Source organism: Marinomonas transparens (genome assembly GCF_016463975.1).
Classification (GTDB): Bacteria; Pseudomonadota; Gammaproteobacteria; order Pseudomonadales; family Marinomonadaceae; genus Marinomonas; species Marinomonas transparens.
Genome location: NZ_JAEMNX010000002.1, coordinates 1 through 115343, shown reverse-complemented (window position 1 = coordinate 115343; position 115343 = coordinate 1). Strand labels below are relative to the sequence as shown.

General features: G+C 44.0%; 99 protein-coding genes, 1 tRNA gene and 2 pseudogenes (1 of these 102 running past the window's edge). 54 read left to right on the top strand and 48 right to left on the bottom strand.

Features of this window, described 5'->3' with window-relative positions:
* The 5 genes from recB to I8J31_RS02860 form a co-directional block, all read left to right on the top strand.
* Positions 1-2878, top strand: the 3' portion of a protein-coding gene (recB, locus tag I8J31_RS02880; RefSeq protein WP_199466800.1) for an exodeoxyribonuclease V subunit beta. The gene continues 773 nt to the left of window position 1, outside the view; only the last 2878 of its 3651 coding nucleotides appear in the window; the start codon falls outside the window, past its left edge; it ends in the stop codon at positions 2876-2878.
* Positions 2865-4781 carry an exodeoxyribonuclease V subunit alpha gene (gene recD / locus I8J31_RS02875; protein WP_199466799.1) on the top strand — a complete coding sequence of 639 codons (1917 nt, stop codon included), beginning with the start codon at positions 2865-2867 and terminating at the stop codon, positions 4779-4781. Before recB ends, recD begins: the two co-directional genes overlap by 14 nt.
* Positions 4782-4998: 217 nt before the next feature.
* Positions 4999-6006, top strand: coding sequence for a tryptophan--tRNA ligase (locus I8J31_RS02870; RefSeq protein ID WP_199466798.1), 1008 nt, complete (start codon positions 4999-5001; stop codon positions 6004-6006).
* Positions 6007-6018: 12 nt separating this feature from the next.
* Complete coding sequence (locus tag I8J31_RS02865) at positions 6019-6876, top strand: Tim44 domain-containing protein (RefSeq protein ID WP_199466797.1); 858 nt, start codon at positions 6019-6021, stop codon at positions 6874-6876.
* Positions 6877-6983: 107 nt separating this feature from the next.
* Positions 6984-7499, top strand: a complete 516-nt coding sequence (locus I8J31_RS02860) for a chemotaxis protein CheW (protein WP_233402558.1) — start codon at positions 6984-6986, stop codon at positions 7497-7499.
* A gap of 70 nt (positions 7500-7569) precedes the next feature.
* Here the strand turns inward: I8J31_RS02860 and I8J31_RS02855 are convergent, their stop codons facing one another.
* Positions 7570-8865, bottom strand: coding sequence for an inosine/guanosine kinase (locus tag I8J31_RS02855; RefSeq protein WP_199466796.1), 1296 nt, complete (start codon positions 8863-8865; stop codon positions 7570-7572).
* 96 nt (positions 8866-8961) lie between these two features.
* Between I8J31_RS02855 and I8J31_RS02850 the strand changes: the two genes are divergently transcribed.
* Positions 8962-9705, top strand: a complete 744-nt coding sequence (locus I8J31_RS02850) for a HesA/MoeB/ThiF family protein (RefSeq protein WP_199466795.1) — start codon at positions 8962-8964, stop codon at positions 9703-9705.
* A 136-nt stretch (positions 9706-9841) separates the two neighbouring features.
* Positions 9842-10795, top strand: a complete 954-nt coding sequence (gene trxB, locus I8J31_RS02845; RefSeq protein ID WP_199466794.1) for a thioredoxin-disulfide reductase — start codon at positions 9842-9844, stop codon at positions 10793-10795.
* Positions 10796-10905: 110 nt separating this feature from the next.
* On the opposite strand, the gene ppa is transcribed toward trxB, so the two are convergent.
* Positions 10906-11436 carry an inorganic diphosphatase gene (ppa, locus tag I8J31_RS02840; protein ID WP_199466793.1) on the bottom strand — a complete coding sequence of 177 codons (531 nt, stop codon included), beginning with the start codon at positions 11434-11436 and terminating at the stop codon, positions 10906-10908.
* A gap of 189 nt (positions 11437-11625) precedes the next feature.
* Here ppa and ihfB point away from each other — a divergent pair, with 189 nt between their 5' ends.
* From ihfB to I8J31_RS02815, 5 genes are all read left to right on the top strand, one after another.
* A complete protein-coding gene (ihfB, locus tag I8J31_RS02835; protein WP_325101171.1) occupies positions 11626-11949 on the top strand; it encodes an integration host factor subunit beta in 324 nt (107 codons plus the stop codon).
* Between the two features lie 73 nt (positions 11950-12022).
* A complete protein-coding gene (locus I8J31_RS02830; RefSeq protein WP_199466791.1) occupies positions 12023-12346 on the top strand; it encodes a lipopolysaccharide assembly protein LapA domain-containing protein in 324 nt (107 codons plus the stop codon).
* 5 nt (positions 12347-12351) lie between these two features.
* Complete coding sequence (lapB, locus tag I8J31_RS02825; RefSeq protein ID WP_199466790.1) at positions 12352-13530, top strand: lipopolysaccharide assembly protein LapB; 1179 nt, start codon at positions 12352-12354, stop codon at positions 13528-13530.
* 94 nt (positions 13531-13624) lie between these two features.
* Positions 13625-14326 carry an orotidine-5'-phosphate decarboxylase gene (gene pyrF / locus I8J31_RS02820; protein ID WP_199466789.1) on the top strand — a complete coding sequence of 234 codons (702 nt, stop codon included), beginning with the start codon at positions 13625-13627 and terminating at the stop codon, positions 14324-14326.
* Positions 14327-14474: 148 nt separating this feature from the next.
* Positions 14475-14786 (top strand): ComEA family DNA-binding protein, encoded by a 312-nt coding sequence (locus tag I8J31_RS02815; protein WP_199466788.1) that lies wholly within the window; start codon positions 14475-14477, stop codon positions 14784-14786.
* 24 nt (positions 14787-14810) lie between these two features.
* Here the strand turns inward: I8J31_RS02815 and I8J31_RS02810 are convergent, their stop codons facing one another.
* Positions 14811-16544: a SulP family inorganic anion transporter gene (locus I8J31_RS02810; RefSeq protein WP_199466787.1), complete on the bottom strand. Its 1734-nt coding sequence runs from the start codon at positions 16542-16544 to the stop codon at positions 14811-14813.
* A complete protein-coding gene (locus I8J31_RS02805) occupies positions 16544-17443 on the bottom strand; it encodes an MBL fold metallo-hydrolase (RefSeq protein WP_199466786.1) in 900 nt (299 codons plus the stop codon). Before I8J31_RS02805 ends, I8J31_RS02810 begins: the two co-directional genes overlap by 1 nt.
* A gap of 193 nt (positions 17444-17636) precedes the next feature.
* Between I8J31_RS02805 and uvrB the strand changes: the two genes are divergently transcribed.
* The 3 genes from uvrB (at position 17637) to I8J31_RS02790 (ending at position 20070) form a co-directional block, all read left to right on the top strand.
* Positions 17637-19664 (top strand): excinuclease ABC subunit UvrB, encoded by a 2028-nt coding sequence (uvrB, locus tag I8J31_RS02800; protein WP_199466785.1) that lies wholly within the window; start codon positions 17637-17639, stop codon positions 19662-19664.
* Complete coding sequence (locus I8J31_RS02795) at positions 19654-19911, top strand: hypothetical protein (RefSeq protein ID WP_233402557.1); 258 nt, start codon at positions 19654-19656, stop codon at positions 19909-19911. Before uvrB ends, I8J31_RS02795 begins: the two co-directional genes overlap by 11 nt.
* Before the next feature lie 82 nt (positions 19912-19993).
* Positions 19994-20070 (top strand) — tRNA-Val (locus tag I8J31_RS02790).
* 424 nt (positions 20071-20494) lie between these two features.
* On the opposite strand, the gene I8J31_RS02785 is transcribed toward I8J31_RS02790, so the two are convergent.
* On the bottom strand, positions 20495-21388 hold the full coding sequence (locus tag I8J31_RS02785) for a LysR family transcriptional regulator (RefSeq protein WP_199466784.1): 894 nt from the start codon (positions 21386-21388) through the stop codon (positions 20495-20497).
* A 125-nt stretch (positions 21389-21513) separates the two neighbouring features.
* Here I8J31_RS02785 and atzF point away from each other — a divergent pair, with 125 nt between their 5' ends.
* The 6 genes from atzF to I8J31_RS02755 all read left to right on the top strand — a co-directional run bounded on the left by atzF (position 21514) and on the right by I8J31_RS02755 (position 29260).
* The gene (gene atzF / locus I8J31_RS02780) at positions 21514-23301 is read left to right on the top strand and encodes an allophanate hydrolase (protein WP_199466783.1); all 1788 of its coding nucleotides are present in this window, start codon (positions 21514-21516) and stop codon (positions 23299-23301) included.
* 31 nt (positions 23302-23332) lie between these two features.
* Entirely contained in the window at positions 23333-24967 is a 1635-nt protein-coding gene (locus I8J31_RS02775; RefSeq protein WP_199466782.1) for an ABC transporter substrate-binding protein, read from the top strand.
* Between the two features lie 5 nt (positions 24968-24972).
* Positions 24973-25998, top strand: coding sequence for an ABC transporter permease (locus I8J31_RS02770; RefSeq protein ID WP_199466781.1), 1026 nt, complete (start codon positions 24973-24975; stop codon positions 25996-25998).
* Positions 25991-26857, top strand: a complete 867-nt coding sequence (locus tag I8J31_RS02765; protein ID WP_199466780.1) for an ABC transporter permease — start codon at positions 25991-25993, stop codon at positions 26855-26857. Before I8J31_RS02770 ends, I8J31_RS02765 begins: the two co-directional genes overlap by 8 nt.
* 2 nt (positions 26858-26859) lie before the next feature.
* A complete protein-coding gene (locus I8J31_RS02760; RefSeq protein ID WP_199466779.1) occupies positions 26860-28572 on the top strand; it encodes a dipeptide ABC transporter ATP-binding protein in 1713 nt (570 codons plus the stop codon).
* Between the two features lie 466 nt (positions 28573-29038).
* On the top strand, positions 29039-29260 hold the full coding sequence (locus I8J31_RS02755; protein WP_199466778.1) for a hypothetical protein: 222 nt from the start codon (positions 29039-29041) through the stop codon (positions 29258-29260).
* Between the two features lie 320 nt (positions 29261-29580).
* Here I8J31_RS02755 and I8J31_RS02750 read toward each other — a convergent pair whose 3' ends face one another.
* The 11 genes from I8J31_RS02750 to I8J31_RS02700 all read right to left on the bottom strand — a co-directional run bounded on the left by I8J31_RS02750 (position 29581) and on the right by I8J31_RS02700 (position 48243).
* Complete coding sequence (locus tag I8J31_RS02750; protein WP_199466777.1) at positions 29581-30780, bottom strand: MFS transporter; 1200 nt, start codon at positions 30778-30780, stop codon at positions 29581-29583.
* Between the two features lie 38 nt (positions 30781-30818).
* Entirely contained in the window at positions 30819-31289 is a 471-nt protein-coding gene (locus I8J31_RS02745) for a hypothetical protein (protein ID WP_199466776.1), read from the bottom strand.
* Between the two features lie 92 nt (positions 31290-31381).
* Complete coding sequence (locus tag I8J31_RS02740) at positions 31382-32215, bottom strand: class I SAM-dependent methyltransferase (RefSeq protein WP_199466775.1); 834 nt, start codon at positions 32213-32215, stop codon at positions 31382-31384.
* 14 nt (positions 32216-32229) lie between these two features.
* Positions 32230-33897, bottom strand: a complete 1668-nt coding sequence (locus I8J31_RS02735) for a (2,3-dihydroxybenzoyl)adenylate synthase (protein WP_199466774.1) — start codon at positions 33895-33897, stop codon at positions 32230-32232.
* Positions 33894-35903: a condensation domain-containing protein gene (locus I8J31_RS02730; RefSeq protein ID WP_199466773.1), complete on the bottom strand. Its 2010-nt coding sequence runs from the start codon at positions 35901-35903 to the stop codon at positions 33894-33896. Before I8J31_RS02730 ends, I8J31_RS02735 begins: the two co-directional genes overlap by 4 nt.
* Complete coding sequence (locus tag I8J31_RS02725) at positions 35903-37627, bottom strand: amino acid adenylation domain-containing protein (RefSeq protein ID WP_199466772.1); 1725 nt, start codon at positions 37625-37627, stop codon at positions 35903-35905. Before I8J31_RS02725 ends, I8J31_RS02730 begins: the two co-directional genes overlap by 1 nt.
* Positions 37627-37839, bottom strand: a complete 213-nt coding sequence (locus I8J31_RS02720; RefSeq protein WP_199466771.1) for an MbtH family protein — start codon at positions 37837-37839, stop codon at positions 37627-37629. Before I8J31_RS02720 ends, I8J31_RS02725 begins: the two co-directional genes overlap by 1 nt.
* 16 nt (positions 37840-37855) lie before the next feature.
* Positions 37856-43225 (bottom strand): non-ribosomal peptide synthetase, encoded by a 5370-nt coding sequence (locus tag I8J31_RS02715; protein WP_199466770.1) that lies wholly within the window; start codon positions 43223-43225, stop codon positions 37856-37858.
* A gap of 142 nt (positions 43226-43367) precedes the next feature.
* The gene (locus I8J31_RS02710; protein ID WP_199466769.1) at positions 43368-44648 is read right to left on the bottom strand and encodes a SidA/IucD/PvdA family monooxygenase; all 1281 of its coding nucleotides are present in this window, start codon (positions 44646-44648) and stop codon (positions 43368-43370) included.
* 65 nt (positions 44649-44713) lie between these two features.
* The gene (locus I8J31_RS02705; RefSeq protein WP_325101162.1) at positions 44714-46048 is read right to left on the bottom strand and encodes a salicylate synthase; all 1335 of its coding nucleotides are present in this window, start codon (positions 46046-46048) and stop codon (positions 44714-44716) included.
* 140 nt (positions 46049-46188) lie between these two features.
* Positions 46189-48243 carry a TonB-dependent receptor gene (locus I8J31_RS02700; RefSeq protein ID WP_199466767.1) on the bottom strand — a complete coding sequence of 685 codons (2055 nt, stop codon included), beginning with the start codon at positions 48241-48243 and terminating at the stop codon, positions 46189-46191.
* A gap of 111 nt (positions 48244-48354) precedes the next feature.
* Between I8J31_RS02700 and I8J31_RS02695 the strand changes: the two genes are divergently transcribed.
* From I8J31_RS02695 to I8J31_RS02680, 5 genes and pseudogenes are all read left to right on the top strand, one after another.
* A complete protein-coding gene (locus I8J31_RS02695) occupies positions 48355-49272 on the top strand; it encodes a helix-turn-helix domain-containing protein (RefSeq protein ID WP_199466766.1) in 918 nt (305 codons plus the stop codon).
* Between the two features lie 131 nt (positions 49273-49403).
* Positions 49404-49550: pseudogene (locus tag I8J31_RS20820) on the top strand (IS5/IS1182 family transposase); the annotation flags it as partial.
* Positions 49551-49554: 4 nt separating this feature from the next.
* Positions 49555-49656: pseudogene (locus tag I8J31_RS02690) on the top strand (IS5/IS1182 family transposase); the annotation flags it as partial.
* 367 nt (positions 49657-50023) lie between these two features.
* On the top strand, positions 50024-52117 hold the full coding sequence (locus I8J31_RS02685) for a 3-hydroxyacyl-CoA dehydrogenase NAD-binding domain-containing protein (protein ID WP_199466765.1): 2094 nt from the start codon (positions 50024-50026) through the stop codon (positions 52115-52117).
* Positions 52117-53295 carry an acetyl-CoA C-acyltransferase gene (locus I8J31_RS02680; RefSeq protein WP_199466764.1) on the top strand — a complete coding sequence of 393 codons (1179 nt, stop codon included), beginning with the start codon at positions 52117-52119 and terminating at the stop codon, positions 53293-53295. Before I8J31_RS02685 ends, I8J31_RS02680 begins: the two co-directional genes overlap by 1 nt.
* Positions 53296-53401: 106 nt before the next feature.
* On the opposite strand, the gene I8J31_RS02675 is transcribed toward I8J31_RS02680, so the two are convergent.
* From I8J31_RS02675 to I8J31_RS02655, 5 genes are all read right to left on the bottom strand, one after another.
* Positions 53402-55072 carry an AMP-binding protein gene (locus I8J31_RS02675; protein WP_199466763.1) on the bottom strand — a complete coding sequence of 557 codons (1671 nt, stop codon included), beginning with the start codon at positions 55070-55072 and terminating at the stop codon, positions 53402-53404.
* A gap of 68 nt (positions 55073-55140) precedes the next feature.
* The gene (locus I8J31_RS02670) at positions 55141-56679 is read right to left on the bottom strand and encodes a DUF2306 domain-containing protein (RefSeq protein WP_199466762.1); all 1539 of its coding nucleotides are present in this window, start codon (positions 56677-56679) and stop codon (positions 55141-55143) included.
* A gap of 60 nt (positions 56680-56739) precedes the next feature.
* Entirely contained in the window at positions 56740-58158 is a 1419-nt protein-coding gene (locus I8J31_RS02665) for an aldehyde dehydrogenase family protein (protein ID WP_199466761.1), read from the bottom strand.
* A 104-nt stretch (positions 58159-58262) separates the two neighbouring features.
* On the bottom strand, positions 58263-59201 hold the full coding sequence (locus I8J31_RS02660; protein WP_199466760.1) for a SphA family protein: 939 nt from the start codon (positions 59199-59201) through the stop codon (positions 58263-58265).
* Positions 59202-59253: 52 nt separating this feature from the next.
* Complete coding sequence (locus I8J31_RS02655) at positions 59254-60660, bottom strand: aldehyde dehydrogenase family protein (protein WP_199466759.1); 1407 nt, start codon at positions 60658-60660, stop codon at positions 59254-59256.
* A 431-nt stretch (positions 60661-61091) separates the two neighbouring features.
* On the opposite strand from I8J31_RS02655, the gene I8J31_RS02650 reads away from it, so the two are divergent.
* A complete protein-coding gene (locus I8J31_RS02650; RefSeq protein WP_199466758.1) occupies positions 61092-61649 on the top strand; it encodes a MarR family winged helix-turn-helix transcriptional regulator in 558 nt (185 codons plus the stop codon).
* A 79-nt stretch (positions 61650-61728) separates the two neighbouring features.
* Here the strand turns inward: I8J31_RS02650 and I8J31_RS02645 are convergent, their stop codons facing one another.
* The 3 genes from I8J31_RS02645 to I8J31_RS02635 form a co-directional block, all read right to left on the bottom strand.
* Positions 61729-62010, bottom strand: coding sequence for a hypothetical protein (locus tag I8J31_RS02645; protein WP_199466757.1), 282 nt, complete (start codon positions 62008-62010; stop codon positions 61729-61731).
* 170 nt (positions 62011-62180) lie between these two features.
* On the bottom strand, positions 62181-63497 hold the full coding sequence (locus I8J31_RS02640; RefSeq protein ID WP_199466756.1) for a hypothetical protein: 1317 nt from the start codon (positions 63495-63497) through the stop codon (positions 62181-62183).
* Positions 63498-63507: 10 nt separating this feature from the next.
* Positions 63508-64743, bottom strand: a complete 1236-nt coding sequence (locus I8J31_RS02635) for an NAD(P)/FAD-dependent oxidoreductase (protein WP_199466755.1) — start codon at positions 64741-64743, stop codon at positions 63508-63510.
* 50 nt (positions 64744-64793) lie between these two features.
* Between I8J31_RS02635 and I8J31_RS02630 the strand changes: the two genes are divergently transcribed.
* Positions 64794-65489 carry an aspartate/glutamate racemase family protein gene (locus tag I8J31_RS02630; RefSeq protein WP_199466754.1) on the top strand — a complete coding sequence of 232 codons (696 nt, stop codon included), beginning with the start codon at positions 64794-64796 and terminating at the stop codon, positions 65487-65489.
* A 43-nt stretch (positions 65490-65532) separates the two neighbouring features.
* Here I8J31_RS02630 and I8J31_RS02625 read toward each other — a convergent pair whose 3' ends face one another.
* The 4 genes from I8J31_RS02625 to I8J31_RS02610 all read right to left on the bottom strand — a co-directional run bounded on the left by I8J31_RS02625 (position 65533) and on the right by I8J31_RS02610 (position 69320).
* Positions 65533-66828 (bottom strand): TRAP transporter large permease, encoded by a 1296-nt coding sequence (locus tag I8J31_RS02625; RefSeq protein WP_199466753.1) that lies wholly within the window; start codon positions 66826-66828, stop codon positions 65533-65535.
* Positions 66825-67352 (bottom strand): TRAP transporter small permease, encoded by a 528-nt coding sequence (locus I8J31_RS02620; RefSeq protein WP_199466752.1) that lies wholly within the window; start codon positions 67350-67352, stop codon positions 66825-66827. The genes I8J31_RS02625 and I8J31_RS02620 overlap by 4 nt, the downstream gene beginning before the upstream one ends.
* Before the next feature lie 241 nt (positions 67353-67593).
* The gene (locus I8J31_RS02615; RefSeq protein ID WP_199466750.1) at positions 67594-68580 is read right to left on the bottom strand and encodes a TRAP transporter substrate-binding protein; all 987 of its coding nucleotides are present in this window, start codon (positions 68578-68580) and stop codon (positions 67594-67596) included.
* A 242-nt stretch (positions 68581-68822) separates the two neighbouring features.
* On the bottom strand, positions 68823-69320 hold the full coding sequence (locus tag I8J31_RS02610; RefSeq protein WP_199466748.1) for an Lrp/AsnC family transcriptional regulator: 498 nt from the start codon (positions 69318-69320) through the stop codon (positions 68823-68825).
* A gap of 216 nt (positions 69321-69536) precedes the next feature.
* Here I8J31_RS02610 and I8J31_RS02605 point away from each other — a divergent pair, with 216 nt between their 5' ends.
* The gene (locus I8J31_RS02605; RefSeq protein ID WP_199466747.1) at positions 69537-71243 is read left to right on the top strand and encodes a thiamine pyrophosphate-binding protein; all 1707 of its coding nucleotides are present in this window, start codon (positions 69537-69539) and stop codon (positions 71241-71243) included.
* 96 nt (positions 71244-71339) lie between these two features.
* Positions 71340-72884 (top strand): L-piperidine-6-carboxylate dehydrogenase, encoded by a 1545-nt coding sequence (amaB, locus tag I8J31_RS02600; RefSeq protein ID WP_199466745.1) that lies wholly within the window; start codon positions 71340-71342, stop codon positions 72882-72884.
* A 78-nt stretch (positions 72885-72962) separates the two neighbouring features.
* Here the strand turns inward: amaB and I8J31_RS02595 are convergent, their stop codons facing one another.
* A complete protein-coding gene (locus I8J31_RS02595) occupies positions 72963-74276 on the bottom strand; it encodes an aminotransferase class I/II-fold pyridoxal phosphate-dependent enzyme (RefSeq protein ID WP_199466744.1) in 1314 nt (437 codons plus the stop codon).
* Between the two features lie 157 nt (positions 74277-74433).
* Positions 74434-75234 carry a DUF1338 domain-containing protein gene (locus I8J31_RS02590; RefSeq protein WP_199466743.1) on the bottom strand — a complete coding sequence of 267 codons (801 nt, stop codon included), beginning with the start codon at positions 75232-75234 and terminating at the stop codon, positions 74434-74436.
* A 165-nt stretch (positions 75235-75399) separates the two neighbouring features.
* Here I8J31_RS02590 and I8J31_RS20995 point away from each other — a divergent pair, with 165 nt between their 5' ends.
* Positions 75400-75522, top strand: a complete 123-nt coding sequence (locus I8J31_RS20995) for a hypothetical protein (protein ID WP_267905880.1) — start codon at positions 75400-75402, stop codon at positions 75520-75522.
* A gap of 79 nt (positions 75523-75601) precedes the next feature.
* Here the strand turns inward: I8J31_RS20995 and I8J31_RS02585 are convergent, their stop codons facing one another.
* The 4 genes from I8J31_RS02585 to I8J31_RS02570 all read right to left on the bottom strand — a co-directional run bounded on the left by I8J31_RS02585 (position 75602) and on the right by I8J31_RS02570 (position 80065).
* Positions 75602-76138 carry a TRAP transporter small permease gene (locus I8J31_RS02585; RefSeq protein ID WP_199466742.1) on the bottom strand — a complete coding sequence of 179 codons (537 nt, stop codon included), beginning with the start codon at positions 76136-76138 and terminating at the stop codon, positions 75602-75604.
* 97 nt (positions 76139-76235) lie between these two features.
* Entirely contained in the window at positions 76236-77222 is a 987-nt protein-coding gene (locus tag I8J31_RS02580) for a TRAP transporter substrate-binding protein (protein WP_199466740.1), read from the bottom strand.
* 16 nt (positions 77223-77238) lie between these two features.
* Positions 77239-78528 (bottom strand): TRAP transporter large permease, encoded by a 1290-nt coding sequence (locus I8J31_RS02575; protein ID WP_199466739.1) that lies wholly within the window; start codon positions 78526-78528, stop codon positions 77239-77241.
* Between the two features lie 13 nt (positions 78529-78541).
* The gene (locus I8J31_RS02570) at positions 78542-80065 is read right to left on the bottom strand and encodes an amidase (protein ID WP_325101161.1); all 1524 of its coding nucleotides are present in this window, start codon (positions 80063-80065) and stop codon (positions 78542-78544) included.
* Positions 80066-80672: 607 nt separating this feature from the next.
* Between I8J31_RS02570 and I8J31_RS02565 the strand changes: the two genes are divergently transcribed.
* Positions 80673-83075, top strand: a complete 2403-nt coding sequence (locus tag I8J31_RS02565; protein WP_199466738.1) for a phosphoketolase family protein — start codon at positions 80673-80675, stop codon at positions 83073-83075.
* A 124-nt stretch (positions 83076-83199) separates the two neighbouring features.
* Here I8J31_RS02565 and dld read toward each other — a convergent pair whose 3' ends face one another.
* Positions 83200-84900 (bottom strand): D-lactate dehydrogenase, encoded by a 1701-nt coding sequence (dld, locus tag I8J31_RS02560; RefSeq protein WP_199466737.1) that lies wholly within the window; start codon positions 84898-84900, stop codon positions 83200-83202.
* 219 nt (positions 84901-85119) lie between these two features.
* The gene (locus tag I8J31_RS02555) at positions 85120-86307 is read right to left on the bottom strand and encodes a fumarylacetoacetate hydrolase family protein (protein WP_199466735.1); all 1188 of its coding nucleotides are present in this window, start codon (positions 86305-86307) and stop codon (positions 85120-85122) included.
* Between the two features lie 1099 nt (positions 86308-87406).
* On the opposite strand from I8J31_RS02555, the gene I8J31_RS02550 reads away from it, so the two are divergent.
* The 3 genes from I8J31_RS02550 (at position 87407) to I8J31_RS02540 (ending at position 88761) form a co-directional block, all read left to right on the top strand.
* Positions 87407-87865: an Rv1443c family protein gene (locus I8J31_RS02550; RefSeq protein ID WP_199466734.1), complete on the top strand. Its 459-nt coding sequence runs from the start codon at positions 87407-87409 to the stop codon at positions 87863-87865.
* Between the two features lie 135 nt (positions 87866-88000).
* Positions 88001-88288 carry an ECs_2282 family putative zinc-binding protein gene (locus I8J31_RS02545; RefSeq protein WP_199466732.1) on the top strand — a complete coding sequence of 96 codons (288 nt, stop codon included), beginning with the start codon at positions 88001-88003 and terminating at the stop codon, positions 88286-88288.
* Positions 88288-88761 carry a hypothetical protein gene (locus I8J31_RS02540; RefSeq protein WP_199466730.1) on the top strand — a complete coding sequence of 158 codons (474 nt, stop codon included), beginning with the start codon at positions 88288-88290 and terminating at the stop codon, positions 88759-88761. The genes I8J31_RS02545 and I8J31_RS02540 overlap by 1 nt, the downstream gene beginning before the upstream one ends.
* A 57-nt stretch (positions 88762-88818) precedes the next feature.
* Here the strand turns inward: I8J31_RS02540 and I8J31_RS02535 are convergent, their stop codons facing one another.
* Complete coding sequence (locus tag I8J31_RS02535) at positions 88819-89106, bottom strand: winged helix-turn-helix transcriptional regulator (RefSeq protein ID WP_233402556.1); 288 nt, start codon at positions 89104-89106, stop codon at positions 88819-88821.
* A gap of 170 nt (positions 89107-89276) precedes the next feature.
* Between I8J31_RS02535 and I8J31_RS02530 the strand changes: the two genes are divergently transcribed.
* The 3 genes from I8J31_RS02530 to I8J31_RS02520 all read left to right on the top strand — a co-directional run bounded on the left by I8J31_RS02530 (position 89277) and on the right by I8J31_RS02520 (position 91004).
* Positions 89277-89711: an SRPBCC family protein gene (locus I8J31_RS02530; RefSeq protein WP_199466727.1), complete on the top strand. Its 435-nt coding sequence runs from the start codon at positions 89277-89279 to the stop codon at positions 89709-89711.
* Between the two features lie 166 nt (positions 89712-89877).
* The gene (locus tag I8J31_RS02525) at positions 89878-90546 is read left to right on the top strand and encodes a LysE family translocator (RefSeq protein WP_199466725.1); all 669 of its coding nucleotides are present in this window, start codon (positions 89878-89880) and stop codon (positions 90544-90546) included.
* Between the two features lie 182 nt (positions 90547-90728).
* A complete protein-coding gene (locus tag I8J31_RS02520; protein ID WP_199466724.1) occupies positions 90729-91004 on the top strand; it encodes a hypothetical protein in 276 nt (91 codons plus the stop codon).
* Between the two features lie 414 nt (positions 91005-91418).
* On the opposite strand, the gene I8J31_RS02515 is transcribed toward I8J31_RS02520, so the two are convergent.
* The gene (locus tag I8J31_RS02515) at positions 91419-92327 is read right to left on the bottom strand and encodes a HEPN domain-containing protein (protein WP_199466723.1); all 909 of its coding nucleotides are present in this window, start codon (positions 92325-92327) and stop codon (positions 91419-91421) included.
* A 385-nt stretch (positions 92328-92712) separates the two neighbouring features.
* Between I8J31_RS02515 and I8J31_RS02510 the strand changes: the two genes are divergently transcribed.
* The 3 genes from I8J31_RS02510 to I8J31_RS02500 all read left to right on the top strand — a co-directional run bounded on the left by I8J31_RS02510 (position 92713) and on the right by I8J31_RS02500 (position 95212).
* Entirely contained in the window at positions 92713-93570 is an 858-nt protein-coding gene (locus tag I8J31_RS02510; protein ID WP_199466722.1) for a helix-turn-helix domain-containing protein, read from the top strand.
* A 78-nt stretch (positions 93571-93648) separates the two neighbouring features.
* The gene (locus tag I8J31_RS02505) at positions 93649-94383 is read left to right on the top strand and encodes an SDR family oxidoreductase (protein WP_199466721.1); all 735 of its coding nucleotides are present in this window, start codon (positions 93649-93651) and stop codon (positions 94381-94383) included.
* 94 nt (positions 94384-94477) lie between these two features.
* Complete coding sequence (locus I8J31_RS02500; protein WP_199466720.1) at positions 94478-95212, top strand: CLCA_X family protein; 735 nt, start codon at positions 94478-94480, stop codon at positions 95210-95212.
* Here the strand turns inward: I8J31_RS02500 and I8J31_RS02495 are convergent.
* The gene (locus I8J31_RS02495) at positions 95209-96099 is read right to left on the bottom strand and encodes a helix-turn-helix domain-containing protein (protein WP_199466719.1); all 891 of its coding nucleotides are present in this window, start codon (positions 96097-96099) and stop codon (positions 95209-95211) included. The genes I8J31_RS02500 and I8J31_RS02495 overlap by 4 nt on opposite strands.
* A gap of 152 nt (positions 96100-96251) precedes the next feature.
* Between I8J31_RS02495 and I8J31_RS02490 the strand changes: the two genes are divergently transcribed.
* From I8J31_RS02490 to I8J31_RS02450, 9 genes are all read left to right on the top strand, one after another.
* On the top strand, positions 96252-97763 hold the full coding sequence (locus tag I8J31_RS02490) for an aldehyde dehydrogenase (RefSeq protein WP_199466718.1): 1512 nt from the start codon (positions 96252-96254) through the stop codon (positions 97761-97763).
* Positions 97764-97834: 71 nt separating this feature from the next.
* Positions 97835-99127, top strand: coding sequence for an ABC transporter substrate-binding protein (locus tag I8J31_RS02485; RefSeq protein WP_199466717.1), 1293 nt, complete (start codon positions 97835-97837; stop codon positions 99125-99127).
* Positions 99128-99137: 10 nt separating this feature from the next.
* Complete coding sequence (locus tag I8J31_RS02480) at positions 99138-99884, top strand: ABC transporter ATP-binding protein (protein ID WP_199466716.1); 747 nt, start codon at positions 99138-99140, stop codon at positions 99882-99884.
* Complete coding sequence (locus I8J31_RS02475; RefSeq protein ID WP_199466715.1) at positions 99871-100590, top strand: ABC transporter ATP-binding protein; 720 nt, start codon at positions 99871-99873, stop codon at positions 100588-100590. Before I8J31_RS02480 ends, I8J31_RS02475 begins: the two co-directional genes overlap by 14 nt.
* Positions 100587-101498, top strand: a complete 912-nt coding sequence (locus I8J31_RS02470) for a branched-chain amino acid ABC transporter permease (RefSeq protein ID WP_199466714.1) — start codon at positions 100587-100589, stop codon at positions 101496-101498. Before I8J31_RS02475 ends, I8J31_RS02470 begins: the two co-directional genes overlap by 4 nt.
* Complete coding sequence (locus tag I8J31_RS02465) at positions 101488-102486, top strand: branched-chain amino acid ABC transporter permease (protein WP_199466713.1); 999 nt, start codon at positions 101488-101490, stop codon at positions 102484-102486. The genes I8J31_RS02470 and I8J31_RS02465 overlap by 11 nt, the downstream gene beginning before the upstream one ends.
* A 29-nt stretch (positions 102487-102515) precedes the next feature.
* On the top strand, positions 102516-103304 hold the full coding sequence (locus I8J31_RS02460; protein WP_199466712.1) for a coniferyl-alcohol dehydrogenase: 789 nt from the start codon (positions 102516-102518) through the stop codon (positions 103302-103304).
* 28 nt (positions 103305-103332) lie between these two features.
* The gene (locus I8J31_RS02455) at positions 103333-104778 is read left to right on the top strand and encodes an aldehyde dehydrogenase (protein ID WP_199466711.1); all 1446 of its coding nucleotides are present in this window, start codon (positions 103333-103335) and stop codon (positions 104776-104778) included.
* A 371-nt stretch (positions 104779-105149) separates the two neighbouring features.
* The gene (locus I8J31_RS02450; RefSeq protein WP_199466709.1) at positions 105150-106379 is read left to right on the top strand and encodes an EAL and HDOD domain-containing protein; all 1230 of its coding nucleotides are present in this window, start codon (positions 105150-105152) and stop codon (positions 106377-106379) included.
* 101 nt (positions 106380-106480) lie between these two features.
* Here the strand turns inward: I8J31_RS02450 and I8J31_RS02445 are convergent, their stop codons facing one another.
* Positions 106481-106636, bottom strand: coding sequence for a hypothetical protein (locus tag I8J31_RS02445; RefSeq protein WP_199466707.1), 156 nt, complete (start codon positions 106634-106636; stop codon positions 106481-106483).
* 23 nt (positions 106637-106659) lie between these two features.
* Positions 106660-106953, bottom strand: coding sequence for a hypothetical protein (locus I8J31_RS02440; protein ID WP_199466705.1), 294 nt, complete (start codon positions 106951-106953; stop codon positions 106660-106662).
* Positions 106954-107442: 489 nt separating this feature from the next.
* Between I8J31_RS02440 and I8J31_RS02435 the strand changes: the two genes are divergently transcribed.
* On the top strand, positions 107443-108279 hold the full coding sequence (locus I8J31_RS02435) for an alpha/beta fold hydrolase (RefSeq protein WP_199466704.1): 837 nt from the start codon (positions 107443-107445) through the stop codon (positions 108277-108279).
* A gap of 28 nt (positions 108280-108307) precedes the next feature.
* Here I8J31_RS02435 and I8J31_RS02430 read toward each other — a convergent pair whose 3' ends face one another.
* From I8J31_RS02430 to I8J31_RS02400, 7 genes are all read right to left on the bottom strand, one after another.
* Positions 108308-109204, bottom strand: a complete 897-nt coding sequence (locus I8J31_RS02430) for a helix-turn-helix domain-containing protein (RefSeq protein WP_199466702.1) — start codon at positions 109202-109204, stop codon at positions 108308-108310.
* A gap of 134 nt (positions 109205-109338) precedes the next feature.
* Positions 109339-110505 carry a glutathionylspermidine synthase family protein gene (locus I8J31_RS02425; protein WP_199466700.1) on the bottom strand — a complete coding sequence of 389 codons (1167 nt, stop codon included), beginning with the start codon at positions 110503-110505 and terminating at the stop codon, positions 109339-109341.
* Positions 110506-111114, bottom strand: a complete 609-nt coding sequence (locus I8J31_RS02420) for a DUF1190 domain-containing protein (RefSeq protein ID WP_199466699.1) — start codon at positions 111112-111114, stop codon at positions 110506-110508. It abuts the gene before it with no gap.
* A 10-nt stretch (positions 111115-111124) separates the two neighbouring features.
* Complete coding sequence (locus I8J31_RS02415) at positions 111125-111544, bottom strand: DUF350 domain-containing protein (RefSeq protein WP_199466697.1); 420 nt, start codon at positions 111542-111544, stop codon at positions 111125-111127.
* Between the two features lie 26 nt (positions 111545-111570).
* Positions 111571-112218, bottom strand: coding sequence for a YjfK family protein (locus I8J31_RS02410; protein ID WP_199466695.1), 648 nt, complete (start codon positions 112216-112218; stop codon positions 111571-111573).
* Positions 112219-112386: 168 nt separating this feature from the next.
* The gene (locus I8J31_RS02405; protein ID WP_199466694.1) at positions 112387-113079 is read right to left on the bottom strand and encodes a PspA/IM30 family protein; all 693 of its coding nucleotides are present in this window, start codon (positions 113077-113079) and stop codon (positions 112387-112389) included.
* Complete coding sequence (locus I8J31_RS02400; RefSeq protein WP_199466692.1) at positions 113076-113480, bottom strand: DUF2170 family protein; 405 nt, start codon at positions 113478-113480, stop codon at positions 113076-113078. Before I8J31_RS02400 ends, I8J31_RS02405 begins: the two co-directional genes overlap by 4 nt.
* Positions 113481-113662: 182 nt before the next feature.
* Between I8J31_RS02400 and I8J31_RS02395 the strand changes: the two genes are divergently transcribed.
* The 3 genes from I8J31_RS02395 to I8J31_RS02385 all read left to right on the top strand — a co-directional run.
* Positions 113663-113941: a DUF6471 domain-containing protein gene (locus I8J31_RS02395; protein ID WP_199466690.1), complete on the top strand. Its 279-nt coding sequence runs from the start codon at positions 113663-113665 to the stop codon at positions 113939-113941.
* Positions 113934-114488, top strand: coding sequence for a rhomboid family intramembrane serine protease (locus I8J31_RS02390; protein ID WP_199466688.1), 555 nt, complete (start codon positions 113934-113936; stop codon positions 114486-114488). Before I8J31_RS02395 ends, I8J31_RS02390 begins: the two co-directional genes overlap by 8 nt.
* Before the next feature lie 328 nt (positions 114489-114816).
* Positions 114817-115343: two-partner secretion domain-containing protein (locus I8J31_RS02385; RefSeq protein WP_199466685.1), on the top strand; the 527-nt coding region annotated here is incomplete at its 3' end.

Genomic DNA, 115343 nt, shown 5'->3' with positions numbered 1-115343 from the left:
ACGCACATTCTGGCGTAAAGACCCATCAAAAGACATTCAAGCGATGACCCAATGGGCGAAGTCATCCCGCTTTGAATTGGATAAGAGTCTAGAAAAATTTGATGCCAATGAACACGTCAGCCGAATCAGCAAGGGGGGCGAGTTGCCTGCTCATGCTTTTTTCAGTGCGGTGCAAGGTTTACGCGAAAGCTTTCCCGATGCGGGTCGATTAAAAGCTGTGTTGTTGGTGCAGCTTTGGCAGCAAGTGCAAGAGCGCATGACGCGCTGGAAATCTAGCACTCAGTCGCTGACCTTTACCGACTTACTAACGTCTTTAGATGTGGCCTTGGCGCAAGACGAGGCAGGCAAATTGGCCGAGCGCATTCGCCATCTTTACCCGATTGCCTTGATTGATGAGTTCCAAGACACGGACGCGGTGCAATATCGTATTTTTTCAAATGTCTATGAGTCAGCAAAACCAGATCAAAACGCCTTGGGTCTGATCATGATTGGCGATCCGAAACAGGCGATTTATGCCTTCCGTGGCGCGGATATTTACACCTATTTATCGGCGAAGAAACAAGTGGACAGTGTGTACTCTTTGGCGACCAATTACCGTTCGTCTGCAGCCATGATTCAGTCGGTTAATGGGCTTTTTCTAACTCAGGACAAACCTTTTCGTGTGGAGGGGATTCCTTTTGTTGAAGTACAAGATCGCGGCATAGCTGGGGGCTTTTCTCGACAAGGGCAAGTTCAAGCCGCGTTGCAGTTTTTGTATCTGAAAAGCGATGAACCTGTTTCGGCCAAAGACTATCGTAACCAGATGGCAAAGTCCTGCGCCGCCCATTTGCATGAGTTGTTGTTAGAAGGTCAGCAAGGGCAAGCCTTGATTGGTGCTAATGGCGTACGGCCAAAAGACGTGGCTTTACTGGTTACCAATTTTAGCCAAGCTAATGCGTTAAAAGAGTCTTTAAGAAAACGTGGTATTGCCAGTGTCTATTTGAGCGACAAGGGGTCGGTGTTCGAAACGGTGGAAGCGAGAGAGTTACTTATCGTGCTGACCGCAATCTTGTCCAATGGTCAGGAAACCAAGCTGCGTTCGGCATTGGCTACCAGCTTGGTTGATTGGTCCCTTGAAGAACTAGACACCTTAAATCACGACGATGTGGTGTACGAAAAATGGGTGCAGGCGTTCCAAAACTACTTGATCATTTGGGATCAACAAGGCCTGTTGCCCATGCTGCGTGAATTTATGCAAAACGTGGATTTAGCGCCGAATATATTGCGTCATGTGGGTGGTGAGAGACGTTTAACCGACTTCCTGCATCTTACGGAAAAGCTACAACAAAAATCCTTAGAATTAGATTCCAAAGAAGGGGTATTACGTTATTTGCGTTTGTCGATCCAAGGCCCGAATGGCAACAGCGACGATCAAAAGATTCGTCTTGAAACGGATGCCGAATTGGTTCGTATTGTCACCATTCATAAGAGTAAAGGGCTGGAATATCCGATAGTCTATTTGCCGTTTGCCTTGACGCCATACCGAGACCAAGAGAAATCCGCCCTTTATCATGATGATCAACAGCAATTGTGGATCGCCATCGACCCAGATGAAATGCAAACAGAACAACATAAAGAAGAGTTGTATGCCGCCGAAATTCGTTTGGCCTATGTGGCACTAACTCGCTCTAAAGAGGCTTGCTTTATTGGCTGCATGGAAGTGGGCAAAAAAGCCAGTAAGGCCAAAGACGCTGTGCTAGATGTCCACCTTAGTGGCGTGGGGGCCTTGGTTAGTGAAGGAGACAGTTTGGACGCCGGTGCCTTGTATCCGAGCCTTACGCGACTATGTGATCGTTATCAGTCACATCAAATGGTTTTGTTCGATTTACCAGACGAAATGCCTGACTTACCACGCTTTCAAATGCTGCAAACAGAACGGGGCGAATTGACTGCCCGTGAATTCCTTGGGCGAGTAGAGCGAGATTGGTGGGTGGGCAGTTATTCGTCTTTAGTGGTGGAAGACAAAGAGCATCAAGACCAAAGTTTACCCGGCTTGGACGAAATGACACTGGTATCGGAGGATGCACAGGAGGAGCGTCTTCCCGAACAAGAAGTCGAGCCTCAGCAGAACCGCTTCACCTTCCCCAAAGGCGCAAAACCGGGCACCTTTTTACATGACACGTTGGAAGGGAAGGCGTTACATGCTGTGACGGCTAAGCCGACCTTTAAAGATTTACTGAAAACCAGTCATCATACATTGATGGCTGACTATTACGAGCGGCAGGGCTTTGCTGAATGGCAAGAGGTGCTGAGTGATTGGTTACCCGATATGGTGAACACCGAACTGCTTGATGGTATGAGTCTTGGGGCGCTGTCGGATTCGGCTTGTCGTAAAGAAATGGAGTTCTTTATTCCGGTAGACGGCATGAATGCGTTGCAGTTGGATCGTATCGCTCGCGAACACGATGACGTATCTCGCGTCGCACCTATGATTCAAGACCGACCACTGAAAGGTATGCTGAAAGGTTTTATTGATTTGCTGTTTGAATGGCAAGGTCGGTATTACGTACTGGATTATAAGTCGAATTATTTGGGGAATGAATTTGTAGACTACGAAGCCGATAAGCTAGTTCATGCCATCGCGGATCACAGATACGATTTGCAATATCAGTTGTATACCTTGGCATTGCATAGGTTACTCAAACAGCGCTTGTCAGATTACGATTATGAAAAGCATGTGGGGGGCGTGGTGTATTTGTTCTTACGGGGGATGAAGCCCGGACAAGCCACTGGCGTGTTTAATACTCGTTTGAGCCTGGCTCATGTGAAGGCTTTAGATGCGTTGTTCAGTGGTGAAGCACGAAAGGATGATGAGGCGGTGCAATATGGACTCTTCTAATCAGCTGGATTTGTTGGCAATGGTTCCAGCTCAGGATGCTGAGTTAGTGAACTTGTCCGTTTTACAGTCTAAAGGTGTATTACGAGCGATTGACCGTCAATGGGTCGAACAGCTTGCCGACCATGCTAAAGAAGACAATCCTGCTTTATTAATGGCGGGCGCTTTATGCAGTGCATATCTTGGCGCGGGGCACATTTGCATAGATCTGGCGGTGTTGTGGCAATCGCCCCCAGAAGGTATTGAGTTGGATGCATTGCGAGGTTACTTGACAGAATGTGGTGTGGGTAGCGTTCAAGACTGGTGTAAAACACTGAGTAAAAGCGCTTTGGTTACATCGACCAGCGCTCTGTCGGAACGTCCTTTGGTGTTATCTGGAACGCGTTTGTATTTGTACCGTTATTATCAATATGAACAACAAGTATTGCAGTATTTACAGGCCCAATTTAAAGCCGATCCCTTTGAGCCTGATGCTGGTCTCATTCGTCAACTTTTCCCCGCTAAAACGGATTCAGTCGATTGGCAAAAAGTCGCTGTGGCAAACGCCGCGAGCTTACCATTTTCTATTATTAGCGGTGGTCCGGGAACGGGAAAAACCACCACAGTCACTAAGTTATTGGCCTTGCTGGTGGCACAATCTTTTCCACAAGACCCTTCTTTTGCACGTAAACCCTTGCGTATTGAGTTGGCCGCGCCCACAGGCAAAGCCGCTGCTCGATTGACAGAATCCATTGCAAAGGCCAAGGGAAACTTGCCCTTGAGTGATGAGGTTAAACAGGCGATTCCTGAACAAGCCAGTACTTTACATCGATTGTTAGGCAGTGACTTTGGTCGTAGTCGTTTTAAGCACAACAAAGCCAATCCCTTGCATTTAGATGTTTTGCTGGTGGATGAAGTCTCCATGGTAGATTTACCCATGATGGCGAAGTTGATTGATGCCTTGCCGCCCCACGCACGTTTAATTTTATTGGGAGATAAAGATCAGCTGGCTTCGGTGGAAGCTGGCAGTGTGTTGGGGGATTTGTCGTACGGCATTGAAAACTCGTATTTTCAACCGGATTGGGCGGATCGGTTGTCACAGGTGACAGGAGACAATATCTCACAATTTGCTAACCCTTCTGCGCCATTGATTAGCCGAGCCTTAACCCTGTTGCGTACTAGTTATCGCTTTGATGAAAACAGTGGCATAGGGCATTTGGCGAAAGCCATGAATAAGGGCGATGCAAAAGCTGTTTTGACCTGTCTAAGATCAGGTTACGGTGATGTGCATTGGCAACAGCCAGATGGAAGTCAAGGCAAAGCGGACATTGCCACCTTGGCAAAAGGCTATGACGATTATTGGCAAGCAGTGCGTCAAAAAGTGGATATTAACGAGCTATATGCTGTGTTTTCTCGCTATCAAATTCTTACGGCGGTTCGTCAAGGGGAGTTTGGGGTCGAGCAGGTGAATGCACATCTTGAGCAGTATTTTTATCAGCGAGGCCAAGTGAAGGATCCACATGTTTGGTATTCGGGTAAAGCCGTGATGCTAACAAGAAACGACGCAAGCTTAGGTTTGTTTAATGGCGACATTGGTTTGTGTATGCCTGACGACACTCAGCGTCTTCGAGTTTGGTTCATGCAAGCAGATGGCAGTTTTATCGGACTATTACCCAGTCGTTTGAGCGAGTTTGAAGTGGTGTTTGCCATGACGGTACATAAATCCCAAGGTTCGGAATTTGAACGTGTGGCTTTGTTGTTGCCAATGACGCCATCGCCGGTATTAACCAGAGAGCTCATTTACACAGGTATTACCAGAGCGAGAAAAGACTTTACCTTATGGGGTTCTGAAAATTTGGTTAAAGCGGCGGCCCAAAGTCGTATTCAGCGATCTTCAGGGTTGGTTAGTGCGTTGTGGACTGATTGACGGAGGGTTTAAATGGTCTAAATGCTTGATATTGAGGTATTCGACTCCATTAACCAACAAGGTTTAAAAAAGCTTATAAAACATCAGCATAAATAAGAGCGTCAGACGATTCTTGCCATGGTTTATTTATGATAGGGTAAGGGCTTATTTTAGAGAGTTGAAAGAACGTAGAACATTAAAAGAATGACATTATACTGAGCAGGAAAGAGTAAAAGTAATGGCAAAACAAATCGTTTTAACCGGTGTTACCACCTCAGGCACGCCCCATTTAGGTAATTATGTTGGTGCTATTCGTCCTGCTATAGAAGCAAGCCGAGAAGACAACACAGACGCTTATTTCTTCCTTGCTGATTACCATGCCTTAATCAAATCCCAAGACGCGGAACGAATGAAGCAATCTCGGTTAGAAATTGCAGCCACATGGCTGGCGTGCGGTTTAGATACGGATAAAGCGACATTTTACCGTCAGTCTGATATTCCAGAAATTGCTGAGTTAAATTGGTTATTAACCTGCGTTACAGCAAAAGGTTTAATGAACCGTGCTCACGCTTACAAAGGCGCGGTGGATGAAAACCTAGCCAATGAACAAGACCCAGATTTTGGTATTACCATGGGGTTATTTTGCTACCCAGTTTTAATGGCGGCTGACATTCTGGCCTTTAATGCTCACAAGGTGCCTGTTGGTCGCGATCAAATTCAACATATAGAAATGGCCCGTGATATCGCTGGCCGTTTTAATCATTTATACGGCGAGCATTTTGTATTGCCAGAGGCTATTGTGGGCGAAGAAGGTTCCATACTCAAAGGTCTAGATGGCCGTAAAATGAGTAAGAGCTACAACAATACCATTCCTTTATTTGATACCGAGAAAAAGCTTCAAAAAGGCATTAATAAAATCAAAACCAACTTGTTGGAACCGGGTGAAGTGAAAGACCCTAATGATTCCAGCGTGTTTGATATTTATAAAGCTTTCGCCACGCCAGAGCAAACCGCTGAAATGCGCAATAAATTTGCACAAGGTATTGGGTGGGGCGATGCGAAGAAGGAACTTTTTGCTTTAGTTAACGGTCAACTAAGTGAATCTCGTGAAAAGTATCTGGAGTTAATGGCAAACCCTGCGCATGTAGAAGAAATATTGCAAGCGGGAGCTGAAAAAGCCAGAGCCCGTGCGCGAGGACTCATTGCAGACTTACGTAATGCTGTAGGCCTAGTGAATTTTAAATAACGGAGAAAACCTGTGAAAACAACTGTGTATGCTATGTTAATGGCGTTTGTATTAGCGATAGGCGCTGGTGGTTATAGCGCTAATGTTGAAGCAAAAAAATTTGGTGGCGGAAAAAGCTTCGGTAAAAGCTTTTCTTTTACTAAGCCTAAAAGTGCGACATCATCAACGACAAATAAAGCGACTAATTCGGCTGCAACTAGCTCGACGACTAAGAAAGGGGGTTTTCTAGGTGGTTTAGGTGGCGGTTTGCTGGGAGGGTTACTGGTTGGTGGTTTATTTGCCTCTTTGATGGGCAGCGGTGCTTTTAGCGGTATTTCTTTTGGCGATATTCTTTTATTCGCTTTGATTGGCTTCCTGATTTATAAGTTCTTTATTGCGCCGAGACGCCAAGCCGCACAAGCTCAAGCTGCAGGTGCTATGTATCGTGAAGCGCCAACGTCTTCAACGGATGGTTTTCAGTCTTTAGGCGGCGGTTTTGGTGGACAACCTGAGATTCAATTACCACCGGGTTTTAATGAACAAGCCTTTGTAGCGGAAGCTAAAAATCATTATATCGCTTTGCAAAAAGCATGGGACGACAATGATTTTGATTCCATTCTTGATTACGTAAGCCCTGAACTCTACAACTTGTTAATTGAAGAGCGTACTAAACAGGGTGAAAACAAACCTCGTACTGAAGTGATTTCTCTTATGGTTGAATTGGTTCGTGGTGAGATCATTGGCTCTACCGCTTCAATTTCTTTGCAGTTTTCTGGTTGGATCAAGGAAGGGGATCAAACCTCAGATACCAATGAAATTTGGCATTTGGAAAAAAATATGTCCGAGGCAAACAGTAACTGGACTATAGTTGGTATACAACAAGACAACTAATTGTTACTTAAGTTTGCTCGTAAACTCATCCCGATGTATCTAAGCTGGACATAATCGGTGATGAGCTTTACATTACCTAATTATTGAACCAAATATGGATGTGAGCCATGTCAGAATTAGCACCTATAAATGAAGCCGGAACAGGTACAGGCGTTGCTGAAGGCAAAAAAGGTGAATTGTTACAGTACCTTACGTTTAAACTGATTGACGAAACTTACGGCATTAACGTCATGCAGATTAAAGAAGTGCTGCGTTATAGCGAAATTGCGCCAGTACCCGGAGCACCTTCTTATGTGCTGGGGATAGTCAATCTTCGTGGTAATGTCGTGACAGTTGTCGATACACGAGTTCGTTTTAGCCTACCTGAATGTACGATTTCCGATGATACTCGCATCATTATTATTGAACATGATGGTGAGCAAATTGGTTTGTTAGTAGACGCTGTTAAAGAAGTTTTCTACCTATATCAAGGCGAAATCGAAAAGAGTCCGAGTGTTGGTAATGATGAAGCTTTGATGTTTATTCAAGGTGTCTATCAAAAAGAAGAAGAGTTGGTTATCTTGCTTGAATTGGATCGCATGTTTGAGCGTAATGAAGCGCTTGGCATAGAAGCAATGACCTAGGTTTTTATACGAAATCAAAAAAAACCATGCGCAGAAGCATGGTTTTTTTATGTCTAAAATAAGTGGCTGCTTACCTTTCCCAGTAGGACTCTTCTAAGCTGTCTTCTTTTTCTGGCAAGCCTCGGGATAGGCGCGAGGCATTTTGAGCAAGAATTTCGTAACTAACGCGGTTGGCATATTTACAGATTTGCGCAAAAGACGAATAGGCTAAGAAAGGGGCGTTATGTTTGCTGGAACTTGGAATCGCTTCCTTATGAAAATGGTTGGCTGAGATGTCGTGTAATAGGGCAGACAGTGCGCCATCGCCAGCGCCATTGGTATTACGTATTTTCTCAGGGCCACCCATATAAGGGTCAATATGAGAGAAGACTTTAATAGGGTTTTCACAGGCTTCACGCAACATGGGACGACTAAATTCCCAACGATTGAAGTCAGTAAGGCTGGCCGATTTAATGGTATTGGTTTCGCGCTTTACTGAGTCATCTGTATGTCCGCACAAGTATAAACCTTCAGGCCCAGCTGTGAGTAATACCACATCCACATGATCAAGAATGGCATTTGCAGCTTGCAGAGGGTCGGCAAGGCCAGTTAAGGCTTCTGCTTCCAATTCGTTCATGGCAAGTATGTTGACATGGGCTTTGATGATGCTGAGCAGCTCGTCGCGGTTTTCTTCAACGAGATGTTTAGTGCCTAAAGTGAGAACCGTTGGGACATGGTGGTTATGGGCATATTCTAAAGCCTTTAACATGGCTTGTTTAATGGGTTTACCTTGGTGGCGTAAGGGGTAAGCACAGGTGACTAAGGCCGCCGAAGCAGCGATGATGTTTTCGGGGATATGATCAACATCCAGTTCATCCATGTCCCCGGGTGCTATTGCAAAGGTCCGTTCGCCATCGGGAGTGATTAGGGTAATACCATGACCAATATCACCGGGCACAGCCTGTAAGTGATTCATATCGACTTTACTGCTGGTGTGGCAAATATAATGATAAGCTGGTGATCCTAAGGCGATATTGGCAGACATAATGCCCAATAGTACAGATTTGTCATCTGCTAATACGGAATAGTTATGAATGGTGTTGCCTATGGTGCCGCCAGCGAAATGAGCAGAAATACATTTCTGCTCGGCTAATTCTTCATAAATTGCCGAGGCGGTATTCGCATCGACAAGGTTTGATAGGCCTTTTTGAATATTGAACCGTTCTAACAGTTCGTCCGATACATTGGCAACCACATCAACAATGGTTTCATCCAATCCTACTATGTAGGTATCTTTATCTGGGCGAACTTCTGAAGAAGGTAAAACAGGCTTTGGTTGAGATACAGGGAAATAATGTTTAAGTTTGCGTCTGCCTGGGAATTTCATTGGGTTACTCGTTGATAAAGGGTGATTGGATTTTAGCAAATAATTGACCCGTCAGGCAGAATAGGGTCGAAATAAAGTAAGACATCAAGGTAACGAATGAACGAATCACAACTGGATAGATACAGCCGTCAGCTTCTGCTACCGAATTTTGATATTCAGGGGCAATTGAACCTATCTCAAGCGACTATTTTAATTATTGGTATGGGTGGCCTTGGTAATATCGCCGCGACTTATTTAGCGACGGCAGGAACTGGAAAATTGATTTTGGCCGATGGCGATCAATTGGAGAGCAGTAACTTACCACGACAAGTCTTGTATGACGAAAGCCATATAGGGCAAGGCAAAGTGGCAGCATCAATGGAACAGATTGTGCAGAAAAACGCCGCTGTCATCATCGAACCAATAGCACAGCGTCTTGCGGGAGACACCTTGTTGAAAGCGGTAGAAGGTGCTGATGTGATATTGGATTGCACAGATAATTTTTCTGCTCGACAGGGCATCAATCGTGCCTGCTATAAACTTAAAAAGCCTTTAGTGAGTGCAGCTGCAATTCGTTGGGAAGGGCAATTGGTGAGCTTTCTCTATGATCAAGTGTCTAGCCCTTGTTATGAATGTCTTTATCCTTCTCTATCAGACCGTCAGTTAAGTTGTAACGAAAGTGGCATCATTGGGCCAGTTGTCGGGAGTCTCGGTGTTTTGCAGGCATTAGAAGCGCTTAAAATCGCTAGTGGTTGTGGCAAGGTGCATCACGGTTTATTGAAATTGTTTGATGGTCTTGAAGGGCGCTGGCGAGAAATGGGTTTAACAAAAGATCCTGAATGCCAAGTTTGTAGTAATTGAAAGTCCATAGAATGTCCCTATTTTAGTTATTACTATTTTTAGCTAAAAATCTCATCAGATTTTCGTTAGAATCAGCGTCAATATTTTAGCCGGCATATTAAAGGTCAGGCGTACATTCATTTTTGGGAGCAACAACATGAGCGATGTAAAACACGCCAAACTAATGATTTTGGGGTCAGGCCCAGCAGGTTACACAGCCGCCGTATATGCAGCACGAGCTAACCTTAGCCCTGTAATGATTACCGGCATGCAAATGGGTGGTCAGCTCACCACAACAACCGATGTTGATAACTGGCCGGGCGACGACCAAGGCGTGCAAGGTCCAGAACTGATGGATCGTATGCGCAAACATGCTGAGCGTTTTGAAACAGAAATTATTTTTGATCATGTTAATAAAGTCGATTTAAAAAACCGTCCCTTCCGTTTGGAAGGCGATAGTGGCGTTTATACGTGCGATGCTTTGATTATTTCTACTGGTGCTAGTGCACAGTACCTAGGTTTAGAAAGCGAAACGAAATATATGGGTCAGGGGGTTTCCGCCTGTGCGACTTGTGATGGTTTCTTTTACCGTAATCAAGATGTTGCAGTCATTGGCGGTGGTAATACCGCGGTTGAAGAAGCATTGTATTTGTCTAACATTGCTAAAACTGTAACAGTCATTCACCGTCGTGATAAATTCCGCTCTGAAAAAATCCTAGCGGATAAACTGCTAGAAAAAGCGAAAAACGGCAACGTAAAAATCGAATGGTTTTCAGAACTAGACGAAGTACTAGGGGATGCCTCTGGTGTGAATGGTTTGCGTATTAAAAATAATGAAACAGGCGAAAAGAAAGACATCGCAGTGGCGGGTGTATTTGTGGCGATTGGACACAAACCCAATACCGACATCTTCCAAGGTCAGCTAGACATGAAAGATGGTTACCTAAAAGTACAAACGGGTTCTGAAGGCAATGCAACACAAACCAGTATTCCTGGTGTCTTTGCGGCTGGAGATGTGAGCGATCATATTTATCGTCAAGCTATTACTTCGGCTGGAACGGGTTGTATGGCTGCTCTTGATGCAGAGCGTTTCTTAGATTCTATGGAATAACATTTTCTGTAAAGTGAGAAGTGATCAGACATAAAAAAACCGATTCTAGGATCGGTTTTTTTATGTCTTTAATAAACGCAGATTAAATACTGCGTTGATCAAAAACTATTTTATTGCGCGTTGTAAGCTTCTACGCCTTCAACAAGGGCTTTTTTCGCTTCTGCAGCACTTGCCCAACCTTCAACTTTTACCCACTTACCTTTTTCAAGGGTTTTGTAGTTTTCGAAGAAGTGTTCGATTTGATCACGTAGTAGTTGTGGAATGTCGTTCACATCTTGAATATGACCGTATTCTTTGCTGAGTTTTTCGTGAGGTACGGCAACCAACTTTGCGTCTACACCGGCTTCATCAGACATGTTTAATACGCCAACTGGACGGCAGCGAATGACAGAACCTGGTACCACTGGGTAAGGTGTAATCACCAATACATCAACTGGGTCGCCATCATCAGCAAGCGTATTGTTTACATAACCGTAGTTAGCTGGGTAAAACATAGGTGCGGTCATGAAGCGATCCACAACGAGTGCGTCCATGTCTTTGTCCACTTCGTATTTAACTGGGTTTGCTTGAGCAGGAATTTCGATGATTACGTTGATATCGTTTGGGGTATCTTTGCCTGCTGGGATCTTGCTGTAGCTCATTATAGTTTCTTCCAATGTATTAAATATGGGGACATTATAAAAGCTAGTCATTGTCTATGCCAGTTATGTAGCACATGAGTTATCAATATTCGCTATTTCGACGTAAGAAAATGAGTAAATAACGACTTAAACTTCGTTAACTTATTGCTTTCTTTCCAGATTTAGCTAGTCTTACAGGGTGATCAATATATAGTCGCGAGGACAGAAATGACGAAATCTGAGCTGATAGAACTACTAATCGATCAGCAATCTCATTTGCCAGTGAAGGATGTTGAGCAATCAATCAAGGCTATGCTCGAGCATATGTCCGATTCTTTAGCAAATGGTGAGCGCATAGAGATAAGAGGGTTCGGTAGTTTTTCATTGCATTATCGTGCACCGAGAATTGGCCGCAACCCTAAAACGGGTGAGTCTGTAGAGTTAAGTGCAAAGTACGTTCCTCACTTTAAACCTGGTAAAGAATTACGCGAATTAGTGAACTTGCCAGCGGATGAGATAAACGAACTAAACTAATTGCGCCTTATGCCTCGAAATCTTTGAGCTATCACGGCATAATGTTGCCATTCTATTTTTGGTAGGTTTTCTCATGTTTAAGTGGTTGAAACGGGTCATTTATACAGTTCTAATTATCTTCTTCCTCGCTGTTGGTGTGTTTTTTGCGATCCGAAATCCGCAACTGATTAAACTTGATCTTGTTTTTTGGCAAGCCCCAGAATTAAGCGTCGCTCTTTACATCATACTTTCTTTTACTTTTGGCGCTGTTGTCGCCCTGTTAGTAAGTTCTGTCGCCTTTTTACGTGGCGAGCGCCAAGTTAGGGTGTTAACTCGAAGATACGAAAAAGCCAGTGATGAATTAGATGCTCTACGCAAAGCCTCGATTACCAAAGAGCTTTCTGTTGGTAAGGAGTAATTGAGTTGACCGAAGTTGGGTTATTTGTTGTTCTTTTTGTCGCGCTTTTTATTGGGTGGGCAATGGGACGTAAAAGCCCAGCCAAAAAGAGTAAGAAAGACAAAAATAGTGTTCCCACAGATTATTTTCGCGGCCTTAACCATCTTTTAAATGACCAGCATACTGAGGCAATTGATGCCTTTGTCGATTCTTTAGAAGTCAACTCTGACACCTTTGATATTCATTTAACGCTAGGCAATTTGTTTCGTAAAAAAGGTGAAATTCAAAAAGCCATTAATGTTCACCAAAATCTACTTGCTCGCCCTGAAATCTCACAACGAGAGATGCGCATGGTGCAATTGGAGTTAGCGAGTGATTTTATGTCCGCTGGCTTGTTAGATAGAGCAAGTCGATTATTGTTGAATATGGCATCTACCGCTCGTAAAAGTGAGTTTCAAGCCGAAATACTGACCTTACTGGTGGACTTGTATGAATTTGAACAAAGTTGGGACAAGGCCATACAAATCGGTTCTGAGTTGATAAAAGAAAGTCCCAGTAAAAAAGAAATCAAACGTTTGGCGCATTTCCATTGTGAAATGGCCAATGAAATGCAGAAAAAAGAACAGTGGAAACCAGCCGTTCAGCATTTTAAATCTGCGTTAGAAGTAGATCCTAGTTGTGTGCGTGCAAGTATTGGTGCGGCTGATGTATTGAACAGTCAGCGTCGTTATCGTGATGCGATTAAAGAATTGAAGCATGCCGCAGAACAAGACCCTGAGTTTATCTCTGTCATCATTCCCAAATTAAAAGATTCTTACCAAAGAGTATGGGGCAGTGGTGGCTATATTAAGTTTTTAGAAGAACAAAACCAGAAGAAGCCAACAACCGCTTTGATTATGGCGCTGGTACAGCATCATATGGAAGTTGATAAAGAATATGCGGAGATGTTCCTAGTAGAACAACTAAGAAAACATCCGACTATTAGGGGCTTCAAAGAGCTGATCAATTTGCAGCTAGGGGATTCTCAGGGTCATAACCAACAGCATCTCGCGGTATTGTATGAACTGATTGGTCAGCTGGTCGAAGCGAAGCACAAATTCCAATGTCGCCAATGTGGTTTTGCTGGTCATCAGCTTCATTGGCAGTGCCCGAGTTGTAAGAATTGGGGTACGGTGAAGCCGATTCACGGTTTGGAAGGCGAGTAGTGTAAAGCTTTTATATGATGCTCTTCTTGTTAAGACGTACAACCTAGCTATTTGTGAAAATTTATTATTAGAAATTGAAAAAAGAGGATACTGAATGAGCTGTCAATCCCCCATTGTGGTTGCCCTAGATTTTCCTACCATGGCGCAATCCATTGACATGGCGAAACGACTCGATCCTAGCCAGTGTCGAGTAAAAGTGGGTAAGGAATTATTTACGACAGCTGGCCCTGCCATTTTGGATGAATTACATGAACTTGGCTTTGAAATTTTTCTCGATCTTAAATTTCATGACATTCCAAATACTGTCGCTAAAGCGGTGAGTGTGGCGGCAAAATCCGGTGTTTGGATGGTCAATGTTCATGCCTCTGGTGGTCGTCGCATGATGGAAACTTCAGCAAATGCTCTGCAAGCTTTACCAGATCAAAATACCCTATTGATCGCGGTGACTGTGTTAACCAGTATGGATCAGTCGGACCTTATAGAAATCGGTATTGATTTAACGCCGGAGCAACAGGTAAGACGCCTTGCGACGTTAGCCAAATCTTCAGGCATGGATGGTGTAGTGTGCTCTGCACAAGAATCTTCGATGTTGTCATCAGAGTTGGGTAAAGACTTTGTACTTGTGACGCCGGGTATTCGTCCAGTGGGCTCAGATCAAGGTGACCAAAAACGCATTATGACCCCAGCTCAAGCCATGGCGGCAGGCAGCCATTATTTGGTCATGGGCCGTCCTATTACCCAAGCGACAGATCCTATTGGGGTATTGACTCAAGCGAATATAGACCTAGGAGTTTAGGTCTATATTCGCTTGAACTCTGTTTAAAGAAGTTTTAATCTGAAACCGCTGTTTGTTTTTTGAACATGTCCTGAGAAGGGATTGTTAATAAAGCAAACAGCGGTTTTTTTCGGCTGGATGCCATGACTAATTTTAAAAGGATGTATTTATGATAAATTTAGATCGTGTTTTTCGTGCTAATTTTTTTCGTTTCTTGCTTGTGTTTGCGTTAGCTTTGACGCCTTTTTCTGTTTTTTCAGCGACCCCTCTAGATATTAATTCCGCGACGGCAGAAGAGTTCTCCGCAGTAATGTCAGGTGTTGGGGCAAAAAAAGCGGAGGCCATTATGGCCTATCGTAACGAGCATGGGCCTTTTCAATCGGTAGACCAATTATCTAATGTAAAAGGTATAGGCGCTGCTCTGATTAACCGTAATCGGGACTTGATTCGAGTGGTAAACGAAGAAGAAATAATTAACTAAGTTTTTGTTTCAAAAACAAGTCGATTAACTCTTCTTTTGACCATCGGCTTGTTTTTCTTCTAACTCTTGAATAGCCTGATGTTGAGTTAGAAAAACCTTTCCGCTCAAATTCTTAATGAGATCCGAGTCTTTTAGTTTATCTATGACAGGGCCTTTCACTTCAGACAGGTGTAGCTTCACACCAGAATCCTCTAAACGGTCAGTAATCTTTTCCAAGCTCTGTAGTGCGCTGGCGTCTATCATATTTACCGCAGTACACATTAATACCAAATGCTTAATGTCTTTATTTTGAGAAACAAGATTTTGCAGTCTCTCTTCAAGGACGCGGGCATTGGCAAAAAATAAGTTTTCATCAATGCGCACAGTGAGAATGCTAGGGTGAGTCTCTACGGTGAAGCGTTGTACATTTCGAAAGTGCTCTGTTCCAGGTACACGTCCAACAATCGCGATATGTGGGTGACTGGTATGCCAGAGGAAAAATAATAGTGACAATATGACACCAACAATAAGCCCCGTTTGCATGCCTTCTATCATGACGACGGAAAAGGTAATCAGTAGCAGAATGGCTTCTTTTTTAGAGAAGCGCCATAGATGACGAAAGTCTTCTATATTGACCAGTTGCATCATAGAAATAGAAATAATAGCGGCCAAAATAGCGATGGGCAGATAGAAGAATAACGGTGTTAAAAACAGCAAGATCAACAGAATAAACAGGGCGGAAATAATACCTGTCATTGGGCTTTGTGCACCTGAATCTGTATTGAGTACGGTGCGTGAAAAGCCTCCTGTTACAGGAAAGGCACCAGATAGAGCAGATCCTATATTGGCGAGTCCGAGACCAACTAACTCTTGATTCGGATCTATGTCTTGTCGGCGTTTAGCCGCAAAGGATTGAGCGACGGAAACGGAACCGACAAAACCGACGATGCTTATTAAAAAGGCGCTTGGTAATAACTCTCTCAACATTGCCATGTTGACGCTTTCAAGCTTTAGGCTTGGAATTTCGCTAGGTATTGCTCCAATGATGTTGACGCCGAGCTGATCGAGAGAAAATCCGGCAACAGTAATGGTTGTGAGGACAAGTACAATAATAGGGCCTGATTTCCCAAATAATTGTGCACCTTTCTCGGAGCAGCCTATGAGCTTTAAAAAAGGTGAGAAATAGCGCCGCATCAATAGCAGGGAAGTGATGGCTGCTATGCTTAAGATCAGTGTTGGTAAATTTATCGCGTTTAAATGGGCATACAAACTGGTCACAATAGGAACGAAAGTATCACCAGTCGATTGAGTGCCTAATAAGTGCTTCAACTGACCAATGACAATAAGTAATGCTGAAGCGCTGATAAAACCTGAAATTACGGGGTGGCTAAGTAAGTTCGTTAAAAAGCCCAGTTGAAGCAAGCTTAACACCAGTAGAAACACCCCAGATAAGAAAGCCAACAAAATGGCGACAGTGGCATATTGCTCGGTTCCAGATACCGCAAAGGGCATTACTGCTGATGCTGTCATTACTGAGGTAAGGGCCACAGGGCCAACCGCCAGCGATCGGCTGGTACCAAATAACGAATACAAAATAGAGGGTAGGATACTTGCGTATAAGCCGGTGATCGCGGGTAAACCAGCTAACATGGCATAGGCTAGGCTCTGGGGTATTACCATAATGGTGAAGACGATGCTGGCAAGGGCATCGTTTTGTATATCAGTTCGGTTGTAGCTTTTTAACCATATAAGTGCAGGTAAGAACTTGTTTAATTTCATTACCCATTTGTCTCCAAATTAAGGGGCGTTTTGACGTAACACACTCCGTTTTCTTCCGCTGGCGGTAAATGCCCTGCGCGCATGTTAATTTGCACACTAGGCCAGATGAGGCGAGGCATTCCTAAGGTCGCATCCTTTTTATTGCGCATGACACAAAATTCCTCTTCTGAAATACCGGAACGAATGTGCTGATTGCTTGCCTTTTGCTCTGCCACAGTGGTTTCCCAAGCGTATGTCTCCCTGTTGGGGGCTTTATAGTCATGGCACATAAATAGACGCGTGTTGTCGTCAAGGGCGAATATTTTTTGAATAGAGTGATACAGCGTATTGGCATTTCCACCCGGAAAATCACAGCGAGCGGTGCCGTAATCAGGCATAAACAAGGTGTCGCCGACAAAGGCAGCATTATCGATTAAATAGGTTACGCAGGCTGGGGTATGTCCCGGAGTGTGAAGGATGCGAATCTCGCTTTCACCAAGAGGAAGTCGGTCGTTTTCGTTTACCAGTAGATCAAATTGAGAACCGTCCTGTGCGAAGCCAGGCTCTGCATTTAGAAGCTTCGAGAAGGTTGCTTGGACTTGAGTAATATGGTCGCCAATGACAATTTTTCCGCCTAGGTTGTTTTGCAAGTAAGGGGCAGCAGATAAGTGGTCGGCATGAACATGAGTTTCTAAAATCCAATCGAGTGTAAGCTGATTGTTTTTGATGAAACGAATCAGTTTATCAGCGGATTTTGTGTGGCTCTTTCCTGCGGCATGATCATAGTCTAAGACAGAATCTATAATGGCGCAGCGGCGACTGTTTGAGCCTTCTACAATGTAAGAAACGGTAAAAGTCGCTTCATCGAAAAATGCATGGACAGCGGCTTTTTTTGTTGGGTTTGGGGTAAATATATTCATCTCTTTAATTATGTTATAAGTTTATATCTTTATGTTATATCAGGTGTTCGAATGAGTAAAGGAAGGTACTTTTGCTTTATGTAAAAAAGTGTATTTTTGGGTTCAATTGAGGGAACCGATTTATGGAAATTTCGGACGAATCGAGCAAAGTTTGCTACCCTGTTAAATCGATTTTCAAGTCTAGGAAATAATTGTGTCCCAAGAGTTTCAGATCGTTTCATCGTATTCCCCAGCAGGGGATCAGCCCCAAGCCATAGAAAAGCTCGTACAAGGTGTGGAATCCGGTCTTGCCCATCAAACTTTATTAGGCGTAACAGGCTCAGGTAAAACCTATACGGTAGCGAATGTGATTTCACAGGTGAAACGCCCGACCATCATCATGGCCCATAACAAAACCTTGGCGGCGCAACTGTATGGTGAATTCAAAGAGTTCTTTCCTAATAATGCCGTCGAATACTTCGTTTCCTACTACGACTACTACCAACCGGAAGCCTATGTCGCCGCCTCCGACACCTTTATCGAAAAAGACGCCTCCGTCAACGAACACATAGAACAAATGCGCTTATCCGCCACCAAAGCCCTATTGGAACGGGAAGACGTCATCATAGTGGCCACCGTATCGGCCATCTACGGCTTGGGTGACCCACAATCCTACTTAAAAATGATGCTACACCTAGACCGAGGCGATCGTATCGACCAAAGAGACGTATTGCGCCGCCTTGCCGAACTGCAATACAGCCGCAACGATCTGGTACTAGAACGGGGCAACTTCCGCGTACGAGGCGATGTTATCGAAGTCTTCCCCGCCGATTCCGAAGACCTCGCCGTGCGCATAGAGCTGTTCGACGACGAAGTTGAAAACTTATCCATGATCGACCCCCTAACCAACAAAACGGTTCGCAAAGTACCACGGGTGACCATTTATCCGAAAACCCACTATGTGACGCCAAAAGAGACGGTTGTTGCTGCCATTGAGCGTATTAAAGTCGAGTTAGACCAGCGCCTAGAACAGCTTAAATCTATGAATAAGCTGGTCGAACTACAGCGTCTTGAGCAACGTACTCGCTACGATTTAGAAATGATGCAAGAACTCGGCTATTGCTCCGGCATCGAAAACTACTCCCGCTATCTATCAGGCCGAGAAGAAGGCTCACCGCCACCCACTTTATTCGACTACCTACCCGCAAACGCACTGCTGGTCATCGATGAATCCCACGTCACCGTGTCGCAAATAGGCGCCATGTACAAAGGGGACCGATCTCGCAAAGAAAACCTAGTGGAATACGGCTTTCGCCTACCCTCGGCCATGGACAACCGCCCCATGCGATTTGAAGAATGGGAGCAAATTAAACCGCAAACTATCTTCGTCTCCGCCACACCGGGCAAATACGAAGAAGAACACCAAGACTGGGTTGTCGAACAAATCGTCCGCCCAACCGGCCTAATCGACCCCATACTCGACGTCCGCCCCGTGGCCACACAAGTGGACGACCTACTGTCCGAAATTAACCTAAGAACACCGATTGGCGAACGGGTTTTGGTCACCACCTTAACCAAACGCATGGCCGAAGACCTCAGCGACTACCTAAACGAACACGGTGTTCGAGTGCGCTACCTACACTCAGACATAGACACAGTAGAACGGGTCGAAATTATCCGCGACCTTCGACTGGGCGAATTCGACGTACTGGTGGGTATCAACTTATTGCGAGAAGGTTTGGATATTCCAGAAGTCAGCCTAGTGGCGATTCTCGATGCCGATAAGGAAGGCTTCCTGCGTTCGGAAAAATCCCTCATACAAACCATAGGCCGTGCGGCGCGTAACGTAAAAGGCAAAGCCATCTTATACGCAGACCGCATTACCGGTTCCATGGAACGGGCCATAAACGAAACCGATCGAAGACGAGTCAAACAACAAGAACACAACGAAAAACACGGTATTACCCCAGTGGGCATTACCAAATCCGTTGAAGACATCATGGAAGGCGCATACAACCCCGGTGCCGGAAAACGTGGCAGCAAAGCCAAAAAAGTCGCTGAAACCGCCAAAGATTATCAAGTGGAAAGCATGGAAGACGTGGCCCAAGTACGTAAAGCCATGATACAACTGCAAAAAGAAATGATGCTAGCCTCTGAAGAACTGAAGTTTGAACTGGCGGCAGGCTATCGTGATCAAATTCGCCAGCTCCAGAAAAAGCTAAAAGACGTGGGTGAATCGTAAAGCGGCGAATCGTAAAAGGAAAAGAGACCACACAATAGGCATTGAAAAGGGCACAGACATGGCCATAACCCTGCGTAATTACAACATCGTTCGCGTCATAGACAACGGTGTGATCGTCAACTGCACCGTGATTGAAATGTGTTACGACTACGCCCTCGTCAAATTCAAAGACAAAAAATACAAAGTGCCCTACGGCTTAATAGACGAAGTAATAGGGCACGAACTTCTGATACCAGCAAACGAATAACCGACTGACAAACAAAGCCTTAAAAAGTCACATAGGGGACTTGTCAAACACAAACCCCTGCGTATAATAGCCAACACTTTTTAGGACTATAGCTCAGTTGGTTAGAGCGCTACCTTGACATGGTAGAGGTCGGCGATTCGAATTCGCCTAGTCCTACCACTCTTTTTTAGATGTATAAAAACTTGTTACTTTCATGAATTAGAAAGTGTAAGTTACGAAAGCCGAACCCAGTGTTCGGCTTTTTTGCATCTGAATGGAGCCCAAAAGGGTTAGGTTGATACCACTTTGATCCCATTTTATATTTTTTGCTTTTTTAGTGCTCTTTACCCTCTAAGCTACTCTGATTGTTTGTGTTCTTAATCTTGTAATATTTTTAATGTCTTGAATCGATTCGCAAGATTTCAATAAATCCATCTACGAATTGAACTCCCTAATTTCGTGCTACAAAGTAGCTTCGTTGTTGGGCCTTCTTTCGTTTACCTGATAACTGATCTAGCTGAGATTTAGTTAAGTAAAAGAGATGTATTCTATATTTTAGTCTTGTTAATAAACCTTATTATACTCCCCATCGCTAAAACTCATTTTATTCTGATAGAGCGTTAATTAACTGTTCTGAAAATAGTGCCGTTGCCACAGGTAGTATTCGGTCTTTCTTTTGAACCAAGTACATACATCCAACAGGAATGTCACTTTTTAATAAAGGGCGGGTTGTTAGGTTTAGTTGCTCTAAAATCTGTGGTATGCCAATTTCAATTTGGAAAGTAACACTGCCTTCATTCATCGCGTGATTACGTAAGAACTCAAAACTATCTGACTCGACACAGGGCTTAATATCAAGCCCACTTCGGCTTGCTTTAAAATCTATTAGCTCCCTTACACCTATACCCTTTCTCGGTAAGGCTAGAGGGTAATCAGAGCATTCACTTAGTTTTAATTCTGCTTTATCTGCTAAGGGGTGCTCTTTCTGCATAATGGCGTATAGCTGTTGCTCTTTTGACATGATCGTTTTCATTTCAGGCATATAGATAGGTTCGAAAATCATTGCAAGATCAACACTGTTATCGAGCAAAGCCGCCTCTGCTGATAATCTGTCTCTTTGAAAGACGCTAAAGGTGACAGCAGGGTATTTTTTCCGAAAAATCGCAATTTGTTGTGGAAAAAAAGAAGTTAATAAGGCTTGGCTACAGGCAATATTTACGTGACCACGCCTGATACCTTGCAAATTTGAAATATGACTCTTTACTCTTTCAAAATCCGCTAATTGCTTTTGAATATGGCTAAGAAAAAGCTCTCCAGCGGACGTCAATGTCACACCTGATGAATGGCGCTCGAATAGTTTTTCCCCTATTTCTTCCTCTAAAGAAATAATTCGTCTGTTTAAGGCTGTTGAAGTAATAGCTAACTTGTCTGCAGCTTTTCGTATGGAGCCAGTTTTAGCGATAGTTTGAAAATATCGAAAGTCAATAAGTTGTTTCATGTTGGTTTCCAGTATTAATTAGGTGTGCATATTTTGCATCACATACCTGCGATATTAGCACTATGCAGTTTCACTGTGTGTTGATTAACTAGATTTAATATTAAATTTTTGAGCGGGGTGTGCGTATGTTGAGTCATTTACTTTTTACGATAGATTCTATTCATGATGCTTATTCCGCAGGCGTCAGTGTGCATGACGTGATCAGAGAGTCTTTAAATAGAATAAAAAAAACAGGTGACGAAGGGATTTATCTTCATTTAGCAACTCAACAAAGATTAGATGATGCCATCGCTGAAGTTGGTGACCTTGACCTTAAAAGCAAGCCTCTATGGGGGATTCCTTTTGCGGTAAAAGACAACATAGATGTAGCAGGTATGCCAACAACAGCCGCTTGTCCAGATTATACCTATTACCCAAAGGAAGATGCGTTTGTCGTATCTTTACTAAAACAGGCTGGAGCGATTGTCGTTGGTAAAACGAACCTTGATCAGTTTGCTACTGGTTTAGTGGGGGTAAGAACTCCACACCCCATACCTAAAAATGCAGTTAATCCAAACTATGTGCCTGGTGGTTCAAGTTCGGGCTCGGCGGTTACTGTTTCTCATGGTCAGGTGGCATTTTCACTTGGTACCGACACGGCTGGTTCAGGTCGAGTCCCAGCAGCTTTAAACAATATTGTGGGCCTTAAGCCTTCTCTAGGGAGCTTGTCTAACCGAGGCGTTTTACCTGCTTGTCGAACATTAGATACGATTTCGATTTTTGCTCTGACAGTTGAAGATGCACAAACAGTGTTTGAGTCTTGTTCAGCTTATGACGATCAAGAAGCTTACTCGAAATACTTTGCATTCAAGCCGAGTCCAATTGACATCAAAAACATAGTAATGGGGGTTCCAAGTGTTGCAACGAGAAAATTAGACAACGAAATCCAAGAATTAGCTTATGAAAAAGCGCTCGACTTCTGGAGACAAGCTGGTGCTCAGGTTGTTGAAATTGACTTTGCTCCTTTTTACGACGTTGCAAAATTGCTTTATCAAGGCCCTTGGGTTGCAGAGCGTTATAGTGTATTAAGTCCATTTATTGATCAGCATCCAGACGCCCTTCACCCAGTAACTTATTCAATTGTTTCACAAGCAACTAAGTTTTCAGCTGCTGACTTATTTAATGCTCAGTACCGGCTAAAAGAGCTGAATTTACAAATAACAAAGTTATTAAAGAACGTCGACGTTATTTGTACTCCATCTATGCCTGGCTTTGTAACGCTTGAGCAGATAGAAAAAGAGCCAGTAGAAGCCAATAGCCGTTTGGGTGTGTATACAAATTTTGTCAACTTGCTTGATATGTGTGCGATTGCTGTGCCGGGATTGTGCCAAGACGATGGTGCGCCCTCCAGTATTACGTTAATTGCTAATAGTGGCAAAGATCTTGCTATTCATGAGTTAGCTAAAATATATCAGACAGAACAAGCCAATAGGCTAGGGGCTGTAAAACAGAAAATTAAGCCGTATCAATTGTCGCTTGATATTTCTGAGACTATCAATATAGCGGTTGTTGGCGCCCATATGAAGTCGCTTCCTCTTAATTATCAGCTTACAGATCGTGGTGCGAAGTTCCAGTTTAGCGCCAAAACCAAACCTAAATATCGTTTATTTCACTTGTCAGAGATGACCCCGGCACGACCAGGCATGGTGCAAAGTGAACAAGGCTACTCTATTGAATTGGAAGTATGGGCTTTGCCTAAACCCAAAGTGGGTGACTTCTTAAATGATGTAAAAGCTCCGCTATCAATTGGCACAATTGAGCTTGAAAGTGGTCAAGAAATTAAAGGTTTCTTATGTGAGTCCTATGCAATAGAAAACGCTCAAGACATTAGTCATTTTGGTGGCTGGCGTAACTTTTTCGTTAACAATCAATAACTGTATTTCATCTAAATAGGGGAACGTTGTAATGAAAAAAAAATGTAAAAGTAAAATAAATTTATTAAAAAAAGTAACAGGTCATGGCCTATTTACTATGTCTTTGCTGATATGCATTTCTACAAATGCGAATGCTAACAGCCGTGACGAAACCTTGGTGATTGTGTCTGGTACCAGTATTAACAGCCTAGATATTCATCGTGCTGGCACCAATCGTCCCAGTTATCAAGTTGCGATAAATATGTATGATCGGCTTGTCTCTTTTGGGATTAAAAGTGAAGGTGAAGGTAATTTAAAATCAGACTCGACACAAATTGTTCCAGAATTGGCTACCCATTGGGAAAGTGTCGATGGTGGAACTGCTTATATATTCCATCTTCGAGAAGATGCGACTTTCTGGGATGGCACTCCGGTTACCGCAGCCGATGTGAAGTGGTCATTCGATCGTGCTGTTAGCCTAGGTGGTTTTCCAACGGTACAAATGAAAGCAGGGGGGCTTTCCTCTCCAGAGCAGTTTGAAGTGATTGATGAACACACCTTTAAAGTCATCATAGGGGAAGCGAACAAGTTAACTCTGCCAGATTTAGCAGTACCTATTCCAATGGTGATCAACTCAAAATTAGCTCTACAGCATGTTACCAAAGATGATCCATGGGCAACTGAATATCTACACAAGACTCCTGCTGGTGGCGGTGCATATATGCTAGAGCGATGGGTGCCTGGTCAGCAACTAATTTATAAACGCTTTGATGGTTGGAAAAATGGCGACTTGCCCGCCATGAGTCGAGTCATTGTGCGTGATGTACCAAGCTCTTCAACAAGACGAGCATTAGTTGAGCGTGGGGATGCTGATGTAGCGTTAGACCTTCCATCTAAAGATGTGAAAGAGTTGATGTCTAACCCTAAACTTAAAGTTTCAAGTTCAACTATTGATAATACATTGCATGCCATTGGCTTGAATTTAAACTTTGACCCCTTCAGCAACCCTAAGGTTCGCCAAGCAATAGCTTATGCACTGCCTTACCAACAAATATTTGACGTAGCTGCTTATGGCTTAGGCAAACCTATGTGGGGGCGTGAAAGTAGTAAAGCTGAGTCTGCACTTTGGCCTCAGCCTTTTCCATATAAAACCAATATTGATAAAGCCAAAGCTTTGTTAACCGAAGCGGGTTATCAAAAAGGTTTTAGTGTGCCTTTATCGATGAACTTAGACTTTGCCCAATGGATGGAACCAACGGCTTTATTGATACAGGAAAGTCTTGGCAAAATTGGTATTGATGCACCAATTAACAAGATTCCTGGTGCTAGTTGGCGAACCAAAGCACTGGTCGAAAAAGGCCTTGAACTACACATGAAGAACTTTGGTGGTTGGTTGAATTACCCAGACTACTACTTCTTCTGGGCTTACCTAGATGGTCATTTGTTTAACTCTATGAATTTCAAGAGTGATGAAATGAAATCGCTGGTTGATGTAACCCTAAAAATGTCAGTAGATGCTCCTGAATACAGCACGAATGTGAAACGCATGATTGACATAGCGACTGATGAAGTCCCTATGATTCCATTATGGCAACCAACTTTAGATGTTGTAATGCAGAAAAATGTCTCAGGTTATGTGAACTGGTTTCACAGACAGCTTGATATTCGCTCGTTTTCTAAGGAGTAAGTAGTATGCTTTACGATAAAATCCAACTCATCATAAAGCGTTTGATGCTCGCTGTTCCTACTCTTTTTGGTGTGCTGGTTATATCGTTTTGCTTAACTCGAGCACTGCCGGGCGACCCGGCAGTTTACTTTGCTGGAGCAATGGCTGATGAAGCATCAATCCAACACGTTAGGGAAAAGCTTGGCTTAGACCGCTCATTGCCTTATCAATTTTTAGCTTATTGCAACAACTTACTAAATGGAGAGCTAGGCCAAAGTTTAACGACAGGCCAAAGCGTTACCTATGAAATTAAAGCACGTCTGCCTGCGTCTTTAGAGCTCACGTTGCTAGGCTTGTTCATGGGGTTATTAATTGCCATACCGTTAGGTATTCTAGCGGCTCTAAAACCCAATACTTGGATTGATCATTTGTGCCGAGTTTTAGTCACTGCTGGGGCGTCAACGCCTATTTTTTTCAGTGGCTTGTTCCTAATGTTTGTCTTTTATTACTTACTAGGCTGGTCTCCATCGCCGATTGGGCGCTTAGATTTCATCTATTTGGAACCACCCCATGTAACTGGCTTTTACACCATAGACGCCCTAATCATAGGGGACTATGAAGTCTTTAAAGCGGCTTTTGCTCAGCTATTATTACCAGCGTCTACATTGGCTTTGTGTGCATTGGCCCCAATAGCTCGAATGACCCGATCATCTATGATTACTGCTTTAGAAAGTGAATATGTTAAGGCTGCTAAAGCTAATGGTATCAGTACAAACATGCGAGTGTATGTATATGCCTTGCAGAATGCTTCCTTACCTCTTCTCACAGTAATTGGCTTAGTGTTTGGCTTTTTACTGGGAGGTAACGTGCTGGTTGAAAAAGTTTATTCTTGGCCGGGTATAGGGTCTTTTGCGATAGATGCGTTAGTGGCATCAGATTATGCTGCGATACAAGGTTTTGTACTCATTATGGCGGTGCTCTTCGTCACACTAAATTTAATTATCGATATTCTCTACACCTTATTTGATCCGAGGATGGGCCGCAATGAATAGTCAAACTATCAAACAGGACAATATCGCCCAACAACTGCGGTTCCTTGTTGGTCAAAACCTATTGTCTAGCATCTCGTTAATTTTATTTGGAGTCTATGTCTTTCTTGCTTTAGCTGGACCTTATTTGGTCCCTTATGACCCCTTAGAAAGTAACACCGCAATTGCATTGCAAGGCCCAAGCAGTCAGCATTTTTTTGGTACCGACCACCTAGGCCGTGATGTTTTTTCTCGTGTGATCGTGGCAACTCGTCTTGATCTGGGTATTGCCGTAGCCGCTGTTTCTATAAGCTTTTTTATTGGGACATTTCTAGGGGCATTGGCGGGATACTATGGTGGTTGGTATGAACGTTTAATTGGCCGCCTTGCTGATATTGTGTTGGCTTTCCCATTATTTGTATTGGCAATGGGGATCGTGGCAGTAATGGGTAACTCGCTCATTAATGTTATATATGCAACCGCTATCATTAATATCCCTTTTTATATTCGTATTGCCCGTGCTGAGGTAAGCCTTCAAAGGGACAGGCAATATGTTCAGGCGGCTTTATTGTCTGGTAATAGTCATTTTCGAACATTGTTCTTTCATATATTACCTAACTGCTTGCCCAACTTGATCGTACAGATCTCAATTAATATGGGGTGGGCAATTCTAAACGCAGCAGGCTTGTCTTTTATTGGTTTGGGAGTGCGCCCACCTGTTGCAGAGTGGGGGATACTCGTAGCAGAAGGGGCTGATTACATAATATCTGGCCAGTGGTGGTTAGTCTTATTCCCTGGTTTGGTTCTGATGCTAGCAGTATTTACCTTTAACCTTGTCGGTGACACTTTACGAGATCTAGCTGACCCTCAGAAAAGGAAGTGATTATGAGTATAAAAGCAAAGAAATTACTTTCTGTAAGTAAGCTAGCTATTGATTTTGAAACCAAAAAAGGCACTGTCAGAGCTGTGGAAAACGTTAGCTTTGATTTGCAAAAAGGAGAAGTTCTCGCTTTAGTAGGAGAGAGTGGCAGCGGAAAGTCCGTTACGGCATATAGCATTTTAAACTTACTAGATGCCAATGGTTCTATGCCACTAGGGGAAATTATCTATGATGGTATGCCCATTCATAAAGCCACTCCGGCTAAACTCAAAGAGATTCGTGGTCGTGAAATTTCAATGATTTTTCAAAACCCTATGTCTACACTAAATCCCATTCGAAAAGTCGGTCAACATTTACGAGACATGATTCGTAATCATGGTTATGCATCTTGGTCGAATATTGAAAAAGAAATCGATAAATTATTAAAGCAGGTGGAAATTCACGACTTAGATCGTGTGAAAAATGCCTATCCATTTGAATTAAGCGGCGGGATGTGTCAACGAGTAATGATCGCGTTAGCCTTAGCTTGTCGTTCACGATTACTTATTGCTGACGAACCTACTACTGGTCTAGATGTCACCACACAAAAATCTATTATGGATTTGATTAAGAACTTGGCAAAAGAAGAAGGGCTAGCTGTCATCCTGATTACCCATGACCTTGGTATAGCTTCGGAATATTGTGACAAGTTTGTCGTTATGGAAAAGGGTAAGGTGGTAGAAAGTAATAGTAGAGTAGACTTCTTTTCTAAGTCCAAACATCCTTATACTAAAAAATTATTATTGGCTACTCCATCTAAAGAAGGAAAAGTTGAAGATCTTACATTAGAAAAGCCAAGTTACTTAAATATTAGCGAGCCTGAAATTAGTGAAAAGCCTTTATTGGTAGTAGAAGGGTTAAGAAAAACCTTTATTAAAAAAACTGGAAGTTTTTTGTCCTTTGTTAAAGGCAAAGAAAAAAAGGAAGAGTTTGTAGCTGTAAAAGAGAGCTCTTTCTCTATTTATTCTGGTGAATGTGTGGGCTTAGTCGGCGGCTCAGGAAGTGGGAAGTCAACGACTTCTAGAATGTTGGCTAGACTAGATGACGCCTCTGCAGGAAAGATAATATTTGACGGTGTTGTAATTTCAGACATCTCAAGTAACGATTTTATTAAGCACCCTTATCGCAAAGATATACAAATGGTTTTTCAGGACCCAACTGGCAGCCTAAACCCTCGTCATACAGTATTTGATTTAATCGCAGAACCATTAAAGCGTTTAGGAGAGAGTTTTAATAAAAATTCTTTAGATCAAAAAGTAGAATCCTTGATGCTACAGGTTGGGCTACCGACTGAGTTCATGACTCGTTTACCTCATCAACTTAGTGGTGGGCAAAAGGCTAGAGTAGGAATAGCGAGAGCAATAGCGTTGAATCCAAAATTTTTGATCTTAGATGAACCCACTTCTGCTCTTGATGTATCTGTTCAGGCTACCGTCTTACAGCTATTGGAAAAATTAAGACGTGAATTGGGATTGAGTTATCTGTTTGTTAGTCATGATCTGCATGTGGTTAAAATGTTAAGTCAGCGTATATTGGTTATGAAGGAGGGGATAATTGTTGAGCAAGGTGAAACCTCAAAAGTTATGCATTCACCCGAACACAGTTATACCAAACAGCTAATGTCGTCTATACCTATAATAAAGGAAAAACTAGCTATAGAAGCAATCGCAGCTTTTTAGATCGCTCTTCTTCTAAAAGATTCGTAAGCGTCCGGTAATCACCACCTAGACAGGTTTGGTTTGTCATGGAAGCAAATCATCAAGACTGTCTGTCGCTTGTCGTTTCGGCAGTTCTTCGAACAGTTTAACGAGATAGTCCATTGGCTTTGGCCGTTTCTATGAGGCGCTAAAGGCTTATGAAAATGTTTTGTTGCTAAGTCTTTGGGTTCGGCTGCCACAGGTATTTCAGTTCGTGGAGGACGTCATTTACTTGAAGGGTCTAAAGTCACGAATATTAGAAAAATTGCAGATGGACGGGGAATTAGAGAGGTAGGTCGTTTAGTGGAACAATATGGGGGAAAGCGAAAAGCTGGTTGAAGCGTTCAGGCGATGCTGATGTTGTGACAACGTCTGGGAATGTCAGAAGAGCCGAGGTTCATTGGTATGAAGCACACGGCGTTGGAAGAGTTGAATTTAAGGTGAAAGCATGGCTGGATTAAAAGTACGCTGTATCTCTACAAAACCTTATTTGGATGAAGGGCAAAACGGCCAGTTAATGGAAGGTCAATTCGAAGGTGAGATGGTCAGTTTAACGATCAATGGGGTGTACGAGGTACTCGATGAAGACGATGAATATTATAGGATTATCGATAATACCGATGACGATTATTTGTACCCTAAAGTGATGTTTGAGACCGTTGCCCCTTAAACCTAGTATGTTCATATAAACGGTTAAGTTCGGAAAAGCTTGGGATCAGGAATAACAACATCCAGAACACACGACATGGCATGCTGTGCTTGGATAACGCATAACCAGCAGGGATAGATACCAGTAAGCATACCATCACCGTCAGTATCGCAATCAGAATGCTGGTTAATAGTGAGTGTGAGACATCTCCGCCGTTGTTAAATCGTTTTAGCCTGCGGCAGTCAAGAATATGATCCATTTTATTTTCTATTTATGCAGGTTTAATGATCGTTAGTGGCGGCAAGGCCGCCTTTAAGTACCTTGCGTCGTTTTTAAAGTGTCTATGTGGGTGCTGTGAGTCTGTGCGTTGTGCCGAGAAACCATACGCCAATAAACGCGACAACGCACATCGCAGAAGCCATCCAGATAACAGCAATATAGCCGAATGCGCCTGCTAATGCCGTGCTTGCGCCAGATGTGATGATACCAATCAACATGAGCGTACTGGCCTGAATGGTGAAATCCGTTGCTGGTGTCTTTGGGTCTGTTTGATCCATCATTAGGGTAAACAGCACGGCAGGTATCGGGGAGTGGACAATATAATAGGTGATAAGGCAGGCGTATACAGGGAGTGTCTCATTTACACCGTAAGCAGGAATGAGCAGCACCAACAAAAACAAGGCTTGCGCAGACATTAAGCCGAGCAGGGCGTTGCGTCTTCCAACGAGCTGAATGAGCTTTCCTGCAATTAATGCTGAGACGATACCGAATGGGGTTGCCACAAGGTATATGGCTGTTCCAATGCTACTTAAAGACCAGCCTAAATCGACAAGCATAGGGTTAATGATGGCGTACGCCATACCACCGCCTATGGGGTACAGAAACAAAAGCACCAGCCATGGTTTTGATACGTACCGCCAAAAACTCAATAAACGTTTATAGCCCATTATCGGTCGTACTTGTTCCGTCGCTTCTTTATACCAAAGCAGTTGAAACCAAGAGAAACTGGTCAGTCCTGCCATAAGCAACATACTGCCAAGCCAGCCAAGCGTTGGGTAAATCGACAACACTAAACCACTGCCAACCAAGCTCCCAAACATGGTGCCAGCTTGCTGTATGCCATTCCCCACTCCACGGCTGTCTACATCGAGAAGGCGGCAAGCTAAGCCGTCCACCGCCACATCTTGAGTCGCTGAGAAAAATGAGAAGGTAGCACAAAGTGACATGACTAATACAAAGTCGGTTGAGAGATCATAAAAGCCTAGAATAATTAAGTTGATCATCATGGCGGCCTGTAAAATCAGCAGCCAAGTTCGATAATGACCAAATCTGCGCAATGAAAAACGGTCAATCAAAGGCGCCCAAAGAAACTTAAATACCCAGAAAATACCTAGACTATACACAATACTTAGTTTCTCTAACGGCATTCCCTGACTGCGTAAAATGGCCACCAGTGCCACCAATAAAAAGCTAATCCCTACATATTGTGTTGCGTATAAGCTAAACAATAACGACCAAGTAGAGCGTTTATATGTTGTCATTTTTTACCTCTAAATTTAGGGGGTGGCATGGCTATTTTTTACTTTGGTTGTTCTTCTGCAAGGTGTGCTCTGATGGTCTCTTGTATGCCATTTCGCCAAGCATCATCATGGTCAAAAGCATCTGTGTCAGGTTGCTGAGCTAACCATTCGAACGCGTCATCGGTGGAAGGGAATATGCCACCAGGGATGCCAAACACTTTGGTGACGCTCATGTTTTTCATGCGTTCATATTGGTCTTCTGGCACAACAATCATCATGTGTTTTATAAAGGTGCGGAATTTATTGTTGGCGCCTTCACTCATCCATGTCTTGGTCACTTTGCCAGCACCTGAAGGCGGATGAAGGGAATCTGCATCATCAAAAAAACGTATTACATGAATGGGTTTTTCATCGGCAAACCAATTATCCCAATGGGTTAATGACTCCACATGTTGTTCCATCGTTGGCTTGCCTTTAGCGATAGCGAGCATTAGGGGCCAGTGTTTGGTTTCATGGGCTAATAAGCTCATAAGTATCTCCATAAGTTAACGTCAGCCAACTCCTTTTTAGTTGGCTGATAGGGCTGATATTTTTTAGACCGTTGCGGATTGCGATGGCATTTTTAGTCAGGTTTTCGAGCAATGATTTCTGTGTTTGAGATATGCAGCGCATTTCGTTCGTTTAATAAGTGCAAACTTTCATCGATCAGTTCATCTACATCGTCACCCAATACAACGGTTTGCGCGGCAAAGGCAGCGGAACGTAGTGAGCGTTTTAGGCCGGCAATATTTTCGCCGCCACTGATAAGGATATTTTCGCGGGTAGAAACGATTTCTAGCCCCATACTCTCAAGCAGGCTACTCATTTCTTCTATTGGGTGGTGATACATTGCCAGTGGTGCAGATTTTAATCGTTCGGCCCATTTTGGGCGGTCGAAAACTTCTTGCAGTGTGTCTCGTAACAGAAACCCTTCGGATCTAGGTTGTCCACAACTCCATTGCAGTACTAAGTTGCCAGATGGGATAAGTGCGTTGACCATTTGCTCCAATGTGTTGGTTGTGTTTTCAAGCCAATGCAGCATCCAGCAACTAGACACAAGCGCGTACTTATTTTTGTCCAATGATAGGTCTCTGGCGTCACACACACTGGCGGTAACGGGTAAACCTTCACAGCGTTTTATAACGGCGTCGATCATAGACTGGGACACATCTTTTGCATCTACTTTCCAGCCCCCATGACGAGCCAGTGCTTCCACTAGTCGGCCACTGCCACAACCAATATCGGCGGCATAGCCTTTGTCGCTGGTATTCCAAGCATCAATGGATTCCATGGCATTAAAAGCCGCTTGGAATTGCCCTTCATTTCCTTCTTCATATTCGCTGGCTGACCATTCTGGCTGAGCAACTTTAGAACCCTTAGTTTGGGAGAACGACCTGCTTAAAGTGTCATTTGTCATAATAGAAACATTCCTTAATGTGTGGTCTTAGGAGAAGGGTTAGAAAATGTTGAGATCAATTGTTGGTAGGCCACTTTGCCTACTGCAGTAAAAGGGAGTTCAGGCACATATTCGATTGAATCGGGCAGCATAAAATGCGCAACGCCTTCTTCAATTAAGAAATGGCGGACTTCATTTAGTGTCAGTGTTGGGCCTGTCTCTTTTTGGTTAACCAGTACGGCGCATACTTGTTGTCCTAAACGTTCACAAGGTAGTCCAATCACCGCGGCGGCTTTAATCTCTGAATGTAGGCTTAGGTGCGTTTCGAGAGATTCTGCTGGTATGGTCTCTGCGCCTCTGCGAATGACTTCTTTTATACGTCCCTCAACAATAAGGTGACCAGAACTTAAACGGCGGACGAGGTCGCCTGATTTGTAATAACCATCTGCCGAAAATGAAGAATCGTTTGCTTTTTGGTCCTTGTAATAACCTCTTAAGGTGTAAGGGCCTCTTGTCCACAGTTCGCCTCGTTGGCCACTTGGTACGTCTTGCCCTTGGTTATCTACTATTCGAATTTCATCCAGCTCAGATAAAGGTCGACCTTGTGTTTTTTGTACCAAAAGATCTGGGTCTTTACTGCGAGTGAAGTTTAATAGGCCTTCGGCCATGCCGAATACTTGCTGTAATTTGCAGCCTAATTCATTCGGAATGCGTTGGGCTAAATCTGCGTCTAGGCGTGATCCACCTACTTGCAGCAATCTCAATGTGCTTGGGGTTTCAAAGCCAAGCTCTGCATTTTGTAGCCATACTCGAACTAGGGGAGGGACGAGGGCGGTAACAGTGGCATTGGTATCTGTGATCCATTGGTAGGCAATGTCTGGGCTAGGAGAAGGACACATAACCACTCTCGCACCTTGTTCGAAGGCGCCTAAAATCCCCGGGCAAGCCAATGGGAAGTTGTGTCCTGCTGGTAATGCGACTAAATAGCCATCCTTTTCATCTAATTCACATACTTCAGCGCTGGCTTTTGCATTGAATAGATAATCACGATGCGTTCGGGGAATCAGTTTAGGTAATCCAGTTGTGCCACCTGAGCATAACAATACGGCTATTCCTGCTGGGTCAGCAGCATGACCGAGATTGGTGCTTTCAAGTATTTCGTTGTTTTCCAGTAAGGACCCTAATGAGTGAAACGGGCCGGTATCTTGTTTATCAAGAATGATATTTTGTAAGCTCGGAACCCCTTCTTTTAGCTTAACGGCCAAGTCTGGAATAGGAGAGTTTTCTTCATTGTCTCCTGCAATCCAGGTGCGAGCCTTGGTTAGGTTAAGGAAATGTTCTATTTCTCTATATCTATGACCAGGCAGTGCCATCACAGGAATGGCTCCCAGTTCAAACAGTGCAAACAAGGTAATAACAAAGCTATTGGTATTACCCATTTGTAATACCACTTTCTCACTGGGTTGAATGTTTAGTTTCGCCAAGCCTTGCGCAAGTGCCTGCACGCAAAGGTGTAGTTCCTTGCCTGTGAGGTCCTGAGGCTTACCATCTATTCCCAGTCCACTGAGTACAATGTTTTCTTTGTTGGAGACTTTCTCAGTAAACCAGCTGGCCAGGTTTTGCTTTTGCCAACAACCGCCTTTGCAATAGGTTTCTGCCAATTCTTCTGGCCACGGAGTAAGTCCATCTAATGCCGCATTCATAATAAAGTGCCTTCTAATTCTGCTTTGATACTTTCATCATCTAACTCAATGATTTCGCAATAGAACGTTGCGATTTCATTCACCATTTCATTGCCACATGTAGCAATGAGAGAGCTGACTACACCAGCAATGCTTGGGGCGTTAAACAGGGCTTTAAGGTCAATGGCGTCGACGCCAAAAACATCCCTTAGTTTTGCTACTAGCGTTGTGGCTAAAACGGAGTCACCACCAGAGGCAAACAAATTGAGGTTGATGTCATCTGTTTTAAAGCCAATGGTTTCTGACCATATTGAGGCAACCGCTTTTTCTGTTGTGGTGGTTGGTAAAACCGCTTCTTGTTTAGGTACTAGCATTTCGTTGCGGCTTGCTTCGGCTTGTACTCTCTCGCTCGGTAAATTATCGGATAGGCACTGAGACCAAGTGTCGGGTTTATTCGCAAGGGCAAGAACAGAGGTGTGGAAAAATTCAAACATGGCATCTAAGACACCATCAATAAACATGTCTTCTCGACAGTCCCAGTTGAGCAGTAAGCCACCATCCAGTTCGGTTATTTGGGTATCCAGTAATACTTGAGGGCCTTGAGAGATGATCCATATTGGGTCGCCAAAGACTTCTCGTACAACAGGTTCAAATAGTTCTCCAAGGTTTAAAGCACTGGTAAAGACAATGGGTGCGGTAACCTGATGGCCTTTTAAGCGGCCCATATCACGTAATACTTGAACGCCGTGATAGTCCGCATAGGAGGCGTCTTCATGCAGTTGTGACTGGATTGTTTTGGCACGATCAAGGAATGTTTCTACTTCGCTTAAATTCACTTCGAGCATGATTGAGCTACTGAAATCACCGACAACGCCTGATAGATCAGGTCCATCGATTGGGCGAAGGAATAAAGGCACATTAATAAGGAAGTGTGAGTTACTGCTCCAGCCGGCGAGTGTTTCTGCTAACACCGTTGCTAAGACAGTAGCCGGTGTAAGGCTGTGTTCACGACATACTTGATAAAGCTGATCACGCAGTTTGGCATCAAAATAAAAGTGACGTCTTGTGGTATGTGGCTGAGCATTCTTTGTTTCGAATAGGCTGGTTTTTAACGGAAGTTTTGGGCCTTCAGGCATTTGGTGAAGGCGATTATTCCACCATTTACCAGAGCGCTTTTTCACGTCTGAATAGCTCTGTTCTATATTGTGACGACAATCTCTGAAGCTCATAGGAAGTTCAGCAAGTTCGATTTCTAGGTTTTTATAGAGCATGGCCAGTTCACGTAGCAGTACTCGGTAACTCACGGCATCGGCGGCCACCATGTCCACATCTAGGTGCAATCGGCTGCCACCATTGGGTAATTGGCTCAAGGCAATGGCAAGCACTTCACCATTTTCAATATCGAGTATCTGTGATGAAAGCCGCTGGCGTGTATTTTCTAGTGTTTGCTCAATTGTGGCGGCGTCTTTTTCACGTAAGTCATTAATCGATAATGGAATAGGTGTGCTGTTTTTACTTAATTTGTGAATTTGTTGGCCATCTCGGGTCACCATTAATCTGAGAGAAGAATGGCGTTCAGCTAACTTATTTAAAGCCTTTTCAAGGTTTTCGGGGACTATTTGGTTGACGCTTTCAAACTCGGTATATAAATGCGCAGAGACGCCACCAAGAGGTTGTTCTGGGTTGCGACCTAACCAGTAGGCTTGTTGCATTGGGGCAAGTGAAAATGTTTTTTCGGTTGGTGTTGAAGCGATTTTTTGTGTGGCTTTAGGAGCAGAAGAGTGCTCAGGGTCTTTGGCGTTAGTTAGTATATTAACCCAGTCCTTCACACAGGGTTTGGATGACAACTCGGTGAAATTCAGGAGATAGCCTTGCGCACGCCAGTGAGCCACAATCCCCATTAGGGAGATGGAATCTAGACCTAATGCGTAAAGGTTGTCATTAGGGGAAATGCTGTCTGCTTTCACATTGATTTTTTGTGCTAAAAGCACCGTAATTTCATGTAATACTGTTTGGGAATCAGGCATTATTCTGTCTCCTTTTGGGCGTTGTTTTGTTGGAGTTTGGCTAACTTACTTTGAAGAAGCGCCATACGATTTTCATGAGCGGTTGGGGCGTTTGATTTTTGTTGCCAGACCTCTAATAAGGCGGCCTGATCAAGCTTGCCATTGACGGTAAGTGGGTAAGAGGAAAGAAAGACATATTCGGTCGGAATATAGTGCGCTGGCAGCAGGCTTATTGCATGATTTCTAAGTGCTGAGAGCGTGTCTTTTGAATTCATTTCAGTGTCAGGGGCTTTTGTGGCAATCAAAAATGCGATCAAGCTTTTTGGTGATGAGCCATCTTTTTCAGGCTTTGGTATAACAGCGCAATTTTGTACGGCAGGATGTGACTCCATAGCCGATTCAATTTCACCGGGTTCAATACGAAAACCTCGGATTTTTAATTGTCGATCTGCTCGTCCCTGATAAAAAAGCTGTCCATCCTGCCACATGGCCAGATCACCCGAGCGATACAAGCGTTGGCCCTTATGGAAAGGGCTAGCGACAAAGCGACTCGCAGATAATCCCGCTTGCTTCAAATAGCCGATCGCCAATTGCTTTCCACTGACAAATATTTCGCCCACTTCACCTTCGTTGACTCGCTCTAGCTTTTCATTGAGCAGGTGAACTTGCAGGCCTGTGAGTGCATGGCCAATAGGGCTTGAATCATTATTAGAGAGCGTTTTAGAAAGCTCTAACCAAGTGACATGTACAGTGGTTTCTGTAATGCCATACATGTTTATTAATCGTGGTGCGCCTTCAGGGTAATGTTTCCACCATGCATTCAGTTTGTTGAGATTGAGTGCTTCACCACCAAAGATCACACTGCGTAATGACAGTGTTTGTCTTGCCCCTGTTTTGGTATGTGCGTCATTGACCGCAGCCGTCAACGCGTAAAAAGCAGAAGGGGTTTGGTTTAGAATGGTGACTTGTTCTTGCTTTAATAAGGCTAAGAAAGCATCTGCTGACCATGTGGATTCCTGAGCAACAATGCATAGACGCGCCCCAGTAGTGAGTGCTCCCCATATTTCCCAGACTGAGAAATCAAAGGCAAAGGAGTGAAACAGTGTCCACACATCATTATGGTCGTTGGCTAACATGGGGGTGACTGCATCTAGCAAGCTAATGACCTGACTGTGACCAACCATGACGCCTTTGGGTTTCCCTGTGGAACCGGATGTGAAAATTACATAAGCCAGGTCAGAGTACGGGTTATTTTCTGTCTTTTGTTTGGAAGGTGTATCAGTAGATGCTTGGGGATTGTTTACATTGACTTGAGGAGCCGATTCAATGAAATAACAGCGTTCTTTTAGCTGAGAAGGACGTTGCTCAGGCCATACGTTCTGGCACAACTCACGGCGGCTAATGAAACAGACAGGGTTGCTGGTTTCTATAACCCATTCCACTCGATCTGCAGGGTAATTAGGGTCAATAGGGACATAGCAAGCGCCAGTCTTCAAGACAGCAATAATGTGCACAATAAGGTCGACGCTTCTTGAAAGCATGACGGCCACCATATCGCCCGGCTGAATGCCACGGCTGATAAGCTCTTCACTGTGTGCTTTTGCTAATACATCTAGCTGTTTATAGGTGAGTTGCTGGTCTTGGTAACTCACCGCTATTTTATCGGGCCTAATCTGTACTTGTTGTTCAAAACGGCCATGTAGTGTGTCCCCTGATTGGTTAGGGGAGGTGATTAATTGATCCATCAGACAGCTTTCTCTTCTTGAGATTGAATAGGGCGTAAATCAGTCCAATTGGCTTCGAGCCAGTCCATGCATTTTTTGCGAGACATCGGGCCGTTATCAGCCAACCAACCATCAGGAATTGGGAGAATGTTTGGCCAGATCGAATACTGTTTTTGATCATTTATTAGAATTAAAAATAAAATCGACTCATCGTCAAAAATACTGTCACTCATGTTAATTTCTCCGTGATCATGGTGTGGTTATTCGAGGTGTTGTGGACTCATCTTTTGATGTTGTCTCTGCGTTTATTTCCTGTGTTATGTCATCCAAATGTGTTTTAAAGCTGAGCAACACTTCTTGCGCAAATTGGTGGTTCAGCGCAATGGGGTCATAACACAGTCGAAGCGTTAGCTCCTTGCCAGGGTAGACAAACAATCCAAGACTTTGGGCAATCGAGTCACGCCAGCGTTGGTTGGTGATCTTGGCGACAGTGGTTGTTTGTTGTTTTGCATTTGGAGAGGCGCGCGTTATTTCTGCATCGCCTTCTAGTGCGTTTTCTATCACTAGCAAGGTATCAAAAAACTCACCGTGTTTTTCTGTTGCCGTAAGGTGGTCAAGATGAATCGGCACCAGTGATTGCCACTCAAATTTTTTCGTTTGTAGCTCTTTTAACTGTTCGCTTATCGGTGTTTTATCGGCTGTGTTAATCCGTATAGGAACAACTTGTACAAGCATGCCGACGAGTGATTCTATGCCCTCTAGGTTTAAGGCTCTGCCTGAGTCGAACAAGCCAAAGACAACGTCTTTTTGGGCTAAAGAGGTGGAGATAGTGCGAGCCCAAGCGAGTTGGAAAAGTGCCGCTTGAGGGGTGTTTATTTTATTGGCCGTTGCGATCAGTGAAGTATTTTTTGAGGAGCTTAATACTTCCGATATGTCTTGTGTTGGCGTACGGCTTTGGCGTTCTGGTGCAATGACAGACGGTGTTTTTATGCTGTCTAGTTCACGATTCCAGTACAACCAAGATTGGCTTTTATCTTGTTCTTGTAACCAGCTTAAATAATCCGCCCAAGCCAGTGTAGGTGCGACTTGTGCATCAATATCATCTGCATCATTGAGTAGCTCGTGTAACAGGCGTGGTGTTGACCAACCATCCAATAACAGGTGGTGGGAATTAATGAAGAGTAGCCATTCATTGCCTGTTAAAAGATCACCGTTTGTTAAACGAATGAGCATGAATCGAATGAGCGGTGGCTGGTGGAGTGTGAATCTGTAAGATTCCCACTCTTCTCTGAACGCATTGATTTTTTTGTTTTGATCCGCTTTTGTTAAGTGGCTCCAGTCTTCATACTGCCAATCAGGCTGTAAGTCTTCTGCTATAAAGGTTTTCTCGCCATTATTGAAATAACCAGAACGCAATACGTCATGTTTATTTAATAAATGACGGGTATTACGCTCTAGGGTGGTTTCAACATGCTTAGAGTCTAACGATGATGTGAGTGTTAGCTCTAATTGGATGGTCCAAGGGTCATTTTCATCATCGCAGTTTAGAACCATCTTTCGTTGTAAGGGGGTGGTGATTTTGGTGCTTGAATTTGCTGGTAATAAGTCTGTTAAAGAGGCTTCTTGATCCGCTGCTGTTGATAACAATTGGATGACTCTTTGGTACTCTGCAAGCAGCTTGTTAAGCGCTGAGTCGCTTATTTTAGAAGATTCTGTGAATGCCGCAAAATGCAATTTCTGTTCTGGATCTTCTTGCAGGTTGTAGGCAAAAATACTGACCATTGTGTTGTTGGTATCAGTGCTTACTTGCTGATGGCGTTGGTTGAGCTCTGTTTCTGCTTCATCGGCTGTGGCAAAGGGGTTGAGGAAACGAAACTCGAAATCATGCGTTTGCTCACGGTTTATTGTGTGAGTAGCCGCTTGATCTTCAAGGTTGATACCGAATTCTGAACGAGCAATTTGCCAGCACCAATCTCTAATTTTCGCACTAAGTTGTTTGCTGTGCGTAAACTCAGTCCCGAGCTTAGACAGCATAATCGATAGCGCTTGATCGTTTTGCGTAGAGAGGCACTTTGTTTGCTGGATTTTAAGGTTAACATTGCCTTGCTTATTGGTGGCAATAAGCCCTGTACTAACGCCTGCTGTGGCGAGAAGTACAGGCAGTAAGCTATGAAGTGGTAAGCCCATTTGCTTTGCTAACTGGTTGGCCTTATCGTTTTTGTTGTTTGAGGTCTGATTTGGGGTTTTAAGCTTGGTTGTATTGCTTTGTTCCAATTCAAGGGCAATTTTGGCCACGCTACGGGCGGTGAAAACTTGTCTTGCTGACAACAGCATGTTTTTCCGACGAGCCAAACTGACGAGTCGGATAACGGAAATACTGTCCCCGCCTAATTCGAAAAAGCTGTCATCAACACCTATTTTCTTAAGACCCAATACATCAGCGAAAAGAGCACACAAAGTATGTTCTAGTTCTGTGCTTGGCTCTCGTCCAATATGGCTATCTGATAAGGTGATATCGGGCAAAGAGCGACGGTCAATTTTGCCATTTGGCAAGCGTGGTAATTTCTCAATGCCCATGAAATGTTTAGGCATTAGGTGGTCTGGTAGGGAGCTAGCGCATTTGTTTTGCAGAGATTGGGAAATGTCTGCCTCATTAGTTTGATTGCTTAGCTCATAAAAGCACAGGAGTTGAACCTTGTTGTTGTGCTTTTTGACGACAATTGCACAAGGTAATTGAATAATCCTTTCGACAGAGGCTTCTACTTCTAACGGTTCTACACGGAAACCTCGAATCTTAATTTGCTCGTCAATACGTCCAATGTATTCCATCATGCCATCTTGTAACCAACGGACACGGTCACCAGTGCGATATAGTCTTGAGCCAGGCGCGCCATAAGGGTTTGCGACAAAATGGCTGGCGGTAAGGTCGCCACGACCAAGGTAACCTCTTGCTAAGCCTTCTCCTGAAATGGTCAACTCACCGGGAATACCAGGTGGTGCGAGTTGCATACTTTTGTCCAGAACATAAGCATGTGCACCCCATATTGGCATACCAATGCTTGGGGATTTGTTTGGCTCTGCACGGGCAATCATGGTGTCGACTGTGGTTTCAGTTGGCCCATACAGGTTGAAGCCAGTGGTCTGTTCTAGGTCGATCATTTTTTGCCAAAGTTGGGCTTTGACTGCTTCGCCACCAAAGCCAAGTAAGGCTGGGATATGGCCTGCTAGGTATTCGCCACTTGGTAAGGTAACCCCGGATTCTAACCAAGGCAGAACTTCGTCTAACATGCCCGGTGTTAGCTCGATAAAATCCAGTTTCCTTTGAATGATTTCTTGGGCCAGAGCAATAGGGTCCTGCATGACGTCGGTATCAAATAAGTGCAATTCATGGCCTTCAAACATCCATAAATTAGGCTGCCAAGAGGCATCGAAAGCCAATGACCATGCGTGGCCTACTCGTAGGGTGCTTCGACCTGTGCGCTTTATGGCGGCTTCATAAAGGTCTTGTTTATGACTGCTAAGTAAGTTGGCTAAGGCGGAATGAGGGATGACAACCCCTTTGGGTTGACCGCTGGAACCAGAAGTGAAGACCGTATACACAGGGTGTTCTGGTAACAGTTTTTCGAGACGCTCATTGTCCAATACGTTGGTGTTGGATAAGCCTTCTTCCATCGCGGCCGCTTCGGCAGTATGAAGGTCGACAAGTTTGCCACTTTGCTGTGTGATGGCGTCTGTCAAAGCGCTTTCTGTCGATGCTTGTTTATTAATAAATATGAAGGATGGTTCCGCAAGGCGAACCACTCTGTCTATGTAATCGCTTGGGTAATTTGGATCAATAGGGATAAAAGAGGCGCCTGCTTTTAAGATGGCTAGCATGGCAACAAACCAGTCTTTTTCACGAGGTAAGCAAATAGCGATTTGTTTTTCTGGCCCGATATTTTGCTTGATGAGCCAGCGAGCTAAAGCATTTGCTCGTGCATTTAAGGTTTCAAAATCCAATTTTTCTTCGGGTTTTGTGGCGTCTTTTTTATCTTGTTTTTTCAGTGCGCGAGTTTGGTAAACCGCAATGTCTTTTGGCTTTTCATTGACTATGTTTTCAAACCAATCAATGACGGTTGGCGCTTTTTTCGAGAGCGCTGGGCGGTGTCCCCATGAGTCAATAAGCTGACTGTATTCTTCTTTGAGTAATAGACTTTCTGCGGCGATAGTCTGATCAGGAGTGTTAGCAAATGTACGCAGTAAATTTGCCAAACGTTGCAAATGCTTTGGTATGGTGTCGGCGTGGAAAAGAGACTTTCTCCAAGTGGCTTGTATCTGTAAGCAGTCGTTTTGCAATAAGGCGTCGAAGGATAAATCGGTCTGAGTTGTACCATTAAAGTGCTTGCGCCATTCTACATTTAAGCCATCCATCTCTGGTGGTTTCATACCGTGGGCTAAGAAGGTCACCATGGTATCTAATAAAGGATTAGAGGATTCTCCACGAGGTACATCCAGTTGTTCTAATAAATGTTCAAATGGAATGTCTGAGTTTGAAAAGGCCACACGACAGACTTTGGCGCACTGTTGTAATTGCTGACGAAAGCTAAAACTTGGTGATACCTTTAAACGAATAGGAACCACGTTACCAAAGTTGCCGATTACATCATTTAGCTCCGGCATGTTGCGGTGAGAGGCAACAGTGCCAATGGTTATTTCAGAGGCCCGTGCTAGGCGAGTGATAAGAATAGCAATCGTGGTGATTAAAATTTCGAAAGGGGTAACCTGCTCTTCAGCACACAGTTTCTGCAAAGAGGCCGTTGTGGTCTTGTCTAAATTTGTGCTGCACCAGCCACCAGACTCATCATTCCCTGCTGTGCGAACAAAGTCAGTAGGGAAGTCTAGCTTTTCGGGTAATGGTGAAAGCTCTTTTTGCCAGAAGGCTAGGGCCGTCTCGCGTTTTTCTGTGTTGGTTTGCCATTGTTGACGGTGCCAGTTAGCAAAATCTACGTATTGTAATGGCGTCGATGACTGATTAGGTGTGTCGTTTTTTAGGGATAAGGTATAGCCATGGGCAAGCTCATTGGAAAAAATGCCGAATGACGGGCCGTCCCACGCAATATGCTGGCCGATCATAACCAACACATGATAATCATCATCAAGAGCGGTGAGTATTAAGCGTAAGCCACTTTTTTGGGTTAAATCAAAAGGGTCTGTGCTGGCTTTTTGAGCAATCGCATTGAGCTTTTCATTTTGCTCTTTTTTCTCGTACTTTCTCAGGTCTTCTGTGTGCCATTCAGGCGGTAAGCTTGGCACTATTTTTTGTCTAGAGTTACCCTCGTCATTGGTATAGTAAAGCGTCCTAAAAATACTGTGCTGCATGGAAATTCGAACAGCGCTTTCTTTAAGTGCTTTGTGGTCTAGCGGCCCTTTAAAGTGCCAAAGAACGCATACATTGTAGGCCGATGAGCTAGGGTCTAATTGATGAAGAAACCACATTCTTTCTTGGGCGTGAGAAAGAGGCACTGACAGCGTATTTTCTAAATGCGGTATGTTTCTAGAAGGATCTAGATGGGTGGATACATCTAAGCCGCGAGATTTAGCTAACCGTTTTAGCAGTAATTGCCTTTGTGCGATATTCATTGTCATTAAGCCTTGTTGTAAAAGAGAGCTCTGGTTTTAAACAGCAATGGGCTCTTGAGTCGGCATGGGAACTGCCTACTCATACTGACCGTTTATTAGCATGATCTTGGGATGGTCAGATAAGAGCGCTAGACACTTCTTTTTACTTATTGGTTGAATTTAGGGCGTTGTATAGAGACGTGGTGATCTCTCCTGATCGTGTTGCCAGTATGGAAAGTAAGGTGTCACTAATCCCATGACTGTGTTCACAATAACCCTGTAGATAAATAGGCGTTTGAAGACGCGGGTCAGACAGCAGTCGGTAGTCTCTATCGGCTTCAAAATCTTTTGTATAATCAGATAGAGAGGAAAGCAGCTCTCGGTGTGCATTACGCTCGTAACCCGTGGCCAAAATAACCTGGTCATAAACATTGCTTTCGGATGAACCATTCGATGAGTTGATGATGTTTAGTGAAATGCCATTTTCTTGAGCGCTAGAGGCTTCAACACTCGTATTAAGCAAAAGTCTGTGGCGAATATCACCGGTGATTTTTTGTTTGTATAAAATGCTGTATATCTGTTCGATCATTGGCAGATCGATCGCAGCGTAATTTGTGTGATGGTACTCTTTCAGTGTTTCGGCGCGGTGATGGTCTGTCATGTTGAACATGGCATCTGTTGCTTTCGGCGCGAATATCTCATTAACAAAAGGGCTTGAGTCTGAAGGCTTCAATGATGAACCTCTGACGATCAAATCAATTTTTATAGATGGGTCATTCTCATAAATATCTAGGAATGCTTCTGCCGCACTTTGTCCTCCACCGACAATGGACACTCTTTTTTCTGTGTTACAGGTTTTAAGTTTTACAGACTTTAAATAAGTAGAGTGGTGAAAAACGCGTGAGTCGGTTTTTAAGGTTTTAAAAGGCTCTGGAATGTAAGGTTTTCCGCCTGTGCCAACGACCAGTGAGCGAGTGATGCGAGAGGTTTCTTTGCCATCATGGTCACGAGAAAGTACATTCAATGACGTGACAGTATCGCCTGTTTTGATCGGTTCAATCGCAATGACTTCTGCATCGTATTGGCATTGATGAGAGAACTGTTTAGCGACCCAGCGTATGTAGTCATTGAACTCTAATCGGCTAGGGTAAAAGGTGCCAAGGTTAGTGAAATCGTGTAAGCGGTTGTGCACTTTTAAATAGTTAATAAAGCTGTAATAGCTCATTGGATTTCGAAAGGAGACAAGGTCTTTAAGAAATGAAATTTGTAAATAGCTATTACCTGTAATGGTATTGCCATGCCAGCTGTAGTCCACTTGTTTTTCTAAAAATACGGTGTTTAGATTTTGTTCTTGTTCGTCTAATGCGATGGCTAAAGCTAGATTTGATGGGCCACATCCGACCCCAATCAAATCAAAAATTTCTGGTGCGTTTGAGTCTTTCACTATTTATATCCCTTAATTAAGAATGTGTTAGCTATTGGAACCTGTCATGAAGCAAATGGCTTGAACTATGCCATTTGCTTCATGACCCAAGGAGCAACACTGCTTAGCTTCTCCGTTGTCTCAGTCAGCTCTCGCTCAGGAGTAGAGTGACTGACGATGCCTGCACCAGCTTGCAACCAGGATTTACCCTTATGGCCTAACAAACTTCTCAGTACCAGCGCCGCGTCGAAGGTGCCATCATGGCTGATACGTAGAATGGCTCCCGCGTACAGGCCTCTACTTTCAACTTCATTACGACGTATTTCTTTAAAGGCCGGTTTTTTGGGGATTCCTGAAGCGGTAACAGAAGGGAATAGGCTTGCGAATGCATCCCATGGGTTCAATTCATCTTTCAATTCACCACATACTGTCGATGCAAGATGTTGAACAGACCCTCTTTCCTTTCGCTCCATGAACTGACGAACAACAATGGAAGGTTCATTGCAGACAGCTTTTAGCTCATTTGTCGCTAAGTAGACTGAAATGGCGTGTTCATGTGTTTCTTTTGGGTCTCTGTATAGCTCGTTGAAACGAGAGAGGTCTTCTGCAAGAATGCCATCTCTACGACGAGTTCCGGCAAGAGGTTCTGTCGTGACAATACGGTTTTTATCAACAGACATAACGAGCTCTGGGCTAAAGCCACTGGCTTGCCAACCGCCTAAATTTAGTGAAAAAGATCGAGCTGGTGTATTCTCTGTGCGACCACGTAACCAAGTGGCAACAAAGTCAGGTGAAAAGTCCAATTTTAGCTTTCTGGATAAAATGACTTTTTCTAATGTGCCTTTTTCTATTTCGGTTAATGAGCTATTGACCCATTGTTTATATTCTTCGCTGTCTGGAATGGAGACGCCATTGGCTGAGGCGTTAAATTCTTTGGGAGTGTTTAGGAGTTCGTTGATTTTTTGCTTTAGGGTTTCGTCTTGGGTTTGTATTTCAGGGGATTGTTGGCCTAATGATACGATCGCTTTAGGTTGGGATAAAAACAGCAGGGGGACTTTTCCGGCTTGTTCATCGTCATTAAGAACACTGGGGTCATTTAAAGCGTATGCCAGTTCGAAGCAGGCCCATCCGTTTGCTTGCCAAGCACCTTCCCATGAAGACAGTTCCGTGTTGAGCAATTCAAACAGTGTTTTGTCTGCAACTTCTACTACTGATGATTGACCGTTATAGCTAGACTCTAAACGGTCTGCATATAAAGTCACCGAGCGCTCGATACCCCCACCGAACCAGCATTCACCGTCTTTTTCATAAATCATGTAGTCTTCAAAAAGGTGGCTGCTTGCTAATGTAGCGGCTAATTTGAACACATGATTTTTTGTGTTTGAGTTTGTCATATTTAGGTTTAGGTCATTATCATTCACGTTCAAAACTCCATCTTGACTGTTTGGTAGACATTTAAGTGTCAGTTCAATAGGGTGCAAGTAACTGGCTTTCTTAATGTTTTGATAAAACAGGTTATTTGCACCTTCTTGATCGAATTACTGATGTTTTAGGCCTAAAGTTAAAGTGCGTATTCCACTCCCACTAGGAAAGTGCGTGGTTGTAACAATACGGCTGACGTTGAGCGTTGATAGATAATGGCGTCTTCATCGAATAAGTTGTCTATGCTAGCGAACCAGTTAGCATCACCCATTTGGTAGCTAGCTCTTGCATTAGCGACAACATAAGCATCTGTTTTTGAGGCTGATTGGTTATTTGGGTAGGTGTAATACGCACCGGAATAACGAAGGTTTAGGTTGGTTGTCCAATTGTCTTTGTGCCAATCTAGACTGATGCTGGAGGTAACGGAAGGTGCAATCGCAAGGTCATTACCTTCTAAACTGGTGTCACTAGAAAATTCAACAATTTCAGTATTTAGTAACCCTAAGCTGCCTGATAGTGTCAACTCCTCAGAAAGTATTGCTGTTAAGCTTTGTTCAAAGCCCCAAGTATTTACCTTGTCTACATTGGCGATTAAATATGAATTGTCATTGTCCCAATCTCCTGTCGTGCTATAGGCCAGTTGCAGGTCTTTATAGCGAGAGTAGAAAAGGTTTTGGCTACTGCTTAGTTTGCCTTCTAAAAGCTGTTGGCGGCTGTAGATTTCATAAGTCCAAGACGTTTCTTCGTCATATTCATAATTGACAACGGAGGATCCGTCTAATGCCCAGCCTGCACCGCCAGCATTGTAGCCTTTTGATATTTGTGCTCCCCAATTGACTGTTGCAGATTGCTGCCAGTTAATACCGATTTTAGGTAAGATTTCTGAGTAATCTTCATCATGATCAAAATCATCTGCTGTCACGCCAGTTGTGTAGCTGTAACTACCGCCATAGCGTTGTCTTGATTCTTTCTCGTAACGCAGTCCCATTGATAGGGTTGTCTTATCTGATAAGTTAAATGCACCTTCAGAATACGCACTGAACGTGTCGGTATCATCTTTATAGTGGAGGTCGCCAAAGCTGTAAAGCTCAGAATATTGTTCCTCTCGTGCACGATACAGATAGAGCCCTGTGACGATGCTAAGCTCATCGTTGTCGTAATAGAGTCGAGGCTCTAATACTATTTCACTTGTATCAATTGTGGTGTTGGTTGAATTCGTATCTGCTGTACGTGTGAACTCAGTGTCTGTTATTGATGTATTTAACTGAAGGGAAAGTTCAGAGCTTAAATCTTGTGAATAATCCAAGGATACCGTGTTAGCGATAGTTTTATGATAAGCCTGTCCATCAAAAACAGAGGCTTTTCTGTCTTCGTAAGGATCTGCTACGAGTTCTAGGTGTGGTCCAGCGTAGTTTGTATGAGATCCCCCTAAAAGTAATCGTTTGTTGTCTTCTGAATCTGGTTCTATCAGTAACTTACCTCTTAGGTTCACACTTTTATACCGACTAACATCATCTACATTATCTGTTGATCCGTATTCAACCGTAGAATCTCTTTCTTTTACGTCTGCAGACAAACGGTAAGCCATGGTGTCATCATCACCAATGGTTCTGTTAACTGCTGCGGACAGTTCTTGTGCATCGTAATTTCCGGCAGCGGCACGCAAAATGGTTTCGTCTTCGTATACTGGATCGTTTGTGTGAATGCTGATCGTCCCTGCCATTGCATTTCGGCCTACTAAAGAGCTTTGGGCACCGAGTAATACTTCGACTGTTTCTACGTCGAATAAGCTGAAATCGCTATACGATAATTCATTAAAAGAAAGAGGTCTGTTATCTATTTCGTAGCTAAGTCGCGGTCTTCCTCCGGCAAAAATTGAGACTGCATTTTGGGCCGCACCTGTTCCGTCAATGCCTCGAACGGTTGCTGCGGTTCCTGTGCCTTCGACAATAGAAACATTGGAAGTGGTTTCTAAAACATCTCTAGTCGTATTAAGCCCTGCTTGAGTTTCAAGGGTTTCTTCATCATATATTTCAACACTTTGTGCACTTTCCTGTGCTGTTTTGTTGAGTATTTCAGATTTAATAATGATAGGGTCTAAATTGATGGTTTGAGTATCGTTATTTGCTGCTACGACTTCACTCACTAGCACAAGTGGTAATAACAGCTTTCTTAGGGCTTCCGGTTGAATCATGAACTTCTCCAAATAATCTAATTGATAATGCTTATCAATTAGATTAACATCGATTTTTAGCTGCTGACTACTCCAATAGCATAGAAATACTCCAAAAAAGGGGATAATTAAATGATGTCTCAGGTCGATAATATGCAGAGAAAAGAATCTGATAGTTGGTTAAATGAAGTTGACGATTTTAATGCCAGAATGACCGAATTAGATGCAACACCTTCTATTTCAGTGTCCGACCAGGGAGGCATGGCAATGCTTGCCCATGCACGTTTTTCTCCGTTTGAAGGTGAGTTTGAGGCGGCACCTTTTTTAATGTTAACACTGTGTACTGCAAATATTGGGAGGATGCATCGATCTGGGGAAGGGCCATCACTTGAGGGTGTATTACGTCCTGGCACTTTCACTATGGCTTTGCCAAACACGTCAGTTTTTGGTTCTTTCCCCGGCACCGAAATGCTAGGTATTGCTGTGAATTTGAGCGTTTTAAATTCTCTTACAGAACATACTTATACAACGGAAGATTTTATTCCAGCAGCCTCTCAATTGCATAAAGATGTGTATCTTAGTTCGGTTATGAATGCATTATGGCGTGATGCAGAACTGCATGGGCTATCAAGTGCCTTTTTTGAACAAGGTCTGAATGTGATTCTCCAGCACTTGAGTAATGCTGAATATAAACCGATGTCGCAAAAATCGGTTTACTCTTTAAGTAAGCGACACCTTGAAACCGTACTTGATTATATCGAAAGTAGAGTGTGCAGTGATGTCAGTGTGACTGAATTAGCCACATTAGTTGGACAAGATACTCGAAGTTTTACTCGTTCATTTTCCATGGCCATAGGGTACACGCCTTATGTGTATTTTACCTTGCGTAGGATGGAATACGCTAAGCGCTTATTATGTCAAGGGAACGTAAGTATCACCGATGTGGCGATCAGTATTGGCTATTCAAATCCAAGTAAATTTTCAGCGGCTTTTCGCCGAACTGTTGGTGTGACTCCAAATACATGGCGTAAGGAACATAGTAAACAATAAAACTCACCAAGTTCATCAAATCCTAAATTCAGGTAATAAGTGCGATACTGCAAAAGAGGCGTAGAGGAAGGGAACATGCGAATAAGTTCCTTTAACGAGATAATCTTATTCTCACTCTTTGAGTCTTAACCATGTCACATCAACTCACCTTTGCTGACAGCGAATTCAACAATAAGCGTCGTAAAATCCGTCAATAAATTTTTCTTGCACGCATGAATGAGTTGATGTCTTGGGATCAACTAGAAGCCGTTATTGAGCCTTTCTATCCCAAAGCAGGCATTTCCTAGAAAAAATAAACAGTTCATCCCTACGGAATATATCAAAGCCAGTATTCGAGTAAAAATCGAACATCCCTTTAGAATCACCAAGTGTCAGTTTGGTTTTGGAATAAGAAACTTCAAAATATATGTTGCGACTGCAACATATATGGGTAAATATAGTTGGGGTGATCAATTGTTGATCTTTTGTCACATCGGCTTTGCCGATGCTGGTTTATCAGTAAGCTGATTTTTTCCTAGAATCGTTTTAAAAGAGACCTTTTCACGACTACTGTGCTCGTCAACACTTTGTTAAAAATAGACTCAAAATGCTCATTTATAACCCATAAACGCGGCTTTGGCATCCTGCGTCGCCCTAACACTTACATCCATGTAAGTGTCTGCTTTTTCGTCTATTTTTGCCTCGTTTTGGCTTCGCTCGTGACTTCGTGCAAAGGTCTCTAAAAATAATAATTAGATTAGAGGTAACTCCTTTGAAAGATATTTCCCTCAATGGCAGGGTAGGCGTCATTCACCTGTCCAATCCACCGTTAAATAGTATCAATCTGCAACTCCGGTTAGATCTTGTCAGCAAGTTGGAAGAAGCAAATACTTCTGAGGCCATCGACGCTATTGTTCTGTATGGAACGGAAGAGATGTTTTCGTGCGGTGCTGATATAGATGAGTTTTTTTCTGGCGAGGCTGGGCGTGACCCTAATTTGCCCATGTTGGTCGAACTGCTGCAAAATTCTTCCAAACCCGTTGTTGCCGCTGTTGGCAAACAATGCATGGGAGGAGGCTTAGAGCTTGCTCTTGCTTGCCATGCCCGAGTGTTTCGAGCGGATGCCGTTATTTCTTTCCCAGAAATTCATTTGGGGCTGATTCCTGGTGCTGGTGGAACTCAGTTGTTGCCCAGAGCGGTAGGCTTGAGCAAAGCCGTTTCCATGATACTCGGTGGTCGTCCATGTGCAGTTAAATCATTAGAAGAAACGCAACTGGTTTCAAGACTTTCAGATAATGTGTTAACGGATGCCATTGCTTTTGCCAACCAACTCGCTGAGGGTGAGCCCATTGTTCCGATTCAAGATCTCAAGGTAGATAAGGTCAATTCTGATCTTTTCTTGAGGTGGGTATCTAATACCGTACGTTCACAGGTACGACGCTCGCCGTCTTCACCGGCTGCGGTGACCGCGATAGAAGCTTCCTTGGGGGATTATAAAAAAGGTCTTGAGGTGGAGAAAAAGTTATTTTGGGAACGGATGTCGTCAACTGAATCTGAGGCGCTGCGTTACGGTTTTAAAGCGGAGCGTGAATGCTGGAAAGTGCCGGGATTGTCTGTTGATAAGACTAACGTGCCAACCATAGAAAAAGTAGGGGTGGTCGGTGCTGGAACCATGGGTTCTGGTATTGCTATTAATTTCCTCAGTGTGGGTATTCCCGTTGTTCTGTTGGAGCAAAAGCAGGACGCTCTGCAACGTGGTATTGATACTATCCACAGTCATTATGAAAAGCTGGTTGCTAAGTCAAAATTGACGGATGAGCAGTCTAAACAGTGCTTGAATCTATTAACACCATCGCTCTCCTATGAAGATATGCGTGACGTAGATTTGGCGATTGAAGCGGTCTTCGAAGACATGTCGATTAAAGAGTCTGTGTTCCGTACCTTGTCAGAGACCGTCAGAGAAAACGCTATTCTGGCATCCAATACCTCCACTTTAGACCTTAATAAGATAGCGCAGTTTTGTCGTCATCCTGAACGTGTTGTCGGTCTGCATTTCTTTAGTCCTGCCAATATTATGAAATTACTCGAAGTCGTTAGAGCGGATCTTACCTCTGATGCCGTCCTGTCTGCCGCTATGAAGTTAGCAAAACGCATTAAGAAAACCGCCGTTGTGTCTGGTGTCTGTGATGGCTTTATCGGTAACCGTATGATCAATGAATACCTGCGGATCGCAGGCCTGATGGTAGAAGCGGGGGCGAGTCCTTGGGAGATTGATAGCGCATTAGAGGAATGGGGTATGGCAATGGGGCCATTTCGCATGATGGATCTGGCTGGGAATGATGTTGGCATGGCCATTAGAAAGCGAACCTACATTGAGAAGCCTGAGGTTAAGTTTTCCTCTATTCCTGATCGAGTTTGTGAGCTTGGCCGCTTAGGTCAAAAAAGTGGTAAGGGATGGTATCAATATGTACCGGGTCAACGTGGCGGCATTCCAGATGATGAGATTGATCGACTGATTCAAGATGTCCGTGAATCTAATGGGGTGGTTGCCCGCCCGTTTAGTAAGGACGACATTATCGAGCGTTGTATTTATGCTCTGGTGAATGAAGGCGCGAGAATTTTAGAGGAAGGTATTGCCCTTAGGGCGAGTGATATAGACGTTGTTTATACCCATGGTTATGGTTTTCCCGCATCACGTGGTGGTCCGATGCATTACGCGAATCAAAAAGGTTTGGTGGTTGTTAAGCAAAAGTTGGAAATATTTGCCAACGAAACGAACGGGGATGCCAATTTTTGGAGTCCTTCCAAACTCATTTCAGACCTTGCTCAGCAGGGACATCACTTTGATCACGTTGGAGGTCTGTAATGGTAGATTCAGTCATAATTTCAACAGCAAGAACGGCGCTCACTAAATCTTGGCGAGGTGGATTTAATATGACTCATCCAGTCGCCATGGGGGGGCATGTTGTAGCGCACGCCGTCGCTCGCGCAGGCATTGAGTTGGCAGAAGTGGAAGATGTGGTGATGGGGTCTACTTTTCTTGAGGGACCAGCGGGGATGAATATAGCCCGTCAGATCGCTCTTAAGGCGGGATGCCCTGTTACCACCTCTGGGGTTTCTATTAATCGCTTTTGTGCCACGGGCTTACAAAGTATCGCCTTTTCAGCACAACGCATTATGGCGGGTGAAGGCGATGTGTACGTCGCAGGCGGCGTAGAATCCATTTCACTTATTCAGAATGATGCAAACCTAGCCTTGCTAAAGGAACATTCGTTGGAGCGACAAGTTCCAGAAGTCTACTGGAGCATGTTGCAAACCGCAGAGACAGTTGCTCAGCGCTATGGCATATCAAGAGAAGCACAGGATCAATATGGAGTGCTCAGTCAAAACCGAGCCGCCGATGCTCAGGAACAAAAACGCTTTGCAGATGAAATTGCGCCTTTTGATACCCTAATGGGCGTTTTTGATCGGGCAAGGGGTGAGTATGAACAACGCCCAATTACTGTCTCAGCGGATGAGGGAATACGCCCGGGCACAGACTATGAAAGTATCGCGAACCTTCGCGCGGTAATGCCAAACGGGGTGGTGACAGCCGCGAATGCAAGTCAGTTTTCAGATGGCGCAAGTGCCTGTGTGGTAACCAGTTCGACCTATGCCGAGCAGAGAGGAATAACACCGTTAGGTATTTTCCGTGGCTTTGCGGTGGCGGGTTGTGAGCCGGATGAAATGGGGATAGGTCCTGTTTTTGCTATTCCTAAATTGCTGAAAAGAGCCGGTTTGAAAGTCGACGATATTGGCCTTTGGGAGATCAATGAAGCCTTTGCTGTGCAAGTGCTGTATTGTCAGGAAAAACTGGGGATTCCTATTGATCGACTGAATGTCAACGGTGGGGCTATCGCATTAGGGCACCCATACGGTATGAGCGGCTCCCGTTTGGTCGGTCATGCCTTGATTGAAGGCAAACGCCGAGGGGTTAAATACGTGGTGGTCTCTATGTGTATCGGTGGCGGTATGGGCGCTGCGGGTTTGTTTGAAATAGTATAAGCGCTTGAACAAGTCCTTGAATAAGACCTGCGATAATGCAGGTCTTTTTTCATCTCATCCTTTTGAAATGATATGTCAGATTGTTAGATTGTCAGACCGAGTCTCCCTAGCTTAACGTGTTGTGTTTCGCATTTTCATTGGCTTGCAAGGTTTGCCAAAGCACCTTGCCTGCCGCCGATTTTGGTAGTGTATCGACCACTTCCAAAATGCGTGGGATTTTGTATGCCGCCATGTGCTCTTGCGCCCATGTAGAAAGCGCTTTGCTGTCTAGTTGAGTGTTGGGTTTTAGGACGGCAATGGCTTTCACATTTTCCCCTCTGTAATCATCCTTTGAACCAATAACACAAACCTCTTCAATCGCAGGGTGGTGATAAAGATGAGCTTCCACTTCAGCCGGCCAAACCTTGTACCCAGAAGCATTGATCATTCTCTTCAAGCGATCTACGATCCGGATATAACCTTGTTCGTCCATAAGTGCGAGGTCTCCGGTTCTTAAGTATTTCTTGTTATCAACCGTGATAAAAGCGTCGTCATCGGCGTTAGGGTTTTGCCAGTAACTCAGCATCACTTGTGGGCCCTGTACGATAATTTCTCCGACTTCTCCTAGGGCTACTGGTTGCTTAGTATCTGGATCGAATAACTGAACATCTGTGTTCATAACGGGGATGCCAACGCTACCGGCTTTGGGGTTGTCTAGCGGGTTATGTGTGACTGGCCCCATGGTTTCTGTCATGCCATATACTTCGATAAAGGTCAGTCCTGTCAGTGTATTTAAGCGTTCCGCAATGGCATTCGGCATGGCACTGCCGCCACCATAAATACAGCTAAGACTAGCCAGGTTGTCGGCCGTCAGTTCTGGTGTATTGAGCAGATCAATAACGGCCGTGGGGACGGTACACCAAGTCGTCACTTGGTATTGTTTAATGAGATAGGCGGCGGCTTTTCTATCCCAGCGAGACATGATGACGTTCGTCGCCCCCGTTGCAATGGATACATTCATGATGCCTTGCAATCCGACAATATGAAACATAGGAGTGGCGCCTAAATGCACTTCATTACCGTTATAAGAAAACCAATGAATAATACTGCTGAGTGCGTGTTGAGCAGAAAGGTGAGTATGTAGACAGCCTTTGCCTTTCCCTGTTGAGCCTGATGTATAAGGAATGGCCAGCGGATCTGTTACTGACAGTTCGATGGGGGTCAATGGCTGATTAGCACTGATGACATAGTTCCAGTCGATGATCGGCTTAGGTAGGTTTTCATTGAACGGCGCTTTTACCATGGGTGGAAGATCGACACTGGGTGACGATGGTAGTTCTGCACCGTAATGAGCGGCAATAACATGATCGAGAGTATCAGATGCGAGCAACACAGAGAGGTTATCGACTAAACCCTGAGCACAGAAAAGTGTTCTGATATTCGCGTCTTGGCAAATGTAGCTTAACTCTTCTGATTGATGCATGGCATTGATGGGTACAACGACACCACCCGCTCTGATAATGCCATAAAATGCCGCCACATATTGTGGTGAGTTTTGCATATAGACACCAACGCGATTACCTTTGGTAACACCGCATATAGATTGTAAATAACCAGCAATCGCCGTGACCTTAGCATCAAGCTCCGCATAAGTTGTGACGGCACCGTAAAATATCAAAGCGGCTTTATCTGGGTACCTGCTACTGGTATTGCGCAAGTTATCATCAAATGTTTGTGTCGCAGGAGGCAGTTCTTTTGGGACGCTAGCAGGCCAGTGTTTGAAGTGTAAGTGAGACATGGTTGTGTTTTTCCCGAAGATAAATGACTGGCCATAGCGTCAGGCCAGTCATATTGATTTAGAAGACCTTAGCTAATGACGCGAGATTTTGTTTCTCGACTGGTCATCATTTCAATGAAGCCGTTAAATGATGGCAGCAAAATGGCCATACCGACCGCTAGAACATAGCCGTGACCTCGGTTGATATAGTATTCAGGAATCACCTCCAACCAATACCAGAAGGCATGTCCCCAAATGACCAAAGCGGGCGCAAAGGCAAAATTGACCGCAAAAATCATGCTCTCGTGCCACTTATTTTCGCGACCACGAACTTGTTGATAGAGTGCAAGCGCAGCGAATGCCAACAGTGACACCCCGGCTACCATGTAGAAACCGCCACCAGCGGTGACCGCCATGGAAGGTTCGCCTAGTTGGAATCCCCAGACGACCTGTTGCACACCACACCAAATGGCGGAAACGTAAAAAAGATTACGAGCCAAACGTGACGCCTCATTGCGCAACATAAGCCAAAGTCCCGACGCAATCGCGGTGACCATTAATATGGCAAAAAGGGTTGTTAGTAGCGTGTTGTTGGCATAAAGCATGGCATCAGCGGCTAGGGTACTTGCAGGTACAATGACTTGAGCAGCTGTCCAGCTACCAAGGCCAGCCGTACCCAAATAGGTTGATAAGACTGTCCAAATAGCCACCACACCCGCCAGAGCCAAGAAGACTTTCAGCGCAACTGGCTGAGGAGCAATTTCCACAGGTTTGGTTTTCATCGGAGAAGAGGCGCGGTTCCAAGCAAATATCATGCAGCCGATCATCAGGCATTGCCAGAAGGTCAGCATGTTTACCATGTTGTTCACTTCACCCTGTGTCAAATGGGGGTATATATTGCCTAAGAAAGCCCAGTCATAGCGTTGAATCGGCGCATTTAGAAAGGCCACAAAGGTATATAATTGAAAGCCAAGGTGTAGGGCAATATTACGTTTCTTTATGTGATAGATGGCGAGAATTTGGCAGATAATGGTACTGATCGCGAGAGCCCACAGTTGAATATGGAACGCAAATCCCTGGTAGGTGTGCTCAATACCAGCATGAAGCATGTGATATATCGCGGCGAAAGTCATAGAAAAGACACCAAGAATATAGACTCCGCCAATCATGCGGTGCGCCTTTCGGTATTTCTTTCTGAAACTCGGCGTAAATTGCAAGATTCCTAAAATAAGACAAATCCCGCCAAGCACCATATGGTAACTAAGGACAGATTTTTCAATGGGTTTCATGGAGTTGTAATACAACACCTGAGTCGAATTGCCATTGCTGCCATAACCAAAATAGGTTCCGGTGACCATGGCAGTCAGATTATTCCATAGGGGATAAGCATCCGCCGCTTCCTTTGCGACCTGAGCATAAGGAACGTCAAGATCACCTTCGGCCTCGATGAGTGTTACCGTGTCATGAACGGCTTGCTCATCATGAATATAGGGCAACATTTTATAACCGGCTTCCCAAACTAAAAAACTATAAAAAGCCAGGACCGTGGAAAACAGGGCCCAAACAATGAATGTTTTAGGTTTAGTGTGAATAAAATGCTTGAAAGTATTAACCGCTTGAATACTCATAAGATTTACCTATTTTCTTTAAATATTGGTTAGGCAGAAGGCTTTCTCCTGCCTACTGACTTAAGACACTATTTTTAACTGGGTAAATTCCAGTAAGCCTTGTGTACCAAGTTCTGAGCCCACACCGGACTGACGCGCGCCGCCAAATGGTATATTCGGGGCGACGGGGAAGTGTTTGTTAATCCAAACGCTGCCGGTTTCTATCTGATTGACGACGACATTGATATCGTCTTTATTCGTCCCCCAGACAGAGGCACCTAACCCAAAGGATGATGAATTAATGGTGCTAATAACCTCGTTGATGTCGTCATATGAAATGATGGGTAGGACAGGGCCAAATTGCTCTTCATCGACAATACTGTGTCCGTCTTTCACACCAGAAAGAACGGTAGGGCGCAAGTAGTAGCCTGCTCCTTCAGGGCAATAGCCACCTGCTTCGACAACGGCACCCTGTTTGACAGCATCATTCAGTAGCTCTGTGACAACCTGAAACTGGCGCTGGTTTTGAATCGGACCAAACTTGACGCCGTCTTCTAATGGAGAGCCAATCTTCGCAGCATCGGCCATGTCAGACAGCTTTCTCACTAAGGCATCGTGCTTACTTTGGTGAACATAAACACGTTTGACCGCAGAACAGGTTTGACCGTTGTTCATAAAGCCAGCTTCAAACAGTGGGGCGGATATGTCATCCAGATCGGCATCCGCCAACACAATGGCCGGATCGTTACCTCCTAATTCTAGTGTGATGCGTTTCAGGTCATCCGCAGCGGACTTCATAATGTGTTTGCCCGTCGCTGTTGAACCTGTAAATGAAATCTTACGAACGTCTTTATGAGCGCTCAAAATGGGCCCAAGATCGCCTGAGTCAGCGACCACATTGATAACGCCTTTAGGTAATGCTTCATTGATTAATGAAGCCCATAAAAGGGTGGTTAGTGGTGTGGTTGGTGCTGGTTTTATTACCACTGTGTTGCCAGCCAAGAGGGCTCCGGGAACTTTGAACGCCATTAACGCCATGGGGAAATTCCAAGGCACGATCGCTGCCACGACACCCAAAGGCAGTCGATAGGCTTTTGCATCACTATTAGGAATGTCGGTAGGGTCGAGCGCATCGGTCGGAACATGAGCGTGAAATTCGAAGAAACCAGCCGTAGCACCAATTTCGAACATCGCATCAGCCATCGGCTTTCCCGTTTCACTAGCATGTAGGTTAGCCAGTTCATTCATATTGGCTTTGGTGATCTCTGCGATTTTTGCCAACACGGCTTTGCGCTCATTTTGTTTAAGTGCGCTCCAAGCTGGAAATGCCGCTTTGGCTGCCAAGACGGCGTTATCGGCTTGCTTGGCAGAAGCACTCAATATTGTCACGACAGCGTCTTCTGTGGCTGGGTTTATTACCGATAGCTCATCGCCTTCACCTAAGACGCATTCACCACGGATAAGATTTTGAAACTCTGACGATTTGTAAGGACTATTCATCGTAATGAACCTCTTAAAGTACGCGAACATCGCGAAATTAGGGAGAAAGTGGTCTTGTTAAAACCTGCCCCATCACGCCGATTCTCGGTGACGGGGCGCCTCTTCTAGTGACTAAAAACTTTGAGCGGAATAATGGCATTAAGCCAAATACGCTCTCCGCCACCTGAGCTTTTTGTCTCCAAGCTTGTGGTGTACATGGCATTCAGGTTGATCGGGCCAAGCTGTTTCGTAATGGAAAAGCCCACACCAGAGGATTCGACTCGCTCATTGGTGAACCCGCCATAAGCATTATTAGGGTTTTCATCGTCTTCGATTTGCTTGCGTAAGTACCCCACTAAACCGACACTTAGGTCTTCTCCAATGTCTTTCATTGCCGTTAGGTTCAGGTGAGTTTCGTCACCTGACTTATAATCATTATCTTCGTTTGCTTCATTGGCGAAATACATTAGGTGTGCCGAGGCATTCCAGCCATTGCGCAGATAACTGATACCAACGCTTGGTGAGAAAGACCAAAAATTTTGCCCTGCATTGACTAACTCTGTGGCACTCCAATCCCCTGGGCTATAAGCGCTAACCCCAGCGTTCATATAAATGTCAGGCGATACTTCCCAAGAAATGTCCATGGGTCGTATTTCTACGCTGCCAAGTCCTGAGTTTGACGCATTCGCTATACCCATAGGCGTTGTGATATTTGTGCTTTCAATATCGATAAATGGAATCGATAGAAAAGCGCGATATTGACCTCCAAACACCTTGTTGCCGGGGGTAAGCGCAAACTGAAAAACGGTGTCTTTTAGGTCTATTGTGGTGGCGGTTTTGTCGCCATTAGCATTGTAAAAATGCTGGGATGCCACTCCTGAACGGCTGCTGAAGAAAAGGCCGTCGACTGGCGTTGGTGCGGCGATTGGGACACCGATAGAAGCACCATCTGGAATAGTAGGTAACACACTCGGTTCGCGGGCCGAGACACTTCCTGTATACATGGCGCTCATAAGAAGAGTGCTGAATCCGAAGGTTAAATTGATTTTTGTTTTTATATTCATAATTCTGTAATCCCACGTTTTATTTTTATTTGATGTTTAATTACTTTCTTTCTTATGCAAAGATGACTTGCATATCGGTATTTTCGAACAGTCCCTCTTCTCCGAATTCGACACCAATGCCTGATTTTTTTATTCCTCCAAAGGGCGCATTGGGTTGAATGGCTCCATGGTTATTTATCCATACTGATCCGCACTCCATACGCATCGCCAAAGACTTCGCAGCGTCTGTATCAGAAGACCAAATTGAGCCGCCAAGACCAACATCAAACTCATTAGCAAGAGCAAGGGCTTCGTCGATATCTGAATAGCGAATGATGGGTAGGGCTGGACCAAACTGCTCTTCAGCGACTAAGGCATTGCTATTGTCTAGTTCAGAGATAATGGTTGGGTGAAAGAATTGTCCCTCACCTGATTCCCCACCCAGTAAAACGTTTCCGGATGCCGCGCCCTGAGCGACTAAATCAGACACTTTTGCATGCTGATCTGCTGTGGTTAATGGCCCCAATAAAATACCGTCGTCCATGCCGTTACCCATTGGTATAGTTTTAGCCAGATTCAGTAGTGCTTCACAAACGGCATCATGCACACTGTCATGGACATACATGCGTTTCATGCAGGCACAGGTCTGACCTGAATTGATAAAGGCCCCCCAAAACAAGCCCTCGGCAATGGCTGTCGGATTGACGTCTGGTAAGATGATGCCTGCGTCGTTACCGCCTAATTCCAACGTCAGGCGCTTCATGGTGGCGGATGCACCTTGCATGATTTTTTCACCCGTTGGTGTGGATCCGGTGAACACAATTTTTCGGATGTCTGGATGTTGCGCCATGGCGGCGCCAATGTTGGCTTCCTGATCGTTAGAAGTCACGACGTTCAGCACACCGGCCGGCAAAACCTCATTCATAATCTGTACGGCTAACAGAGTAGATAAAGGGGTGAAAGGGGAGGGTTTGATAACAACAGTATTACCTGCACGCAATGCTGGCATGATGTGCCAGATTGCTATCATCAAGGGCCAGTTCCATGGGGTGATGGAGCCAACCACACCTAGAGATTTACGATGCAATTCGACGCGACCTTCACTGGTATCTTGTAGAACCTTAACGGGCATCTCCAGATTCGCTGTATAGCGAGTCCACGCAACTGCGGCACCAGCTTCAAAATTGGAGCCAGGTCCAGCCAAAGGCTTGCCTTGTTCTTGAGTGATTAGTTGTGCGAGTTTTTGTTGGTGGGTTTCTAATTGAATCGCAAGTTTATCAATGGCGGCTTTGCGATCCGCATCGGGCAATGCTGTCCACGCTGGGTAAGCGGATTTAGCGGCACAAACCGCACGATCTAATTCATCGATTGTTGAGTTTGCGACTGAGCCAATGGCTTTTCCCGTAGCAGGATTGAAAACGGCAAATGAATTTTGCCCCATAACCTGACAGCCGTCGATTATCATGCCTAAATCAAGCATATCGTTCTCCAGAATGTATTTTTATTTTTATTTTGTTGTTGGATACGCTGTTCGCAGCTATTTATCGAGACAGTATTTTGTCCGACTAAAGAGCGAAATCCGCATCCAACTGACTAAAAGATAAACAAGAGATGTTGCGCATGCAACTACTTTGTTGCATGTGCAACATATTTTTTGATTTATAAATTTAATTTATTAAGCATTTCAATAGGTTAATTAGTAAGAAAAATGCACAGCTTGTATGAAGGTTTGCAGAAATGAGAGTTAAATAACGATTACTCTGAAGGATTTTTAGAAGGTTATGCATAAGTAAACAGCTTGCAGTATTGGCAGAAACCCCTTTGCTTAAGCCCATCTACCGACTTGAGCTACCACATTTTTTAACTTATGCTGTGGATCAATTTACTAGATAAACTATTGCAGCTGATTTTATGAAGAATACGGAGTTTTCTCTATTACCCGATGACTTTTTCCTAGTGGATGTCGAAGATGGCAACACGAAGGAAGCGTATAAAACACTCAGTCCCTCGCATACTCCAGTCATGTTGTTGTCATTTGCCGCTAGTAAATTCACAGAGGATGCGTCTAATTATTTTAAGCAACTTTTTGGCCTTGGTAGTGTTGATTGGCGCATGCTGTTTTTACTTTCTCTTAAGCCCGGAACAACGGCGGCTGAAGCGTCTAAGACGTTTGGTGTCGACAAAGGTACGGTGAGTAGAAGCGTGAGTCGTTTGACTAAAGGAGGCTTGATCGTTTCCGGGGATCTTCATGCTAATGGCCGTAGTAGAGGCCTTTCTTTAAGCCCTTCTGGTCGAGAGACGCACGATCAACTTCTTGCTGCGACCCTAAATCAACACCATTTTCTTATGAAAGGTTTTGATGAAGCGGAAGTGAAGATGTTTTGCAATTTGTTACTACGATTTACGGCTAATCTAGAGGATCTTAGTAAGCTAAATGCCCAAGAGCATGAAGAGAAAGCCCTACCTTAAATTGAGCCCCATTTAGTCATTGAATGATCCTGCATAAGCGCCTCCATGTTCGGAGGCGTTTGCAAGCTACCCATTACATCTAATCTAGCTGAGCAGAATCCACTTCTTTAGGGCGTTCATCTGCGGGCTCGGCCCAACGAGCAGCCAAATGTATTAAAATAATGATCATCGCCACTGGCACAGAGATGGAAATCCACACCATGGGGATGCCTAATGTGTCGGCCGTTAAGCCCGCTTGTCTGGCCAGAAACCCTCTCGCAAAGCCCCCTTTTAAACCGATAAAGCAAAAGTAAACCACGGGTAAAATAAAGGTGAGTACTGCCGCGCTTTGAATGGCATTTGTGACTAAAAATAGACTCAAAATTCTCAAAATCTGTGGGAACAGATTTAAACAGCTTTAGCTGGCCCGAAGGGTGGAGCGAAGGGATGCGCGGAGTATTTATAATTTATAAACTATGCTTTTTGTCTCGTCTTGGCTTTGTCTGAGGCGTCTGAAAATGTTTTTAGTTGCCATGCAGCGAAGCCAAAATGTTAATAATTTTCAAGAAAATAAACGAGTAAAGCCATCGCAACGATAACCACACCAGTCATCAGTGTGCCATAAAGCCAATTTGAGCGTGCTAGTAAGAAATTATCGATACCGTACTTTCCAGAAATGGATAAATTAATGCCAGACAAAGGACTAATTGCCGTCCCTAATGCCCAAGAACTAAGGGATACAAAGGCTAATAACGTATTATCAACACTGGTTGCAGGAACCAACGAACTCATCAATGATATGCCTATAATTGGGTGTAAACCTAATAGTGAAATTAGACAAATTCCAAGGAAGCACAAAATGGCTTCAATAAAAGAAAAGTCACTGAATATAGACCAGTTTTCTCCAAATACTGACATTAAGGCCAAACTGACGGTTTTACTGAGAAAACCTGCCGACAAAAATAAGGCTATCTCATTTGCCATATTAGATAAGCGCACTTGCACATGATTTTTTAACTGTCTGGTTGTATTTTGTAGGCCTCTTTTAAAGCTTAACAATACCACCACAAAAATCGGGCTTAGCAAGGTGACAACGGACAGAATTGGTGTTTCTAGCAATATAAAGTAATGAAAAATAATCACAAAAAAGGCAAGTGTGACAGGGAAAATCAGTGAAGATATCGCAATAGGAAAGCCAATAAATGTTTGTGAATTATCGTTACGTTTAAACTCCCATAAAGTAATGCAACAAGAACATAATGCCATTGGAATGCCGAGTAATGCTAAATGATAAAATTTAGCGTCTGGAGCAATGGATAAAGCAACGGCTAAAGAGGCAAAAAAAGGTGACCATAATCCTGCGCTTGTTAGCCCTCTAACAAGGACAGAGTACTGTGGCATAGTCATTGTTCCACTTTGCCTTTGCAACTTATCTCCTACCAAAAAAATGGCTGACATATTGATGACAGAGCCTAACAGGTGGACACTAGACCAAGTGTGTATGATTCCTCTGTTGCCCTTTGCAGGCTCTAGCTTTTTCGCACTATCGGGTAAAAGCCCTAATAAAGAAACACCCGTTAACATGGCCACAATCCCTATGTTTCCCTCCAGCAGGCTGAACGAAATCAAGCTCATATCAGTGAAGAAAGTGACACATAATGCGGATAGAGCCACTATCATCAGCCAAAATATTTGGCGTTTATTTCTGCTGGATAAACGAGACCAAGAGGTAAGGAAAACCATCCAATAACAAAGTGCTGAAACGCTATATAAAAAATTCCAATTTGGAATCAGAGCCAAGAGGAATAATACGCACCCTGTCATCACACCAAAGCCTGAGTGTTTCTTTACAAAGGAGTGCATAGTCATACTATAAACCTTAAAAGAAACGTTTAGGCAAGAAAGGAGTTATATTAATAAAGGGTTCTTGACCTACTATCAGTTCAGCAATTAAGCGGCCTGTTGCAGGGCCAGTACTAAAGCCAACATGCTGATGTCCAAAAGCCAACCAAACATGTTTACATTCAGGATGCGGCCCAATGGCTGGTAATGAATCTGGTAGTGTCGGTCGGTTACCCTTCCAGAGGCTGTTTTTGATAGGAGAACCTAAGGTAATACTATTTTGTACTGATTGAATAGCCTTTTGTAATTGTATGGTGTTTATTTTAGCGTCTTTATCATTTAGCTCAGTGCCACTGGTCAGGCGATAACCGTTAGTCATTGGTGATAAAACAAACGCACTGTCCACATCATAAATTGGACGGGTTAATTGCATTTCGTTTGGGTATTCAAAATGTTGATGATAACCGCGTTCAAAACACATCGGCAGCGGACGTGATATGGTTTTTAGCAAATCATTTGACCAAGGGCCAGCCGCAATAACCACTTCATCCGCATTGTAGAAAGATCGACCATGTAAGATGACTTTTGAATCCTCCTGGCTTAACCGTGTTATATCATCTCGTATGACTTTACCACCAAGCTCAACAAACAAGTCAATGTAGTTTTGGGTTACCTCTCCTGGATGATCAACAGAAACTGCATCTTTAATATGTATACCACTACCATAGATAGGTTTTAATGCTGGCTCTAACGTTCGGATTTTCTCCGTATCTAACAGTTCGAAATTGATACCATATTGCTTGTAAATGGATTGTTCATAATTGGTAGATTGAGTTCCACTTTTAGAGTGAAATAACTTCAGCCATCCATTCTCACGTAAACGATGCATATTTCCAGATTTCTTCAGCCATTTCTTGTGCTCATCAAGAGAAACTTCAATAATTGAATTTAGGCTTTCAATATTCTTCTCTGATTTTTTTTCTAAAGATTGATAAAGAAACTGGCTAGACCAAGGTAGATTTTTCAATAAATAGGAATATTTAATCCTGACTGCTGAATGTTTATTAAAAACATATTTTTTAAGGCTGGGAATCAAATTTTTATTATTGATCAAGTAAGCTGAACTTCTTGTAATAACCCCCGCATTTCCAAAGGAGGTTTCCTTTACGCCGTCTTCTTTTTCAATAAGCGTGACGTTAAACCCTTTTTCTAGTAAATTAAGCGCACAGCTTACACCAACAATACCTGCACCAATTACATACACATTGCTCATTAAAAAACCTTTGATTTAATTAATATGAAACTATTTAATGGAAAATAAAAATGAAAGAAAAAAAATCAACATTTACTCTTGGCGTCATTATGTTAAATACCCATTTTCCACGGATTATGGGTGATATCGGAAACCCTAAATCCTTTAATTTTCCTGTTATCTATGAACGTGTGTCTTCAGCAGAAGTTAGTAAAATAGTGACTTCTGAAGGCGTCAGTCCTGAGGTTAAGAAAGATATATTTGAAAAAATAAAATCCTTAGAAACCGAATCGGTTGATCTCATTGTTACTACCTGCGGTTTTTTAGGCGAAATGCAGGATGAACTTAAATCTTTTACGCACATTCCTATATTAACAAGCTCATTATTAACACTTCCTTTTACTAGAACTTTCCTAAATGCTAGTTCAGATAAAATAGGTGTCCTCACTTTTGATTCTCAAAAATTGAACGAAAAGCATTTTTGTGGTCATTATGGGGATGACATTGTTATTGGAGATATCCCTAAAAATGGAGAGCTATTCAATACCATAAAAAATGATTTACTTACTTTAGATTATGAAAAATCAAAAGAAGAAGTTATTTCTTCCATTTTATTGTTACTTAAAAAAGAACCTAACATTAAAATTATTATCTTAGAGTGCACAAACTTATCGCCTTATATAGAAGAAATAAAAGAAATAACAAAAATTCCTGTGTTTGACATTATTCAAGCAATAAACTGGTTTAAAGAAACGAAACGTATTTAATCCTGTTTATTTGAAAATAGGGGGGATTTCCCCCCTATATTTCTTACTTCATAGCATTAGGTAAAAAGGTCGCAATATCTGGGAACCAAACCAATATAAATACAGCTAAAATCATAATCAGGAACATAGGAAATGCTGCTTTTGCGATAAAGCCCATGTGATGCCCTGTCATTGATTGCAGTACAAATAGATTGAAACCAACAGGCGGTGTAATTTGTGCCATTTCAACAACGACCATCAAATAAATACCAAACCAAATCATGTCAAAACCAGCCTGACGGACTAAAGGTTCGATTACAGCCATGGTTAAAACAATAGAAGACAGACCATCCAAGAAACAGCCGAGAACTATATAAAATAACGTCAGGAATATGATTAGTGTAAGAGGAGATAACTCAAGCGCACCAATTCCTTCTGCGAGTTGGCGAGGTAAACCTGTGAACCCCATTGCTAATGATAAGAAATGAGATCCCATCAAGATAAAGGCAATCATACTTGATGTTTTTACAGCCCCCATCAAAGACTCTTTGAAATTCTTCCAATTTAAGCTCTTTTGAGAAAGTGCAATCAATAAAGAACCGACAACACCAAGAACAGCCGCTTCAGTTGCTGTAGCGATACCAGAATAAATCGACCCGATAACACAAAAGATAAGTGTCATAATCGGCATTAAACTGACAAGAGCTGATACTTTATCTTTGAAGCTAAATGACAAATCTTTTGTATCGCCACTCTTGTTATATATTGAATTGATTGCAATAAAGGCCATAAAAAGGCCCGCCAGCATTAGGCCTGGAAGAATCCCAGCCACAAAAAGCTTTGCAATTGATTCATTAACGGTAACAGCATAAATAATCAAAGAAATAGAAGGTGGAATAAGTAAACCTAATGTTCCTGCGCCAGCTAAAGTGCCAACAATCATTTTTTCTGAATAGTTTCTTTTTTGTAATTCAGGTACCGACATTTTACCAACGGTTGCGACTGTTGCAGCAGATGAGCCTGAAATAGCCGCAAAAATAGCAGAGCCTGTAATATTAACATGCAGCAAACCACCAGGTAGCTTGTACATCCAAGGGGTTAATCCTTTAAAAAGCGACTCAGATAATTTTGTTCTAAAGAGAATCTCACCCATCCAGATGAATAATGGCAGCGAAGTCAGTGTCCATGATGAAATAGAACCCCAAATGGTAATTGCCATTGAGTCTCCTGTCGGCCTATTTGTGAATAACTCCATACCGACAATTGCACAACCAATTAGACTGGCCCCAACCCAGACACCAGAGCCGAGCAACATAAAAAGTACGCTTATAAATACAACAATGAGAATAATTTCGTTCATTTTATACCTACTAGTTCTGACTCTTCGGTAGTACCTTTTAGCAACATGACAGAATATTCGACGAAAGAATGTATCAAGCTGATGGCTAAAATAATGGTTCCAAGAGCAACAACAATTTGGGGAATCCATAAAGGCATAGCAATAGAACCATCGCTTACTTCATGATATTCCCAAGAGAAATAAGTTAGCCTAGCCATGTAATATGCTAAGTAAATGGCGACCATCGCTGTCACTGCTAGTGCAAATAGGCACATAGCTCGTTGACCAGAAATAGGAAGCTTATCAACAAATAAAGTGACTTGAATATGTGCTTTATTGCGGAAGGTATAGGCAAGAGCCAGACAATTAGCTGCCGCCATTAAATAACCTGCTACTTCAGTCAACCCTGGAATATAAAGGCTTAGTAATCTACTGACAATGCTGGTTATTACGCAGAGAGTCATGGCAATTAAGCAGGCGGCAGCCAATCCTCCTGCTATTCTATATAGCCTATCTAGGCTTGATGATAGGTTTGGTGTAAACATAAAGAAATCCACATTATTATTTGAATAAGAAGGGTTAAATGGCGCAAAGTACTCTTCTTAGTTAGGGAAGGTGACAATAAGTCTACTTAAGCCTCGTAAGATATGGCCTAAAAGCCTGAACCCTTTGTTGAGAACTTAGTAAAATAGATCAGTTATTTTACATTCGTTACTCGCCTCGAATAACAGGCTTTTATCCACATGCTAGGCAAGAGGGTTTGTTTAACCCTCTCCCTTAGCGAAATTACATGGCTTTGAAATCATCAATGATTTTTTGACCTTCAGCCCCAGATTCTTCCAACCAATCCATCGTCATTTTAATGCCGATGTTCTGTAGCTCATTTGTCAGAGTTTCACCAGCATACTGAACATGCATACCATGTTTTTCTAGCTCTAGCTTATACCAATTTGCTAACTCTTCAGATTTTGCCCAGCCTTTCTTCTCAGCTGTAGCGGACGCTGATAAAACGATTTTTTGTGTTTCTTCAGATAAACCATTCCATGCACGCATATTTACAAATACCATGTTTTTTGGCAACCAAGCCATTACATCGTACCAATAGTCTACGCTTTCCCAGAGTTTTTGGTCGTAGCCTGTAGAGCCTGAAGAAATCATGCTTTCAGCCACGCCTGTAGCAAAAGCTTGAGCCACTTCAGCCGCTTCAATTTTTGTTGGAATCGCCCCCATTATTTCTGCAATCGTTGATGTTGCAGGGTTATAGGCTCTGAACTTTAGACCTTTCATGTCTGCAATAGAGTTTATCGGCTTGTTCGCATAAAGGCCTTGTGGTGGCCAAGGCACAGAATAAAGCAATTTAAGCCCATGTTTTGCTAGTGTTTTTTCTAAAGCTGGCTTTGATGCTTGGTAAAGGTTCCAAGAAGACTCAAAAGTCGATGCTAAGAAAGGAACGGCATCAACAGTGTAAATAGGATCTTCATTACTCAATGCTGATATTAAACGTTCTCCAATCGGTGCTAAGCCGCGACGCACTGAACTGTATATTTCGCTGCCTTTGAATAACGAACCTGAAGGATGAGTAACCAGTTTTATTTCGCTTTGCTTACCAGAAATCTCTTCGGCAAACTCTTTAGCAATCACAGAATGATAGTTTGAAGCAGAATAGGCCAATGGCATATCCCACGTTTCAGCGGCAAAAGACATACTTGAAAGACAAATACTCAGTCCACCAGCTAGTGTCTTCGCACTATTTTTTAACATTGATTTTTTCATTTTTTTTATTTCCTCTTGTGGTTTTTTTTAATTTACCAGTTTTAATATATAAGCATGTTGTGAACTTATGCATCACTAAGTTTAACGGAATATCTGTTTATACCTATCACAATGACGGATAGAAACTCCATTTTGGTAGATGTCGATCAGATGTCCTTTGACGTTTTGCTATAAAAACTTGCTAAATTCAATATTATCGTAGGGTGCACCCAAAAAAGCATCGCGCCCCAAGACGAAGCAAATCAAGGGTCTCCTATTTCATTCATTTGTGTTTTGACCATTTCCAGTACTTCTTTATAACGGCGATCAAATTTTCGGGATAAAACAATTGAAGAGGTTGAGCGCTCAACACCGGGAATATCGCCAATACTGTCTAAAAGCTCATCGAGCTCTTCTAGTGTTGGTTGTTCAACGCTAAGAAAGTAATCATAACTTCCGTTTATAGCCAGACATACCTTTACCGCGGGGAAGCTATTTAAGCGCGCAACAACTTGCTTACCACGCTTCTGTTCCACGGCCAGCATCACCATAGCTTGAACATTACCTTCAGTTGGGTTTTTACTAAGAACCGCTGAATACCCCGTTATTACCCCTGTTTGCTCAAGCCGCTGAATACGTTCATGAACGGTTGATCTGGCAACGCCTAACTTTTTCGCAAGGTTACTTGTGGAGTCCCTTGCATTGACTTGTAAAAGTGCTACTAGCTTTCGGTCCAACTCGTTTTTAAACCATTTTGTCATGCTTCTGCCCTCGTTATGACGGATAAATAAATAAATCCGGCATTTTGTCTACTTCTATTCGACTGTATTGAATAGGAAACTGAAATAAGAGCTATCAACAAACATGCCAGCTTGAAGTGGAGTTGGAAGGTTGTTTATGCCTCGGGAGGGCCTAACTCTTTCTTTACACTCATCTTTTTTACTTTTTATGTCAACTATTAATACGAGAGGGATACAATGCCAGAACAACTAAAGAAAATTACGGCTGCCGACGCATTGGTTATGATGCTAGACAAAATGGGAGTTAAACACATTTTTGGAGTGTGTGGTGATACTAGCTTGCCTTTTTATGACAGTCTAACCAAGCTTGACCACGATATAACACACATATTAGCGCGTGATGAACGCTGCGCTGCATATATGGCTGATGTTTATGCACGACTAACAAACCGAGTGGGTGTGGTTGAAGGTCCAAGTGGAGCTGGAGCAACTTACATGGTGCCAGGCATTGCAGAAGCAAACGGTACAACAATCCCTGTATTAGCTATTACTTCTGATATTCCTGTTGCTGGCCGAGATCGTTTTGTATTAACAGAGTGTGATCAAGAAGCTCTATTTAAAACGTTCACAAAATACACTCGTGTTGCTGAAATTCCGGAAGCGGTTCCAACGGCGGTACGTGCTGCTTTTAATGCAATGACATCAGGTACACCTGGAGCGGCACATATAGGTCTTCCTTATGATGTTTTAAAGGGCGAATTAGATGCTGATGAAGTATGGGCTGATCCATCTTTTAATACCTTTCCTTGTCGTCGCACGCTACCTTCCTCAGAAGATCTACATGCAGCAGTTACGTTATTAAAAGGTGCTAAAAAAATTGCTATTGTCTGCGGTGGTGGTGTTTTGCACTCCGGTGCCGTGCAAGAACTTATTCAGCTATGTGAAACACTAGGCTCCCCACTAGGCACGACTATTTCGGCAAAAGGTACTGTTACTGAAACTCATCCTTTGGCTATGGGGACTATTGGTACAAATGGCTCAACAGCGGGTGCGAGGGATGTGTTGCGTGAAGCAGACACGCTTGTTTATATCGGCTGTCGTGTTGGTTCAGTGACCAGTGAGAAGCGTACAAACCCATATAATGGTGAAAAGAAAATCCTGCATATTGATATTGACCCTAAATCGATTGGGGCTAATTATCTAACGGATGTTTCCTTAGTAGGTGATGCAAAAGCAACGATTGCAGCACTGTTATCAACATTAAATACAGTTGGAACGGAGACTTTCTCACAAGAATGGGGTGTCGAAGCTGTTAGACTTTCTAAGATTCAGAAGAAGGAAAGGTTTGATCGTTATTCTCAATCTAACGATATGCCCATTTATGGGGAAAGGCTTGTCACTGAAATGCAAAAGTCACTTCCTGATGACGCCATTGTTGTATCAGACCCTGGTACGCCAACTCCTTTTCTTTGTGCATTTTTTGAACCTCAGCAATCTGGACGTTCATTCCTTTTTCACCGTTTCCATGGTGGGTTAGGGTTTGCACTGCCTGGTGTTGTTGGGGCTCATTTTGCTAATACTGGCAGAAAAGTTGTTGGGATCATGGGCGACGGTAGTTTTGGTTTTTCATCAGGAGAATTAGAAACAATTGTTCGCTATAACCTTCCGGTAACGCTTATTGTTCTGAACAACTCTAGCTTTGGTTGGATTAGAGCTGGTCAAGATAGATCATTTGGAAAACGTTACTTTTCAACGAAATTCTCAACTGCCGATCATGCAAAAATTGCCAGTGCTTATGGTTTAAAGTCATGGAGTGTCAAAGACCCAAATCTACTAGCAGACACATTAAAAGAAGCGTTTGCAACAGATGGTCCTACCTTAGTGGATGTTTATACTCGTCCTTTAGAAGAAAGCGAAGTACCTGTTACTGCCTTCCTAGGTTAAGCCGTCCTTAATCAAAATGAAAGTCTGAACTCCATTGATTTGGGTTTAGGCTTTCGTAATAAGTTTATTTTTAAATACAGATATAAGAGGTTTCATATGTCACTAGTTTGCTTGGATACACTAGGGGTTAATAGCCTGAAACAGGGCGATACTTTTTTCAGCGTTTTAACCGGTAATTCAGTTAGCTTGGGTGAAGGCAGTACGTTTTCTGCTCAAAGCCCAATTGATGGTGCGACGTTATCTACTTTTAACAATGCAACACCAGCGCAACTTGAAAAAGTGAATGCGGAATTAAAAGATGCTTTTAAAGTATTGCGTACCATTCCTGCGCCACGCCGAGGTGAGTTAGTTCGTCGTATTGGTGAAGAAGCGCGTAAATACAAAAATGAATTAGCACAAGTGATCTCTTTAGAAGCAGGTAAAATTGTTCCTGAAGCCTTGGGCGAAGTACAAGAGTGGATTGATGTGTGTGATTTCGCCGTTGGGCAATCTCGTATGCTACATGGCTTATCCATCGTGTCTGAACGCCCAGGCCATCGCATGATGGAGCAATGGCATCCATTAGGTCCTGTTGCTGTTATTACGGCGTTTAACTTTCCGATGGCTGTTTGGGCTTGGAATGCCATGTTGGGTCTGGTTTGTGGTGATCCTATCTTATTAAAACCTTCTGAAAAAGCACCGCTTTGTGCCTTGGCTATGTACCAAATTGCGCAAAACGTTCTGGCTGATATGCCTGATATTCCGAAAGCCGCTGTGTCTGTGATGATTGGTGATCGTGACCTTGGGGAAGCGATTGCCGCGAGCGAGACTTTCCCGCTGGTGTCTGCGACAGGTTCTACGGCAATGGGTCGTGCGGTGGCGAAAACAGTGGCGGGTCGTTTAGGTCGTTCTTTATTAGAGCTTGGTGGTAATAACGCGATGATCGTTTCTGATACAGCGGATTTAGAACTTGCATTACGCGCGATTGTTTTCTCTGCGGCAGGTACAGCTGGTCAGCGTTGTACCACATTGCGCCGTTTGATTACCCACGAATCTATTGTTGATGGTTTGGTTGAGCGTTTAGCAAAATCTTATGGTTCGCTTCGCGTTGGTAGCCCAATAGTAGAAGGCAATCTAGTTGGACCGCTTATCGATGAAGGCAGTTTTAATCGCATGCAAGCGGCTTTAGAAACGGCGAAAAAGCAAGGTGGAGAAGTGATTTGTGGTGGTGAACGTGTGACTGAAAACGTTCCTGCTGGTGGTTTCTATGTTCGTCCTGCCATTGTTCGTATTGCCCATGATGCGCCCATTGTTCATGAAGAAACCTTTGCGCCTATTATGTATGTGCTGACTTACAAAACCTTTGACGAAGCGATTGATATTCAAAACGAAGTGCCACAGGGCCTTTCGTCTGCTGTATTTACTGAAACCATGCGTGAAGCCGAGTTGTTTATGTCTCCAGCTGGCTCTGACTGTGGTATTGCCAATGTGAATATCGGTACGTCAGGTGCTGAGATTGGCGGCGCGTTTGGTGGTGAGAAAGAAACGGGCGGTGGTCGTGAATCGGGTTCAGATGCGTGGAGAAACTATATGCGTCGTACCACGAATACAGTGAACTACGGTGGTGATTTGCCATTAGCGCAAGGTATTGTTTTCGAATAAGTTTGCTTAAAAACGCGTTTGATCAACAACAAATAGGCGAGATTTTCTCGCCTATTTCAGTTTTAGGTAATATTACTACTAAGCAATAAACTTCTCAGAAAATGCCTTCAATCGCTCAGTAAGAATAGGTATTTGATCTTCTTTAACTTGAGACACACACGCTCGTGCACCATCAATATGTTCCGATCCCGTATTTGCTAATGAGATCGCACTTATTCCAACATAAAGAAGGTTTGTTAGGAGAGCATCGCCGTCCATACCTGGGTACGAAATTGTGAAGTAAAATCCATCGCTTAAAGGTTTACCGTTATCTTCTGCATAAACAATGTTAAAGCCATAATTTAAGAACAGCTCTTTCATTACTTCCGCACGCTTAGCATAAACCTTCGTTAAGTTAAGAAAAGGCAATTCATTATCATTGGCTGCTTTTAACATTGCAGCAAGGCCATACTGCGTTGAATGGGTGACGCCTGATGACAAACCGTGTAAAGCTCCAAAGGTGATGGCTTTGCCATATTGAGTCTGGCCAAAATAGTCTTTTAAATTATCAAACTGACGCTTATATAACTCATTGGAAATGACCATGCTTCCGATACGTTGTCCTGCATAACTAAAGACTTTTGAACTTGATATAAGCAAAACATAGTTATCCGTATATTTAGCAACGGTTGGCTGATAAGGCCCTTGACCTGGTATAGAGTAATCTTCTCGATAATCCATACCAAAATATGCTAAATCTTCAATCACAATGACATCATACTTATCCGCCACTTCTGCAATACTTGCTAGCTCTTCATCATTAAAACAAATCCAAGCCGGGTTGTTCGGATTAGAATATAGTAAGGTCGTGTATTTCCCCGTTCCTAAATGTTTTTCTAAAGCTGGCTTAAGCTTAGAGCCTCTATGCTCATAAACATCAAAACTCCCCCATGATTGGCCAATCATATCTAACTGACGTTTTTGGTTAGGAAAACCAGGATCAATAAATAAAGTTGCACCTTGTGGACGCATTCGGTTGCCAACTAAAAATGTCGCTAATGCACCTTGAGCAGAACCAACGGTCGGAAAACAAGAAACTTCATTGACACTGATGTCCAAAAACATCGAGCAGAAGCGGCTGATTTCTTTCTTCAGTTCTGGAATGCCTTCTATCATTGGGTATTTAGATGCCACCCCTTGATGCAATGCACTGATCTCTGCCTCTATTCCTATTTGAGGGGCTGGCAACCCAGGTACCCCCATCTCCATGCGAACATATTTTTGCCCTGACTCACGTTCAATGCCATTAATTAATGAAACTAACTCTCGAATTGAAGCGCGTGCCATAGAAGTAATACTCGATTCTTTTAATTGCTGGGTAACAATTTTGGGGTCTATGACTTTATTAAGCATATTAATAGCCCTTATCTATCTTTTGATGATGGTATGGTTAAGGAAGGAGTGAACAAGTTTGCTTGTCCCGGCAATTGCTCTTGCGCTGTACACCACATCCTTGTGGTTATGCATTGCCCTAATTACCTACATTCATGTAGGCATTCACTAAAAGGTGCTATTTCACGTTAGTAGAATCAAAAATCTTATCGGCATTACCTTCAATAAAGCTGTCAAAGAGTTCGCCATTAGGCATTTCATGGCGACGAGCAAACTCATAGAAGCAGGTTGGAATGTCTTTTACTTCGCCATCAGAAAAAGTGAAAGCGATTTTATCGGCCATAGTAGAGGACTGCTCTAAATACAATTCAGATGAGCCTTTTACCAAGCCTCCGACTTCATTTAGCTTATAGCCTTCGTTGAGCAGCAGTTGGTTCACCGATTCAATAGAAACAAAGCTTTTTAATAGGTTAATACTGACAGTAAAATGGTTGGCTTGTAGCCCCATTGTTGCCAACCAAGCCGCATACTCACTATGCTCTAATAAAGCTTCATAGTCTTTTAAACTTGGGGTATCCCAAAGACGTTTTGCCCAAAATATGTCAGGAGACTGGACCACATCCGCTGGAATACCATCAATCAAATTAGCAATGATTTTTTGGCAGTTTTTAGGTAATTCTTCAACCAATAACTCAGATAAAAATATTTTAGGTAATAAAGCATTTTCATGTTTATAACACCGTGCAACAAGGTGCTTGTTTTCAAATCGAAAAGCGCCATATGCAAAATAGCCCATGCTCTCTAACTGAGGTTCTAGATTTTTTAAAGATATTGGGGAATTAGCAAAAGTTCGAAAAGCGATATGATCATTAATCACTTCTTCGTTGTGACTTTTAAACAAGTTTTCAATGCGTTTTGCCTGTGGTGTTATTGCTATATAGTGCTCCCAAAGAGAGCTAAAAAAATGAGATGCTTGCATGTTTTTTCCTATAATTAATATGATTAAGATTTGATAAGTTCGATAGAAATGTCACCGGATTGAGTTCACGATATAACACTCTTAATCACGTCCACAAACGGTAAAAAAATATGAATTAATGATATTTTCACATGCGAGATTTATTAGGGAATGATCAGGAAGTGTGTGAAAGGTTTTGATGAAGCGGAAGTAAAGATGTTTTGTGATTTTTTACTGAGATTGGCGATTAATCTAGAGGATCTTAGTAAGCTAAATGCCCAAGAGCATGAAGAGAAAGCCCTACCTTAAATTGAGCCCCATTTAGTCATTGAATGATCCTGCATAAGCGCCTCCATGTTCGGAGGCGTTTGCAAGCTACCCATTACATCTAATCTAGCTGAGCAGAATCCACTTCTTTAGGGCGTTCATCTGCGGGCTCGGCCCAACGAGCAGCCAAATGTATTAAAATAATGATCATCGCCACTGGCACAGAGATGGAAATCCACACCATGGGGATGCCTAATGTGTCGGCCGTTAAGCCCGCTTGTCTGGCCAGAAACCCTCTCGCAAAGCCCCCTTTCAAACCGATAAAGCAAAAGTAAACCACGGGTAAAATAAAGGTGAGTACCGCCGCGCTTTGAATGGCATTGGTGACAATAGCAAAATAGCTTGGATGCTTAGGAAAGACAGAGTCCATGAGCACTGCGTCGGTCTGGGTTTTGAACGACAAGGTAGCACCCAGTAAACCGGTCCAAACCATAGCATAACGGGCAATGTCTTCTGTCCAAATAGGCGGGGAGGAAAACACATAACGCGCCACTATTTGGATCATGACTGTGACGAACATTATCCCCACAGTGAATACCGCAGCACGTCGTGCATACTTATGGATCGCGTTACTTATTTGTACTATCAGTTGTCGCATCTATCATCTCATCGTGTTGATGGCTAGGCATCTTCGATACCTAGCCAAGTCGTACTTTATTGCTTAATGACCCGTTGCTTAATGAACAGTCACTTAATTAACGGTTGCTGTCTGATAGGTCAGACCAAATTTTCACGTCGGCAGAAGGCATTAAACCAGAATCGTAAACAGGCTTAGACATGGTGCGGAAAACAGCACGTTCTTCATCGGTTAAGCGTTGTACCGTAACGCCATGTTCTTCTAGGGATTTTAGGCCAGATACCGAAATCCCTTCAAGCCAAGTGCGAGTGGCAGCATCCGCTGTTTTAACGGCGGCATCAACGGCAGCACGGTCATCTTTGGACAGATCGTCGTACCAGTATTTAGAGACAAGTACAGCGCGCAGCGGCCAAATCACACGGGCATCAGAGAAGTTTTTTACAAAGTCTGTTTGACCAAAGGTGATGGGAATAAGTGGCGAGTTTAGGTAGCCGTCGATGATGCCAGTTTGTAGACCTGCGGGTACTTCGCCCCAAGGTACTATGGTGCCTGCTGAGCCCCAAGCCTTGTACATTGAGATCTGTGCATCGTCTAGCGCACGCATGCGCAGTGACGACATATCGGCAGGAGAGCGAACCGCTTGCTTAGTGGTGATGACACCAGATGATGGGCCAAGTGGCGCTAACGACAACAAGAGTACATCTTGTTTGGCTAAATTTTTATTTATACGCTCAAACACTTTCCCAGCCGCTAGGGTACGATCCATATGAGCAATGTTGTCAAAGATATAAGGTAAGCGAACACCATAAATAAAGGGATCTACCTGAGCAATGGAACGAACGTCAGACAGGGATACTTCAAGCAAACCAGTAGACACTTGGTCAAATTTCTCGGCTTCATTTCCCACCGAACCACGTGGTAATTCACGTACATCCATGCCATTTTTCTTCAGTGCTTCGCCAAAGGCGTGAGCCCAATTATAAGAACCTGAGGTGGCTAAATCTGGCTTGCTATCGAGGGCGATTTTTATTTCTGACGCGGAAGCAAATGATGCGACAGTCAGCAATGATGCCAGTGTTAAGGCTTTTAATTTTAATGGTTTCATAGTTTTTTTCTCTCTTTTATTTTACTGAAAACCCAAACAAACTTGGAACAAACAAACTGATGGATGGCCAGTAGACCAAGGCCATTAATAATAGTATTTGCACAAAGATAAAAGGCAGCACCGCATAAGCGAGGCGCCAATAGTTTAGTTTTGTGAGTGCCGACACCACAACGAGGCATTTTCCCAAAGGTGGTGTGATTAGACCAACACATAGGTTGAAACATAACACCACGCCTAGGTGGATAGGGCTAATACCTTGCTCAAGGGCCTGAGGGGCAAACAGAGGAATAAGCAAGGTGAGGGCAACCGGGGTATCCATGAACATGCCCGCAATGAGGAAAATACCGACTAAGAAAAACAGGTACTGAGTGCCCGTTAATCCAAAGCTTTCTACCCAACCAGCCAATGCGCTTGACCAACCCATTTGACCTGCCAAATATCCCAATACAGAAATGGCGGCCAGTATGATAAAGATGGTTCCTGTCATACGTGCTGTGGCTTCCATAGCATCGTAGATCATGCGAAAGCTGAGGCCTTTGTAAAACTGTCCAGCGCAGAGCGCCACAAGGACCGCGACAGCTGAGCCTTCTGTTGGCGTGGCCAACCCAAATACTAATGAGCCTAGAATCACCACAGGCAAACACAGTGCAGGTAAGGCGTTGAGCAAACTAGGCAGGAACTTTGGAAGATCAGCGTTATCGTTTGCACCACCGGGGTGACCTTTCACGTGGGCGATGATGGAGTTCAATACCAGTAAAGAGACGGCCAGTAATAAGCCGGGAATAATGCCCGCAGCAAACAGAGCCGCAACAGAGGCACCTGTTAAGCCTCCGTAGATGATCATAATAATAGACGGCGGAATAATCGGCCCAATCATGGACGATGCCGCCGTGATAGCACCAGCATAGTAGGGGTTATAGCCACGGGCTTTCATTTCAGGCACAAAGGTGCGCGATAGCGCAGCACTGTCGGCAATCGCCGAACCTGAAATACCAGCAAAGAAGACACTGGTTAGAATATTGACGTGCCCAAGACCACCTTTGAATCGTCCTACCGTAGACATGGCAAAGTCGATTAGGCTTCGTGTTACCCCAGCACGGCTCATAATCTCAGCGGTTAAAATAAACAAGGGCATTGCCATAAAGGCAAAAACGTCAAGCTGAGCAAAAATTCGTTGGGGCAAGATGGAAAGGTACTGTGCCTTATCAACCGCGATAAAGGTCACGACCGATACCGCGCCCATCAAGTAAGCGAAGGCGGTTCCGCTAATCAGCAGCACAATGAAAACAATGGGAATTAGCCACATAAAATGAGTCCTTTTATACCGCAGTTTTTACAGTGGCCGAGGTGTCGGTACTGTCAAATATGGGTGGGTGAGTAACCATTGACTTGAGCTCTATCGTCGAATCTTGCAGGGTGGCAAAGTCTGGCTCAGGTCGAGCGGTTTCTGAGGTTTGTGCTAACAAGGCTTCAATGGCGCTGGCTGCCGCTAGCAGGGTTTCATCGGCGCGCACCGCACCGAGTATTTGCAAACCAAACGGCATACCTTGTGGGTCAAGCCCAGTAGGGAGCGTAATAGACGGGCCATTTAGCAGCGAACCTCGGTAGGTTAATGCAAGCCATCGGTAGTAAATGTCCATTTTTTGTTGGTCAATTTCTGTCGCATGAGGTTGCGTCCAAGGAAAGGGCGAGACTGGCACCGTGGGCAATAAAATAATGTCGAAATCTTTCATCAAGGCATTGTAATTACGCAAAATTTTAGTCTGTTCAACATGCGCCCAACCGCGATCAGCAAGAGTAAAAGACTTGGCTAAGGCCACATTGGTTTTGATGTTATCACCGAAGAATTCAGGAGTATCAATTAACCCTTGGGCAAAAGCCACATGGAAGCTTTCAGCTCGTAATATGTCAAACACACGATCCATATCGCCAAGGTTGAGATCAACAGGGCGACACACAGCGACATGGGGTTTGATGGCTGCCACGCGCTGTTGAAATGTCGCGCGGATATCAGGGTCAACCGGCGTACCGCCAAAGTCTTCACTGTAGCCAATGCGTAACTCTTTTAGTGCTATGTTGGGTAAATTGCTAAAACGATCCGGCGCAGCTGGCGCGGTTAGCGGGTCGTTTTCATCATAGCCCTGAATGACTTGCAGCATCAAAATCATGTCTTCAACGGTGCGAGCCATTGGGCCAAGCACGGAAATACCAGACCAGCCTAATGGCCTCGTTGGATGGGCGACTACATCCACCGAAGGACGATAGCCAACAATGCCACAAAGTGCGGCTGGTAAGCGCAAGGAACCGCCGGTGTCAGAGCCCGTGCATAAGGGCAGCATATTGGCGCCCAAAGCCGCCGCCGAGCCACCGGAAGACCCACCTGCAATAAGGTTAGGATTAAATGGGTTACCTGTCGCTCCCCAAACAGGGTTACGACTGTTTCCACCAGCACCAAGTTCAGGCACATTCGTCTTAGCCAGAATAATCGCACCGGCATCACGTAGTTTGGCCACCATGGGTAAATCTTTCGACGCAATGTTACCACGTAATTTGGGACTACCATGGGTGGTTAACAAGCCCTTGGCATCTTGTAAATCTTTCACACCAATGGGCAGGCCATCGAGCGGCCCTTTTGGCATGCCTAGCTGCCAGCGCTTAGTGGACTCCGCCGCCTCTAGAATGGCGTTTTTCGTGTCCATATCCGTGAGGGCATTGATCTTGGGGTTCATCTGTTTTATTTGTTCGAGACAAGCCGATAAGTAATCGGTCGGTGTCAGCGTTTTATCGGAAAAAGCACCTAGTACTTCACTGGCAGACCAGGAGATTAATGCACGAGAATTCACAGAGAGTTCCTATGAGTTTGTAAATGAGTTTTTAAATAGGCAGGGCGATAGGCAATCCAATAGAAGAGAGTCCAGCATAAAATATGTCCCTGCGAAAATTAAGTGGTGCGTATTATTACATATTCTATACAAAATGCGATTAACTTCATCATATAGGGCGATTCACTTATCTGGTGGATCCCATAAAGTGAGCACCAAGGTATTAATGACTCTTCACTCTGCCTGTTTTAACCGCAATTAGGTCGCATAACACGGTTTTGTCAGACCTGTTTGATTGAGTAAGCAGCTTGCAAACTTATTCCTATCATGGGGGTAACGATGGCTCTGCTTATTCCCTTATCACCAACTTGCATACTATTTTGGTGAGATGTCCTTGAGCGAATTGTAGTGGTCTAATAGTATCGATCATTTTTCTTTCTTTCTTCATGGAAAACGTCACCTTAAAGTCGACAGAAAAGTCTCTTGCTGTGCCAAAAAAATAAGGAAGGCAAAGATGATTTACATCATCTTATAGGGAAATAAGGCTAGATTTTGACCAGCTCAAGTGGTCTAAATGTAGGTAACGAACTATACAATAGAGATAGCAAAAAACAGGGAGCAAGGTTTTATGCAAGTGACCACTCTGACAGCAGATCAATTGGATTTAATGGACAGGTACTGGCGGGCGAGTAATTATCTGTCGGTTGGGCAGATTTACCTACATGACAATCCGTTATTAACTCGGCCATTAGTCCTCGAAGATATCAAAAAAATGTTATTAGGCCATTGGGGAACCACGCCGGGCCAGAATTTTATTTATGTGCATTTGAATCGCATCATCAAGCAACATGACCTAAGCATGATTTATGTTTCTGGCCCCGGTCACGGCGGCCCAGCGGTGGTTTCTCATACCTACCTTGAAGGCACTTACAGTGAAATTTATCCTGAGATAAGCCAAGACACGGCCGGGTTACAAAAGTTGTTTCAGCAATTCTCCTTTCCCGGTGGCATCCCCAGTCATGCCTCCCCAGAGTGCCCCGGTTCTATCCATGAGGGCGGTGAACTGGGTTATTCATTAAGCCATTCCTTTGGTGCGGTATTTGATAACCCTGAGTTGATTGTGGCTTGTGTGGTAGGCGATGGCGAAGCGGAAACCGGGCCACTGGCGGCCGCTTGGCATTCCAATAAGTTTTTAAACCCGGTGAGTGACGGGGTGGTATTGCCCATTTTGCATCTAAACGGCTATAAGATTGCGAACCCGACCATCCTTGCGCGCATTAGCCATGAAGAATTGGAACAGTTGTTCCGTGGCTATGGTTGGAACCCTATTTTTGTTGAAGGCGATGACCCTAAGTTAATGCATGAGGCCATGGCGACCGCGCTGGATACCGCTGTTGCCGAGATAAAAGATATTAAGCTGAATGCCAGCCGTAGTGACACCTTTACACGTCCCCGTTGGCCGATGATTATTCTCCGCTCTCCGAAAGGTTGGACAGGTCCTAAAGAGGTCGATGGCGTGCCAATTGAAGACACCTTTCATTCCCATCAGGTGCCCCTGTCTCACCCAGCAAAGCACCCAGAGCATTTAGCATTATTAGAAGACTGGTTACGCAGTTATCGCCCCCAAGAACTGTTTGATAGCGCCGGACGTTTGTTGCCAGAGTTGGCGGCATTGGCCCCAGAGGGAAAGCGTCGCATGGGGGCAAATCCCCATGCGAATGGCGGTGTTCTGTTAGAAGATTTACCTCTGCCAGATTACCGTGATTATGCCTGTGAGGTCGCGACCCCCGGCGTGCAAGGTATTGGTGATACTCATCTACTTGGGCCGTTTTTACGGGATGTGGTGAAACTCAATGAAGCCCTGTGTAACTTCCGTGTGTTTGGCCCAGATGAAACCATTTCGAATGGTCTAGGGGCTTTGTTTGAAATGACTGAGCGACAATGGACAGGCACAACGCAGAGCAATGATGAATACCTTGCTCCGAGCGGCCGAGTGATGGAAATGCTCAGCGAACATCAATGTCAGGGCTGGCTAGAAGGTTACTTACTCACCGGACGGCATGGCCTGTTTAATTGCTATGAAGCCTTTATTCACATTATTGATTCCATGTTTAATCAGCATGCGAAGTGGTTAAAAATCACCGCAGAGATACCTTGGCGCGCCAAAATAGCCTCCCTTAATTATTTGCTGGCGTCCCATGTTTGGCGTCAAGATCACAATGGTTTTTCCCATCAAGATCCAGGGTTTATCGATCATGTGGTGAATAAAAAATCGGAGGTGGTGAGGGTCTACCTGCCACCGGATGCGAACTGCTTGCTCTCGGTAATGGACCACTGCCTTCGCAGCCGACACTATGTCAATGTGGTGGTAGCAGGTAAGCATCCAGCACCTCAATGGCTGGATATGGACACTGCCGTTAAACATTGCCGCGCTGGGATTGGCATTTGGCCGTGGGCCAGCAATGATGAAAATGGCCCGCTTGAAGATACGGATAGCATCGCGGAAACGGACCTCGTCATGGCCTGTAGTGGCGATGTTCCGACCTTGGAAACCTTAGCCGCTGTGTCGATTCTACGGGAACATTTACCGAGCCTAAAAATCCGCGTCGTGAACGTGGTTGACCTAATGAAACTACAACCTGAAGCGGAACACCCCCATGGCTTGAGCGACGACGCATTTGATGCCTTGTTTACTCAAGACAAGCCTGTGGTGTTTGCTTTTCATGCGTATCCATCATTGATTCACAAACTCACCTACCGTCGCACTAATCATCACAATATCCATGTGCGGGGTTACAAAGAGGAAGGCACCATCACCACGCCTTTCGACATGACAGTACTGAATGATCTTGATCGCTTCCATTTGGCGATAGATGCCATTGATAGACTGCCTCAAACTGGCGCTGAAGGGGCTAAATTGAAGCAATGGCTGAATGATAAGTTGCTAGAGCATCGCCAGTACATCACCCAGTATGGGGAAGACATGCCCGAAATTCGCCATTGGCGATGGGGAAGTAAAGACGGTGAGTAGGGCGATGAGTCGGCCACTGATGCTCATTTGTTAAAAAATGACCGCGCCCTTTTCATGGACTCGGTCATTTTAGCGTCATGTTAGCTCAACTTAGGCGGTGCCAGTATCAGTGTGAGTGCCAATGTTAGTGTTGCCAGTGCTTGCCTCGTGCTGTTTTACCTATGCCGGGGTTCAAACTATTGGTTGGGTCATTCTCTTGATAGAATTTTTTAAGGGGAGCTTTGGCTTTATAAAGCTGGCCAACATTATGCTCCGCTGGGTATTCAGCGCCTTTCTGATCCAAAAAGGCCAAGAGCTTCTCTTTTACGTCGTTTTCATCCACACCCGGTTTGAGGAAATAATCTTGATGCATGACGTGACACATAAAGTGTCCGGTATACAGCTTTTCTATGATCAAGTTATCTATTTCAGGGGGCAGGGTCTCAAACCATTCGGTTTCATTGCGGCGTAAGGCGATATCAAGAGACAGCAAATTACCGAATTGCGGATTCAATGTGTGATAGCGTTTGGCTGCGCCACCGGCGACAAAGCGGTTTAAAAAGGCGCGTTTGCCTTCATCGTCCGTGCATTCGAAATACTCACCTTCATTGCTTGCAAAGAACTTACTTAGGTAGGCTTTCGCCTCATTGATGCCATCGTCTGCCATATGCAACATGAGGTGATGTTCATATTGATCACGATACTGGCGTATTTTCTTTGGAATATGATCTGGAAACAAATAGGCAATGGCCTGAAGCATTTTGTCTGATAGGTTGCTAGGAAGAAAAGGGAACTTATTGAAAATGCGATCCACTTTGTTCTTCAAAGCAAATAGCTTCGGCATGTTTTCACTGCCTGTTTTTTGTATCACGATGAAGGAATCCTTGCCGTATTTATCACACACATCAAAATAACTACGGTGCACATATTCCCCCGCAACAGGCAGATTTTTAAAGCCACTTAAAATGTCACGTCTTAGGCTGGTTAAGGTGTCGGTATTATTGGTGCCGATATAGAAAACCTGATCTTTTTTCACCTTGGGGAAGGTGTCTAGACGAACGGCAAAGACAATCAGCTTGCCAGCACAGCCCGAGGTTTCATAGAGTCGTCGCGCATCATTGTTAAAGCGAGAAGGGGTGTCGGCATCCACATCACGGACGCGTTCTTGGTACTCATTATCGCTGGCCGCCCGTTCTGGGTATTCGATATCGCTGTCTGTGTAGGTTTGTTTTTCTAAGGCATTGAGTATCTCTTCAGGGTCTTCCCCTAAGTGAATACCAAGGTGGTTAATCAGGGTTAACTGCTGGTTTTCATCAATGCGCGCATACAACGCCATTTCAGTATAAGCCGGGCCACGCTGAACCAGAGCGCCGCCAGAATTGTTGCATACGCCTCCAACAATGGAAGCCCCTATGCAGGATGAACCAATCACTGAATGGGGTTCGCGATCATAAACGTCTAGGGCTTTTTCTAATTCATAAAGGCGGCTACCGGGGAAAGAAACCACCTGCTTGCCTTCATCCAGTAGTTGTATCGATTGCAGCTTGGTGGTGCTAATAATAACGACGTTTCGGTCGTATTCACCATGCGGGGTAGAGCCACCCGTTAAACCGGTATTCGCCGCCTGCATGATCATAATAATATCGGCTGCCACACAGGCTTGAGTCACCCGCCACAATTCAATGAGACTACTGGGAATAATAACCGCCAAAACTTTACCGCCACCAAAGCGAAACCCTCTTGAATAGCCAGCGGCTTTTTTCTCATCGGTAATGATGTTCTTTTTATCTACTATGTTTTGCAGGGCGGTTAAAAAACCATGGCTATTAAGGTTATCGGCTTCCATTGAACTACTCGTTTTTTAGATAAGGGAATGAGGAGAGGTATGAATTGTCTAGGTTGCGTGCTGCTTTATTGAGCCTCGACCATAGAGACAGTATTCACATTGGATACTCGCCTTGAATAATAGGCGTAAGAATAATGCAGGAGCAATTGTCGAGGCAAGAGATCGATATTTTTAATGACCTAAAGCCTTTACGCGCTGCCGTCGCGCAAAGGCCCTCACTTAATTTTTGGCGGTTAATAAACCACGTTGAGCCAAATTATGGATCAGTGAACGGATACCAAACTCCCACGGTTTGGCCGTGCTGCTGTGGGTGACCGTATTATAAAGCGAGCCAATTTTTGCTGTGCTAATCATCACGCTATCGTCTAATTTATGGGTAAAACCGCCGCCAGGGTGATCACGGTCTTGAGTCGGTGAAAAGAGAGTGCCTAGGAATAACAAAAAACCATCAGGGTATTGGTGGTTTTCATTCAGGGTTTGCTGAACAAGGTCTACAGGGCTGCGGCTGATCTTAGCCATTGACGATAACCCTTGCAGTAGATAACCGTCGCTGCCTTTAACCTGAAGCGTGACCTCGCAAGTCTGTACATCGTCTAAAGTGAAGTGATCATCAAACAGTCGAATAAAAGGGCCGATGGCACAGGAGGCGTTGTTGTCTTTTGCTTTGCTTAATAACAATGCACTACGGCCTTCAAAGTCACGCAGGTTAACATCGTTTCCTAGCGTTGCACCTTGTATCTTGCCTTTGCTATTAACAGCGAGAACAATTTCTGGCTCAGGGTTATTCCATTCCGATTTGGGGTGAATACCGACTAATCCACCGCTGCCGATGGCTGATAAAACGGGGGCTTTGGTAAAAATTTCAGCATCTGGGCCAATGCCGACTTCGAGATATTGTGACCACATGCCTTTTTCAATAAGCAGGGCTTTCAGTTGCATGGCTTTGTCTGAACCCGGTACCACCGCGCTTAAGTTATCGCCAATCACTTCTTCCACCAATGCGCGTATGGCTTTCGCTTTAGATGGGTCGCCGCCTGCCTGTTCCTCAATAACACGTTCAATCATGCTAGACGCAAAAGTAACCCCTGCCGCTTTAATTACTTGAAGATCGGCCGGTGCGAGAAGGTAGGCTTGCTTTGGATTGGGGGATTCATGGGTGTTTTCTAATAACACATCTAGGCTGCACAGGGGCATTCCCGATATCGGCTTAAGGTGGTCTAACGGATTTTCCATTTCTAGCAATTCACTCAGCGTCGCAAAATGAGTCGATATATCAAAAACATTGCCATCGCGAACAACAATGGGCGATGGCCCTGCTGGATTGCCCGGCACCCATGCCCGGCCAATAAGCGTCGCTTGGTTTGCGTCAATAGGTAGTGTGTTTTGTTTACTGAGTGTGATCGACATAATGGCTATCCCTTCGCTAATTGCATATAGATTAAAGTGGTGCGCCGATAATATCCAATAACATATTTTCAGTACTTGATTACCAAGGGCGTGGTGTCGCACTTTTCTCTGGTTTCCATTCAAGCGCTTTGTATTCCTAAGCTTTATTCCGCTATTTAATTCAGGCAAAGGCTGAGCAGGTAACTTCTTACCTTGGAACAAAGAGCAGCGACACAAAACTTTAGTTTAAAGGAAAGCAAAAATTCGCTTGTCGGACTTTCAGCCCAAAACGTCTGATTCGCTTGGCTAAATGTCGGGTTTAGCAAGACGTTTGATAACGTAAGGCATGAATTGTGTTTTCATTTTTTAGAGAGAGTATTTTTAACGGATTCGGAAACGGCTCATGGTCGCGCAATCCGTCTCTTGATAAAGAGTACGTCGAACTGACTTTCTCAACGTTGATGGTGCAGAAGGTAAAGACGCCAAATTTCTAGGTTTCTTCCCCTTTTGTCTTTTTGGTCTTACAAGGGGAAGACGGAAGATGGGGTTGTTCTTTTCTCTTGGCTGCAAGGGCTGAAAGTCATGCAAGGCTAATCGCTTTTAATTTGGTTAATAAAAACACACAATTATTTTGTGGCTTTGATTTTAGTGACATAGTAGGTTTATCAATCAGTTAAGGAGTGATGTTGTCGAGATGGATTTTTCTTATCGAGTTATCTTATCTTTTTCCCTTCCCAAAAAAGACTTCTACAGAGTGTCGAAAAAACGGCCTGAATCGCTATTTTTTGAGATTTTAATTAGTGTTTTTTAATCGCGTTATTTCTGTACGCATAGACAGTTTATTTTTTAAAAAGTCGAATTTGTGCGCGTTTTGTTTTGGTAGGAAATAGGAAAGTCTTTTAGTATCAATGAATAAAAATATTCGCACCAGAAATAACAGGCTGTGCTTTCCTAAAAGAAAGGTGAAATAACGCGCATGCTCGTTTTTCCAGTTTTAGCTTTTGTGAATAGCTTTATATAATTTTTATTATTCAATGATTTATAAGGTTTTTGGGAAGGTCTTGGAATTGTCTAAACGCGCGTGCGCACTATTAAAATGTTACCTGTATGAAGGAATATTATGCAAACCTTTGAAATGGAATTATTTTTACCTGTAGAACCTGAACTTCTTAAAGAGGATTTGTTTACCATGTCAGGTGTTAATTATGAATTAGCACCCATGATTAAAATGTCGGCACCAGAAAAGTGGGGTTCAAAAGCAATCACCCAATGGCCGGTAAACGAGGAAATATTTACAAGCACAATATCGTTGTTCGGCGTTATCCCGATTGACCGCCATCGGTTCAAACTTTTATCAATAAATAGCAGTGGGTTTATCGAGTCTTCGAGTTCTTTGTTCAATAGTGTGTGGTCGCATGAGCGCACGATTACAAAAAATGGTTCGGGTGCAAACGTCAAAGATGTCGTGGGCTACAAAAACAAAATAGGTTTGTTGGGCTCTTTATTAAAACCGGTTTATCGTTCAATATTTACCCATCGCCACAAACGGTTAAAACTTAAATATGCAAAAATCAGCTAACAAGTTGCTCAAAGGGATGTGCCATCTCCACGGGCCGTTTGTGCATTCGCTTCGCTCATTATTGCGCAATCGTCCCGTTCCAATGGCACACCCATTAGCAAGGCGTTACGTGTCCAATAAGAATGGAGTTAACTTATGAAGGATGAGAAATATCAAAGAAGTATTGGCTTGCAATGCCCCACTTGTGGTTGCACTGACTATGAATATGAATATGAGCAAGGCGTTGATGAAACCATTGAGCTGGCTAAATGTGCGTCTTGTGGTCGTGAGCTTACCAAGGACGAGCTAATTCATGAAAACAGTGAGAATATCCAAGAGCATGTTTCTGAAATAGGCAAGCAAGTTACTGAAGATCTAGCAAAGGAGCTTAAAGCTTCGCTAAAGAAAGCCTTTAGAGGCAGCAAAAACATAAGGATTAAGTAATGCCTATAACAGTTGATGCCGGTGACATTATTGCTGGTTTTGCACTGCTAATGTCAGCTTATGCAACTTGGCGTACTACCAGTTTCAATGAAAAACAGAAATCCCTAATCGAAAGCCAAGAAAAGCTAAATAACCTGCTGCTCGAAAAGGAAGAAAGTGAAGCTGCAAGTGGTAAAAAAGCTGATTTGGGTGCTTCATTTGTAAAACTAGGCAGCAATAAGCACAGGCTAAAGGTTTGGAACAAGGGGAGCGCCACTGCGCGGAATATTAGGCTAGAGTTTCCCGAAGGCAATGATGTGCTTATGCAATCCGATGTAGATGAAAAGTTCCCCCTAGAATCTATGGAAAAGTTTCAGTCTGTAGAGTTGATTGCATCTGTTCACATGGGAACGAAAAGTAAGCATGTTATTCGCATAGTTTGGGAAGATGATGCGCACAATTATAATGAAAAGCTCGTATATCCCACGCTGTAAACACGTAACAAACGCGTCAATTAGGACGCTCGCAAGCTCGCGCCTATTACGCGGGCGTTAGCCTTCATACGTAACCCACCAGCGATGCATGGCTTCAAACATTTCATTTAAATCCATTGCTTTTTGCGTAGCAGAGTACTCAACGCGTGGAGGAACTTCCGCGTATACTTTTCTCGATATTAATCCATCCTCTTCCAGTGCTCTTAACTGGTTTGTAAGCATAGCTTGAGTGATGCCTTCGATCTTCCTGCGTAACTCATTGAATCTGTGAGTTCCATGAAAAATCAAAATTTGCAGCACAATTAATTTCCATTTTCCTCCAATGAGTTTTGCTATCTGAGGCATTGGACATAGCGTCCTTTCGGCGGATTGCGTTGTTTCTTTTCTCGATGTCATAGGTCGACCTTCAACCACAATAGTATTAAAAACCATACTATATACTAAATTATTGCCTACTTATATTATCATACTGATTTAAGTATATTGTTTTCTCCAATACAGAAGAGGAATCAATAGTGAAAAATTACGAACATACAATAACAGTCAAAGTCACCCCGAAGCGTGTTTTTGATGCGCTAACAAAAGAGATGTCAAATTGGTGGACTGATATGACATCTACAGTAGATAAAATTGGGGATAAAACAACAGCAAAATTTGAAGATGGCACTACATGGTCTTTTGAAGTTGTTAAGCTAGAAGCAAATAGACTCGTCGAACTGTTTTGCTATCAAGCAGACCATATTCACCCAGTTACAACTCCGGAAATGAGGAAGGAGTGGGAAAATACGACATTACGGTTCAACATTATTGGTAAGGGTGAAAATACGGATGTTCATTTCACTCATGTTGGGTTAACTCCAGAAGTAAATTGCTATAGCATTTGTAATTCTGGCTGGAATCACTTTTTTGGGTCAGCATTTAAGGCTTATTTGGAAAAGCAGATTGCTTGAGTAAACAAAGGCTAACAAGCGCTTCCAGTCTGATGCCAAAACTTCCGCGTTTTTGTGTTACTCGCTGCGCTCAAACATTGACACAAAAACACTCCAGTTTCGGCGCAGCTGAAGCGAGCGTTAGCCAGCGATCCTTCGAGCAATATTGATAAATGAGATTATTCTAATGCTAGATTTTGAAACGTGGATAATATTTATATCAGCTTCATTGGCGCTGGCATTTACTCCGGGTCCTGGCATGCTCTATGTGCTTTCTCGTACAATATCAGGTGGTAAAGCGGTAGGAGTTGCTTCTACTTTTGGTGCAGCTAGCGGAGGTTTGATCCATGTATTTGGAGCATCGATCGGAATTTCAGCAATATTGGCAACTTCGGCAATTGCTTTCACGATAATAAAATATTTGGGCGCAGTATTTCTTATTTACCTCGGGCTAAAGATGATTTTTTCAGCATTCAAGAAAGTTGATATGAAATGCCCTATAAGTAAAGGTGAAAGTGAGGAGGAAATCAAATCTGCATTTAATCAAGGGATAATCTCGGAAGTCCTCAATCCCAAAACGGCTATTTTCTTTTTGGCATTTATACCTCAATTTATACGCCCGGCAGATGGCTATATTTTTGCACAATTTATTGCACTTGGAATGATTGTGGTTGTTTTGAACGCTATACCAGATTTCCTTATTGCATTTTTCTCCGAACCAATAGAGAAGCTTTGGATCTCTAGCAGTAAGTTTAGGAAAGGGCAGAAAGTTATTTCGGGTATCTGTCTTATCGGTTTGGGTGCATACTTAGCCATGTCTGGGTCTAACAAAGAAATCCACGCGACAAGCACGTGATTTCGGCGTTAAGTGAAGTCATGAATCCAGAAATATATGAGTTACGAAGTTACGTTACTGTAGATTGCGAAATTGGATTTATTCCAACAGAAGACTCGCATTAGAAAATTGGCTATTTTAAAGCATTCGGAATCTACAAGTCTGGAAGTGCTGGGAGCAGCGATGCATATCATATTCGCGGAATGATGGCCTACGCCCAAGAACGCTTTTTCCAAAGGTTTTGGGTTTTAGACCTCTCAGATCTTGATTATGAGTGGGGTGATGAAATGGATCTGGTTTTAGGTCTTGATGAATTTGAAGGGGTAGAGGTAATAGCTACTGTTTTCGGCCCTAAGTGCGTAGAGGCCGTTGCCACGCTTGGCGGAATGGATAGAAAACCGGAAAATTTACTATCTGAAGAAGGTAATTTCTTAAAAATAAAAGATGCATATGAGTACTTATTACCAAAAATCACTTAACAAATTCAGGTTTGGGGTCAGATCAAAAATAGAATAGCTTCGTTTCTAAGCTTTATCAGCAGGTTTGGGGTCAGATCAAAAATAGAATAGCTTCGTTTCTAAGCTTTATCAGTTGAACATTGGATTGTGGTTTTCCTAATACACATCAGGGGAAGCTATTTCTTGATCTGACCCCAATACCTTGTGGTAAATAAAGCCAATGATACGTTTTGGGCTGAAAGTCCGACAAGAGAATTTTTACTTTCCTTTAAACTAAAGTTTTGCATCGATTGGCAAAAGTTACCCGCTCAGCCTTACCTGAGTTAAAAAGCGGAATAAAGGTTAGGAATACAAAGCGTTTGAATGGAAACAGACAAAGACATAACCCCTCCCCCTCCCCTTGAAAGCCATAAGGGGAGGGAACTGTCATGTTTTTTAGGCTTCTTCACCTGCGAAGCTGGCAATTTTTGCTTGGCAAACGTCTTCTGTCAGGTCTTTCAATTTTTCCACTTCTCCGGCTAACCAGTTGAGCTCTTCTTCGGTGATTTCGTAGTGTTCTGAGTAGCGGGAATCCACGTAGGCGCGTTTGAGTCGTTGGAAGCTGCGTTTCTGGAAGCGTTGTGTTTGGGCGATGCCGTCTAGGGAAAATTGATCTACAAAGCGTGGGTCTTGGCGGATGCAGTAGGAGCGTAAGAGTTCGATGTTGTGGGTTTTGGGTAGGTAGTTGGTGGTGACCAATAGGGTGCAGGAATAGAAACGTTCGACGGTTTGGTGTAGATGAAATGCTGCGAGTTTATATTTTTGCTTTTTTATACCAATCCTAAAGAAGTCAAAAAAATCAGTCGCACTTTCAAGCCACTGGTCATAATGTTTTTCCGCAATGGTTTTTTGTTCGTCTAGCGTTAAATTACCGGGGCGGGGGAGTTCCCGCGTGTCACAGGCGTAGATTTCGATGCCTTCTTCGCGGATGTCTTTGAAGAAGTACTGGCCTTCGTGTAGGCGTTGGTTGATGTCGTGTATGGAGTGCACGATCAGGCCCAGTGGTCTACCGATACGGCGTTCGATTTTTTCTTCCGCCTTGTTCCAGATGTCAAACTCTTCCACCAGTTCTTCTTGGTTGACGATAACCAACACATCGTAATCACTCACATAACCATTGGCAGGGTCGTAGACCTGTGTGCCCTTGGCTTGGCTGCCAAACAAAACAATTTTTAAGATGCGAAAATTCTTTTTCTTACTGGTCTTGCCCAGTAAGTAAGTGTCCATCTCATCGAGCAGCACCTTGGAAATAATGGGTACACTCATTTGTTGGCGCAGGGTGAGGTGATCGAAGTTGGTTCTCATGGTGGTATGTTACCTTATTTCCCTATCATGGCTATGATAATGGTTATTTTTCATATGTCGATATGTCAGCCCCTTTGATGGAAAATCAAAAATATAACTTTTACATCTACTATTTAAACAGGCCACTCACCTCTCAAAGCCAATCATATCAAGCGATTGGCTTTCTTGTGAAAAACCAATAAACCTACTTTTAGTTCATTACTTTAGCGTATTAACAAGAGCGAAAGAGGGCATTTTAGACAAATGCGCTTTTTGTTCGAGGAAGGGTTTTGTATGATGAGGTTAAGTTTTTAACGTGTGTGTCCAGTTTCTGTCAGTGAATGATCCCAGCTGGATGTAAAGCATTTCATCTTTTCAAACACGGTATTTTCAATTTCGAGTGACGATGACAACACCTTTATATGATCACGTTTCATTTGAAAGTTCAGGCGGTATTAGCCTGTGGTCTCATCTCGACTCGCCATTGACAGAAGAGATGACCCAGAAACTTTTAAAACCTCATACCAGCAACAACTATTTTCTGATGTTCGTCAATCACAGCCTTGTTCATTATTGCGTGGATTTAAAAGATATCACGGTATCCGCGGGGCAAGTTCTATTCATCAAACCAAGGCAAATCCGCATTCCCCCAAGCAGTAAAAACAAAGCAGAATACTACAAAGTTATTTTCAATGAAGAAATCTATGGACTATTACCTAGTTCTTGCCGCTTTTGGTTGGATCCGCTGAATGAGCAAAAGGTTGCTATGTCAACACAGGCATGGCAACGAATGAACGATGCATTAATGCTCTTGCGCACCGCTATCCTAACATCAGCCCCCTTAAATATCAGAATGGCGTATTTAAATTCGGTGTTACAGGAATTAGAGCATGCTTATTTTTCTAACGTTGAAAATGAACCCAAGAAACGGCATGTTCAATCATTCCTTCATTTCCAAACCTTGATTGAAAACAAGTTCATAGAACAACCTACCATTTCTGAAATAGCAAAGACACTTGCTCTTAGTGATACCAGCCTATATCAGCTGGTAAAAGAATGGGCTGGAGTATCACCGAAAGAATACCTTAATCGCCGTATTGTTTTAGAAGCTCAGCGTCTACTGATTTACTCCAATCTATCAGTAAAAGAGCTAGCTGTGCGGCTAGGGTTTGCCGATGAAAACTACCTTTCTCGTTTTTTTCGTAAGCAAACAGGGCAATCGATTACAGATTTTTTAGTGAAATTTAAAGATATGTCTAGCTAGTATAATGATCTGTCTCTGTGTCATGTCAGCCCGTTTTTCTACACTACCTCTATCACAAATGTATCAAGAGGTGTCGTAATGAAAAGTGTTTTAATCACTGGCGCAAATCAGGGAATAGGTTTGGCAACAGCTAAGAATTTAGCCCATCAAGGATATTATGTTTACTTGGCATGCCGTAACCCAGATGCTGGAACATTAGCCGTTGACATACTAAAAGCAGAAGGGATTAAAAATGCCTCATGTGTACAGTTAGACGTTACTGATCAGGCATCAATTGATTTAGCCGTAAAAGAGGTGCTAAAACATTCGAATAGTCTAGATGCACTCATCAATAACGCAGGTATTCTTGGTAACGCCAACCCAGATGGAAGCGTCTCTATTGAAGAAATTAAACGCGTCTTTGAAACCAATGTTTATGGCGTGATAAGAGTCACACGCGCTTTCCTTCCCTTGTTACAAGAGTCTGATGCGCCACGTATCGTCCATATTAGCAGTGGGCTTGGATCACTTACGAATCAAAGCGACCCAGACTGGGTGTTTTCTCATTACAAAAGTGAAGCTTACTTTCCATCTAAAACAGCACTTAATGCTTATTGTGTTGCACTAGCAGCAAAACTTAAATCAACGAGGTGTAAGGTTAACGTTGTTGATCCAGGCTTTGTCAAAACGGCCTTTAATGGTTTTCAAGGTATGCATGACCCAGCTGAGGCCGCGAAATTTATAACCTATGCCGCAACGCTTCCTGAAAACGGTCCAACGGGCTGCTTCCTCTCAGAGTCAGAAGGATCATCAAATGGCATAATGCCTTGGTAACCCACCCCTCCTGCCATACCACCTACAATTTTGCCTTTTCTATGGAGGGGTGCCGTAAAATGTTTCGATACCCCTTTGCGCGACAAAGGTAACCATGAACGAGTCGATTAATTTTGTCATGATCCGCAGGCAGTTTGACTTTCGTGGCATCGAGATGGGGCGCTGGGTGACACCTGTAGAACGGGATAGTGCGGCGCTGAAGTTTCATCAGGCTTTAGGGGATTTGATGCTGGCCTTGCAGGGGCCGGAGTCGTTGATCTCATTGCGCGGTACCCTAGGCATTCAATATGGCAAGGGTGGTCGTCCCGGGGTGTCAGCCCATTATATGCCCGCCACACGACAGTTATCCTTGGCGAAGAATGCCGGAGCGGGCAGTTTGGCCCACGAGTGGTTCCATGCTTTTGACCATTATATGGGCGATAAAATGTTTGCTGGCATAGGCGCTTCCAGCTTTGCTTCTAGCAGTTGGTTAAACAATCCTAAGGTAAAGCCCCATAGGTTAAATACGCTCTTAGCGGACTGTTTCAAATGGATCATGTTGAATGAAGAGGGCAGCGAGCCAAGTGAGTTGTTTCGCTGTTCTGCACAAGCGGATAAGCGCCTAAAGGTGGTCTATTACGCCAAACCAGAAGAGATGTGTGCCAGAGCGTTTGAAGCCTTTATTGAAGACGCGCAGCCAGCCAGTACTTTTTTAGTCAAGGGCACGCGTTATTCTGATGAAGCCAAGCTGGGCCTGTATCCGCAAGGGCAAGCGCGTCAAAAAATCAATCAGGCTTTTAATCATTACTTTTGCGCCTTGGGCGGGGCTTTGTATCGGGAGCTTGCTTAAGGCCAATCTGAAAAGTTGTATTCAGTGTTTGATCCTTTCAAGTCGCCTTTTGCGGCGTTGTTTTTTCTAAATTGATTGGGGGAAAGGCGGGTTTCTTTTTTAAAAAAGTGGCTGAATTGACTGGCGTCGTTATAGCCTAATTGGCTAGCGATCAGTTGTATGGAGTCCGATGATTTTTTTAAGCGGCTGGTGGCTTCAATCAGTACTCGGTTATTGATCAGTTGTAATGGGGTCTTTTGTAAGTTGCGCTGACAAATGGCATGTAGACGGTCATAGGTTACATTGAGTTCATTGCAATAATAACTTACCGGTTGCCTGTTCTTAAATTCGATTTCAACCAGTTGTCTAAACCTTTGCAAGACCAGTTCGTCAGGGGAATTAGTTAATTTAATCGATTGGATGTTGGTCAGTCGGTAGGTGGTGATTAACAGGATGCGAATGATGGAACAAATGATGGTTTGCGAGCGGTTTTTAGTAAAAGCAATTTCCAGATTAAGCAGTTTTAGTAAGGGTAAGTAGGATTCATTAATGTCACTTTTTTGGCATTGGGTGAGGGTGAGCTGGTGCATCAGTATGGCCAGTTTTGCACTGTCTAGTTCTGTTCCAATGACTAAACTGGTTAGTTCGTTGCTGTAGCCAATCAGCCAAATTTGGCTGCCCGCTGGTACTAGTATTTTGGCGATGGCCTTATGGGGCAGACAGAAGATGGACGACTCCATCACGCTGTGTTGCTCGTCTTCATAGAGAACCGATATCTCTCCCCGCTGCACGACACCAATCAGATTAAAGTCGCTAAAGTTTCCGCTCCCTGTGCTGAAGGTTCGTGGTTGCAACCCCGGTTGAATTTCTTCAAAGCGCACCATAGAGCCGATTATATTGGTTAGCATTATGCTGCCCTCATCTTAAAAAACTCAGTTATAACCCATAATTTAGCAATAATAACCCATAAATTGACATTTATGTGGGGAGGATTGCTGCTAACCTGTTGCTACACCTTCATCTACCTACAACAAATTTAATAAATAGGAAGAGTGACATTTTGAATATTGCCAGCGAAAGCTTGGGCGCTTCTCTTGCCCCTGAGGTTAATTTGTTTGTTGATGGGCGGCAGCAGCCTGCGATGGCAGGGGGCTATTTTGACCGACTTGATCCTAGCAATGACTTAGTCGCCTCCCATGTGGCTTGTGGACGACGTGAAGACGCTGAGCATATGGTGGCGATTGCCACGTCGAGTTTTCCCAAATGGTCTGCCACTCCGGTGGAGGAACGAGCTGCTATTCTGCTGCGGGCTAAAACCCTGATGCCTAACTATCGCGATCGTTTTGCGCAATGCATGTTACGGGAAATTGGCGCGACAGAGGAATGGGTCGATTTTAATATTAACGTCGCGATGGATGCCGTTGATGCCGCCGTTGATCTGGCGCTGCATTACCTTTCAAACGATGTAAAAGCATCCGCTAAAAAAACTTCTCATGTTTCATTACAGAGCCAATCTCACCACACGCAAGACTCTTATACGGTGCGTAAATCGGCGGGTGTTTGCTTGGCTATTGCCCCTTGGAATGCGCCGATAGTGCTTGGTTTACGTGCGGTTGTGTTTCCGCTGGCGTTTGGCAATACGGTTATTTTAAAAGCGTCTGAACTTTCTCCTGGTACCCATGTGCTGTTAGCCGAATTACTGCATGAAGCGGGCGTGCCTGCGGGTGTTATCGGGGTGATGACTAATGCATCTGAGCATTCAGAAGAGGTGATCACCAGCTTAATTTCTAATCCATCCGTACGTCGAGTGAACTTTACTGGCTCGACCCGGGTCGGCCGTATTGTGGCTGGCATTGCGGCCAAATACCTGAAACGCTGCCTGTTAGAGTTGGGCGGAAAATCACCTTTGATTGTGTTGAAAGACGCCAATTTAGCCTTGGCGGCCAAAGAAGCGGCCTATGGGGCTTTTTTAAATCAAGGGCAAATTTGCATGGCGACGGACAGGATTATCGTCGAGCAAAGTATTGCCGACGAATTCATCGAGCGATTAAAAAACATCGCTGCCGATCTGGTGGCCGGAGACCCACGTCGTAAAGGCGTGAAGTTAGGCCCGGTGGCCAGTCCTTCGGTGGCCTCGCGGTTATCTGCGTTAATTGAAGACGCCATGGATAAAGGCGCCACGCTGTTAACGGGGGCATCCCGCCGAGGCCAATTTATTGATGCCACCTTGCTGGATCATATTACCCCCATGATGCGTATTTATTCAGAAGAATGCTTTGGCCCTATTGCCGGCATTTATCGGGTCGATTCCCCAGAAGAAGCCGTAACCGTCGCTAATAATTGCGAATATGGCTTGGCCGCCGCGGTGTTTACCAACGACTTGGCGTTAGCGGATCGTCTGGTGAATCAACTTGACTCAGGCATCTGTCACGTTAATGGCGCCACGGTAAAGGACGACCCTTTTATGCCTTTTGGCGGGCTGAAGTCGAGCGGCTATGGACGTTTTGGCGGTGATGCCTGCGTCGATGAGTTTACCGAGGTGCGCTGGATCACAGTGAACCGACAGCCTTAACAGCGCGACCTGTTAGGTCGCGCTGTTAAGTCAATAAAAATACCTTAACCACAAAAATAACAAGAGGTCTTATGAAAATGAATAAACGAAATACACCTAAATATTGGTTCAGCAAGTGGCTAGTGCCCGCCATGACAGCGGGAAGTTTGGTCTTGTCTGGCAGTCTAATGGCCGCCGATGACGATACCATTAATATTGGTTTTATTAGCCCAAGGACTGGGCCATTAGCCAGTTTTGGTAAAACCGATGGTTTTGTTCTAGAGCAAGCCCGTAAGGCTTTGGCGGATGGTATGACCATTCATGGTAAGCACTATAAGGTCAATATACTCGACCGTGATAGCCAATCAGACCCAGCCCGTGCCGGCCAGTTAGCGAAAGAGCTGATTAACCAAGGGGTGGATTTAATGCTGGCGATTTCAACCCCTGAAGTCATCAATCCCGTTGCCGATGCCAGTGAAGCCGCAGGGGTTCCTACCTTGTCGACCGTGATGCCATGGGAAGCTTGGTACTATGGTCGCGGTGCCAAACCGGGTCAGCCGAGTCCGTTTAAGTGGACCTACCATTTTGGCTTTGGTGCTGGCGAATTTTATAAGACCTATATGTCCCAATGGGCCTTGTTAGAGACCAATAAAAAAGTTGGCGTCATGTATCCGAACGATGCCGATGGCAATGCGATTCGCGGGGCGTTAGTGCCGCGCTTTAAAGAAGCCGGTTACACCGTGATAGATCCGGGTGCTTATGAAACCGGCACAACGGACTTTTCGAGCCAGATTGCGCAATTTAAAGCCGAAAAAGTAGAGATCATTAATAGCTTCCCGATTCCACCTGATTTTGCTGCGTTCTGGCGTCAAGCCGCACAGCAAGGGCTGAATCGACAGGTGAAGATTATTCAAATAGCGAAGACAGGTTTGTTCCCAGCGGACATTGAGGTGCTTGGTTCATTGGGGCCAAAAATTGCTTCTGCCGCCTATTGGCATAAAAGCTTTCCTTATACTTCCACGTTAACCGGTCAAAATGGCACACAGTTAGCGGACCTATGGGAGAAGGAGTCTGGGGAACAATGGACTCAGCAATTAGGGGCGACCTTATCTTTATTGGACGCCGCTACGGAAGCCTTAAAACGCGCTAAAAGCCCAACCTCACGTAGTGATATTCGCGATGCGATTGCGACATTGAATGTGACGACCATAGGCGGCAAGGTCGATTTCACTTCTGGTCCTGTTCCGAATGTGTCCCCCGGCCCCATTATTGGTGCCCAGTGGGTGAAAGGCACAGGAAAACACAAATTAGATTATGTGATTACCGAGAATGTCACTGACCCTAATGTGCCTGTTACCCATAAGCTGCTGCCATATAACCGTTAGGAGCGATGTTGTGGAAAATACCTCTTATTCACAGCTGCAAGCGACGGGGATATATAAGTCCTTTGGTCGAGTGCAAGTGTTGAATGGCATTGATTTCACCATGGACACCAAGGATGCCATTGGCATCGTTGGTCCCAATGGGGCCGGGAAGTCCACTTTACTGAGTGTGTTGTCTGGCGCGCAGGCTCCAAGTGATGGGAAGATTATTCTTAATAATCAAGACATTACTCACACCCCTGCGCGTCAACGGGCGAAGCAGGGCTTGGTCAGAACCCATCAAATTCCTAAGCCTTTTTCCGGTATCACTGTGTTTGAAAACGTCTTCGTGGCGGCGATTCATGCCGCTACCAATGATCGCGAAGAGGCCTACGACATGGCGCTGGAGTCGATCAAGCTGTGTGGCATGTTACATCTGGCTAATCGTGAAGCAGACAGTATCGGTCTATTGGATCGCAAACGTTTGGAACTGGCCCGTGCCTTGGCGACGCAGCCTAAGCTTTTGTTTCTCGATGAAATCGGTGGTGGGCTCACGGAAGCGGAAGCCCTAGCGCTGGTGGATACCATTTTGTCATTAAGCGAGCGCGGCATTGGCATTGTGTGGATCGAGCATATTGTTCACATCTTACTGCGGGTAGTGAAAAGCCTCATTTGTATGGACAGCGGCCAGATCATTGCGCAGGGCAATCCGCAAGCTGTGATGTCAGACCAAGCGGTAATACAGGCCTATATGGGGGGAAGTGTGGATGTTGTCAGCTAAAAACCTAGATGTGCGTTATGGGCAATTTAGAGCCGTGCGCGGGGTTTCCCTAGAGGTGAAACAGGGCGAAACAATTGCCTTAATCGGCGCTAATGGTGCAGGTAAATCGACCCTGTTACGTGCTATTGCTGGAGCTTTGCCAATTTATTCGGGGGAGCTGTCGTTTAAACATAAGGTCATCACCCATGCTGCTTCCTGTGATCGGGTGAAACAGGGCTTGTCCTTGGTGCCTGAAGGTCGTCGCTTGTTCACTGAGATGACCATCGAGGAGAATTTGTTATTAGGAAAAACCATTAATAGGGCGGGAGATTGGGATCTTGATCGGGTGTTTGACACCTTTCCAAATCTGGTGAAACGACGCCACGCCAAAGCCGGCAGTTTGTCAGGCGGTGAGCAGCAAGCTACGGCCATTGGTCGGGCCTTAATGTCTAATCCTGAGTTGCTTATTTTGGATGAAGTCAGCTTGGGGTTGTCGCCTCTAGTGGTGGATCAGGTGTATGCCTCCATCGAAAAACTGCGTGATGCGGGTACCACTATTATCTTAGTTGAACAGGCGTTAGACAGGGCCATCGCCTTTGCTAAACGCGCTGTTTGCATGCTGGAAGGTCGCATAGTGTTGGATAAATTAACGGCGGATACCAACCGCCACGAAATCACCGAGGCCTATTTTGGTTTGCAACAAAGTGCGACGCAGGAGGCTTCATGATCAATAGTTTGGTACAAGCCATTTTGTTGGGTGGCTATTATGCGCTGATCGCTTGCGGTCTTGCTTTCATGTTTCAAGTAATGCGCATTATCAACTTGGCCCACGGTTCGCTGGCGATCTTAAGTGCCTATATTGTGTGGCGGATTACCGATGCGTTAGCCTTCTCGCCTTTTGTTTCTATGCTCATTGTGTTGCCCATCATGGCGTTGATCGGTTGGTTGTTACAGCGGGTTATTTTAGAGCGCGCCAGCAAGGGCGGAGAACTACTACCTGTGTTAACCACCTTCGGCTTATCGATTGTGATTGATAATCTGTTGTTCCAACATTTTGGTGCCAATACGCGTTCACTCGCCTCTTATGTTGGCGATTTGAGTTGGGAGTCCTATGAAGTTTTTGGTCTGTGGATTGGCAAACTCCCTGTCATCATTTTGTGTACCGCCATTGTGGTGATTGGCGGCTTGGATTTGCTATTGCGCTTTACGCCCTTGGGGCGACAAATCAGAGCAACGGCGTTTGATCCAGAGACCGCCGGTCTGGTGGGAATTGATGCGCGCAAAATAGCGGGTATATCTGCCGCGATAGCCATGATGACGGTGGGAATCTCTGGCACCGCCTTAGGGTTACGGGGCACCTTCGATGCCTATGCGGGCGCGCCACAGCTGTTGTTTGCTTTTGAGGCCACCATCATTGGTGGGGCAGGGTCCCTATGGGGCGTGTTTTTTGGCGGCATCATCTTGGCGATAGCGCAAAGTGTCGGCGCATTAATTCATCCGCAAGGCTTTTTATTGGGAGGGCACTTTATCTTTCTTACCTTCTTATTCGCCAGAATTTATCTTAACCGTGATTTTTTTACCTTGCGCCATTGGCTCGGAAAAAAGACAACAAAGGTGGAACAGCATGAAAATTAAACGCTCTAATGCCTACTCAATGGCCACGGTTATCGGCGCGAGCTTGTTGTTTGTGGCGCTGGTCAGTGCGGCGTTTGTGGCTTCTGACAATGTGCTAGAAAGACTCACCGTATTGTTTGTTTACGTCATTTTGGCAGCCATGTGGAATACCTTGGCAGGCTTTGGTGGTTTGGTGTCCATAGGTCAGCAATTGTTCTTTGGTTTGGGGGCCTATGCCACTATTCGTCTGGCGGATTTTGGCATTCCTCCCTTTGTGGCGGTATTGATGGCGGCGCTGCTGGTGGGCTTATTAAGTTGGCCGATTTCTAAATTCATGTTGCATCTAAAAGCCGCCGAATTTGGCATTGGCATGTGGGTATTGGCGTCGGTTGGTCATTTATTGGTGAACCTTGATCCCTTGATTCAAGGGGAAACAGGCACTTCGCTGATTTCTCTTAATGTCTATCAGATAGAAACACGTCGAGTGCTGATTTATCTTGCAGCGTTAATCAGCATGGTAGGTTTGTTAATTGGGCTGTTTTATTTGCTGCGCTCTAAAGCCGGTATTGCCATGCAAGCGATTCGCGACAATGAAGAAGCCGCCGATTCGATTGGTGTGGATGCGCAAACCGTTAAAAAATGGTTCTTCATTTTTGCTGCCTTTGGTACGGCACTGGCGGGCGCTTTGTGGTTAGCGCAAGCGTCTTCCTTTCAACCGAAAACCTATTTCTCGGTGCAATGGACCGCCTACATGATTTTCATGGTGTTAGTGGGCGGTATCGGCCGCTTTGAAGGGGCGATTCTGGGCGCGTTACTGTTTTTTGCCGTGGAGACATGGTTTGCCGCGACCGGTGTTTGGTATCTGGTTGGCTTGGGTGCGGTGGCTGTGCTCTGTTCCTTGTTTTTACCAAAGGGGTTGTGGGGCGCAATTGAATCGCGTTTGGGCCTTCGTTTGATTCCGGTGGGGTATCAAGTAACAGACGAAACATTGAAGTCACATAAGCCCTGATCATTAAAATAAAAAAATAGGAGTCGAAGATGATGTTATTCGGAAAAACAATCTTGGTCACTGGCGTCGCAAGTGGCATTGGTCGACGTACCGCCGAGCTTGCTGCGCAAATGGGTGCGGAAGTGATAGGCATTGATTTGGTGAAACCAGAGCACATTGTCGGGCGCTTTATTGAAGCCGATATTTCCTCGCAAGCAGGGGTGGACAAGGTGATCGCCCAGCTACCGGATGAGATGGATGCCCTGTGTAATGTGGCAGGTGTGTCGGGGCAATCTGGCGCGGCCATCACCTTGGCAATCAATTTTTTTGGCCTGAGAGCCTTGACCGAAGGCCTAGTGACTAAGTTGCGTACTGGCGCTAGCGTGGTCAATGTGGCGTCTATTGCTGGGTTTGGCTGGAAAGAAAACAGCCAACGGGCCAGCGCCATTGCCAAGTTAGGCGGTTTTCCTGACGCTAATCAGGTGATGAAGGATTTCGATATTCCTAATGAGGCGGGTTATCCCATCTCCAAAGAGATCTTGCTAGTGTGGACCATGCTGGCCTCTCAACAAGCGCTATTCCGATCTCGCCATATTCGTGTTAATGCGGTCTCTCCTGGCCCCGTGGAAACGCCTATATTGACGCAATTCCGTCAGGTGCTGGGTGACGAGCGGGTAGATTCCGATGTGGATCGCGTGGGTCGTGCTGGTAATGCTGGGGATATCGCCCCGGCGATTCTCTTTTTATGCTCCGACGCGGCGCGTTGGATTAATGGTCATAATCTCGCCACCGATGGCGGTTTAGAAGCCTCGCTCACGATTGAGCAATGCAATTTGTAACTTTTCATTCCTAGCAAGGAGTCATGCTATGACAGTTCTATTAAGCATTGCTGGTAAAGACACACCAGCAAGCAATGCAAAAACCTATTCCCGCTTAGACCCCGTCACAAGGGAAGTCGCTTCGATATCTGCTGCTGCCTCGTTAGAAGATGTGGCGAGCGTGACGAAAGCGGCGGATCATGCTTTCGCCAATTGGTCACAAGTGGGGCCCAGTGAGCGTCGTGCTCTGCTAAATAAAGCGGCGGATATTATGGAGTCGAAAGCCGATGACTTTATCGGCGCTATGATCTCAGAAACCGGTGCCACAGGGGGCTGGGCAGGCTTTAATGTCATGTTAGCGGCGGGGCATATTCGCGAAGCGGCGGCGCTGACGACTCAGGTGGGTGGGGAAGTCATTCCAGCCAACAAACCGGGCACCTTGGCGATGGCCGTCAATAAACCAAAAGGCGTTTGCTTGGCGATAGCGCCTTGGAATGCGCCGGTTATTTTAGGTGCCAGAGCGATTGCGACGCCCTTGGCTTGTGGTAATACGGTGATTTTGAAAAGTTCTGAATTTTGCCCGCTGACCCATCGATTAATCATTGATTGTTTTCTGGAAGCGGGCTTCCCTGATGGCGTCGTCAATCTGTTATCAAACGACCCAAGCGATGCGGCGGAGATAGTCAAAGCCTTGATTGAAGCGCCACAAGTTCGCCATGTTAACTTTACCGGTTCCAGCCCAGTGGGCCGAATTATTGGCCGTTTAGCGGGTGAAAACCTGAAACCAGCCTTGCTTGAATTAGGTGGTAAAGCGCCGTTAGTGGTATTAGCGGATGCGGATATTGAAGGGGCGGTGAATGCCGCTATCTTTGGTGCTTTCATGAACCAAGGGCAAATTTGCATGTCCACCGAGCGCTTGATTGTCGATGACAGCATTGCCGATGCCTTCGTCGCGCAACTGGCGGCACGGGCGTCGCAATTGCCCTGGGGGAATCCTCGCGAACAGGTAGTGTTGGGTTCGTTAGTGAATCCTGAGGCCGCCGATAAGATGCATCAACTCATTGAAGACGCTGTGTCAAAAGGGGCTAAATTGGTTTGTGGGGGCGAAAGCGACGGGGCGATTTTCTCCGCCACCTTATTGGATGGCGTGAACGACACCATGCGCATTTACCGGGAAGAAAGCTTTGGCCCAGTGAAATCCATTATCCGTGTGAATGGTGATGTAGAAGCCATACGCGTCGCCAATGACAGTGAATATGGCTTATCGGCGGCGTTATTCTCGCAAGATATTAACCGGGCTCTCGCTTGCGCGAATGCCATCAAGAGCGGTATTTGTCACATTAATGGGCCAACGGTAGCGGATGAACCGCAAATGCCATTTGGTGGTGTGGGGGCGTCGGGCTATGGTCGCTTTGGTGGCAAGGCGGGAATTGCGGAATTTACCGATGTACGCTGGATCACCATTGAAGATCCACAGCAGCACTATCCTTTTTAAGTAAAAGCCTTTTTAAGTAAAAGCCTTTTTAAGTAAAAGCCATTTTAAGGCTAAGAAACAGCGGCACTATCATACAGTGATGATAGTGCCGTTTTTAACAAAAAATTGTTACAGCGTAAGAAATGTTTGATTCTGTACATTGCCCTGTTTGAATCATACTTTCAGAAAGACGAATGCTGATCTGTGTTTGCGTTCTTTTTACCTTAGTTGGAGCTGATGGTATTAGTTTTGAACGCATATTTTCAGTGGTTAACATAACTTAACTGATTACTTCTCTTTATATCGCTAAAAGAACGCGATGTTTTCTTTTTTACCTATCTGAGATGCTGTAGATTATAGCGTTCGAGTCTAAATCATTATAAGACAACTACATGATAGAATTTCCAGAGGCCTTAGATGACTTAATGATGGCTCAACAACCCATTTTAACGAAAGAAAAAGCATTATTTGGGTATGAGTTATTGTTTCGAGAAAAGGACACCTCGGATGCCAATGTTTTTGATGGTACTGCAGCGACTAGTCGAGTATTAGCAAATTTATGTATTGGTATTACTGGAATGGAATCCCAAGTTAAGAAACCATTTTTCATTAATATGACAACTGATCTGATAGTGTCGGATGCTTTTGTTCCTATTGATCCTGAGTCGGTTTATATCGAGATACTTGAGGGTCAAAAATTGACCTCTGAATTTATTGAGTCGGTTAAAACGCTGCATAGCACAGGCTATCTTTTTGCCTTAGACGATTATCAATTTTCTGATGAGTACAAAGTGCTATTGCCTTGGGTCTCGATTATTAAGGTCGATGTTTTGGCAACTAACCCTATTCGATATGCAAAACAGCTTGCTGAATTAAAGTCCCAAGGTTTCACCCTACTTGCCGAAAAAGTCGAAAATCAAACCATGTTTGATCTCTGTTATAAAATGGGCTTTGAACTTTTTCAAGGGTATTTTTTGCAGCGCCCTCAGATGGTGAAAGGCAAAAAAATAGACGCTGCCACTCAAGGCGCTATGTCGTTAGTTAATGCCTTACAGGATGAAGATGTTTCTATTAGTAAGGTCACAACATTAGTTGCTCAAAACCCAACTATCTCGTTTCAGTTGTTACGTATTCTTAATAGCCCGGTTTGCGGTATTTCGAAAAAAGTCACGTCAATTAAGGAAGCGGTGGTTCTGGTTGGTCTATCTCAGCTTAAAAAGTGGGCGCTGCTTATTACATTGACTTCTTCTTCGGGTCAGCCAGGACCCTTGTTGAAAATACTTTTAGCTCGCGGCCGTTGTTGCCAATTGCTTGCAGAGCACAAATTCCCTGAATTATCGGATCCTGCCTTTATGACGGGGTTATTGTCAGGTATTGATGCTGTGTTTGAGGTGGATAAAAGCGAAGTGTTTAGTCAACTTGCTCTTAAAAAAGATATTAAGCATGCGATCTTACATGGCTCAGGTACGCTGGGAGAGTTATTAAAACAGACTTTAAGTTGTGAAGAGCAAAAATGGTCAAAGTTGGATGCACTAGAGCAGGATGACAGACAGACGCTTAATCAGGCATTTTTGTCCTCCATTATTTGGGCGGATGAAGTGATTAGCTCCATCGCTTCGTAGCTTTTAGGATTATTACCTTGCTCTAAATTTCTACGACCTCACCAGCCCCCAGTTTTATGGCATGCTCTAGAAAGGGTTTAATAAGTAATAACGCTCTACCTTTAGGGCGTTTGCTTTTTATGAATAATTAAATCACATATTTTAATAGCATTATCTTTTGGAAAGTCCCCAACCAGATAGCCCTGCTCGCCATAATAGTTATATTCAGTAGAAAATATGCCGCTTACCTCGCCATCTTGAATAGGTGTAACTCGCATATATGTTCTTTTATTTTTGATTCTTATCGAATTTTCGAATATATGTTTTGTATTAATTTCATATATTGTTGTATTTTATGATTTTTTTGACGTTTTATTTCTTCGTCGCATAGGTCGGAAATAAGTTCGTACAGGTCATTGCTTTCATCGTAGGTGGGCTCACGCTTCATCTTGGTGGAGTAGGTGTCTTTAGCAATAGTGAAGGCCATATCACGGTCATAGAGTGCTTTCTTTGTTGCTTCTTTGGCTATTTCTTCGGCAAGTTCTCTGGCGGCTTCTTTGGCAATATCAAATAATAAATCTAACTGAGCTGTCATCGCATCTTCCTTTCTGTGCTTCGTACCTCTTTTGGGGAAAGTGGGAGGACTATGCATCTACGATATGTTGTGTAATTTTAAAGGTTTTGAGTTGCCTACTCGGTGAGGGTAGACAATTTTTTGAATGAGTTAGGCCTTTATTATCTGCCATGGCTGAGTGGCTGATAGGTTTCTGTGTGTCATTTTCAGGCTAAATTTTAGTAATGGGCAGGTATGCTCCCTAAACATGATGGTTGTTTGCGTCATCGTGCTAGGAATGATTATGGATAATGCTGGTGCCCCTATCGGTAGTTTGCTTATTTCCCTTCCGATATTGAGGCGGCTTTGTTGCTTCCCTGTCGTGTGCATCGTTCCCTTTCTCCATTCTTTAAACCAAAAGACCTTTTAAAATTTAGAGGTTATCTCTCACTTAAAATACGGTTTTTTCAAAATATCTCCCTGAGATGAAGACATTAAGTCATATCAATTTTAAAAACAAGGGTTAATATTATGAAAAAAACACTGGTTTTGAACGGTAATACATTTCGATATTCTATTTATGAAAATAACGATACAGATCAATTTGGTGTGTTTTTAATGGGGGCGTTACAGGATATAGACTCGGTTGATTTTTTTTCTAGAGAGTTTTCTAAGGTGGTAAATACCATAGTGATAGAAGCGCCGGGTACGGGAGAAACGGAAGTTTTACAGGCGACGGTGAGTGTTCGAGATCAGGCTAAAATGGTAGTCGATTTGTTGAAGTATTTAAAAGTCGATAAAGCTCATGTGTTTGGCTTTTCCTATGCAACGGCTGTATCAGTTGAGTTATGTGATGTGTGGAGCGGTGTGCAAAGTCTTTCTATTGCCTGTGGGGTGCCTGGCATACCTGAATGCGCAAGAAAGGTATCTTTACAGATGGTTGCGGCAGCACTAAAAAGTAAGTCGACATTTGCCAATACCTTCGTTAATGCTTTAACGTCTGATCATCCGTCTATCCCTCGTAATAAAGCCATTCGTCGCTCACTAGTGGCGGGAATAATGAAATATGATCAAATTAGGGTTGATGTGTTTATTGAAAATACTTTTAGGCTGTTAGCTTATAAGCCTAAAAACCTAGCAAGTATAACTGTTCCTACTTTGGTGCTTGCAGGAGAATATGACCCTTATGCTACAAAGGAGATAATGAGAGATTTTTACGGGAAATTGAAAAATGCACATTTTGTTGTGTTGAAAAATGCAGATCATTTCCCCAATTTACAGCAACCGCACAAAGCAGCAGATGCGCTGATTACTTTGGCAAACCATTATCGGCAGGTGTGTGAGGGGTTTAAAGTAATAGAAGGTTAATTCATCAAAGAGAATATAGTCCCCATTGCTATATTCTCTTTTCCATTCTTTTCTTAATATAAGCGTTTGATATACCCTTGATCATTTCCACTACGTAATCTTTTTGGTGGACAGGAACATGCTGCAATGATTCAACTAGGAGCGAATCTCTAATGTGTTGCAACTTACGAAAACCATGAAACTCTGAGTAATGAGTCATTTCTTTTGTGAAATTTACATGGCCAGTAAGCTTTAACCCTAGTTTTGCTCTAATGCCAATTGCTAATGAAAATGGCTGAGGGTCGTTGGGGTTTTCTAGCACCTTGTATTTATATCTGGACAACCCAACAATTTCGCCCATTTCTCGTTCCGAAAGTTTATATTCTTCTCTGAGTTCTTTTGCTGTAAGTGCCACTGAGTGGTAATAGCTTTCAGCAAATTCTTTTAAGTCAATAACATCCGGTGGCAGGTGTTTTTTTTCAAACTCGGCGTCGATGACTCCATATTCCTTGGTCAACTCGGCTCTGAGTTTGTCGACGGCATCCTTGCCTGCTTGATCTAGATACAAATAAATACAACTGAGAACAATGTCGAATTGTTCATATGGCATATTACCAATACAAAGTAGGGCATCGACGGCCAGTTTGTCCATTCCTCGGTAGGATTCGCGTATTTTTGTCCCTAGGTAAAAAGCAGTCATTGGGATCATGGTAAGCCATGAAAATACAGCAACAAAATGAATGGGGCGGATTCCAGTGTGAGCTTTTTGTAGGTAGCGTAATAGCACCTTGTTACTGATGCCAGAGAAGCGGTTAGCCAGAGTGTCATTTGTCCAGCCTTGGACTTTTTTAATATAAAGCATAGATTGAACGATTTGACTTTCTAAGCCCTCCAGCATGTTTTCTATGTGTTGTAGCTCTTCGTCAGTGACGAGTGGTGCTTTCATTTTTGCGCTCTCTTTCTCGATTTTCTGAGATAGTAACATCTCTTTACTTACTGTCTAAAGGACATCTTAGCCGCTAACTTTTTTATTATTTTCTGCTAAATCAACGAGCTGACCTCTGTGCCATTCAAATGCTGTTAAACAATAACATGAGGTAAATAGCGGCTCATATCTTGTGTTATTGGGTTGCTGTCCTCACGAATGGAAATTCCTGCCGCTTGATCGTCCACTAGCCAGCTGCCGATCAAGGTATAGTTGTTGCCAAACTTAGGTAACATATATGTCGCTTGGTAGATAAAACCTTCTTCTCCGTAAGGGCCGGATGAGGCTTCTATATGGGTGTCTTTACCGACAAAAGAGATATTAGAACCTTCGCGGGAAAAGATGGGTTTTTTCACCAAGGAGTCGATACCTGTGGCGAGGTGTAGCTCGTCTTCAAAAAATGCCGGTAACAGGTTGGGGTGGTTAGGGAACATTTTCCACAGCATAGGCAAGAGTGCCTTGTTAGACAAAAGGCTTTTCCATGGTGGCTCCAACCAGCGGATGTTGTTTTTACCAAGTTGGCTTGAAAACGCCTCTTGGAACATGAATTCCCAAGGGTATAGCTTGAACATCGAGCTAATGACTTGATCTTTGGTATCGGTGAAACTGCCTTCTGCATCTCGGCCTATGTCGTCGATATACACAAAGTCCGTTTCGATTTCCGCTTCGTTAGCACAGTCTTCTAGGTATTGAACTGTACCACGGTCTTCTGGTGTGTCTTTGCAGCAGGAAAAATGCAAGACCCGATCTGGGGTGAGGTATTTGATCTCTTTAAAGCGATTGACGAGTTTTTCTTGCAGACAATTAAACTGGTCTGAATGGGGGAGAAGAACTCCGGCATCCACATTGTCTTGCAGCCACAACCATTGCCAAAAGCCTGTTTCATAGACGCTGGTAGGTGTATCCGCATTGTTTTCGTACAGCTTGGCATCGCCTTTGCCTGAATAGGCAAAATCCAAGCGTGAATACAAACTAGGGTCGCCATTCAGCCAAGATTGTCGAATAAAGTCCCATTGGGCTTCTGGTAAGCAAAAACGCCGCATGAGCTCGTCGTCCTTGATGACCTTGTCTACCACCGCCAAACACATTTGATGTATGTCTTCTGTGGGGGCTTCGATGCCTTTTTCTATTTGTTCTAAGGTGAATTGGTAATAGGCACTTTCATCCCAATACTTTTCCCCATGCATGGTATGGAATTCAAAGCCGAATTCCTCAGCTCTCTTTTGCCATTGAGGCCTTTCAGCAATGGGGATACGGAACATTTAGCCGCCCCATCCTTTGGATTTACCACCGCCCCAGCTTGATTTTGCGGAAGCAACTGCGCCAAATCCACCGCGGGAAACAGTACGCGTTACTCTTGGTTTTGGCTTTAATTCGTTTGGGGACACTTTATAGGACCTTTGTCCTGCACGACCAATGATGGAGCCGTCTGCCGTCATTAAGCTGTTACGAGAGGAAGAGTTGCTATTACGGTACTGATAGACCGGGTTATAGCCATAACCTCGATTACTACTTAGTAAGTTTCCTATCATAAAGCCTGTAAACATAGGCATGAAGGTGCTGGAAGATCTTGGGGACACACATTGATCGTAGCCGAAGTCTTCTTCACACTGTCTCTGGGAAGTGTATCTAGGGCCTGTGCGTACGGCTTCAGCGACTGCTTGTTTATAAGCGACTTCACACTGTTCCGTAGTCAGTGTGGTGTTGGCCGTACAATCCTCTACAGAAGAGACAATTTTTACTTCTTCTTCGTTCTGGCCACAGGCCGCTAAGGTAATAGAGGCGACGGCGAGGGTAAGTGGTCGAAACAGTGGGTGCTTAGGCTTTGCCTTGCGCATTTTATCAAGGTCGATATATCGGCTTCTTTTCACAATAGATTCCTCAATAAGACATGCAGGCGGAATTAAGTATCCCTACGGAAATACTGATGGCAGCAAGAATCACCCCAGCGCTGACTTCATTGGCCGTGATGCGGGCGACAATTTTTGGCATAAATATGAAGCGTACTACTGCAAAGGCGAGCGATTGTGCGATCAAAGCAACAACGCCCCAGATAGCAAAATCTATAATAGAAACCGAGTTGGTCGCCGCGCCACCTAACGCGATAGAGAAGCCAACAATAGCGCCACCAAGACCAATAGCCGCAGCGGTATTTTGATCTGTTTTAATCAGTTTCCATTCATCGTGTGGCGTGATAAAGGAGTACACCACAATAAAGATAACGACGAATAAGAGAGCGAGGCCAAAGTAGCCGCCGAAATTAGCAATGCTGGATAGAAGGTCTTGAGTTTGCGGATCCATAAAAATTCCTTGTCTTGTTTAAAACATTAGCCGTGAATGGTTAATTGTGAAGGGGTTAAGGTAATACCTGTACTCAATACAAAACAACGATTTAAACCGCCATCTTGCTCGCTTTCTTCTGCGGACAGAAAAAGCGATTCGGTATGGCCATCATTAATTTCCCGTTCAAATAGCATGATAAATTGATCCGTTTCTGAGGGTTCGCCGTCATCATCATAGGTGCTTTCTTGTACATAGACCGGATTATGATAATCACTGGCAGAGGTCCAGACTCGGTGATAAGTATGATCTTCTAGCGAGTAGGTTGATGTGCCCATTTGCTTGTAAAGTAAATTGTCCCATACTGACTGAGAAGCCACATCTTGCGTATCGTAGAAGTGAAAGAGCTTCACATCGACAACATGCTCTGCATTTTTACCTCCTTCAGAAATGACCTGTAAGAAGGCATCATCGTCGGTGTAAAAGCGAAACATCCAAGTGCCATCAAGCTCAGCAATACCAGCTGCTTTTATTATGTAGCTGGTGGCGGCTTTATCAATGACAAGCTTGTCTTCAATCATGCGCATCAATAATGGGTCTATCTCAAAGCTCCCACCTAAACGTAAGCCCATAATAGAGGGAGCATTACTTACAGCCGATGCTGGTTTTTTCTTTTTAAAAAGTGAAGTAAACATGGTCTCACTTCTATAGTTAATGAAAAGGTAATAGGGAAAATATATGCGTCAACAGCACTATACATTAAAAAGCGTAAAATGAACGGGCATCACTTTGTAAAGACCCCAAGCTTATAATAAAAATGGCCACATTAAGCGGCCATTTTGTTTTAGCATTTTAAAGGAGGATTAACCTTTTTTAGCGGCAAGTAATTGAGCAAGCTTGTCGTTACCGCTCTTCTTCGCGCCACCAGATTTAATGCCAGCGGCTTTTAGCTTGGCATCGAGAGAGCTTCCAGACTCTTCATTGGCTAACTCTTCTGCCACATCCAATTCCGCACTGCGTTGTAACTGCTTTTCTTTGATGCGATCAAGGCTGCTTAGCGCGGTTTTCACCTTGCTGTTGGCGCCCATATGGCGAGTAGAAACGGCGACCTGTGCTTTTTGTACCGACTCTGTCGCTTTAACCTGTTCTATCTGTTGTTCCATCAGGCGAACATTGGTTTTCGCTTTGGCGATATTGGCTTTTAACGACTTTTCAGAAGATAAAAAGCTATCGAGAATGTTTTGCTCGCCATCCAAGGCGGTTTCCAATTCACTGACTCTATCGGCGCATTCAATCGCCAAGGCTTCATCGGTTTCACTCGCGGCGATGGCGTGGTTGGTATAGGTCTCTATATCATCCTTTAACGCGGCAACCTTGCCTTCTGCCAATTTACGTTTTGCCATGATACGGGTTAGGCTTTCATCGCACGCCTGTAGCTCTTGTTTTGCTTCACGCATTTCTTGGTCCAATATACGAATCGCTTGAGTATCGGCTGCTGCTTCGAGACCTTCGTTTGTGGCGCCACGTATCGCTGTCCATAATTTTTTTAAGCTCATAGCACTATCTCCGCATTTAAGTGATCACTGTATAAATCAAGAAACTCAGTCACGTTATTGAACAGTGCTTCAATTTCTTCTAGCACGACACTTTCTTTACTGTCTGTGGATAACGCACCAAATGCCACGTAATACTCATCACCACCTATTTTATTGATGCAGATAGAGGTTAATGGTACTAATTGATGGCTGCGTAAAATCAAATTATTAAGAGCATTTTTGTCTTTTACACTGGCGGTTGAAAACAAAGCTGTTTCAACCAAAATTTGTTGATTACCCGCATAGACAAAGACATCAATACCTTCATCATTGGCTATGTTTAGGCATTCGCCTTCTGACTCTACAACCCAATCTGGTTGAGCTTCAATCAGCTTTAATAATGTATCTTTGTTCCAGGACATAAGGTTTTCCTTTATTTAAAACAACATATGAGCGTGTAACATAAGTCACGAATATAGCACTAAAGTTCGCCATGTCAACCATGACTAACATTCGTTGTCATATATGAGATAACTATGTAATATGGGTAACACTTCTATTATTCAATAGTCGTATCAATAATACTTATTGTATGGTCGGTAACATGAATCAAGATCAAAACATTAAAAATCGCCAAGCCTTGTCTCCCTATAAACTCGCAATAACCCGTTACATCAGGTCAGCACTGGCTTTGAAGGGAATGAAGTATGACGACTTATCTGCCGCATTGAATCAAAAAGGCATCACAATGACGCCTGAAAATTTGCGCAGTAAAACCCATAAGGGCATGTTCTCCGCCGACCTTTTCGCCGCCATTATTGATGTTTTGGGCTTAGAAGAGACGGCATTGCATGAAATATTAAAGCAGACTAAAGATGCTTAAGCGAATCATTCCAGCCGATATACTCTACTTTGTGATTGCCATCTGGATCGTCTTTTTTATTGACGCTATTTTGTTGGGCGTTAACTTAAATCAATTTGGTATTCGCCCGCGAACATTAGACGCCTTACTGGGAATTTTATTCTCACCCTTTCTTCATGCTGGACTCTATCACATCATTTCAAACACCATTCCATTGCTCGTACTTGGTAGCCTGCTAGGGGCTTCCGTTGGCCGCAGAAAACTACGCTACATCATGATCCTAGGGGCCATCGGTTCAGGAGTAGGAGTGTGGTGCTTTGGTAGCAGCGGACTGGTGGTTGGTGCTTCTGGAATGGTCTTTGCGTTACTTGGCTTTTTGTTTGCGGATGCCATCTTCAACCCTAGCCTACGCAATTGGTTAATCGCCATCGTGGCTTTTTTCGCTTACGGCGGAACCTTGTTTTCGTTAGTCAGCTTTTTACCCTATATATCATGGGCCGCGCATTTCTGGGGCTTTGTATCTGGTATCTTATTATCCATCTTGCTTGGGCGCAGGAGATCGAGTTAGAGGGCGCCTCTATAAGACTAATCGTAACAATTTCTACAGCATTTACTCTAGCCTCTCTTTTATTTAACAATACAGGCAAGATCTGTCTCTTTTCTTAGGTACTAACACTTATTTTCATCAAAATTTTGCACCTATTTAGGGCGAGCTTCGGCTCGTTTTTTTTGGTATTCAAACGCAGATTTCATCTTTATTGTAAATAAATGTATCTTTGTATTCATGTTTTGTAAATTTTGCTTACAATCATTTTCTTAATGTTTGTTAATTCTGTCGTTCCGAGCGTGTTTTCTTCGGATTTTTAAAATTAATAATTCAAGGACGAAGGTTGTTTATGCTGTCTGCTTTCAAGTGGCTAAAAGAAACATGTGGTGGTGTTGGACGCTTTTCTTCTCCTAAAAAGTCCGCCTTGTCTTTTTCGTCAGTTCGTCCTGTTCCGCGTTATTCGTCCTATCAGTCTTTGTTGGCTCCTTGTCGTAAACACCAAAAACACATTGCCTTGATTCTGCTGTCTTCGTATTTTTCCATGCCGGGTGTCTTGTTGGCACAGGGCGTGTCGGCAGCGAATACGGCCCATGCCCCTGCGTTTGATACGGCGGCCAATGGTGTACCCATCGTTAATATCAATGCGCCGAGCGCGAAGGGCGTGTCACGTAATCAATACAATGAACTCAATGTCGATGCTAAAGGTTTAATCTTCAACAACTCGACGGCCATTGTGCAAACCAAATTAGCGGGTTATGTGGATGGCAATAAACGTTTAGGTGGTAAAAGCGCCGGTATTATCCTGAACGAAGTTTTGGGCAACAGCCGCAGTGCCTTGAATGGGTATATGGAGATCGCAGGGCAACGGGCTCAGTT

What these genes read in the sequence shown, in the direction of transcription:
- recD (WP_199466799.1), top strand. Translation starts at nt 2,865, where the DNA reads ATGGACTCTTCTAATCAGCTGGATTTGTTGGCAATGGTTCCAGCTCAG.
- I8J31_RS02870 (WP_199466798.1), top strand. Translation starts at nt 4,999, where the DNA reads ATGGCAAAACAAATCGTTTTAACCGGTGTTACCACCTCAGGCACGCCC.
- I8J31_RS02860 (WP_233402558.1), top strand. Translation starts at nt 6,984, where the DNA reads ATGTCAGAATTAGCACCTATAAATGAAGCCGGAACAGGTACAGGCGTT.
- I8J31_RS02855 (WP_199466796.1), bottom strand. Translation starts at nt 8,865, where the DNA reads ATGAAATTCCCAGGCAGACGCAAACTTAAACATTATTTCCCTGTATCT.
- I8J31_RS02850 (WP_199466795.1), top strand. Translation starts at nt 8,962, where the DNA reads ATGAACGAATCACAACTGGATAGATACAGCCGTCAGCTTCTGCTACCG.
- trxB (WP_199466794.1), top strand. Translation starts at nt 9,842, where the DNA reads ATGAGCGATGTAAAACACGCCAAACTAATGATTTTGGGGTCAGGCCCA.
- ppa (WP_199466793.1), bottom strand. Translation starts at nt 11,436, where the DNA reads ATGAGCTACAGCAAGATCCCAGCAGGCAAAGATACCCCAAACGATATC.
- I8J31_RS02830 (WP_199466791.1), top strand. Translation starts at nt 12,023, where the DNA reads ATGTTTAAGTGGTTGAAACGGGTCATTTATACAGTTCTAATTATCTTC.
- pyrF (WP_199466789.1), top strand. Translation starts at nt 13,625, where the DNA reads ATGAGCTGTCAATCCCCCATTGTGGTTGCCCTAGATTTTCCTACCATG.
- I8J31_RS02815 (WP_199466788.1), top strand. Translation starts at nt 14,475, where the DNA reads ATGATAAATTTAGATCGTGTTTTTCGTGCTAATTTTTTTCGTTTCTTG.
- I8J31_RS02810 (WP_199466787.1), bottom strand. Translation starts at nt 16,544, where the DNA reads ATGAAATTAAACAAGTTCTTACCTGCACTTATATGGTTAAAAAGCTAC.
- I8J31_RS02805 (WP_199466786.1), bottom strand. Translation starts at nt 17,443, where the DNA reads ATGAATATATTTACCCCAAACCCAACAAAAAAAGCCGCTGTCCATGCA.
- I8J31_RS02785 (WP_199466784.1), bottom strand. Translation starts at nt 21,388, where the DNA reads ATGAAACAACTTATTGACTTTCGATATTTTCAAACTATCGCTAAAACT.
- atzF (WP_199466783.1), top strand. Translation starts at nt 21,514, where the DNA reads ATGTTGAGTCATTTACTTTTTACGATAGATTCTATTCATGATGCTTAT.
- I8J31_RS02775 (WP_199466782.1), top strand. Translation starts at nt 23,333, where the DNA reads ATGAAAAAAAAATGTAAAAGTAAAATAAATTTATTAAAAAAAGTAACA.
- I8J31_RS02770 (WP_199466781.1), top strand. Translation starts at nt 24,973, where the DNA reads ATGCTTTACGATAAAATCCAACTCATCATAAAGCGTTTGATGCTCGCT.
- I8J31_RS02765 (WP_199466780.1), top strand. Translation starts at nt 25,991, where the DNA reads ATGAATAGTCAAACTATCAAACAGGACAATATCGCCCAACAACTGCGG.
- I8J31_RS02760 (WP_199466779.1), top strand. Translation starts at nt 26,860, where the DNA reads ATGAGTATAAAAGCAAAGAAATTACTTTCTGTAAGTAAGCTAGCTATT.
- I8J31_RS02755 (WP_199466778.1), top strand. Translation starts at nt 29,039, where the DNA reads ATGGCTGGATTAAAAGTACGCTGTATCTCTACAAAACCTTATTTGGAT.
- I8J31_RS02750 (WP_199466777.1), bottom strand. Translation starts at nt 30,780, where the DNA reads ATGACAACATATAAACGCTCTACTTGGTCGTTATTGTTTAGCTTATAC.
- I8J31_RS02745 (WP_199466776.1), bottom strand. Translation starts at nt 31,289, where the DNA reads ATGAGCTTATTAGCCCATGAAACCAAACACTGGCCCCTAATGCTCGCT.
- I8J31_RS02740 (WP_199466775.1), bottom strand. Translation starts at nt 32,215, where the DNA reads ATGACAAATGACACTTTAAGCAGGTCGTTCTCCCAAACTAAGGGTTCT.
- I8J31_RS02735 (WP_199466774.1), bottom strand. Translation starts at nt 33,897, where the DNA reads ATGAATGCGGCATTAGATGGACTTACTCCGTGGCCAGAAGAATTGGCA.
- I8J31_RS02730 (WP_199466773.1), bottom strand. Translation starts at nt 35,903, where the DNA reads ATGCCTGATTCCCAAACAGTATTACATGAAATTACGGTGCTTTTAGCA.
- I8J31_RS02725 (WP_199466772.1), bottom strand. Translation starts at nt 37,627, where the DNA reads ATGGATCAATTAATCACCTCCCCTAACCAATCAGGGGACACACTACAT.
- I8J31_RS02720 (WP_199466771.1), bottom strand. Translation starts at nt 37,839, where the DNA reads ATGAGTGACAGTATTTTTGACGATGAGTCGATTTTATTTTTAATTCTA.
- I8J31_RS02715 (WP_199466770.1), bottom strand. Translation starts at nt 43,225, where the DNA reads ATGAATATCGCACAAAGGCAATTACTGCTAAAACGGTTAGCTAAATCT.
- I8J31_RS02700 (WP_199466767.1), bottom strand. Translation starts at nt 48,243, where the DNA reads ATGATTCAACCGGAAGCCCTAAGAAAGCTGTTATTACCACTTGTGCTA.
- I8J31_RS02695 (WP_199466766.1), top strand. Translation starts at nt 48,355, where the DNA reads ATGATGTCTCAGGTCGATAATATGCAGAGAAAAGAATCTGATAGTTGG.
- I8J31_RS02680 (WP_199466764.1), top strand. Translation starts at nt 52,117, where the DNA reads ATGGTAGATTCAGTCATAATTTCAACAGCAAGAACGGCGCTCACTAAA.
- I8J31_RS02675 (WP_199466763.1), bottom strand. Translation starts at nt 55,072, where the DNA reads ATGTCTCACTTACACTTCAAACACTGGCCTGCTAGCGTCCCAAAAGAA.
- I8J31_RS02670 (WP_199466762.1), bottom strand. Translation starts at nt 56,679, where the DNA reads ATGAGTATTCAAGCGGTTAATACTTTCAAGCATTTTATTCACACTAAA.
- I8J31_RS02665 (WP_199466761.1), bottom strand. Translation starts at nt 58,158, where the DNA reads ATGAATAGTCCTTACAAATCGTCAGAGTTTCAAAATCTTATCCGTGGT.
- I8J31_RS02660 (WP_199466760.1), bottom strand. Translation starts at nt 59,201, where the DNA reads ATGAATATAAAAACAAAAATCAATTTAACCTTCGGATTCAGCACTCTT.
- I8J31_RS02655 (WP_199466759.1), bottom strand. Translation starts at nt 60,660, where the DNA reads ATGCTTGATTTAGGCATGATAATCGACGGCTGTCAGGTTATGGGGCAA.
- I8J31_RS02650 (WP_199466758.1), top strand. Translation starts at nt 61,092, where the DNA reads ATGAAGAATACGGAGTTTTCTCTATTACCCGATGACTTTTTCCTAGTG.
- I8J31_RS02640 (WP_199466756.1), bottom strand. Translation starts at nt 63,497, where the DNA reads ATGACTATGCACTCCTTTGTAAAGAAACACTCAGGCTTTGGTGTGATG.
- I8J31_RS02635 (WP_199466755.1), bottom strand. Translation starts at nt 64,743, where the DNA reads ATGAGCAATGTGTATGTAATTGGTGCAGGTATTGTTGGTGTAAGCTGT.
- I8J31_RS02630 (WP_199466754.1), top strand. Translation starts at nt 64,794, where the DNA reads ATGAAAGAAAAAAAATCAACATTTACTCTTGGCGTCATTATGTTAAAT.
- I8J31_RS02625 (WP_199466753.1), bottom strand. Translation starts at nt 66,828, where the DNA reads ATGAACGAAATTATTCTCATTGTTGTATTTATAAGCGTACTTTTTATG.
- I8J31_RS02620 (WP_199466752.1), bottom strand. Translation starts at nt 67,352, where the DNA reads ATGTTTACACCAAACCTATCATCAAGCCTAGATAGGCTATATAGAATA.
- I8J31_RS02615 (WP_199466750.1), bottom strand. Translation starts at nt 68,580, where the DNA reads ATGAAAAAATCAATGTTAAAAAATAGTGCGAAGACACTAGCTGGTGGA.
- I8J31_RS02610 (WP_199466748.1), bottom strand. Translation starts at nt 69,320, where the DNA reads ATGACAAAATGGTTTAAAAACGAGTTGGACCGAAAGCTAGTAGCACTT.
- I8J31_RS02605 (WP_199466747.1), top strand. Translation starts at nt 69,537, where the DNA reads ATGCCAGAACAACTAAAGAAAATTACGGCTGCCGACGCATTGGTTATG.
- amaB (WP_199466745.1), top strand. Translation starts at nt 71,340, where the DNA reads ATGTCACTAGTTTGCTTGGATACACTAGGGGTTAATAGCCTGAAACAG.
- I8J31_RS02595 (WP_199466744.1), bottom strand. Translation starts at nt 74,276, where the DNA reads ATGCTTAATAAAGTCATAGACCCCAAAATTGTTACCCAGCAATTAAAA.
- I8J31_RS02590 (WP_199466743.1), bottom strand. Translation starts at nt 75,234, where the DNA reads ATGCAAGCATCTCATTTTTTTAGCTCTCTTTGGGAGCACTATATAGCA.
- I8J31_RS02585 (WP_199466742.1), bottom strand. Translation starts at nt 76,138, where the DNA reads ATGCGACAACTGATAGTACAAATAAGTAACGCGATCCATAAGTATGCA.
- I8J31_RS02580 (WP_199466740.1), bottom strand. Translation starts at nt 77,222, where the DNA reads ATGAAACCATTAAAATTAAAAGCCTTAACACTGGCATCATTGCTGACT.
- I8J31_RS02575 (WP_199466739.1), bottom strand. Translation starts at nt 78,528, where the DNA reads ATGTGGCTAATTCCCATTGTTTTCATTGTGCTGCTGATTAGCGGAACC.
- I8J31_RS02565 (WP_199466738.1), top strand. Translation starts at nt 80,673, where the DNA reads ATGCAAGTGACCACTCTGACAGCAGATCAATTGGATTTAATGGACAGG.
- dld (WP_199466737.1), bottom strand. Translation starts at nt 84,900, where the DNA reads ATGGAAGCCGATAACCTTAATAGCCATGGTTTTTTAACCGCCCTGCAA.
- I8J31_RS02555 (WP_199466735.1), bottom strand. Translation starts at nt 86,307, where the DNA reads ATGTCGATCACACTCAGTAAACAAAACACACTACCTATTGACGCAAAC.
- I8J31_RS02550 (WP_199466734.1), top strand. Translation starts at nt 87,407, where the DNA reads ATGCAAACCTTTGAAATGGAATTATTTTTACCTGTAGAACCTGAACTT.
- I8J31_RS02545 (WP_199466732.1), top strand. Translation starts at nt 88,001, where the DNA reads ATGAAGGATGAGAAATATCAAAGAAGTATTGGCTTGCAATGCCCCACT.
- I8J31_RS02540 (WP_199466730.1), top strand. Translation starts at nt 88,288, where the DNA reads ATGCCTATAACAGTTGATGCCGGTGACATTATTGCTGGTTTTGCACTG.
- I8J31_RS02535 (WP_233402556.1), bottom strand. Translation starts at nt 89,106, where the DNA reads ATGCCTCAGATAGCAAAACTCATTGGAGGAAAATGGAAATTAATTGTG.
- I8J31_RS02525 (WP_199466725.1), top strand. Translation starts at nt 89,878, where the DNA reads ATGCTAGATTTTGAAACGTGGATAATATTTATATCAGCTTCATTGGCG.
- I8J31_RS02520 (WP_199466724.1), top strand. Translation starts at nt 90,729, where the DNA reads ATGATGGCCTACGCCCAAGAACGCTTTTTCCAAAGGTTTTGGGTTTTA.
- I8J31_RS02515 (WP_199466723.1), bottom strand. Translation starts at nt 92,327, where the DNA reads ATGAGAACCAACTTCGATCACCTCACCCTGCGCCAACAAATGAGTGTA.
- I8J31_RS02510 (WP_199466722.1), top strand. Translation starts at nt 92,713, where the DNA reads ATGACAACACCTTTATATGATCACGTTTCATTTGAAAGTTCAGGCGGT.
- I8J31_RS02505 (WP_199466721.1), top strand. Translation starts at nt 93,649, where the DNA reads ATGAAAAGTGTTTTAATCACTGGCGCAAATCAGGGAATAGGTTTGGCA.
- I8J31_RS02500 (WP_199466720.1), top strand. Translation starts at nt 94,478, where the DNA reads ATGAACGAGTCGATTAATTTTGTCATGATCCGCAGGCAGTTTGACTTT.
- I8J31_RS02495 (WP_199466719.1), bottom strand. Translation starts at nt 96,099, where the DNA reads ATGCTAACCAATATAATCGGCTCTATGGTGCGCTTTGAAGAAATTCAA.
- I8J31_RS02485 (WP_199466717.1), top strand. Translation starts at nt 97,835, where the DNA reads ATGAAAATGAATAAACGAAATACACCTAAATATTGGTTCAGCAAGTGG.
- I8J31_RS02475 (WP_199466715.1), top strand. Translation starts at nt 99,871, where the DNA reads ATGTTGTCAGCTAAAAACCTAGATGTGCGTTATGGGCAATTTAGAGCC.
- I8J31_RS02470 (WP_199466714.1), top strand. Translation starts at nt 100,587, where the DNA reads ATGATCAATAGTTTGGTACAAGCCATTTTGTTGGGTGGCTATTATGCG.
- I8J31_RS02465 (WP_199466713.1), top strand. Translation starts at nt 101,488, where the DNA reads ATGAAAATTAAACGCTCTAATGCCTACTCAATGGCCACGGTTATCGGC.
- I8J31_RS02460 (WP_199466712.1), top strand. Translation starts at nt 102,516, where the DNA reads ATGATGTTATTCGGAAAAACAATCTTGGTCACTGGCGTCGCAAGTGGC.
- I8J31_RS02455 (WP_199466711.1), top strand. Translation starts at nt 103,333, where the DNA reads ATGACAGTTCTATTAAGCATTGCTGGTAAAGACACACCAGCAAGCAAT.
- I8J31_RS02450 (WP_199466709.1), top strand. Translation starts at nt 105,150, where the DNA reads ATGATAGAATTTCCAGAGGCCTTAGATGACTTAATGATGGCTCAACAA.
- I8J31_RS02445 (WP_199466707.1), bottom strand. Translation starts at nt 106,636, where the DNA reads ATGCGAGTTACACCTATTCAAGATGGCGAGGTAAGCGGCATATTTTCT.
- I8J31_RS02440 (WP_199466705.1), bottom strand. Translation starts at nt 106,953, where the DNA reads ATGACAGCTCAGTTAGATTTATTATTTGATATTGCCAAAGAAGCCGCC.
- I8J31_RS02435 (WP_199466704.1), top strand. Translation starts at nt 107,443, where the DNA reads ATGAAAAAAACACTGGTTTTGAACGGTAATACATTTCGATATTCTATT.
- I8J31_RS02430 (WP_199466702.1), bottom strand. Translation starts at nt 109,204, where the DNA reads ATGAAAGCACCACTCGTCACTGACGAAGAGCTACAACACATAGAAAAC.
- I8J31_RS02425 (WP_199466700.1), bottom strand. Translation starts at nt 110,505, where the DNA reads ATGTTCCGTATCCCCATTGCTGAAAGGCCTCAATGGCAAAAGAGAGCT.
- I8J31_RS02415 (WP_199466697.1), bottom strand. Translation starts at nt 111,544, where the DNA reads ATGGATCCGCAAACTCAAGACCTTCTATCCAGCATTGCTAATTTCGGC.
- I8J31_RS02410 (WP_199466695.1), bottom strand. Translation starts at nt 112,218, where the DNA reads ATGTTTACTTCACTTTTTAAAAAGAAAAAACCAGCATCGGCTGTAAGT.
- I8J31_RS02405 (WP_199466694.1), bottom strand. Translation starts at nt 113,079, where the DNA reads ATGAGCTTAAAAAAATTATGGACAGCGATACGTGGCGCCACAAACGAA.
- I8J31_RS02400 (WP_199466692.1), bottom strand. Translation starts at nt 113,480, where the DNA reads ATGTCCTGGAACAAAGATACATTATTAAAGCTGATTGAAGCTCAACCA.
- I8J31_RS02395 (WP_199466690.1), top strand. Translation starts at nt 113,663, where the DNA reads ATGAATCAAGATCAAAACATTAAAAATCGCCAAGCCTTGTCTCCCTAT.
- I8J31_RS02390 (WP_199466688.1), top strand. Translation starts at nt 113,934, where the DNA reads ATGCTTAAGCGAATCATTCCAGCCGATATACTCTACTTTGTGATTGCC.